Here is a 90,035-nt window from a genome sequence, read left to right as displayed (position 1 = left end):
GCATTAGAAGATTTTGCCAATAAATGGAATCATAAATATCCTTATGCAGTAAAATCTTGGGAAGAAAATTGGGAAGAACTCACCGTGTTTTTTGACTTCCCAATAGAAATTAGAAAAATAATTTATACCACTAATTTAATCGAGAATCTTAACGGTAAGATTAGAAAGTACACCAAAAATAAATTATCGTTCCCAACGGATGATGCTGTTTTAAAATCCGTATATTTGGCTCTGAGAGAAGCAACCAAAAAATGGTCAATGCCAATCCAAAATTGGGGATTAATCCTCAATCAGTTCTTAACTATATTTGAAAAAAGGGTTCAACTTTAAGTAAAAAGTCAAACCCCATTATTTTTAACTTACACACTTTTTAGGATAGTGTCAACTAAAAAAAAGCTCGATAAAATCGAGCTTTTTTTTAGTTTATATTTCTTAATTCATACTAAATTTCTGAGAAAAAGCTTTACCCTTTAGCAAAGACTTCATATCTAAGATAACATTTAAAGTCTCTTCAATGTAAATATCTTTTTGTAAATCTTCGTGCCAACGTTCACGTTTTTGTTTCAATACAGTGTCTTTTTCAAAAAGAGTAACTTCATCAGGTAGTGAGTGGAATTTTAAATGATTGTTATATTCAGAAATCGCTTTAAATTTCTTGGCTTTTACATCGGAGGATTCTATTTCCTTCTTGAAATCATTAAGTTTTAAACTAAATACATTTTCATCTTTTCTTTCAAAAATCCACTTAGCATTTTCATCAATTAAATTAAAAGTAGCATTGGAAGCAATACGCTTATTACTATTAGCAATAATACCTTCATAATTAACATTAAGAGGTTCGTAATTCGCTGGTGCGATTTTATCCCAAGGCAAAGCACTTTCTTCGTCGCGTTCTCCCATATCTAAATAAGAGAAACGATCAGGAAAAACGATATCACTTCGAACGCCTTCTCTTTGAGTAGAACCACCATTAATTCTGTAGAATTTCTGAATTGTAGTTTTCAATGCTCCCAAGTCGCCATAAGAACTTCCTCTTACAAATTGATTTAAATCGATAACATTTTGAACCGTCCCTTTTCCATAGGAATGCTTACTTCCTACCACAATTCCTCTCTTATAATCCTGAATGGCAGCAGCAAATATTTCAGATGCAGAGGCAGAAAAATTATTAATCATTACTACCAGTGGACCATCATAATACACTTTCTTATCTGCATCTGGCAAAATTTCTGGATTTCTTCCGGGAGCTTTTACTTGAACAACGGGTCCTTCAGGAATAAACAACCCAACCATTTTAACAACAGTTTCTAAAGAACCCCCTCCATTATCTCGAAGATCCATCACTAAACCATCAATATTTTGAGCTTTTAATTTTTCAACCTCAGCGGCTACATCTTTAAAGGCATCTCTTTTTTGTTTATTTTCAAAACTGATATAAAATTTTGGAAGATGAATGATCCCAAAACGTTTTCCGTCTTTTTCAACCACACTTGATTTGGCAAAGGTTTCTTCTGTTTCTACCTCATCTCTGATAATAGAAATTACTTTAATGGTGCCGTCAACTTTTTTTACTGTTAAGCGAACTTCTGTTCCTTTTGGTCCTTTAATTTTTTTAACAACATCGTCCAAACGCATTCCTGCAACATCAATAGGATCTTCTTTACCTTGGCCCACTTTCAAAATCACATCCCCAGCTTCCAACTGTTTCCCTCTCCAAGCGGGACCTCCTGAAATCAACTCTGAAATCTCTACACCCGATTCTTTCTTTTGTAAACGAGCACCAATTCCTTGAAATGTTCCACTCATACTTACATCAAATTTTTCTTTATCATCAGGAGAAAAATAGAACGTGTGCGGATCATAACGTTCTACAATTGAATTTAAATAAATAGCAAACCAATCACTTCTATCTAACTCGTCTTCAATAAAATCAAAATATTCATCCAAAGATTTCAATGAATTTTTTCTTACGTCCTTTTCAATTTCTTCAAAAGATTTTATCTCTGCTTTAGGATCTTTTTCTTTTTTATCTTGTTCTAATTTTTCCTTATCTGTTATTGAAGACAAAGCTTGCAATTTCAGTTGTTTTCTCCATCTATCCTTCAAATCTGACTTATTTTTAGAGAACGGCATTTTTTCATAATCAACATTAATCGTTTCGTCCTTATTAAAATCAAATGGTTTGGCTAAAACGTCTTGATAAATTTCTCGAGCCTCTTTCATTCTCTTTAACAAACGTTCGTTAGTTAAATTAAAAAAGGTAAGATCTTTATTTTTAATCATATCATCAATCGAAGTTTCATATTTCTGAAACTCCTCGATATCGCTTTGTATAAAAAAACGTTTTGTTGGATCTATATTATCCAGGTATTTAGCATACACTTTTTTAGAAAATGCATCATTCATTTCTATAGGACTGTAATGTCCACGCTCCAAGACAAATGTCAACAACTCTAATAAAAGTTTATCTTTTTCAGAGTCTTCTTTTTTTTCAGTAGGAATAAAACTCCATAAAATTGCTGATAGAGCAGTAATCAGCAATATAACCTTATAATTTCTTTTCATAAAATCCACAATTCGTTTCATTGAAAAATTTTCAACTAAATTACACAAAAAATCATGCCACAAGTGCGCAAATTACTATAATTTTTTGTTAAACACACAAAATTTATCCAACAAAAAAAAGGTTTCGATTTAAATTATTTAATTTAGCAAAAAATGTACAAAAATGACAAAACCACTGATATTAGTAACTAACGATGACAGCATTGTTGCTCCAGGTATTCGCGCTTTGATTGAAGTGATGAAAGAATTAGGCGAAGTTGTAGTTGTAGCTCCCGATAGTCCTCAAAGTGCAATGGGACACGCGATTACCATAAACAATACCTTAAAACTAGAAAAAGTACATTTAGACAAAGACTTAGAACAGGAATACAGTTGCAGCGGAACTCCCGTAGATTGTGTAAAAATTGCCGTAAACGAAATTCTAAAAAGAAAACCCGACTTATGTGTTTCTGGAATTAATCATGGTTCCAATTCTTCTATCAATGTGATTTATTCTGGAACTATGAGTGCTGCTGTTGAGGCAGGAATCGAGGGTATTCCCGCTATCGGATTTTCGCTATTAGATTACAGTTGGGATGCCGATTTTGAACCCATCAAAAGTCATATAAAACAAATTGCTTCTGAAGTTTTGAAAAACGGTTTGCCCGAAGGCGTAATTTTAAACGTTAATTTTCCAAAATTAAGCAAAGAAGAAATTAAAGGTGTCAAAATTTGTCGCCAAGCAAAAGCCATATGGCAAGAAGAATTTGACAAAAGGACCAATCCACAAGGAAAAGAATATTATTGGTTAACTGGACAATTTGTCAATTTGGACAAAGGAACTGATACCGATGAATGGGCTTTAGAAAATGGTTACATTTCAATTGTACCCGTGCAATTTGATTTAACGGCACATCATGTGATGCAACAATTGAATTCTTGGGAATTATAAATTTAGAGGACTAAAAATGAAATATTATATCATAGCAGGAGAAGCTTCGGGCGATTTACACGGTTCAAACTTAATGAAAGCATTGTATGAAAAAGATCCAACTGCCGAAATTCGTTTTTGGGGTGGCGATTTGATGCAAAATGTGGGCGGAACTTTAGTAAAACACTATCGCGAATTGGCTTTTATGGGTTTTATTGAAGTCGTTATGAATTTAAAAACGATTTTGAATAACATCAAAATTTGCAAAAAAGACATTGAAGCGTTTCAACCAGATGCCATAATTTTCATTGACTACCCTGGATTTAATATGCGCATCGCGACTTGGGCAAAAGAACGAAACATTCCGACTCATTATTATATTTCACCTCAAATTTGGGCTTGGAAAGAAAATCGCATCAAAGCTATCAAACGCGATGTAGATTTCATGTATGTAATTCTTCCATTTGAAAAAGATTTTTACGAGAAAAAACACAACTTCCCTGTTCATTTTGTCGGACATCCGCTAATTGATGCTATTGCAACTAGAACAGAAGTTTCAGATGAAATTTTTAGAAAAGAAAATCATTTATCAGACAAACCAATAATTGCACTTTTACCGGGAAGTCGCAAGCAAGAAATTACTAAAATGCTTTCGATTATGCTTTCTGTTGTGAATGATTTCCCCGATTATCAGTTTGTGATTGCGGGTGCACCTAGTCAGGAATATGAGTTTTACAAACCGTTTTTAACCAATGAAAACGTAAAATTTATTTCGAACAAAACGTATGATTTATTAAGTCACTCGCATGCCGCCTTGGTCACTTCTGGAACCGCAACTTTAGAAACGGCTTTGTTCCATATTCCCGAAGTAGTTTGTTATAAGGGAAGTTGGGTTTCTTACCAAATTGCCAAACGCATCATCACTTTAAAATACATTTCGTTAGTGAATTTAATCATGGATAAAGAAGTGGTTAAAGAATTAATTCAGGAAGAATTAAACACGAAAAACTTAAAATTAGAATTGAATAAAATTCTAAATTCAGATAGTCGAGGCGTTTTATTGCAAAATTATGCCGATTTAAAACAAAAATTAGGTGGCGAAGGCGCAAGTAAAAAGACTGCTGAGTTGATTGTGAATTCTTTCAAAAAATAAAGAGAATTCTTATCGATTAAATATAAACTTAACGGATTTTTTATATTTTTGAAACAAGAAGTCCCAACTCCTTAAAACTAAATACTACTTCAAAAACAAAAGTATTTGAAAGTATTTAAGTTTCCATTACTCACCATTACCATTAGTTTTGCGATAGGAATTATTGCAGAATATTACTTGCAATGGAGTTTTTTAACACTTGTAATTTTACTATTTTCTTTTTTGGGAATTTTTAGCTTCCTCTTTTGGAAAAGTAAAAAAGCTTTGCTTCAAAATTCTCTTTTCGGAATTGCCACTTACCTACTAGCGTTTACCTTGGGGATGATAAGTTTTTATATTCATTCCGATTTAAATTCGAAACATCATTATACTAAAAAGTCATTCGAAGAATCCAATTCCATTCGAGCCATCGTGACCACAACTTTGAAACCGAATGAGAAATATAATAAATATTTCATTTCACTTTCACAATTTAATGATTCGGTAGCTTCCGGAAAACTATTGCTTTATGTTCCAAAATCAAATATTGAGACCTTACATTGTGGAGATGAAATTTGGTTAAACAATACGATTTATCCCATTCCAAAAGCTTTCAATCCGTTCCAATTTGACTATTCGAACTATTTGGAAAAGCAGAATGTCTTTCATCAAATTTACACGCAAGAAAATCAAATTAAAATCATTCAACGGTATAAAACCCTCGATTATTACATCGAAAATTTAAGGAACAACCTCAGCCAAAGTTTCGAAATACATCATTTTCAACCCAAAACCAAAGCCATAATTGATGCCTTAATTTTAGGGCAAAGATTGGAATTAGACAAAGAAACCATTGCCGATTATTCCAATGCGGGTGTGATTCATATTTTAGCGATTTCAGGATTGCATATTTCCATCATTTACTTCTTTATCGTATTCTTGTTGAAACCATTAAAAAGAGTTCGTTTTGGAGCGGAAATTCAATTACTAATCGTCTTAGCGATTTTATGGTTATTTGCTTTGCTTACAGGTTTGCCTGCATCGGTAACTAGAGCCGTGACATTGTTTAGTTTTATTAGTATTGGTAACTATTTCAATCAGCCGAAAGCGATTTATAATGCGTTAGCTATTTCCGCTTTTTTAATTTTATTGGTAAAACCAAATGCGGTTTTTGACATTGGATTTCAATTGAGTTATGTAGCCGTTTTATCGATTGTTTTGTTCCAACCTTTTTACAAGAAATTCTATTTTTCCGAAAATAAAATTGTGATTTACTTTATTGATACTGTTGTAGTTTCTTTGGCGGCGCAAATTGGTGTTTTACCTTTAAGTTTATATTACTTTAACCAATTGCCTTTGTTATTTTTATTAGCAAATTTAGTTATTATTCCACTTTCGAGTTTGGTTTTAATTGCTGGAATTGTGATTTTACCACTTAATTATATTCTTCCTTCCGTAGCGGTTATCTTAGGAAAAATTTTAGAATTCAGTATTCAATTTATGAACGATTACATTCATTGGATTGCCCAATTTAAAAGTGGCATTATCACAAATATTTCGTTTTCGGGTTGGTTGACTTTTTCGATGTATTTGGTGATTGTTACTTTTATCTATTGGATGTATTACACAAAAATTAAAAATGTAAAATATATTCTAGCAACAGTTTTACTTTTCCAATTGAGCTACATCAGTGTAAAATGGAACGAAAATCAAGGAAGTGAATTGGTTGTTTTTAATGAAAAATCAACTTTAATCGGTATCAAAAATGAGAATAGTGTAATTGCATTTACGGATATTCCAAGAAATCACAATACTACTTTGAATCATTATACACGAGGAACTTTCGCTGATTCCTTGCGAATTTTCCCAATGCAAAATGCAATATCCTTTAAAAATAAAAGAATTTTAATTATTGATAGTTTGGGGATCTATAAAACCTCCATTCGACCTGAAATTATAATTTTAACTCAAAATCCAAAAATCAATTTAACCCGATTAATTCATGAAATAAAACCAAGAGAAATTATTGCGGATAAAAGTAATTATAAAAACAATATAAAAACTTGGAATGCTACATGTAGAAAAGAAAAAATCCCTTTCCATGCTATTGCTGAAAAGGGATTTTATAAATTAAAATAAACTTATTTCTTTTTAATAATTTGATTAGCACCATCAATCCAAACTTTTGGACCTCCTGCAACATAACCGGTACTTCCTAAAGCATTTAAATTTACTTTTGCGTCAGCCGTTTTAGTTGCATTTACAAACCAAACTGTTGGATATCCTCTAACTTGTAATTGTTGTTGTAACTGTGCATTTTGCATTTTAACAGCATCTGTTTGGTTGTTTTTTCTTGGAAAATCTAATTCCACTAAAACCACATTATCTTTTGCCCAAGAAATAAATTCTGGTGTTTTGAAAACTTCTTTTTGCAAACGAATACACCATCCGCACCAATCAGAACCCGTAAAAAACAAAAACATTGGTTTATTTTCTTTAATTGATATATCTGTTGCTTTTGACATATCGGTATGCCAAGTTAATCCTTCTTGCGCTTGCATTGACATAGTAGTCAAAGTTAAAAACGCTATAAATAAAATCTTTTTCATGTTATAAAATTTTAAACAAATTTAATCAAATTGAATGCCAAAAAATAATTATTTAACTTCTTGCATTAATTTTCTAATGATTGGAGAAATTGCAATCAAAACTATACCAGCAATTAAAGCATAAATAGCTAGTTGTTGATAACCATCGGTATAGGCGATTAGCTTTTCGGTTTTGGAAGCATTTTCATTGGCAATTGACATTCCTGCACCCAAGATTCCAGCAACATATTGACCATAAGCGCTAGCTAAAAACCACATTCCCATCATAACCGCTTGTAATTTTACGGGTGAAAGTTTGGTCATAATCGACAATCCAATTGGGGATAAACAAAGTTCTCCAAAAGTGATAATGAAATAGGCTAAAGTAAATATTTCCAATGAAGTCATACCCTCAATATTTGCGAAAAATCTCGTGAAATAGAACGTGTAAAAAGCTAAGGCTAGGAATAAAAATCCTAATCCAAATTTTACAACGGTATTTGGTTCGGCTTTTCTGGTATTCAACCAAACCCAAACCAATCCTAAAAGTGGCGCAAATATGATTACAAATAACGAGTTAGCAGCGTTATTTACTCCGTTAGGATCTAAATTAATGCCTAAAAAATCACTTTCTAAATTATTTGCGGCAAATAAACTTAAGGAACCTCCACTTTGCTCAAAAAACGCCCAAAACAAAATAGAAAACACAATAAAAACCATTGCGGCAATCAACTTCTTATTTTCTTGAAGAGAAAAATTTCGCATTTCGTAGGCCAAATACAACAAAGTAACAGGACCAATCGTATACATGAAATAATCGGTATATTCTGGATTAGAAACCATTGTCATGATTAATGGAATGGCTACTAATGTTCCTATATAGGTCGCATATTCGTATAATTTTCGTTTCGAATCTTGCAAATGTAACAAAGGCGAAAGTCCGATAGTTGCCATACTTTTTTGAGTAAACAAGAACGTAACCAAACTAATTGTCATTACAATTCCTGCTAAACCAAAAGCTAAGTTCCATGAATAATTTTTTCCAATATAAATACAGGCATAACCACCTAAAAGTGCACCTATGTTAATTCCAGAGTAAAACAATGAAAAACCAGCATCTCTTCTCGCATCATTTGCTTTATATAAAGTTCCTACCATAGTTGAAATATTTGGTTTGAAGAAACCTGTTCCAATTACGGTAAAGGCAATCCCAAGAAAGAAAAATTGTTTAGGATCGATAGCTAAAATTGCACTTCCGACAATCATCATAATGCCTCCCCAAAACAAGGACTTTCTGTAACCTAAAATTTTATCCGCAAATAAACCTCCGACAAATGTAAAAGCATAAACGAAAGCTTGCGTGGCTCCATATTGCAAATTAGCCACATCTTCTTTCATGAACAATTGATGTACCATGAAAAAAGTTAACATTCCGCGCATTCCGTAAAAACAGAAACGCTCCCACATTTCGCTAAAGAACAAATACCAAAGTTGTTTTGGATATTTACCCTCGAAATTTTGAATTTCTTCTATTGTTTGCATTATTTTTCTTTGTTTAACTCGTATCTAATTCTATCTTGATCTATGATTTGCTTTAAATCTTCTTCTTTAGGCATATAAAGCATATATTGACTAGCAAAAAGCTTGTTATTATCGCTTAATACGGAGTATTTTACAATAGTTTCGTCTTTTTCTGTACAAAGCAAAATTCCAATTGTTGGATTATCACCTTCATTTCTTTTTAAATCATCATACATTCTCACATACATATCAATTTGTCCGATATCTTGATGTGAAAGCTTATCTGTCTTTAAATCGATAATTACAAAACATTTCAAAATGTAATTATAGAAAACCAAATCAATATAAAAATCGGAAGTATCCGTGATAATATGTTGTTGCCTTGCTACAAAAGCAAATCCTTTTCCAAATTCCAATAAAAACTTTTGGATATGATCTATGATAGCCGTTTCAATTTGAAACTCGGTATTCTTAGCATCATTAGAAAGTCCTAAAAACTCAAAAATATAAGGATCTTTTAAAACGGAATGTATTGAAATATTTTGCTCTTTTGAAATCGGATTTAAAGTTCTTTCAAAACTTAACGATTTTATTTGTCGTTCTAATTCTCTAGAATTCCAAGCGTTTTCAGCTGCTTCTTTTAAATAAAAATTTCTTTTATCTACTGAATCAACTTTGGATAGTATTCGATAATGTGTCCAACTCAATTCTTGACGCAATGCGTCAATATTTGAAAAAGACAAATAGAATTTTCTCATATTCGTAAGGTTTGTATAATCAAAACCCTTCCCAAATTCCAAAGTCAATTCTTTAGAAAGATTTTTTAATAGATTGGAACCATAAATAGCTCGAACTTCACCCTGTTGCTCTTCTTCAACTATAAGCTTGCCAATATTCCAATACGTTTCTAACAAAACGAAATTAACAGAACGATATACTTTTTGACGAGAAATTAAAATTACTTCTCGAATGGTATTAAAAAATAGTTCGTTAGTCAAACTCATCTTAATGAATTCCTTTTTCTTGCATTACTTTGTTTAATTGTTTCAATAAAATGAACATTAATAAAGTAGCAAACATTAATAATCCGAAGTTAATCCAGAAGAAATCTTGTTTGTTATCATACGTATCCCAAAGACTCGCTAATACACCACTTAATTTATTTCCAATAGATGTTGATAAAAACCAACCTCCCATCATTAAAGAGGTAATGTTAGTTGGACTCAATTTAGAAACGACTGACAATCCCATCGGACTCAAGAATAATTCTCCGATTGTGATTACACCGTAATTGGCAACTAACCACCAAACGCTTACTTTTTCGGTTCCGTTTGCTCCCATATTTACGGCAGCAATCATTACTAAAACAGATAAAGCCGAGATTAATAATCCGAATGCAATTTTTGTTGGTGTTGATGGTTCTTTCTTTCTGCTTCTTAAGAATGTAAAGAAAGCTACAACTAACGGAGTTAAGATAATTACCCAACCTGGATTAATTGACTGACTTAAATTGGTAGCCCAAAGTGAAACAGAAGCTCCTTCTTCTGGCAATTTATCTTTCGCAACGTTTCTAAAATAAACTGGATAATCTACTGTTTTTTGAACTTCGCCATCTACTTTTTGAATACGGAAACTCGAATCGTATAGTTCAACTGTGTCTTTTTTGTACTCTACTTCTTTGGCTAATTTTAATCCATTAAAAACCGTTTGAGTGGTTCCTGTGATTTCTCTATCGGTATAACGATCTGCCCATGTATTTAATGCCGAACCATTCAATTTGAAAACACCCCAGAATAAAATTACTACTGCGAAAATGGTTAACAAAGCACCAATAGGTCTTTTATCTTCTGTTTTAGCTTTAAAGTATAAACTTCCGTAGAAGAAAATCACTGGAATACAAGCAAAGATAAAAGCATCCGTACTATCCGAACCAAAAATATAACCGTTTGGATTTGCCTCAGTTGTTACTCCTTTGATTAACCAACCAATCACTCCAAAAACAGCAGATGGAACTAAAATAAACATTACAATTTTCCAGAAAGGCATGTCGCCAGCTTGTACTCCTTTTTTCTCGGTTTTATCGCCATAATGTTTTGTTCCTAAAATGAAAACGATAACACCAATAAACATTCCAACTCCAGCCGCCATGAAAGCATACTGCCAACCTAATAAAATTTGTAAAGCAGCTCCAAAGAAGTTACAAATAAAAGCCCCCACGTTAATTCCCATGTAGAAAATATTGTAACCTTCGTCTTTTTTGTCTTTGTATTGTTCTTCGGTGTAGAAATTACCTAAAAGTGTTGAAATATTAGGTTTGAAGAAACCATTACCCACGATAACTAACGTCATGGCGATGTACAGCATGGTAATATCATGAATTCCCATCATGAAATAACCCGCTCCCATCATAATACCTCCTATGATGATGGATTTTTTATAACCCCAATATCTATCGGCAACTAAGCCTCCAATAAAAGGTGTTAAGAATACCAAGGCAATAAAAGTTCCGTATAAATCGGATGCTTCTTTCTCGGTCATAGCGAATCCAGCTTCAACATCTTTCAAATAAAGGGTAAAAATACCAATCATTAAATAGTAACCGAAACGTTCCCACATTTCAGATAAAAACAAGTAAGGCAATGCTTTAGGATGACTTTTCCACATAATTTATTGATTTTAAAAAAACAAACCTACAAGGAATCCTTGTAGGTTTGAAAGATATAAAAAATATTTTAAAATCCGAATCTATTCTGGCTGGCCTTCTACGTGGTCGTTGTGCATTCTTTTTTCTAACCAAGAACTCAATACAAATAAAATTGCAGCAGCAGCTCCCGACATAATAATGAACAAAATGAAGAACTCATATAAATTCGTGATTTGGAATCCTAAGAATGAAGTTGCACCTCCAGATCCATCTTCACCACCAGGAATTAAAGCACTTAATGTTCCTGCAAATTTGTTAGCCGCAGCATTTGCTAAGAACCAAGTTCCCATCATTAAAGATGATAAACGTAATGGTGCTAATTTAGAAACCATTGACAATCCGATTGGTGATAAACATAATTCTCCAATTGTATGAATTACATATAATCCAATTAACCACCACATTGACACTTTTTCACCTAATCCTAAACCTTTAACTGCAATTGCAATTACTACATATCCTAAAGCAACTAAACCAAGTCCAATCGCCATTTTTTTAGGAGAAGATGGTTCTAATTTTCTAGCGTATAAGAATCCCCAAACGATAGTCATAATTGGCGCTAAAGAAATTACTGCTAATGGATTTACCGATTGAAAATAAGAGGCTGGCATTTCCCAACCAAAAATAGTTCTTTCTGTTTGTCTATCCGCAAATAAAGTTAATGAAGCTCCTGCTTGTTCAAAAGCTCCCCAGAAGAAAATTACGAAGAAAGCTAAAAGGAAAATTACCGTAATTCTTTGGGTTTCAATTTTTGTTAAACTTTTATCACTAAAGATTAAAATTGGCATCGCTACCATAGCTCCATAAATAAAATAACTAATAATATCTACATCACTTTTAAACATTTGTTTAAAGTTCAACATGAAGAAAATAATTGCGATAGAACCAGCTATCATAGCAATACTTTTAGCATCTAATTTTTTTACTGGTAATCCAATCGCTTTTCCATCTTCAGTAACTAAATATTTCTTTTGACCTACAACAAAAGCCACTAATCCAATTAACATTCCCACTCCGGCTGCTAAAAATCCCCATTTGAAATCCATAGAACCACAAACTAATGGTGAAAAGAAAGCTCCTAAGTTAATTCCCATATAGAAAATAGTGAACGCACTATCAATTCTTCTATCGTTTGCAGGATATAATTGCCCTACCATGGTTGAAATATTTGGTTTAAAGAAACCATTTCCAATGATAATTGCGGTTAATCCCATCCACATTAAAGTAACACCTCCATCTGCTCCTACAGAAGCACTAAAGAACATGAAGAACTGACCAATTGCCATTAAAAGACCTCCAATCACAATACTTCTTCGGTTTCCTAAAAACTTGTCGCATAAATAACCTCCTAAAAGTGGTGTTAAGTACACTAATCCTGTATAACTTCCATAAATTTCAGAAGCATCAGCATCTTTCATTAATAATACTTTTGTCATAAATAGAATAAAGATGGCTCTCATTCCATAATAACTGAATCGCTCCCACATTTCTGTGAAGAATAAAAAGTACAGCCCTTTAGGATGTCCTGTTTTTACAGCATTGTTTTCCATATAATTTGTTTTAGTTTAATGGTTAGTTTATAATTTTTCTTTGATGAAATTCGTCATTTTAGTGTACAATTGTAAGCGTGTTTTTCCGCCGTAAATTCCGTGATTTTTATCTGGATAAATAGCCCAATCGAATTGTTTGTTCGCTTGCACTAAAGCTTCCACCATTTTCATAGTGTTTTGCACGTGTACATTATCATCAGCTGTTCCGTGAATTAATAAGAAGTTACCTTTTAATTTACTTACGTGATTGATTGGAGAATTGTTATCGTAACCACTTGCATTTTCTTGAGGCGTTTGCATGTAACGCTCGGTGTAAATACTATCGTAATATCTCCAAGAAGTCACCGGTGCTACGGCAATTGCCATTTTGAATACATCAGCGCCCTGGAACAAACAGTTAGACGACATAAAACCGCCATAACTCCATCCAAAAATTCCAATTCTTGAAGCGTCAACATAGTTGTATTTTCCAATTACTTTAGCCGCATCGATTTGGTCTTCTACTTCATATTTTCCTAGTTCTTTATAAGTACATTTCTTAAAAGCAGCTCCTTTATAGCCTGTTCCTCGCCCATCTACACAAGCTACAATATAACCTTGTTGTGCTAACATCATAAACCAATAATCATCGGTACTGTTCCAAGCGTTATCTACTTGTTGCGAACCTGGTCCAGAATACTGATACATGAAAACTGGGTATTTTTTATTTGGATCGAAATTTTTTGGTTTAATCATCCAAGCGTTTAATTGATGCCCTTTTTCAGTTGTTAATACAAAAAACTCTTTTGGAGTTACATCATATTTTGCTAATTTTTGCTCTACTGCTTCGTTAGAAACAATTGTTTTAATAACCGCGCCTGATTTAGAATCGTTTAAAGTGTAAGTTGGTGCCGAAGTAGCGCTTGAATACGTATTGATGAAGTATTGGAAATTCGGGCTAAAAGTAGCCGAATTTGTTCCGGTTTTTGATGATAATCTTACTTTTGATTTTCCATCCACTTTAATAGCGTAAACATCTCTGTTGATAGAACCATTTTCAACCGATTGATAATAAATCATTCCTGATTTTTCGTCAAAACCGTAGTAATTCGTTACTTCCCAATTTCCTTTAGTAATTTGTTTTTTCAATTTACCATTTTTGTCGTAATGATAAATATGATTGAATCCGTCTTTTTCTGATGTCCAAATAAAACTATTATCTTTTAAGAACGTTAAGTTATCGGTAACATCAACATAAGCTGGATCTTTTTCGTTTAAAACAATTTTTGTAGTTCCTGCATTGGCATCTACAAAATGTAAATCTAAATTATTTTGATGACGGTTCATTACCTGAACACTCAAAGTAGCCGCATCATTCGTCCATTTGATTCTTGGAATGTAAAAATCTTTGTAATTTCCTAAATTGATTTTCTTTGTAGTCCCTGATTTTAAATCGAAAATATGTAACGAAACAATCGCATTTTTCTCACCTGCCTTTGGATATTTGAAAACGGTTTGTGTTGGATATAAACCTTCGTTGTACATGTCCATTGAAAATTCTGGAACTTCCGTTTCATCAAATTTGATGTAAGCGATTTTATTTCCTGCTGCATTCCAATCATAGGCTTTTACAAATGCAAATTCTTCTTCATACACCCAATCCGTAATACCATTAATGATTTTATTTTTTTGTCCGTCTTGTGTAATTTGAACTTTTACACCTGATGATAAATCATGAACATATAAGTTGTTTTCAAATGCGTAAGCAACTTTGGTTCCATCAGGACTAAATGTTGGCTCTTGAATAACATTAGAAGTAAAACTATTTACCGTTTTTGATGAAATATCATAAATAAAATATTGTGCTGTAAAAGAGTGACGGAAAATTGGATTTGAATTCGTAGCAATTAAAATCTTTTTCTCGTTTTTATCGAATGAATAACTGTCAATTGATTTAACTTCTGGATGATTTTTGGTATCGAAAAGAGTACTCACTTTTTCTAAAGTGGCAAAATCATACAAGTCGATTTGGTAACTTCTTGTACTTCTATCAAAATTTAGAACGGTGTATTGATTAGTGTTCTTCATGGCATTTAAAGCATCCATACCTTTGGTTCTAAAGGCACCACCCCAAATTTCTTCTAATGTTATTTTTTGTTGGCCTACAACTGATAATGAGCTTACTACAAATAATAAAATCGCTAAACTGATCTTTTTCATAATATTATGTTCTTAAAAAACCTCCAATTTTAGTGATTTTTTAGAATTAATCCAATTTTTAAGTCATATTTCACAAAAAACTATCCACTAGGTTTTAGTATCTTTGTGTTAAATTTTAAGATTTGCTATGACACAAAACGTAAAAGGTTTCTCTAAACTTTCTAAAGAAGAAAAAATAAATTGGATAACTTCAACTTACTTTTCTGATGCAGAAGAAGCAAAAATCAATCTAAAAAAATACTGGAATTCCGATGAAAATTTGCAAAAATTACATGACGAATTTATCGAAAATACCTTAACCAACTTTTATTTGCCCTATGGAGTAGCGCCTAACTTCATTATTAATGGGAAAAGCTATACTATTCCAATGGCAATTGAAGAAAGTTCGGTTGTAGCAGCCGCTTCAAAAGCTGCAAAATTTTGGGGCGAGCGTGGCGGTTTTAAAACGACTATTATCAGTACCGAAAAAATTGGTCAGGTTCATTTTCTTTTCCATGGAAATTCAGAAAAACTAACTACTTTTTTCAATACAATAAAACCAACTTTCTTTGAGGATACGCAAGAAGTTACCAAAAACATGCAAAAGCGTGGTGGCGGAATTTTAGATATTGAACTTAGAGATAAAACCCATGAAATTCCAAATTATTATCAATTACATGCTACTTTTAATACCAAAGACAGCATGGGTGCGAATTTTATCAATACATGTTTAGAGCAATTTGCCAAAACTTTAGAAAATCAAGCGCAAGACTATACCGATTTTACTTCGAATGAAAAAAATATTCAAATTGTAATGAGTATTTTAAGTAATTATGTACCAAATTGCTTAGTAAGAGTGGAAGTTTCTTGTCCGATAACCCAACTTTCAGATGATAAAAACATAGACTCCGTTGAATTTGCTCAGAAATTTGCAACCGCAGTTCGCATTGCCGAAGTAGAACCTTATAGAGCCGTAACCCATAATAAAGGCATCATGAACGGAATTGACGCCGTAGTTTTAGCTACTGGAAACGACTTCAGAGCCGTGGAAGCGGGAATTCACGCTTATGCAAGTAAATCGGGACACTATTCGAGTTTATCGCATGTGAAAATTGAGAATGATATTTTTACTTTTTGGATGGAAATTCCGTTAGCATTAGGAACAGTTGGCGGATTAACTTCATTACATCCGCTAGTAAAATTCTCAATGGAATTACTAGGAAAACCTTCTGCAGAAGAATTAATGCAAATTGTTGCTGCCGCTGGATTAGCTCAAAATTTTGCAGCACTTCGTTCGTTAACGACCACAGGAATTCAACAAGGTCACATGAAAATGCACTTGATGAATATTTTGAACCAACATCATGCTACCAAAGAAGAAAAACAAAAGGTGTTGGATTATTTCAAAGACACGACAGTTTCGCATAGTTTAGTGGTAGATTATTTGGAAAAAATTAGAAGTTAATGGAGAGCCAAACTTTTTACAGTAATGGAAAATTACTCATCACAGGCGAATACATTGTTTTAGATGGTGCAAAAGCATTGGCTTTACCTACAAAATTTGGACAAAGTTTAGTGGTGAAATCAGGCACAAATCACCAAATTAAATGGACGAGTTTTGATGCCGATAAAAGCATTTGGTTTGAAGGCATGATTTCGTTTGAAGAAATAAAGCAAAGAACCATCAACGATAGCAATTCTGCTGTAAAAAACACCTTGATTGAAATTTTACATCAAGCTTTTATTCAAAATCCTTCGTTTTTAGAGAAAGAAGGTTATGAAATTGAAACGCATTTAACATTTCCAAGACTATGGGGTTTAGGAACATCTTCTACTCTAATAAATAGTATTGCGGATTGGTTAGATATTGATGCGTTTGAATTGTTGCAAAAAAGTTTTGGCGGAAGCGGTTATGATATTGCTTGTGCTAAGTCGAATTCACCTCTTGTATATCATTTAGAAAACGAAAAACCGCATTTTAAACCCATTCATTTTAATCCTGAATTCAAAGACCATATTTATTTTGTGTATTTGAATCAGAAACAAAGTAGCAAATTGGCGATTGCGAATTACATGTCGAAACACCATCATGTGAATGCCGTAATTTCAAAAATCAACACTATTACATACGAAACGATTGATTGTAAAGAATTAAAAGATTTTGCTAAACAAATGGAAAAACACGAAATTATTATGAGTGATGTTTTAGAAATGGAAACCATTCAAGAAAAGTTTTTTCCTGATTTTGAAGGAGTGATTAAAAGTTTAGGTGCTTGGGGTGGCGATTTTGTAATGGTGATTTCTAAAGAAAATCCAAAAGATTACTTTAAAAATAAAGGTTATTCTGTGGTACTCGAATATGAAGAAATGATTTTATAATCCTTTCTAAAACCTATAAAAAACAAAAAAACCACTCAAATGAGTGGTTTTTGTGGTACCTCCAGGAATCGAACCAGGGACACATGGATTTTCAGTCCATTGCTCTACCAACTGAGCTAAGGTACCTTTACAACTTTGAGCATTTCTGCTTGTTGATTGCGGGTGCAAATATAGAACCATTTTTATATTTTCCAAAACAAATATTAAAAAAAATCAATTTGTATATTTGCAGTTCCTAAAACAAAACCATGCTTTTAACCATCGATGTAGGAAATTCAAGAATTAAAGTTGCTGTATTTGAATACAATAAGCAAATGGAGCTTGTTATTTTTAATTCAAAAGAAGCTTTAAAAAATTTTCAAAATATTTTCAAAAAATATTCCAATCTTCAAAAAATCATCCTTTCTTCGGTAGGAAAACTAGATGAAAACGTTTTAAATTACATCAAAAGTCAGTTTCCTACAGAAATAATTACACACCAATCAAAATTTCCTTTTACAAATTTATATGCTACTCCAGAAACTTTAGGAATTGACCGAATGGTTTTAGCTGCAGGAGCCACATTGAAATTTCCAAACCAAAACAGATTAGTCATTGATGCCGGAACCTGTATTACCTATGATTTTGTAAATTCAAACAACGAATATTTGGGAGGTGCTATTTCTCCTGGCATTAGCATTCGATACAAAAGTTTGAACGATTACACCTCAAAACTTCCTTTGTTATCCATCAATGAAGCATTTAAAATAATAGGAAACAGCACAAAAGACGCTATTCATAGTGGTGTTATCAATGGTGTTATTTTTGAAATCGAAGGTTTTATTTCGCAATATTCTCTTAAAAATCAAGATTTAACAATAATTTTAACAGGTGGAGATACAGATTTTTTGGCTAAAAGATTAAAAAACACCATATTTGCCAATTCAAATTTCTTACTAGAAAGTTTGAATTTATTATCACTATACACACATCAAGATGATTAAAAAACTTATTGTAATTGTTTGTTTTTTTGTAGCTATGCCTACATGGGCTCAAGATAACACCGCGTCTCCTTATTCTTATTATGGTTTAGGTGAAGTAAAATTTAATGGCACTCAAGATGCTAAATCTATGGGAGGATTATCAATAGTTGGAGATAGCATTCAATTAGCATTAATGAATCCTGCTTCTTTTTCAAAGTTAAAATTAACCACATTTGCGGTTGGAGGGACGAATTCATCAACTAACTTTAAAACACAAAGTGAAAAAGAAAAAGCCCAAAGAACTAGTTTTGATTATCTAGCTGTAGGATTACCTTTTGGGAAATTTGGAGCCGCTTTTGGACTTAAACCCTACACCGCTGTAGGCTACAAAAACGAGAGCACATTTACAGACGAAACAGGAAATAAATTCCAGAGATCGCAAGGAAATGGATTTATCAACAAAGTTTTTTTAGGTGGATCTTATCAAATAACCAAAAAAATAAGTTTAGGGGCTGAAATCATGTATCACTTTGGAGACATCACAAATGATTACACCGAAACATTACTTTCGCCCGATCCTACGCAATACATCTCTAGAAAACGTGACTTTTCCAAAGTAAATGGTTTTGCATCTAATTTTGGAATGTTGTATCAAACAAATATCAATTCAAAACTTACTTTACATTCTAGTATAACTTACAGCCCAGAAAGCAGACTGAGCACCAACAATTCTAGAAACATTTCTACTGTTGCTTATGCTGGAAATGGAGCTGAACTAATTTATGACAATGAAGAAATTGATGTAATCGACAAAGATTTAATTATTCCTAGCAAAGTAAGTTTTGGAGCTGGAATTGGAAAAAATAAGAGTTGGTTAATTGGTACAGAAATTACATTAACCGAAAATAAAAAATTAGTTAATCGTTTTGAAGATCAAGCTAATGTGAGTTATGAAAACTCCACTAGAATTGCACTTGGTGGATATTATGTACCAAAGTATGACTCTTTTTCTAGCTACTTTGAAAGAATTATTTACCGAGCTGGTTTTAAATATGAAAACATAGGCTTAGTGATTAATAATCAAAGCATTAAAGATTATGGAATAAATATTGGTTTTGGATTACCACTTGGATTTTCAAAAGTTGATTTAGGATTTGAACTTGGCAAAAGAGGAACTACTTCAGCCAATTTAATTGAAGAGAATTATTTTAATTTAAGTATTGGATTGAATCTAGGAGCAAGATGGTTTGAGAAGAGAAAAATTGATTAATCTCAGAAAACAAAGCAAAATAGCTTAATTATGCTTTCTAACTTTTTTGATGAAAATTATCTCCAAAAGGAACTGAATGAAATTATTCAAAAAAAATAACATTGTAAACATAGTCACAATATTCATTGTGACTGTGTTTTTTTCATGTGAGAGTGACATCAAAAAAGTGCAACAACTCAATGAAACTAGTTTTATTCCTTCTGGCGAAGCTGATACTTTAAATTTAAAATATACCGATTCTGGTCGAATTAAATCGATATTAAAAAGTCCTAAAATGCTAGACTATGGTAATATTGAAAATGCTTTTACCGAATTTCCTAAAGGCATTAATGTTACTCTTTTTGACAATAATGGAAATACCACTACAGTTGTCGCAAATTATGCTATTTCTTATAAAAAAACCAATATAATTGACTTACAGGGAAATGTAACTATAAGTTCTCATAACGGCAAAAAACTAGAAACATCCCAACTCTACTTTGACCAAAAAAATGAATGGTTTTTTACTGAAAAACACTTTAAATACACAGATGAAGCTGGTGGTTACCTCGAAGGCCCAGGTGTAGATTTTAGTAAAGATTTTAAAATCTTCAATATGCAACAAAGTAGTGGAGAAGTAAACACTACTGAGAAATAATTATTTTACTTTACGCATTTTCATTATATTTGATAAAAATACAACTATGACCTACTTAAGATTTGTACAATACTTTTATTTAGTTTTTGCTGGATTCTTTTTCTACGATGCACTCGAGAAATATAATGAAGGTAAGCATTTAAACGACATATTACTAAGCATTGCAATTGCATTTGTAGCCATCGGAATGTTCTTTTTTAGACGCCATTTTCAAAAGAAATTTCAAAACAGAAGATAATTAAATGGAAATAACCATTATTATAATTTGTTTATTGCTCTCCGCATTCTTTTCAGGAATGGAAATTGCTTATGTGTCTTCTAACAAAGTATATTTATCTATCGAAAAGAAACAAAAAAACTTTAATGCTACAATTTTAAATAAACTTATTGAAAAACCATCACAATTTATTACTTCCATGCTTGTTGGTAATAATATTGTATTGGTTATTTACGGAATATATTCTGGAGAACTAATTTACCAATGGATAGCAAATTATTTCGAACTTTCTTCTTTTTTGGGATTGTTACTTCAAACCTTTATTTCGACTATTATAATTCTGTTAACTGCCGAATTCCTTCCAAAAGTTTTCTTTCAGATTTATGCAAATTCATTCATAAAGGTTTTTGCTTTACCCAGTTATTTATTCTATCAACTTCTTTTTTGGCCTACAAAATTCATCATTTGGATTTCTGATATTATATTGAGAAAATTTTTCAAAACTCCAGGAGACCAAGTTTCGGAATATTTCAGCAAAGTTGAATTAGGAAACTACATAACCGAACAAATGAACAACATTTCTAACGACAATGAGGTAGATTCTGAAATTCAAATTTTTCAAAATGCGCTTGAATTCTCCAATTTAAAAGCGCGGGAAATTATGACGCCAAGAACAGAAATAAGTGGTGTAGACATATTAGATTCTGTTGCAATTTTGAAAGAAACCTTTATTAAAACAGGATATTCAAAACTGTTAATTTATCAAAATTCGATTGATGATATTTTAGGTTATGTTCATTCTTTCGAATTATTTAAAAAACCTAAGACAATCAAAAGCGTAATGATTCCCGTAGAATACGTTCCCGAAACCATATACATCAAAGACGCCTTAGACCAGCTCACAAAAAAGAGAAAAAGCATTGCAGTGGTACTGGATGAATATGGAGGAACTTCAGGAATTATAACGATAGAAGACATCATTGAACAGTTGTTTGGTGAAATTGAAGACGAACACGATTTGGCAGAAGAATTAATAGATGAAAAATTAGATGAAAACATATATCTTTTTTCAGCCAGACATGATGTTGAATTTTTAAATGAAAAATACAATCTTCATATTCCCGAATCAGATTCATATTCAACCTTAGGTGGTTTCATCGTAAATTTTACTAAAGAAATACCAAGTAATGAAGAGAAAATAAATATTGATCATTTTGAAATTATTATCCATTTAGCTAGTAATAAAAAAATAGAATTGGTTCGTTTTTCTGTAAAAGAAGAAAAAAGGTAAAAATCTTTAAAAAAATAAAGTAAAATATGAGTTTACTATTTTATTATTAAATAGATAATTGTATTTTCGCCCTCTGAAAAAAATTAAACACAAATAAAAATGGCAGTTTTATCTAAAATTAGACAACGTTCATTCTTCCTAATTATTATCATTGCTTTAGCATTGTTTTCGTTTGTATTAGCAGATGTAATTCAAAGCGGAACATTCAATTCAGATGCAAACAACGTAGGTTCTGTTAACGGAACCGACATTGACGCTCAAGAATTTATGAAAAATGTTGCAATGATTGAACAACAAGGTCAAGGAACAACTTCTACTCAAGCTCTAAATAGTGCATGGGAACAAGAACTAAGAAAAATTATCCTTACCGAAGAGTTTGAAAAATTAGGATTAAAAATTGGTAGCGAACAATTAATCAATATCATCAAGCAAAATCCAAATTTATCTCAAAATCCAAGATTTTTGAATGCCGCTGGGTTATTTGATGAAAACAAATTTAAAGAATATTTAAAAGGAATCAAAAATGCACCAGATCAAACAGAATGGATGCAGTGGAAAGAATTTGAGAAAAATGTAGAAAGATACGCTGTTGAGCAAATGTATAACACGATGATCAAATCTGGCGTTTATACAACTAAAGCAGAAGGTAAATTCCAGTATAAATTAGAAAATGACAAAGTAGATTTTGACTACGTAACTGTTGCTTTCTCAACTGTAAATGATGATCAAGTAAAAGTTACTGATGCTGAGATTATCGATTTCATGAAGAAAAATTCAAAAAAATACAAATCTGATAATACTACAAGTGTTGATTTCATTTTAGTTGAAAACAAACCTTCTAAAGAAGATGAGCAAGCAATGCTTTCTTCTATTAATGAAGTTAGATCAAAATTTGATTCTGTTTCTAACATTGCACAATTTGTAAATGCAAACTCAGACATTAAATTTGATTCTACTTATGTAACCAAAAACCAATTACCAGTTGAGCATCAAGAAGCTTTATTTAACTTACCAGTAGGTAGTGTTTATGGACCATACGTTTATGGAGGACATCAGTGTATTTCTAAAATGGTTGGAAGAAAAGCAAATGCAAGTGCAAAAGCTAGTCACATCTTATTGTCTTACAAAGGAGCACCTCAATCAACTGCTACTAGAACTAAAGAAGAAGCACAAGCTTTAGCAAATACTTTATTAGCACAGGCTAAAGCTAATCCAGGTAACTTTGCTATGTTAGCAATGACCAATTCTGACGATCCAGGATCTAAAAACAATGGTGGTGAATATGACAACATTACTCCAGGACAAATGGTACCTCAGTTTAATGATTTCGTGTTTAACAATGCTATCGGTTCTATTGGGGTTGTAGAAACTGATTTTGGTTTCCACGTTATTAAAGTTACGGATAAATATAATGCAGTATTGTTAGGTACTGTTGCTCAAAAAATTGAACCTTCAGATGCTACAATTGATGCCACTTACGCAAAAGCAAGTCAATTAGAAGCTGATGCAAATGAAAATACAGATTTTGCTGCTGTAGCTAAAAAAGCTGGATTTGAAGTAATACCTGCTACTAACTTAAAAGGATACGACGAGTACGTTCAAGGAATTGGATCTCAAAGAGAAATTATCAGATGGTCTTTCAATAAGGACACTGAAATTGGAGATGTTAGACGTTTTGATATCCCTCAAGGTTTCGTTATTGCAAAATTAAAAGACAAAAACGAAACAGGTTTATTGCCAATCGATATTGCAAGACAGCAAGTAGAACCTGTAATAAAAAATCAGAAAAAGGCTGAAATCATTAAGAAAAAAATGAGTGGGAATTCATTAGAAGCTATTGCTAAAGCATCTGGAGCATCAGTTCAGATGGCTACTGGAGTGTCATTAAAAGCACCAATTGTTCCAAACATTGGTAACGAACCTAAAGTAGTTGGAAAAGCATTTGGATTAGCAGCAGGAAAAACTTCAGAAATTATTGAAGGAAATTCAGGTATGTATGTTGTAAGAGTAAAAGCTGTTGCCAAAGCTCCTGAAGTACCAAGTTATGCTACTTATATCTCACAAGATAAAATGCAAAATCAATCTTATGCTATCTCTAAAGCATTCATTGCTTTAAAAGACAAAGCAGAAATTAAAGATAACAGAGCTAACTTCTAAGTGTTAGACTATATCCAACAAAAATGGCTATCCGTTAATCGAGATAGCCGTTTTTTTATTTAATTTGTTTTATCACGTAAGTCACTATTCCCCAAATTATAAATTCATTATGCGGTTGTATTTGAATAGGAGTATAATTTGAATTTTCTGGCATTAAAAAAATAGCTTCATCTGTTTTCTTAATTCTTTTTACTGTAAATTCTCCGTCGATAAAACAAACTGCTACTGCATTATTTCTTGGCTCGAGACTTCGGTCGATTACTAAAATATCACCATCATCAATCCCGGCACCTATCATGGAATTCCCACTTGCCTTAGCATAAAAGGTAGCTTCCTTGTTCTTAATCAACATATGGTCTAAACTCACTTTTGATTCTTCAAAATCAGCGGCTGGCGAAGGAAATCCTGCTTTAATTTCACTTGTAATAAATGAAGTTTCGATTGGATTTTGAAAATCAGGAACAAAAAAAGTTATTTTTTGATTTACTTGCATTTTACTTCTAGTAATTCGTTAAAATTTGTTGTATATCGATTGGACAAATGATTCTGTTTCATTTTCCAAGTACGTTTTAAATCTTGTGACGCTAATCTAAGCTTACGCTCACCTGTTTTAGCCTGAACCGCATCCATAACTTCCATTATTTTTTGATATTTAGGATTCTCCTCGTCAAAAAGTTTAAATTGACGTTGTGAATCAGAAACAATTTCTGACACAATAACACCCGCTTTCTTATAGGCAGTTCCTTCTTGATACAATTCCTTCAACATCCTTATAGCTGTTTGACTAATTGAGAAAGAAGTGTTGGAAGGAAAAGGTAACGTTTGCATGCGATAAAAGCTATAACGTTCGCCATTAATGGTTTTGAATTTATCTTTTCGCAAGTACAGAATGACCGCATTGCAACAGGAATTTTGCTTACGTAACTTTTCAGAACAAACCGAAGCAAAAGTCACAACTCGCTCTTTAAGCTCATTAAAATCTGTAATATCTTTCTCAAAACTTCTCGTCACAGCGATATTTTTTTTTGCCTTAGGCTCTTCCATTTCTAAAACAGATTTTCCTTCTAACTCATACTTCAATCGTATTCCTACCACTCCCATTTCTTTGCGAATGAAAGTTTCATTATGAGATAGTGTGAAATCATAAGCTGTATTGATGTTTTTTGCTTTCATTTTTTTGGTAAGACGAAAACCAACACCCCATACATCTTCAATTTTAGTCCATTTTAAGGCTTTAATTCGTTTTTCGTCGGTATCGATAACATAGATTCCATTTGTACGTTCTGGAAACTTCTTAGCAATTTTATTAGCTACTTTTGAAAGTGCTTTTGTGGGCGCAAAGCCGATTCCAATAGGAATACTTAACCATTTCAGAATTCTGTGTTGGATTTCGGCACCATACATGTTGAGATCGGGAATCGTCATTCCTGAAAAATTCAAAAAGGCTTCATCGATACTGTAAACTTCAACATTGGGTGTATAACTTTCAAGGATTTTCATCACCCGATGGCTCAAATCACCATATAAAGCATAATTGGAAGAAAAAACGCGAATATCATGTTGATTTATCAAATCTCGAACTTGAAACTCGGGCGCACCCATAGGAATTCCTAATGTTTTTGCTTCATTACTACGCGAAATTATACAACCATCATTATTAGACAAAACCACAACAGGTTTGCCATTTAATTGTGGCTGAAAAACACGCTCGCAAGAAACGTAAAAGTTATTACAATCGACTAAAGCATACATTTTGTAAAGTTACCGTAACTTTTACAAAAAGAAAATGAGTCAATTGTTAATGTTAATAAATTATCGTTTCAAAGAAAAATGGGCTTTAAAAATATGTTTTGTAGTACTATTCTGTGGCAAATATTCAACTGTAAACCAATAATCCGTTGAAGGCAATTTCTCTCCATTGAGAGTTCCATCCCAACCAGAACTAGTTGGCGACATTTGTTTCAAGAATTTGCCATAACGATCAAAAATAGTAATCACTGCATCAGGTTGTTGGTACAGATCCCAAATATTCCAAGTATCATTTATACCATCTTCATTTGGCGTGAAATAATTTGGATAATTAATAATGTAAATTGGACCAATCATTGTGGGAGCACATCCAGCTTCAACATCATAAATATTTATGTAGTATTGGCCTGAAGTCAAATTAGTAAAAACATTGCTAGATTGGAATTCGGAAGTATACCCATTAGCGTTAATTAACTGATACGAATAATCACCATAGCCTCCTGTTATATTTACGGTAATGAAAGTATTGTTCTCAAATGGAGTACTTACCTCAAAATCAGCAACAGCAGGTCCTGACTGAGTAATTGTTACTGTAGTTGGATTAAAATTACAGTTGGCACCTACATCGGGAGTTAGTTTAATAAATTCAACTGTATAATCACCAGCTTGCGAGGCTGTATAAGTTGGCCCTGTTCCCATTAAAATTCCATTCAAAAACCAATTTACAGTAAACTGAGATGGACTTAATCCCGAATTCATCGTAAACGTTCTTAGAGTATCACCTGTTAAAGGATCTACGCAAATAATGCCACCTCGAATCGTAATATTACGTAAAGGATGGACTGTGAAAGTAAATGAAATTTCGTCGTTACAATTTGGATTTCCGATAGCTGAAGCATACACATAATATGTATAAGTACCAGGAGTAGAAATATTAAAATTCGTAATTAAATTTGCTGGATTACCACCTGATTGCGAATAGTAACCTATATTGTAATTTGTTGTTGGTAAAGTTGGTAAAATATAATTTCCACACTCTTCCGTATCAAACACCAAATTTAAGGCCGTAAGATTAGGAGTTTCTGAAACAATAACATCAAAACTATCCTGTTGAGTACAGATTATTCTATCTCCATTTACTGCATAAACATAAATAGTTGTTGTGGTATTAGGCGTATTAAAAACTGTTCCAGGCGGCACAGGGTTTACACCATTGGAATCATAAAAATATCCAACAGAATAATTAAAAGGTGTAGGAGCCACATGAGTTAGTGGAGGTAATTGATAATTATCAAACTCACAAATATTCACATTTGTATAATCAGGTAAATTGATTCCATTAAAAGTTACCGTGAAAGGTCGATTGATTTCACAACCTGTTGAATTATTGATGTTATATAAGTAAAACGTCTGAGTGCTACTAAATACTTCTGTTGAAGAAACAATTGTTCCTCCTCCGTTTGGCCCACCTGGTGCAGTATAAACAACTCCATTAACTGGCGAAGGAATAGTGTAAGGATTACATTCTGTTCTACTAATAACATTATCTGTTGGAGGAAATGGATTTAAAGAAATTGTAAAACTCGATTCGTTATCACATCCATTAGCATCAGGTCCGTTATAAATAAAATAAGTTCCTGGAGCTAAGTTTACTCCAGACAAATCTATCCTGTTACCTGGAAACAATTGTCTTTGACCAATCACTGATGGGCCTCCAGACAATGTGTAATACGTTCCATTGTTAAGAATTGGTAAAACAAATTCTCCACAATAAGTTCCGCTAGGAATTACATCTACTAAAGGTCTAGGGTGAATTGTAATATTATAATTTAAATTAGAAGTACAATTTGGCATCGTAGTAGTATTTGTAAAATAATATACTACTTGAGAAGTGGTTATATTCAAATTAGTAATTTGTGTTCCACCCCCATTAGGCGCTGTGTAATATCCTCCAAAAGAAACTGGTGGTAATGAATAAACACCACATCCTGACACGTTGGTAAAAACAGTAGTATCTACTAAATCAATTCTAAAATCGTTTTGAAGCGAACAATTTCCGGTTGTACCAGCACTTGTAGTATGCGCCAATTGATTATAAACATAATAAATTCCTGGAAAATTAGGTCCATTAACACTTATAACATCACCAGCAAACAAAGGAATTCCTGTGCCATTTGGTCCAGAAAAATAGTTGCCATTTGACAAAGGAGGTAAAACATAACTATCACAGGTTACCACATCTGCGGGATTGTCAACCAATGGTAATGGGTGTATAGAAACTATAAATTGTTCATCTCTACAAAAAACACCATCAATTTCAGCATAGTAATACAATGTTTGCGTTAAAGTACTTGAATTTGTATTTACATATTCTGTTCCTGAAGGAACAATAGTACCTGTTCCTGAAGGACCTCCGGGCTGAGTATAAAAATTACCTATATTTTGTAGTGGCACAGGAACAATGAATGTTCCACAATAATCTAATGGCAATACATATTCATCAATCAAGGTAAGATTAAAACTAGATTGATTTGTACATCCATTAGTATCTGGCCCAGAAAAAATGTAATAGGTACCGCCATCTACTAAAATATCGCCTGCATTGTATTGCACCTGACCTGGGGTTGTAGGTCCACCAGGCAGAAGATAATAGGTTCCATTAACTATAGAAGGTAAAGTAAATTGGCTACATTCTGTAGGATTTGGAATATCATCCACCGCTGGAAGGGGATTTACAGTGATTGTTAAAGAAGTAACATCGTAACAATTTGGATTTGAAACATCCTGCATTCGAATACCAATTAAAACTGATGATGTTCCATTTGGAATAGTTATAAATGAAATTGGATTAATACCAATATTTGCATCTGTTAACGAATTATGATAAGTTATCGAATAATTAGTTGGTGATAGACCGTTCAAAACTTCATCTGTTGTAGCACTTGTAAAACTATAAAAGGTATTTCCAGGACTTTCACAAATAAGAATTGGGTTAGGATCAGAAGCTTGAACTGTATTAGTTACTATTAAATCAAAAGTATATTCAGCATCGCAAAAATTTCCGGTTATAGTGTTAAAAACTTTAATATAAATTGTTTGACCTCCTGAGCTGGGATAAGCCACTAGATTTCCGTTGGGAATTGGATTATTTGCTATCATATCTGTTTGAGATTCATAATAGAAAACATCGTAAACTAGAGAATCAATGCCTAGTATTGCTTCATTATTGACTGTGAGATCAAAATTATAAGTAGTTGCACCTGTATTACATGTAAACAAGTTCAAGGGGTTTGAAACAGCTAGATCATTGAAGATAACAGTATCTGTGATTACACAAGATCCTCTAACCGCTTCTACTGAAAAAGTTCCTGCTTGAGTAACAGTATAAGTTGAATTCGTTTCGCCAGGAATCGGATTTCCATTTTCAAACCAAGTATAGGTATAAGTATTATCAAGATTTGTATTCAGCTGAACGGTATCACCAGAACATATTATTTGATCTGGTCCAAGATCTAAAGTTGTAGTAAAACTTCCCGCTGCTAAAAAAACCGCAGAGTCAAAACCGGAATTAGCATAATCACCAATCACCAATCGAATTCTATAAGGAGTATTTGGAACAACCGCTGAAGAAGCATTCATAACAACAGTTTGTCCCCGCATATTTAATGCTGAAGAAGGATTTCCAACATTATATGCGTCAAAAAATATTGGATTAACAGAAGCACAACTATTACTTGGACTTGCTGGATCATTATAAATACTATTTCTTATTGTAGTTACCGTTACTGGTGTACTTGAACCGGGGATAACCGCTAGATTAGTTGATACACCAGAAGATAAATCGGTTAAGACAAATGCGAAAACATCACTGAATTCACATTGATAAAAACCATATTCATTAGAGGCAAATAAAAAATCAAAACTAAAACTATTAGAAATCGGAATAAAATCAAACTCAAGATATTCAGCATTCACAATTGGACTTGTTCCTCCATTGTTATTACTTAACGTTTGTAAAAAAGAATCTCCGGAAACTGTAACAGCACTACTCAAATTAGTCCCTGTATAAGGTCCTTGTGTGTATGTTGCTACTCCGTTTCTAATAATTATTCCCTCAGAAATAGGAAAAGAAGAACCATTTTGGTTAAAGTAAGCCACTGCTTGAGTAGAAGAAACCGAAATATTAGAAACCTGAACACAGGAATTACCTAACAATAAATCAACTAATTGTGAAGGAGAATTTGTGGTATCATCAACCGTTATCCCTTGTGAAAAAGTATAAGTTGAACATAATAAGACCAATATTAAAAGTAAGTTTTTCAAGATCAATTGGATTTAATCATTTGAGTTAAAGGTAATAAAAAAACAAAATATTTATCAGCAAATAAAAAAGCTTAAATATTTGATAATATTTAAGCTTTAATTATTATGAAATCTTTTAATCGTTTAACTTCAAAACCGCCATAAATGCTTCTTGAGGAATTTCCACATTTCCAACCTGACGCATACGTTTTTTACCTTTTTTCTGTTTTTCTAAAAGTTTACGTTTACGTGAGATATCACCACCGTAACATTTTGCAGTAACATCTTTTCTCAATGCTTTAATTGTTTCACGAGCGATAACTTTTGCACCAATAGCCGCCTGAATTGGAATATCAAACTGTTGTCTTGGGATTAATTCTTTCAGCTTCTCACACATTTTTTTACCAATGTTATAAGCATTACTTTCGTGAATCAAAGCCGAAAGCGCATCTACTGGTTGTGCGTTTAATAAAACATCCAAACGCACTAATTTCGATTCGCGCATTCCTATTGGATGGTAATCAAAAGAAGCATATCCTTTAGAAACGGTTTTTAATCTATCGTAAAAATCAAATACGATTTCCGCCAATGGCATGTCGAAATTCAATTCAACACGCTCTGTTGTTAAATAGGTTTGATTTGTAATTAAACCTCGTTTTTCGATACACAAACTCATTACGTTTCCTACGAAATCTGATTTTGTAATGATAGTTGCTTTGATGTAGGGCTCTTCTACTCTATCTAATTTTGAAGGCTCTGGTAAATCCGAAGGGTTGTTTACAATTAAAATTGTTTCAGGCTCTTTTTTAGTAAACGCATGATACGAAACGTTAGGAACCGTAGTAATTACGGTCATATCAAACTCACGCTCTAAGCGCTCTTGAATAATTTCCATGTGTAACATTCCTAAGAATCCACAACGGAAACCAAATCCTAAAGCTGCCGAACTTTCCGCTTGAAAAACCAATGAAGCATCGTTCAATTGTAATTTTTCCATCGAAGCACGCAAGTCTTCATAATCTTCAGTATCTACGGGATAAATTCCAGCGAAAACCATTGGTTTAACATCTTCAAATCCTAAAATGGCATTTTGAGTTGGCTCTTTAGCATCTGTTATGGTATCTCCTACTTTTACTTCTTTTGCTTCTTTAATTCCTGAAACTAAGTATCCAACATCTCCAGTCGAAATTACATTTTTTGGAACTTGATTTAATTTCAATGTTCCAACTTCATCTGCATAATATTCATTCCCAGTAGCCATGAATTTAATCTTCTGCCCTTTTTTGATTTCTCCGTTAAGTACACGGAAAATAACTTCAATACCTCTGAAAGGATTGTAATGCGAATCGAAAATCAACGCTTGAAGCGGTTCGTTTGGATCTCCTTTTGGAGCTGGAATTTTCTCAATAATAGCTGCCAAAATATTTTCAACACCAAAACCTGTTTTTCCAGAAGCATGAATAATATCTTCCAATTTACATCCTAATAAATCAATAATATCATCACTTACTTCCTCTGGATTAGCACTTGGTAAATCCACTTTGTTTAAAACAGGAATAATCTCCAAGTCATTTTCTAACGCTAAATATAAATTCGAAATCGTTTGCGCCTGAATACTTTGCGCTGCATCAACAATCAACAAAGCACCTTCACAAGCCGCAATCGAACGAGAAACCTCATACGAGAAATCCACGTGACCTGGAGTGTCAATTAAGTTTAAGATATAATCTTCTCCTTTGTATTTGTACTCCATTTGAATGGCGTGACTTTTTATGGTAATCCCACGTTCGCGCTCTAAGTCCATGTTATCTAGCAACTGGGCTTTTTCTTCGCGAGCCGAAACGGTTTGTGTAGCACTCAACAATCTGTCGGCTAACGTACTTTTTCCGTGGTCAATGTGTGCAATAATGCAAAAATTTCTAATGTGTTTCATCTTTCAATGTAAAGTTCAAGTACAAGAGCCATTTTCATCCTCCAAACTCTTGTTCGTTTAATCTGCAAATATAAGCTAAAGTTTTGGATTTTAAACCCGAGAATCTTTAGAAACCCATTCGATTTAAAAAATTCCTATCTTTGCAAAAAATTGAAGCACCATGCCTAAAATTGGTAACATCATACTACCCGATTTTCCTTTACTATTAGCCCCAATGGAAGATGTGAGCGACCCACCATTTCGTCGTTTATGCAAATTACATGGAGCTGATTTGATGTATTCTGAATTTATTTCTTCGGAAGGATTGATTCGTGATGCGATGAAAAGTAAGCAAAAATTAGACATTTTCGACTACGAACGTCCAGTTGGAATTCAGATTTTTGGTGGTGATGAAGAGGCTATGGAAATGTCATCACGAATCGTAGATGCTGTTCAACCTGATTTGGTAGATATCAATTTTGGTTGTCCTGTAAAAAAAGTAGTTTGTAAAGGTGCTGGAGCAGGCGTTTTGAAAGATGTTGATTTGATGGTGCGATTAACCAAAGCTGTTATAAAAGGAACGAGTTTGCCTGTTACCGTAAAAACGCGTTTGGGTTGGGATGAAAATTCGATTAATATTGACGAAGTTGCTGAACGTTTACAAGATATTGGTGTGCAAGCCTTAACCATTCACGCCAGAACTCGTGCACAGATGTATAAAGGACATTCGGATTGGTCGCACATTCAGCGCGTGAAGGAAAACCCTAGAATTACAATGCCAATTTTTGGAAATGGCGATATCGATTCTCCAGAAAAAGCATTGGAATACAAAAACAAATACGGTTTAGACGGAATGATGATTGGTCGTGCTGCGATTGGTTATCCTTGGATTTTTAATGAAATTAAACATTATTTCGCCACAGGAGAAAAATTAGCACCACCAAGCATGAACGACCGAATCGAAGCCGCAAGAAATCACTTAATTTGGAGTATCGAATGGAAAGGCGAACGTTTAGGAATCAACGAAATGCGTCGTCATTATACCAATTATTTCAAAGGCATTCACGGATTTAAAGAATACAAACAAAAATTGGTTACCACAGATGGAATCAATCAATTATTGGATGTGTTTACTGAGATTGAGCAGATTTATGCGGATTATGTTTTCGAGGGGTAATTATCTACCCATGATACACCCTAGAAAACACAATCTTTCCGTCTTTAATTTCTAAAACTTCGGCTACCAACATATCAGGTTCACCAGCTACTTGACGAATATATTCCATAAAAACTCGGTCGGTATTAGCGGTTAACGAAGTTACTTTGTAGTGTAATGTTGGTAATCTATCAAAAGCATCTTGCCACCAAACGCGCATCGCTTCTTTTCCAATGATTAAACCATTGGTTTCGGGTTGGCGAATTTTTAATTTCGGACTGAAATGTTGGGCTTCGTCATCGTATAATTCCAATAATTTTTCTAAGTTTTTTGTATTGAAAGCATCGAACCATCGAATGGCGATTTGTTGTAGTTGATTTGGCATAAAGTCTAAATTTAAAAGCAAAGAAAGCAAAGTTTTTCGCAAAGATGTAAATAAAAAAGGCACAAAGAACAAAATCCAATGTGCCTGTGTATTTCAAAAAAAGCGTTTAGGCATTTTTTAAGTTAATAATTTCTTGTTCGGTTAAGAATCTCCAATCGCCTCTTGGTAAATTTTTCTTAGTTAAACCTGCGAAAGTTACTCGGTCCACTTTTAGAACATCATATTTTAAGTGTTCGAAAATTTTGCGAACGATTTTTACATTCGAAGTTTTCATTTTTAAACCAATTTCACTTTTTGGTTGGTCTTCAATATATGATATTTCTTCCACGTAAACACGGTGATCTTCGATAGTTAATCCTTTTTGAATACGTTCTAAATCTTCAAACTTCAAGTTTTTATCTAACGTTACTTGATATACTTTAGATGAACGTTGGTTAGGCGCAGTGAATTTTTGAATGATTTCATTGTCATTAGTGAACAATAGTAAACCCGTTGTGGTTTTATCCATTCTTCCCACAGGCAGTAATCTTGCTTTTGTAGCGTTTCGCACCAAATCTAGAACATTAGCTGAACCTTTTTCTTCATCTCCCGAAGTAGAGAAGTTTTTTGGTTTATTTAATAATACATATTCTTTCTTTTCTGGTGTAATGTTTACACCATCGAATTGTACTACATCCGATAATTTTACTTTGTACCCCATTTCGGTAATTACCACACCATTTACCTTTACATTCCCGCTTTGAATGTAAATATCCGCATCTCTACGGCTACACATTCCAGAATTAGAGATATAACGATTTAAACGAATTTCGTTTGGATTTGAAGGTTTTTTTGGAGATTTTGGACCTTTTGCTACATCAGACTTAGCAGCATCTGGTTTGGGACTGAATTTAGAAGGTGCCTTTCTAATAGGAGCATTCCCTCTTGAATTACTATTTTTTTTATAACCTCCTTGTCTTCCTGAACCTGGGTGAGGTTTATCGTTATCTTGATGACGTGACATATTCTAAACAATTTTTGCAAAGATATAACTAATATGCTGAAATCAATTTTTTGCCATGAATTAAAACCGATGGTTCGATTAAAACAATGCAAAAAACACCCGAAACAATGATAAATTTCAATAGAAAATGAAGTTTTAGGTATTCTGGTTTTGAAGCTGCTTTCCATAGAAGCAAAAGAAAAAACAGCAGAGCCATTAAACTCAGATAAAAGTAAATATCCATATAACCTACATCATATACTTCAATTAAAAAATAAACCGGAATTAGAGTAGAAATCGTTAAAACCGAAATTATCGATTTCGCCATTTTTTCACCAAAAACAACTGGAATTGTCTTATAATCCGTTATTAAATCACCTTCAACATTTTCTAAATCTTTGATCAATTCTCGAATTAAAATCAACAACAATAAGAAAGAGGCATGAGCAAAAATAACGTGATAAAAGTTCTTGTAATACATCAAAATTCCGAAAAAAGGCAAAACCGCTAAAACCGCTGCTGTAACGTTTCCAATCAAGAACATCTTTTTCAATTTATGCGAATAAAACCAAATCAGAAAAATGTAAGTCGAAAAAAACAAAACCGCACGCCAAGAAACAAAAAACATCAATAAAGCGACAATGAAATTAATTCCGAAATAGACTTTCAACTTCGTTTCCTGACTCACCAATCGGTCAATCATAGCTTTTTTTGGACGATTGATTAAATCCTTTTTCGCATCGTAAAAATTATTGATAATATAACCCGAAGCAATCGTTAACGTAGAAGCCACCACAATTAAAAACAAACGCCAATCGAGAATAATATCCAACGCTCGTTTCTCAGGAGCTAGAATAAAAATGGCGGAAAGATATTGTGCTAATGCTATAACCCAAATATTATATCCTCTTATCACAGAAAAGAAGCTAAAGATTTTAGTGAGGACTAATTTGGATTTACGAGTAAGCATTTCTTTATAGGTAAAAGGTGTTGGGATAAGGGTAAAAGATAAAAGGCATAAGTATTAAATTAAATCTAACTCCCTTTTGCCTTTTACCTATTCCCTTTTGCCTATGTTAAAAATTATAAACCACTTCTAATTTATAGTCTTTCAACGATTCTTTTGCTTTGTCTAAATCTTGGGTAAATCCTAAAATATAACCGCCACCACCAGAACCACACAATTTCAAATAGTAATCATTGGTGTCAATTCCTTTTTGCCATACTTGGTGAAATTGTTCTGGAATCATCGGTTTGAAGTTATTCAAGACAACTTTTGATAATTGTTTGGTGTTTTCTAATAACGATTTTACATCGCCGTGCAAGAAATTTTCCACACAAGCATCGGTATATTTTATGAATTGCGATTTTAACATGTTACGGAAACCATTGTCTTTTAAGTTTTCCATGAAAATCGAAACCATTGGAGCAGTTTCACCAACAATTCCTGAATCGATTAAGAAAACCGCTCCTTTTCCCTGTGTGCTTTGACTTGGAATTCCGGTTGGTTCAATATTGTCTTTCGAGTTGATTAAAATTGGAATACTTAAATAACTATTCAACGGATCTAAACCTGAACTTTTTCCGTGAAAAAACGATTCCATTTGAGAGAAAATCGTTTTTAATTGTAATAATTTTTCACGAGTTAAATTCTCTAAAACCGTGATTTTATCTTTCGCATATTTATCGTAAATAGCAGCAACTAATGCACCGCTACTTCCTACTCCATATCCTTGTGGAATACTAGAATCAAAATACATTCCGTTGTTTACATCATTTTGTAAAGAATCTAAATCGAAAGTCACCAACTCCGGTTGCTCTTTTTGCAACTGAGCTAAATAAGCAGCATATTTTTTTAAACTTTCATTCGATTTAATAGCGCTTTCAGACGAATTTCCATCGTTCTTTAAAGCTCCGTTGTAAAAATTATAAGGAATTGAAAGTCCTTTCGAATCTTGGATGATTCCGTATTCTCCGAAAAGTAATATTTTTGAGTAAAAAAGCGGTCCTTTCATTTTTTAGTATTCAGTTTACGGTTGTTTATAGTAATCAGATTTTAATTTCTTTGGGTTTTGTCTTGTGTCGAAAACAGCAACCACTACAATATGCTTTTGATTATAATGATAAAAAAGTGTATTCTTTTTTGTAACGACACACTTTCTAAATTTAACATTTTTACTTGAAACAGGAAAGGATTCTGGACTTTTTGCTACAATTTTCAAAACTAAATGTAGCTTATTCACAAAATCATCTTTAACTTTCAAATTCCATTTTAACTCCAAATATTCAAAAAGTTGATTCAATTCTTTTTGAGCTCTTGGCGTTATTACAATTTCCCTCATTATTTCAAATGTGGCTTGATATAATCTTCAAAAGAAGAAAACTCTCCCTTCTCATATTGCTCCATTGATTCGTTTAGAATGTTTTGTTGCTCTTCCGTTAAATCATCCCACCAATCTTTCTCTTCTTTTTGAAAAATTTTTCTAATAGCTTGTAATACCGAAGGGTTTTCTGTTTCCATCAGCATTTTCATAAGCTCTAATTTTTCCAATCGAATGTCCATATTTATTGAAATCTATGGTAAATATACAAATTATTTTAATTGATTCGTACCATTCCCAATTTGATCGCAAATATACTGACCATTTTGACAATAGCCAACTAATTCATCTTGAATAAATTGCAGTACGTTTTCTTTTACATTTTCAGGATACAACACGTGAACATTGGCACCAGCATCTAATGTAAAACATACAGGAATTTGTGTTTCATTTCTGAATTCCCAAATTTTATTAATAATTTCCAATGTATTGGGTTTCATTAAGATAAAATATGGCATTGAAGTCATCATCATAGCATGTAAAGTCAAGGCCTCGCTTTCTACAATTTTGATAAATTCTTCTAAATTTCCTGATGATAAAATTGCTTTTATTAGGGATAAATTTTCGTGTGCTTGAGCAAAACGTCTTTCGGCATACGGATGATTGTGCATTAAATCGTGACCAATCGTACTCGAAACTTGCTTTTCGCCTTTGTCTACTAATAAAATAGTGTCTTGATAGTTTTTGAAATTTTGATGCATTTCTGAAAATTCCACTCCAAACAAATCTGAACTTCCAGTAATCTTAGCATGATTACCCCAAACTACTACTTCACCTTTGATACTTCTGCACGCGCTTCCGCTTCCTAATCGAGCTAAAAATGAAGCTTTTGAATAGAAATAATCATCTGAAATCGTTGGATTAATAGCTTTTTCCAAACTCATGATATTCATTGCCAAAGCTGCCATTCCAGAGGCTGAAGAAGCAATTCCTGAACTATGAGGAAACGTGTTTTGGGTATCAATTTTAAAATGATATTCTTTTAAAAACGGACAATATTTTTCAATTCTTTCGAAGAATTTTTGAATTTTTGGTTTGAAATCTTCTTTCGGTTTTCCTTCAAAAAGCAAATCGAACGAAAAACTATTGGTTTCCGATTTTTTGACTACTTCTAATTTTGTGATTGTTTTACAATTGTTTAATGTAAAACTTATCGAAGGATTCGCTGGAATTTGGTTTTCTTTCTTGCCCCAATATTTCACTAAGGCAATATTACTAGGTGCGCTCCATTCGAAACTAGCGGATTCAATCGAATTGTATGAAGTTGTAATAAAATCTTTTTCCGTAAGCATAGCTTAAAATTTTGACAAAAATACCGATTTTGATTGATTTGTTACCTTGATTTTTCGTTAATTTGCATATAAAATTCACACTAATGAATAAATATTTAAGAATCATTTATTGTGTTGCTATTTGCCTAGCAGTTGGTTATTTATCAAGCAAAGTAACACTTTCGAGTATTAACACTTGGTATCCATTAATCAAAAAGCCAAGCTTTAATCCTCCTAATTGGGTTTTTGCTCCTGTTTGGACAATGTTGTATATTTTTATGGGAATTGCTGCGGGGTTAGTTTGGAATCAAATAGAAACCAATAAAGAATTGGTCAAAAAAGGATTGATGTTTTTTACTGTTCAGTTGCTTCTAAATGCTTTATGGTCCTATTTATTCTTTGGATTGAATAATATTTTATTGGCTTTTTTAGAAATCATACTTTTATGGTTAATTATATATGAAACGTTTTACGTTTTTAAACAAGTTGATAAAAAAGCAGGATATTTACTACTTCCATATTTAGCTTGGGTTAGCTTTGCAACGGTGCTAACAGGAACTATTTTTTGGTTGAATCAATAAAAAGTCGTGGTAAAACTTAGTTTTACCACGACTTTTTTCAATTATACTTCTATTGATTAATGTTTTCAGCCACAATAAAACCGCCTGTCCAAGCATTTTGAAAGTTAAAACCACCTGTTATCGCATCGATATTTAGAATTTCTCCTGCGAAAAATAAATTTGGCAAAACTTTACTTCCCATAGTTTTGAAATTAACTTCTCTTAAGTCGATTCCACCTGCGGTAACAAATTCTTCTTTAAAGGTGCTTTTCCCGTTAACCTGAAATTCGGCATTCGTTAATTGTTCGGCTAAAGTATGCAATTGTTTTTTGTTTACATCAGCCCATTTGGTTTCTTCTAAAATCCCAGCAGCTTTTACCAAGTTTTCCCAAAGGCGTTTTGGCAAATCGAAATGTGCATATTTTGCAACTAACTTTTTAGAATTTTCTTCTTTAATGGCCTTCAACAAATCGATTGCGTCTTCAAAATCGGTTTCATTTAACCAATTCACTTGAATGGCAAATTGGTATTTTTTATCAGCCAATTCTCGAGCTCCCCATGCTGAAAGACGTAAAATTCCAGGACCACTCATTCCCCAATGCGTAATTAACAAAGGTCCGGATGCCTGCAATTTTGACTTTTTTACTTTCACCGAAGCAACTGTAGAAAGTCCCATCAAATCTTTAATTCGGACATCTTTGATATTAAACGTAAACAAAGAAGGAACGGGCTCAACAATTTTATGTCCCAAATTTTGTAACAATTCCCAAATCTTTGGATTACTTCCAGTAGTCATCACCACTTTTTGACAAGTAAAAACGTCTTGATTAGTTGAAATTTTCCAATAATTTTCACCTTGATACAATTCCTGAACACTTTGTCCTGTTAGAATATCAATTTTTAATTTTTGAGCGGCTTTTAAAAAACAATCTATAATAGTTTGTGAAGAGTTGGAAACTGGAAACATTCTACCATCTTCCTCAATCTTTAGTTCTACCCCATGCTTTTGGAACCATTCAATCGTATCGCCAGAGCAAAATTGATGAAACGGACCTTTTAATTCCTTTTCGCCTCTTGGATAAAATTTCACTAGATCATTAGGTACAAAACACGCATGAGTCACATTACAACGACCACCGCCAGAAATTCGGACTTTTTCTAAAACACTTTTGCCACGCTCTAAAATAGCTACTTTTAAATTTGGATTCTTTTCTACAATGTTAATGGCTGTAAAAAAACCGGCAGCGCCTCCGCCAATGATGATGATATCGTATTTTGAATTCATGAAAATAGATTGGAACGAAATTTAATTTTCTAAAATATTTTTAACGATTTGACCATCTTTCATAATGATTAAAAATTTTGCAGCAGGATTACCAATTAAATCAATATTTTCTATAGGATTTCCATCTACTAAAATCATATCAGCAAAAGCTCCAGATTTGATAACGCCAATTTCACCGGAATACGGGCTTCTATTTCCTGACATTTTCAATAACTGTGCGTTATCATGAGTTGCCATTTTTAAAATTTCGTATGGAGTAAACCACTCTTTTAGTTTTAATAGATAGGCATTCTGCTCTTCATTCATCCATGGTTCAAATAGAAAATCTGTTCCCCAAGCCAATTTAATTTTCATCTTTTTAGCTAAAGGCCAAATCATTTTCTGCCCTTCAACAACTGGTTTGCGTTTTTCTTTTCGTTGTTCACTCATTTCTGGCGTATTATCCATTAAATTTTGACAACTCAACCAAATATCTTTTCTTTTGATCAATTTTAAAGTAGATTGGTCCAATAATTGTCCGTGCTCGATACATTTTACCCCAGCATTTATAGCTTTTCTAACTGCTCTGGGCGTGTAAGCATGAACGGTTACGTATGTTCCCCAATCTTCTGCCGCTTCAACGGCTGCTTGCATTTCTTCCAAAGTATATTGCGTTACATCTACTGGATCATAAGCAGATGAAGTCCCTCCTCCAGCCATTAATTTAATTTGACTTGCACCAAATCTAAGATTTTCTCTGACGGCAGTTAAGACCTCTTCTTTACCATCAGCAATAAAAGAAGCTCCAAAATTTTCGGCTTTAGAAATGGGTCCAAAAAAGCGTCTTGAACGTTCTTCTGGCAAACGTAAATCACCATGACCTGAGGTTTGACTAATCATAGCTCCTGAAGGCCAAATCCTAGGTCCTTGTATTTTAGCTTCATCAATCATTTGCTTTAATTGAAATGATGGTCCACCAACATCTCGTACGGAAGTAAATCCTCTTTGTAGCATTTTTTCGCTTTCGGGAATTACTTTTGCAATAAGATTTTCAGGTTTTAAATTAGGATCCATCATATCGCCCATGGAAAGAGCTCCGAAAATCATGTGAACATGCACATCAATTAATCCCGGAATCAATGTTTTACCCGAACCATTTATCACTAAAACATCGTTGTTTTTTTCAATGGGTGTTTTAGAAACCGTTTTAATTTTATTTCCTGAAACCAAAACATAACTATTGGTTTGAAGCTGTTGATTTTTACCATCAAAAACAGATACGTTTTCGAAAAGAATATCTTGATTTTGTTGTGCTGTTACTAAATTGGGCAAACCAAAAAAAGAAAGTCCCAATGCAATCTTTGAGGCATTAATAATTTGAGAGAGAAAATTCATATTTATTATTTTAAATTTTAATATCATTAATTCGTGTTGCGCTTCAACGTCCAAAAATCAAAACCGAAACCAATGCCCATGTAATGACGTTTGTTATAATTCCAATCGTTCATATTTTTTGTTAAACCAATGTCGTAACCAAAAAAACCTAAGACTTTGAAACCTCTTATATTAACTCCAACTCCTGGTGTTAGAAATAAAATCAGACCTTGTTCTTCATTGTCATAATTAGCATTTGATAAACTCGTTGAGGCATTATCTAACTCTACTCTACCTAATCCAAAACCTAATCCAAATGATAATCCGTAAGTATTTTTCTTAACTTCAAGACGTTGATTTTTATAGAACTCCCAGTCGTGATTTAAACTAAAAGCAGTTCCAATTTTAAATTCATTAGTAACCTGACTTCTTATTTGTCCTTTTAAGGATGGGCGAATGGAAAAAGGAATCGTTATAGCACTCCATTTAGTATGAAAATGTTTCAAAACGATTTTATCATTTTCAGGGATTTTTAAGTATGCAATTGTATTTAGCTTGTGGTCTGAAGAATTTAAAAACAAAACTGGATTTAAGTTTATTTTTCCATTTTCAGTTGCTAGAATTTTGATATTTTCAATTTTCCAAGGACGAGTGACTTGTATTACACTATCGGTCTTAATTTCAATGATAGTGTCATTTTTGATTTCGCGCTGAATAGAAAATCCATTTTTATTTTCTATGATTATCCAACCTGCTTTTAAAACTTCTTCTTTCTTACCAATAGTCATGTAAACACTATCCAAATGAGAAAACTTTGGATTTAAAACATAATAATTGATACTTTTTCTTTTTTGAAATTGTGCTTCATTGATTTGTTGCGAAAATCCAACCTGAAAACTAACAAAAAGAAAAATCAAATAAAAATTAGATAACCTGGGTAATGTCATAATTTAGATTTTACCAAAGTTAGTATTTTTTTTCGTCAGAGGGATACTAAAATAAAAAAACCTAAGACGATTGTCTTAGGTTTCATTTTAGTGCGGGTGAAAGGACTCGAACCTTCACACCGTGAGGCACCAGATCCTAAGTCTGGCGTGTCTACCAATTTCACCACACCCGCTTTAATTGGAGTGCAAATATAGGTATTACAATATATAAATCAAATAAAATCGAAAATAATTTTATTAAAATTGATAAACTATCCCAACTCCTAACAATTGCTTTAATTGAACTTTTGGTCCTTTAATTACTTGCACACCATCCACTACTTCCTTGGTTTTAATATCATCATCGTAAACAAGATGGGTTCCAATATTTGCCTTAACATATTGATTTACTGTCATATCTAATTGCAATTGCCAATCAACATCGATATTTCCAAAATTATTCAAATAATCAGTATAAAGTGATATTCTATGTTCAAATTTAATGTTCTTGTGCACTTCTTTTTTCCACTGATTAGTAATTAAAAATCCTGTTTCATTTCTTATATTCTTACCTTCTCGTATCAAATTACCAAATTCATCATAAATAGCTTTTTCAACTCCGAATGCACCTTGATTGGCTAGTCGTTGATCAAAAACCAATGTTGTTTTTTGTGTTAGTGGAGATAAATAAACGTTTAAATTCAAATCTTTTCTCGAATATTCAGCACCAATTCCGAGAAATGTATAAGCAGGCGCAAAGGGTTTTGAAATCGCTAAAGCAGTATTGGGATAGGCATAACCATTTGCAAATTGCGTATTAAAATTGAATTTTCCTGCATAATACCAATTAGAAATCGTGTCTCTCCTATATCCAAAAGTAGAATTTATTTGAAGTTGATCATCTGTTTTTCTTACATCTTGTTTTTCTTGCTTATTAATACCATAACGAGCAATCAACTCATTTTTCCAGTGAACATTATCTTTTATATAAGTTCTAATAAATTTACCCTTTAACAAACCCGAAATCGAATTATTCCCACCAGCATTCCAATTCACAAAAGTAATCTGGGAAATATCTAAACCCAATACATTTTCCTTCGACCAATAAGAAACTGAATCTGGCAATTGAGTTCTAACCGTTTGAGCGTTCAACTGAAAAATAAAAAGTAGAGGGCAAATCAAATAAGCTTTTTTAAACATTTTTGAAGGAGTTTAATAATTGAATAATACTAGTAACGTCAATTTTACAAAGTTGTTGTAACTCGGTAACTGTTCCATGTTCTATGAAAGAATCTGGAATTCCTAAATTTATGATTGATTTATTTAGATTATTGTTTGCTGTAATGGCACTGATTTGCTCTCCAAAACCACCTGTGATTACTCCGTCTTCGATAGTAATAATTTGATCATGAGAATTTAGAATAGATTTGATACCATCACCATCTAAAGGCTTTACAAATGGAAAATGATAATGCGAAAATAATTCTGAATTTCTAACTTCTTTCAAAGCTTTGGTTACGTTATTACCAATAGTTCCCGTAGATAAAATGGCAACTTTATTTCCTTTTTGAAGTTCTTTTATTTTTCCAATTTCGATTTTTTCGAAAGGTATTTGCCAATCTAGATTTTCACCTCTTCCTCTTGGATAACGAATGGCAATTGGATGTTTTAACCCTTCTGAGGCCGTAAACATGATATTACGCAATTCGATCTCATCTTTGGGAGCCGCAATTATCATATTCGGAATACAATTCAAATAGGCAATATCAAAAACACCATGATGCGTTGCTCCGTCTTCACCTACCAAACCTGCTCTGTCTAAACAAAAAATAACCAGTAAATTCTGCAAAGCCACATCGTGTATCACTTGGTCATAAGCGCGTTGTAAAAAAGTGGAATAAATATTACAAAAAACGACCATTCCTTGCGTTGCCATTCCAGCTGCTAAGGTTACAGCGTGTTGTTCAGCAATTCCAACGTCAATAGCACGTTTTGGAAAAGCTTCCATCATATAAGTCATGGAACTTCCTGTTGGCATCGCCGGAGTAATTCCAATGATTTTTTCGTTTTGTTTTGCTAATTCTACCAAGGTATGTCCGAAAACATCTTGAAACTTTGGCGGTAAATGCGATTCGTCTTTTGGATGAATTTTCCCTGTTTCAGCATCGAATTTTCCAGGCGCGTGATATTTGACTTGATCTTCTTCCGCTAATTGTAAACCTTTGCCTTTGGTAGTAATCACGTGAAGAAATTTCGGACCTTTAACCGATTTCAATCGTTCTAATTCCAGAATTAATTTAGGTAAATCATGACCATCAATCGGACCCGAATAATCAAAATTCAAAGATTTGATTATGTTGTTTTGTTTTGGATTTTTTCCTTCTTTAACTGCAGTTAAATATTCTTTCAAAGCACCAATACTTGGGTCAATTCCAATAGCATTATCATTTAAAATTACCAATAAATTTGCATCGGTAACTCCTGCATGATTCAATCCTTCAAAGGCCATTCCGCTCGCAATTGATGCATCACCAATTACTGCAATATGTTGTTTCTCAATTTCTCCTTTTAATTGCGAAGCCAAAGCCATTCCCAAAGCTGCCGAAATCGAAGTTGAGGAATGCCCTACACCAAACGTATCATAAATACTTTCGCTTCTTTTAGGAAACCCCGAAATTCCGTTTAATTCTCTGTTGGTGTGGAAAATATCACGTCTTTCGGTTAAGATTTTGTGTCCGTAAGCTTGATGACCTACATCCCATACCAACAAATCTTCTGGTGTATTAAAAACGTAATGAAGTGCAATCGTTAATTCCACAACGCCCAAGCTTGCACCCAAATGTCCTTCTTTTTTAGAAACAATATTAATGATAAAGTCTCTCAATTCTTTGGCCAATTGAGGTAATTGATTTTCAGGAAGTTTCCTTAAATCGGTTGGGTTGTTAATTTTTGAAAGCAAATTTTCCATCACAGCACAAAAGTAAGAATTGGTTGTTGTATTTTTGTACTTATGGAGAATATTTTTACCGATGAATATTTTATGAAGAAAGCCTTACAAGAAGCCGAAGAAGCTTTTGAAAAAGGTGAAATTCCTGTTGGCGCCGTAATTGTGATTGATAATCGTGTAATTGCAAGAACCCATAATTTAACCGAATTACTTCATGATGTTACCGCTCATGCCGAAATGCAAGCCATAACTAGTGCTGCGAATTTCATCGGAGGAAAATATTTAAAAGATTGTACTTTGTATGTGACTTTAGAACCTTGCCAAATGTGTGCTGGCGCTTTGTATTGGTCCCAAATTTCTAAAATTGTTTTTGGAGCTTCTGATGAAAATCGTGGATTTCAAAAAATGGGAACACAATTACACCCTAAAACTCAAGTAATTTCAGGTGTTTTAGAAAAAGAATGCAGTGATTTAATGAAAGCTTTTTTTAAAAATAAGCGATAAATTCCAAAACGTAATAATTTTCCGTAACTTGGTATGGGTTTTGCTACTGCTTTATTTGTAACCAACTAAAACTATTCGCTATGGAAAACAAATTAAAATCAACTTTAGTTATTGGAATTTCAATAATTATTACAGCATTAATTTTAGGCACTGCTTTTAAAAATCGAAACGAAAATTTAGATACTATTTCAGTTGTTGGATTAGGAACTACAGATTTTATTTCCGACGAAATTTTATGGTCGGGAAGTTTTGCAACGAAGAGTTTTGACATTAAAGAAGCCTACAATAAAATGATTTCTGACCAAAAAATTGTGGCAGATTTCTTTTTGAGCAAAGGATTTAAAAAGGAGGAATTTACGTTTGGAGCCGTTCAATTCAATAAACGTTTTAGAGAGGTACGAATAGAAAATCCAGAAAACGTCTATCAAACCAAATACGAACAAGTATTTGACGGTTATGAAGCAACGCAAACCATCACGTTTTCTGCAAAAAAGAATCCAGATTTAATGAAACGAATCGAAGAAGTATCGAGCAAAACATCGGAATTAATTAATTCTGGAATCGAATTAACATCAAATTCTATTCAATATACGTATTCCAATTTACCAAATTTAAAACACAGTTTAATTGAAAAAGCCTCCAAAGATGCCAGCGAAAGAGCGCAAAAAATTGTAAATACGGCGGATGGAAGTTTAGGAAAATTAAAATCGGCAAGCATGGGTGTTTTCCAAATTACGGGTCAAGGCTCAACTGAAGAAGATAGCTATGGAGGAAATTTCGACACCTACAGCAAAAACAAAACCGCAAGAATTACAGTGCGATTAGAATATGAATTGGATTAAAAATTAATTTTATGACATAAAAAAACCGCCAATCTTTAGAAAGGCGGTTTTTTAATTTATTTAATTTCATTTCCTTCTTTGTCAAAGAAATGGTATTCTAGATACGTGTAAGCGTCACGAGGTATGATTTTCACCCATTTCTTATGCTCGAAAAACCATTTCGAACGTAAGGATGGAAAACCTTTAGTAAGGTATGCTGCCACAAAAGGGTGTGCGTTTAGTACAACCTTTTTATGGTCTTTTATAATGCGTTCAAGGTCAGACGCTATTTTGTCGATGATTAAAATTGGAGCTTCAATTTCCCCATTTTCATTGTTTGGGTCTTCTTCTCTTGTTTTAATATTAACTTCTGGTCTAACTCTTTGTCTAGTAATTTGAATTAATCCAAATTTACTAGGAGGCAAGATTTTATGCTTGGCCTTATCGTCACTCATTTCTTCTCTTAAGAAATCGTACAATACTTTGCGATTTTCTGGATTTTGCATATCAATGAAATCCACCACAATAATTCCGCCCATGTCTCTAAGTCGTAACTGACGTGCAATTTCGGCTGCAGCAATCATGTTAACTTCTAGAGCAGTATCTTCTTGGCTAGTTGCTTTGCTTGAACGATTTCCACTATTCACGTCGATTACGTGTAAAGCTTCGGTATGTTCTATAATCAAATAAGCACCTTTGCTCATGGAAACTGTTTTTCCAAAAGACGTTTTTATTTGTCGCTCAATATTATATTTTTCAAAAAGAGGCAGTTCCTTAGACTGATAGTGTTTTACGATTGACACTTTATCCGGAGCTATCTCTTGCAAATACTCCTTCGTTTCAAGATACAAATCTTCATCATCAACATGAATACCAGTGAAGGTATCATTAAATACATCTCGTAATATAGAAGAAGCTTTGTTAAGTTCTCCTAATACTTTTGATGGATGATGAGCAGTTTGTAATCTTCTACACATAGCAGACCAGCGGTCCATCAATGTTTGTAGATCTTTGTCTAGTTCGGCTACTTTTTTGCCTTCGGCTACTGTTCGCACAATAACACCGAATCCTTTTGGTTTGATAGATTGAACCAGTCGTTTTAATCGATCTTTTTCTTCTCTCGATTCTATTTTTTGCGAAACAGAAACGCGATCTGAAAAAGGTACTAAAACAACATATCTTCCAGCTAACGAAATCTCAGAACTAATTCTGGGACCTTTAGTCGAAATAGGTTCTTTCACTACCTGAACTAAAACTGATTGATTGGCACTTAGAATGTCAGTTATGACGCCATCTTTATCAATTTCAGCTTCAAAAGGAAAATTTTTGAGTGAATAATCTTTTAATTTACCTGCGCTTACAAGTTTAATAAATTTCATCAAAGAAGGTAAGTTGGGACCTAAGTCGTGATAATGCAAAAAAGCATCTTTTTCATGACCTAAATTCACAAAAGCGGCATTTAAACCAGCCACAGGTTTACGGATTTTAGCAATAAAGATATCGCCAACCGCAAAATTGCTTTGCTTTTCTTCTTCTTTGTGTAATTCTATTAGTTTTCCATCTTTTAATAAGGCAAAATCTACAGCGTCTGAACCAGATCTAATAATTAACTCTTTGTTCATGCAGTACATTTTTATCCATACTTTTAAAGTTAGAAGTTAGAAATTAGAAATTAGAAAAATTCTAAATTCTGAATTCTGAATTCTGAATTCTACTCGTACAGATGGATTAAACATTTTTTTTCAGGCAGTTTACCTGGGAATCAACTTATAATTGATTCATTTCAATGAACTTTTTTTTAAAAAAGAAAAAGTAGTTTTAAACTACTTTTTCTTTTTATGACGGTTTGCTCTCGCTCTTTTTTTACGTTTGTGAGTTGCTACCTTATGTCTTTTTCTTTTTTTACCACTTGGCATAACATTTTGGTGTTTAGATTAATAAATAGTTTTTATACTGTAACTTCTGTTTTTTCTTTAACGCTTTCAACAAACACTTTAGCTGGTTTAAAAGCCGGAATATTGTGAGCAGGGATTTTGATTGTTGTGTTTTTAGAGATGTTTCTTCCTGTCTTTTCAGCTCTCGTTTTAATAATAAAACTTCCAAAACCTCTTAAATAAACATTGTCACCTGATTCAAGCGAGTTTTTTACTTCTTCCATAAAAGACTCTACAGTTGCTTGAACATCACCTTTCTCAAGTCCTAATTTTTCTGAAATTTTCGCTACGATGTCTGCTTTCGTCATTTTCTTTCGTATTTATATTTATGTGTATTTTTTTGAGTTTGCAAATATAAGAATTAAAAAAACAATAATTCAACCTTAATTGATTAAATTTTAATTACTAAAGATTTATTTTTGCTGTCCCAATACAAAATCATGGAATTCAGTAACTCTTTAATTCATTGGTATTTACAAAATAAGCGCGACTTACCATGGCGAAATACAACCAATCCATATTGGATTTGGCTCTCAGAAATCATGTTGCAACAGACGCGAGTAGCACAAGGTTTACCTTATTTTTTGTCATTTACCGAAGCCTTCCCAACCGTTTTCGACTTAGCTAATGCCGATGAAGAACAAGTTTTAAAATTATGGCAAGGTTTAGGTTATTACTCCAGGGCAAGAAATTTACACACCACAGCAAAACATATTGCTTTTGAATTAAATGGCGAATTCCCATCTACTTATAAAGATTTATTACAATTAAAAGGTGTTGGTGAATATACTGCTGCCGCTATCGCTTCTTTTTCATTTGATGAACCGGTAGCAGTTTTGGATGGCAATGTGTTTCGCGTTTTGAGTCGTTTTTATAATGTTGAAAGCGATATTTCGTTGCCCAAAACTAAAACCGAATTCCAACAATTAGCACAAGAAGTATTAGATAAAAACAATCCTGCCTTATTTAACCAGGCAATTATGGAGTTTGGTGCGCTTCAGTGTGTTCCCAAGAATCCTGATTGTGAAACTTGTGTTTTAAATTCGAGTTGCGCCGGACTACAATTTAAAAAAGTAAACAAACTTCCGGTTAAAACTAAGAAAACGAAAGTCACACCTCGTTTCCTAAATTATTTAATATTAAAAGATTCAAATGCTAATTTCATTATACAAAAGCGTGAAGGAAAGGGGATTTGGGAAAACTTATACGAATTTCCAGTATTTGAAACCGAATCACAATTATCGGAAAATGAAATCATAAAAGAAGTTTCCAATATGGAATTTTTCAACTTAAAACCAATTGATGTTGTATCGCTACATGAAGATGTGATTCTCCACAAATTATCGCACCAACATCTAAATATTCGCTTTTTTGAAGTGCAATTCGACTCAAAATTACCTGATTCAAAACCAATTACAGAAATAGAAAAACTACCTTTTCCTATAGTAATTCACAATTTTATCGCTACAAATTATTGTAATTCACTTTAAATTAGTATTTTTGATTAACCCTAATAAATATATAAGCCATGAACGGAACATTAAACAAGGTTATTTTGATAGGTCATTTAGGTGACGAAGTTAAAATGCATTACTTTGAAGGCGGTAATTGTATCGGACGTTTTCCTTTAGCGACAAACGAAGTCTACATTAACAAAACCACTGGAGAAAAAATCACTTCTACTGAATGGCATAACATTGTTGTTCGAAACAAAGCCGCTGAAATTTGCGAAAAATACCTTTCTAAAGGCGATAAAATTTACATTGAAGGACGAATCAAATCGCGTCAATGGCAAGCTGAAGATGGCGCTACAAAATACACTACTGAAATTCAGGTAACAGAATTCACATTCTTAAATACCAAAAAAGAGACTGATTTAAGTAAGTCTTCTTTACCAACAGGTAGCGCTCCTGATGATTTTAATGTTTAACTAAATTGATTTGATTTGGATCCTGACCCGGCCAGTTTACTTCATACGATTGATTTTGAATTCCTTCTCGGAATAGTAGTAATAATTATTTTGCTAGCTTGCTCTGCCTTTATTTCAGGTTCTGAAGTAGCGCTTTTTTCATTGTCTCAGAAGGATGTAGATGAAATTCAAAATAAAGATTTCAACAAGGGAACTCTAATTGCAAGGTTATTAGAAAAGCCGAAAAAGTTGCTTGCTACTATTTTGGTAGCCAATAATTTTGTGAATATCGCCATTGTTATTATTTTTTCTTCTTTTAGTGAACGATTGTTTAACGGTATTGAATCTTCCGTTTTACGGTTTGTTTTAGAAGTAGTTGTAGTGACCTTTTTTATCTTACTTTTTGGAGAAGTTTTACCTAAAATTTATGCGAACCGAAACAATATGGTGTTTGCTCAAAATGTGGTTATTCCAATTTCGATATTGAATAATGTATTGTCTCCAATTAGTGTTCCGATGCGAAACGGAATTCTTTTTATCGAGAAGAAGCTCAATGTTCAAAAAGGAAATTTTTCGGTTGACCAACTTTCACAAGCGCTAGAATTAACCTCTCAAGCCGATACAACTGATGGGGAGCAAAAAATTTTAGAAGGGATTGTGTCTTTTGGAAATACTGAAGTTCGCCAAGTTATGAGCCCTAGAATAGATGTTTTTGCTCTTAATTTAGAAGAAACCTTTAGTGAAATCATTCCAAAAATTGTAGAAAAAGGCTACTCTAGAATTCCAGTTTACAGAGAAAATATCGATCAAATTGAAGGTATACTTTTCATCAAAGATTTAATTCCTTACATCGACAGCGAAGATTTTAATTGGACCGAATTATTGCGAGAGCCATTCTTTGTACCAGAAAGTAAAAAATTAGATGATTTATTGAAAGATTTCCAAGGTATGAAAAGTCATTTAGCCGTTGTGGTAGATGAATATGGCGGTACCTCTGGAATCATTTCCTTAGAGGATGTTTTAGAAGAAATTGTGGGTGATATTAGTGATGAATTTGACAACGAGGATGCTATTTATTCTCAAATAGATGATAAAAACTTTCTATTTGAAGGCAAAATAAGCTTAAAAGATTTTTACCGCATTTTGGATCTTGATGAAAGTGAGTTTGAAGATCAAAAAGGAGAAGCTGAGACTCTTGCGGGATTCCTTTTAGAACTTTCGGGAAATTTCCCTAAAAAAAATCAGAAAATAACGTTTCATAATCTTAATTTTACCATCGAAAATGTGGATAAGAGAAGAATAAAACAAATAAAAGTTACGTTATTGTAATTATGATACAAAATATAATAAAATTAAGTTGTTTGGGATTGTTTTTAGTATTGGTTTCTTGTGGAGAGGATATCTTACCAAAACCAAAAGGCCAACTGAGTTTGGAATATCCAAAGGCCAAATATTCTAAATTAGAATCGAATTGTTCCTTTACTTTTGAGAAAAACAATTTAGCCTTGATTAAAGATAAATCGTGTGCTTTCGAGATTAATTATCCAAAAATGAAAGCCACCATTTATTTAACACATAAACCCGTTAATAATGACATCGATAAATTATTGCGTGATGCTCAAACATTAACTTATAATCACGTGGTTAAAGCAGATGATATTTTAGAACAACCTTTCATAAACGAAAAGAAAAAAGTATACGGAATGTTTTATGAAGTAGGTGGAAATGCAGCAACTAATGCACAATTCTATGCTACCGATAGCACCAAAAACTTCATTGTGGGAAGTGTCTATTTTTATGCAAAGCCTAATTTTGATTCCATTTTACCAGCCGCACAATATCTAAAAGAAGATATGCGCAGGATAATGGAAACTTTGGAATGGAAACAATAAAAAAAACGCCCTGAGATAATCAGGGCGTTTTTTTTATTACATTTTTTTCGACTCCGTTACCTTGTAAGAATCACCGCCAGCAACAGCTTCAATGGTTTTAGTTAAGGATTCTAACGATTGTTTTTCAGCATCGAATTTTACAGTTGCAATTTTAGTATCGAAATCCACAACAGCTTGCCCAACTCCTTCTTGTGCTGCTAATTTGTTTTCAATAGTTTTAGCACAACCCATAGCGCAAGTCATTCCGTCGATAGTAAAACTTGCTGTTTGCATTTTAGCTAAATCTGCTTCTGAAACGGCTTCTTTTTTTACTTCTTCAGCTACTACTTCTTTGTTTTCTTGTTTACAACTTACTAATGAAAGCATCATTAAAAGCGCTAAACCAATATTTTTTAAATTTTTCATATCAATAAATGTTAAATTAAAAGTCTCTAAATAAAGACTATGCAAAATTACAAAAATTCATAGTGCTATTTTCAAAATAAAGTCTGAATTTTGACGCACAAAATAGTACTATGGAAAACAATTCAACAAAATGGTATTTATTAGGCTTTTTAGGTTGTGTTTGGGGAAGTTCTTTCATCTTAATGCAATTGGGTTTAAAAGGTGTAAATTCAGTACAACTAGGTAGTTTACGAGTCATATTTGCAGCTTTATTTTTGATTATTGTTGGATTTAAACAAATTCCTCAAATCCCTTTATATAAGTGGAAATATATTGCATTAACTGCTTTATGTGGAACTTTCATTCCTGCTTTTCTTTTTGCTTTTGCTTTAACGAAAATCGACGGCTCTATAAGTTCGATTTTAAATTCCTTAACACCGTTAAATACCTTATTGGTAGGATTACTTTTTTTCGGCATGAATGTACAACGAAGCCAGGTTTTTGGGGTAATTATAGGATTTATTGGTTGTGCTTTATTAGTTTTATTTGGTGATGGAGAAAATACTACTGAGAACTACTATTATGCTTTAGTAATAGTGATAGCCTCTATTTTTTATGGTGTTAATGTAAATTTAATTAAAAAGTACTTATCCGATTTAAAACCTTTAACTATTAGCACAGGAAACTTTTTAATCATGTTTTTTCCAGCTTTAATTGTTTTATATTTCACGGGTTTTTTTGATATAATTCAGGAAACTAAGGTTCAGGCTTCGTTAGGCTATATTGCTATTTTAGGAATTGTGGGAACAGGATTTTCAAACATTTTATTTTACAAATTAATTCAATTATCATCACCGGTTTTCGCCTCATCGGTTACCTACATAATTCCTGTAGTAGCGTTTATTTTAGGTTTTTTATTTATGAATGAAACCTTATCTATTATTCAATTGTTAGGAGCTTTGATTGTATTAATTGGTGTTTATTTTTCGAGTAAGAAATAAAAAAAGCACTCTATTTCTAGAGTGCCTTTCCTATTTTATAACTAATTTAATTATTTGAAATCGGCATCTGTTACCCCTTCATTAATTTTAACTTCTGATGTAATCAATTCGATTTCAATACCTACATTCATGATTGTTTTGTAAGGGAATTTCAATCCTTTCACATCTTTATAATCCTGATAATAAGTTGTTTGTGTCATTTTTTGACCTCTTTGCTCTAACTCTTGAGCTTCAGCAACTTTAAATCCAGTTTTCACATCATAGTAATAAGTAGATTTTCCACTCTTAATAGCATAAGCATCAGCGCCATTGATGTTTTCAATTCCAGTTAGAGTTACCGCTTTATCTGTTACTAGAGACAATTCTTTAAAGTTACCTGCCATAGCTTGCATGTCTTTTAAGTCCTGATCTTTAAAATCAACTCTTTGACCTTGTTGCACAGCATACGCTTCTTTTTCATTAACTACTTGCTTCATCATAGTAGAACCCATAGCTTTCATTTCAACACTCATTTTCTTTTGAGCTGTTTTAGTAACTAATTCTAATGGCATTCCTTGAACAGTTCCAGAAGAAAACGTAACTAATGTTTTTACGTTTTTAACCGCTTTTTCTCCACCAATTGCGTTAATATAGTTGTTTAATACCGTTTGAGCTGTTACACCTGCAGGAATAGGTTTTTTAACTTCCGGTTTTTCTGCTGGATTTCCATATTTATCAAAATAGAAAATTGGTAATTTTTCTCTTTTGCTCATTACTTCTAATCCAGGCAAAACATCTGCCGCTTTTCCTACAATAACCACTCTTGTATTATCTGATAAGAAATATTTATTTGCTGCATTTTTAATATCCTCAGCCGTTACTGCGTTGATGTTTTTGATATAGTTTTCGTAAAAATCATCAGGTAAACCTTGAGTTTCTTTATTTAAAGCGTAACCTGCTATAGTTGAAGGTTTTTCAATTTGCATTACAAAATTACCTACGTATTTAGCTTTAGCATTTTTCAAATCTTCTTCAGAAACTAATTCTGTTTTGATTCTTTTCAATTCATTGAAGAATTCAACAACAGCACTATCTGTAACTGTATTTCTTACTGAAGCACTAGAACGGAATTTATTGATATATTTTCCAGCCCCAATAGAAGAGTATGCGCCATAAGTCCAACCGTGTTTTTCACGTAAGTTTAAGAATAATCTTCCTTCTCCACCACCACCTAGAATTTGGTTAGCTAAAAGAACTGAAAAATATTCTTTATCGGTCATTTTCAAGTTTGACAAATTCACTAAAGCAATTTCTGACTGAACAGCATTTGGTGCGTCTATGAAATTAATTTGACTGTATTGAACGTCTTTTGGAGTAGAATAAGTAAATACAGGTGCTTTAGCTTCTTTCCATTTACCAAAAAGTTTTTCAACTTCTTTTTTAATTTCTTTGAATTTAACATCACCAACAATTACCAAGTAAGCATTTGCTGGCACAAAATAATTGTTGTAATTGATAATAACATCGTCCAAAGTAACATTTTTCAATGTTTCTTCGCTTGTAAATTCACCTCTATAATGTTCTTTTCCGAAAACTAAAACATTTTCAACTCTACGAGCAATCGCAGAAACACTTTTTTCATCGGCTTTTAATCCTTCAATAATTTTTTCTTTTTCTTTATCGAATTCACTTTGGTCAAACAATGGATTTAAAGCGCCATCTGCCATTAATTCCAAAATTCTCTTTGAATATCTTGAAAGTCCGTTTGCATAAGCTCCAGAGGCATAAAAATTGATATCAGCTCCTAAAAAGTCGATTTCTTCATTGAAAGCATCTTTACTGATTTTTTTTGTACCATTTCCAAGCATTCCGCTTAAAATATCAGAAACTCCTTTTTTATTTCCTTCTGCATAAGGTGCATTATCCAATGTAAGATTGAAAGAAACGCGAGGTAATTTATGGTTTTCCACCACTAAAACTTTTAAACCATTTTTGAGAACAAAGCTTTGAGGCTTGTTAACGTTAATTGCTGGAGCAGGTCCTGGTTTAGGTTGCGGTCTGTCTTGTGCTTGCATAGTTATTGTTAAAAATAAACTGGCTGCTATGTATAAAAATTTTTTCATAATTCTTCAAATCTTAGTTTTGTGCTTTATCTTTAGCAGGAACATATTCTAAAATCATTCTTTGGTTAGAGCCTAGATATTTTTTAGCCACGTCTCTAATTTCCTCTCTTGTGATAGAACGATAAATATCAATCTCGGTATTGATCAAATTGATATCACCATACAACATATAATACGTTGCCAAATTATCCGCGATTCCTTCAACAGAAGCATTACTGCTTACATAATTACTTTCAAATTTGTTTTGAAGTTTTTGGTAATCTTTTTCCGAAATTAATTCGTTTTGCATTTTCACGATTTCTTCATCAATTTCTTTTAAAATAGATTCCATTGTGTTGCTTCCCATTGGTAAACCGTAAATCAAATACATTCCGTAATCTTCTTGACTGTAATTGAATGCTCCAATTTGTAAAGCCATTTTCTTATCGTCTACAATTTTTTTGTAAAGTTTAGAACTTTTTCCATCTGACAAATAAGTTGAAATCATATCTAAAACTCTAGCTTCTCTAGATTTCATCGAAGGAGTTCTGTAAGCCGATACCAACATTGGAATTTGGATGTTTGGATCTTGCCAAGTGGCCTTAAATTCTTCAGTAATTGGTGCTTCTTCATATTTTTGACGTGTTACAGGCGCTCCTTTTGGGATTGGACCAAAATATTTTTTAATCCATTCTTTTGCTTGATCTTTGTCAAACTGACCTGCAACCACTAATACCGCATTGTTAGGTACATAGAATTTCTTATTGAAAGCTAAGAATTCATCTAAAGTAGCAGCGTCTAAATGCTCCATCTCACCAATGGTTGTCCAACGGTAAGGATGCACTTTAAACATGTTTTCTTTAACAGCTTTAATTAAGTTACCATAAGGCTGATTGTCAACACGTAATCTTTTTTCTTCTTTAACAACCTCGTTTTGTGTATCAACACCTACTTGGTTAATAACAGGATGCATCAATCTTTCTGATTCCATCCAAATCGCTAATTCTAAGTTATTAGATGGAAAAACCTCGTAATAATACGTTCTATCGTCTGTTGTGTTCGCATTATTGTTTCCTCCGTTTGCTGTTACAATTTTAAACCAATCACCACGATTGATATTTTTTGTTCCTTCAAATAAAAGGTGTTCAAAAAAGTGAGCAAAACCAGTACGGTTTGGTTGTTCGTCTTTTGCCCCTACATGATACATTACAGAAGTAATAACCACAGGTGCAGAATTATCTTGATGTAGCACAACGTGTAAACCATTGTCTAAATCAAATTCCTCAAATGTTACTTTTTGAGCAGTGGCAGTTCCGCCAAGCATAAGTGCAGTACCCAAAGCCATTAAAGATTTTTTCATACGTTATTAATTTGTTTGATATAATTCTTAATAAGACGCAATTTCATGATTTTGTTACATTTTTTAAGAAAAAAAATATTTTCATCTGTAATTTTACTTTTTATGGAATAGATAGTTGTTTGGTTTAGAAATTATTGTATATTTGCAACCTTAAATTTTTTAACTAAAATCATTGTTATGTACGCAATCGTAGAGATAGCAGGGCAACAATTCAAAGTAAGCAAAGACCAAAAGGTTTATGTTCACCGTTTAGCTTCAGAAGAAGGAGCTAAAGTTTCTTTTGACAAAGTACTTTTGTTAGATGAAAATGGAACTGTAACTTTAGGCGCCCCAGCTGTAGAAGGTGCTTCAGTAGAAGCCAAAGTATTACAACACTTAAAAGGTGACAAAGTAATTGTTTTCAAAAAGAAAAGAAGAAAAGGTTACAAAAAGAAAAACGGTCACAGACAATCATTCACTCAAATTTTAATTGAAGGAATCGTTGCTGCTGGTGCTAAGAAAAAAGCTGCTAAAAAAGAAGTTGAAGTTGAAGTAACTGAAGCTACTGAAGAAGTTAAGCCAAAAGCTAAAGCAACAAAAAAACCAAAAACTGAAGAATAACATTTAAAAATATTACGTCATGGCTCACAAGAAAGGTGTCGGTAGTTCGAAGAATGGTAGAGAATCAGAATCGAAACGTTTAGGCGTTAAGATTTATGGTGGTCAAGCTGCTATTGCTGGAAACATCATTGTAAGACAAAGAGGTTCGAAGCACAACCCAGGTGAAAACGTTTACATGGGTAAAGATCATACTTTACATGCTAAAGTTGATGGAGTTGTAAAATTCCAGAAAAAAGGAGAAAACAAATCTTATGTATCTGTAATTCCTTTTGAAGCTTAATAAAATCTTATTTTGCAACATAAAAAAACCTCTCAGTTGAGAGGTTTTTTATTTTTAAACCATTCCTATTTATTTGCTTGAATGGTTTTATATAACTCCAACGCCTTACCATCTGTCAATAAAGAAACGAAATGACAAATATGCAACAATCTATCGTAAAGGTTTTCCTTTTGAAATTGGAAACGTTCTGGCAATAACTCCAATAACAATTCATCGTAATTAGAAGCTGTTCCGTTTACTTTTTTGTTATAAGCCGTACAAAATGCATCCAATAAATTATTGATGATTTTATACCCCATTACTTCCTTCTGAATTACTTCTTTACTTTGGTATACGTTTTTAATACTAATTTGAATGATGTCGTTCATTTGCGCTTTGTACTGACTTTTATCCATCAAGGCAAATGTAAATTCTCCAGCTAAAATAGCTTTTTCATTTTCCATAAAAATCGCTACCGCATCATTGATTAAACTTCCAATGGCTAAGGCACGCAAATAACTTATTCTATCTTCTTTAGTGATGAGTTCGTTGTATTTTTTGGTATCGATTCCGTTTTTGACAAGTTTGATTAGATATTCTAATGCATATTCTTCTGGAATCCAGCCTAAGTTAATTCCGTCTTCAAAATCGATGATGGTGTAGCAAATATCATCAGCCGCTTCTACTAAATACGCTAATGGATGACGTTCAAAACCAATATCGTTTCCTGATTTATTCGAAATTAAACCTAACTCATTAGCAACCTCAGCAAAGAACTCTTTGTCTTGCTGGAAAAAACCATATTTTTTATCACAGATTTTTTGCGTTGGTTTTTTTGGCAAACTTTCTTTCGGATATTTCATAAAAGCACCCAAAGTCGCATACGAAATACGCAATCCGCCTTCGATTCCTTCTCGAGAAGCCGCCAACACTGAAAAACCATTAGCATTTCCTTCAAAATCGATTAAATCTTGCCATTGTTTTTCGGTTAATTGGTCTTTGTATTGCAATCCGTTTCCGGTTTTGAAATATTCTCCAATCGCTTTTTCTCCTGAATGTCCGAAAGGAGGATTTCCAATATCATGTGATAATGCCGCAGCAGCCACAATCGCACCAAAATCATTGGCTTGATAGCCGTGAACTTCTTGTAAATGCGGATATTTTGCAATGATTTGCTTTCCAACCAAACGCCCTAAAGAACGCCCAACAACAGAAACTTCCAAACTATGTGTTAGTCGGTTGTGAACGAAATCGGTTTTGGAAAGTGGAATGACTTGCGTTTTATCTTGCAAACTTCTAAAAGCGGCAGAAAAAATAATTCGGTCATAATCGACTTCAAAGCCTAAACGGGTGTCGTCTTGCTCTTTTCGTAAACGTTTACTGGTGTCGCCTTGTCTTTTTAAGGACAATAATTGTTCCCACTGCATCATAAGATTCTAGATTGAAGATTGCGGATTTTTATATTACTCTTTTTCGTTAGCTAAGAAGAAATTTCTCGATTTTTTTGGATACTGATTATAACTTTTATCACTCGGATTTACAATAACCGATTTGATGTTGATTTCATCTCCTACTTTGAAGTTTTTCTCTGTGTATTGGTAATCCAATAAGTATTCACCGCAGAAATAATTTCCATCTGCATCTTTTTCTATAATTCCCGTGTAAATTCCCTTTTTATCTTTTGACATAATTGTATTTTTTTCAAATGTACGAATTGGATTGTAATTATTTAAAACAAAAACAGCCATCGGGTGATGACTGTTTTCTATATTCTATTTTCTATGTTCTTTTATCTAATTAAGAACCACACATTTCACAATCTTCTGGACCAGCGTTTCTAGCCATTTCGATCATGGCTCTGTATTCTTCAGCTGACATTTCTGCTGGTTCTTCTAAAACGGCAATAGCTTCTACTTTTTTCACTTCAACATGTTGTTCTTTCACTTCAATTGGAGCTTCTTTTTTGTCGTTATTTAAAGTAAACTTAATCGCATCCACTGCAGCTTTTGTTCTTAAATAGTACATTCCCGTTTTTAAACCTGATTTCCAAGCGTAGAAATGCATCGAAGTCAATTTCGCATAGGTAGCATCTTGCATAAACAAGTTTAACGATTGCGATTGGTCAATAAAATAACCTCTTTGACGCGACATATCGATAATATCTTTCATCGACATTTCCCAAACTGTTTTGTACAATTCTTTTAAATCAGCAGGAATTCTTTCAATGTGTTGCACCGAACCATTGTGACGCATGATTTCTTGCTTCAATGTTTCGTTCCACAAACCTCTTTCTACTAAATCGTTCAATAAGTGTTTGTTTACCACGATGAACTCTCCAGAAAGCACTCTTCTTGTATAAATATTGGAAGTATAAGGTTCGAAAGCTTCGTTATTTCCTAAAATTTGAGAAGTTGAAGCCGTTGGCATTGGTGCTACTAATAATGAGTTTCTCACTCCATTTGCCATTACTTCTTTTCTTAAACTTGCCCAATCCCAGCGACCTGATAAATCTTCGTCTTTTAAGCCCCAAAGGTTGTGTTGGAATTCTCCTTTAGAAATTGGCGAACCTTCAAAAGTTGAATACGGCCCTTCTTCTTTTGCCATTTCCATAGAAGCGGTAACTGCTGCGAAATATAAAGTTTCGAAAATTTCTTGGTTTAATTTTTTCGCTTCGTCACTTGTAAACGGCATTCTCAACATAATGAAAGCATCCGCTAAACCTTGCACTCCTAATCCAACTGGACGATGGCGCATGTTTGAGTTTTCCGCTTCTTTTACTGGATAGTAATTTCTATCGATTACTTTATTTAAGTTGCGAGTAACGCGTTTTGTTACATTGAATAACAATTCGTGATTGAATGTTCCGTTTTCCACAAACATTGGTAACGAAATAGAAGCCAAGTTACATACTGCAATTTCATCTGGAGAAGTGTACTCCATAATTTCTGTACATAAGTTTGATGAACGGATAGTTCCCAAATTCTTTTGGTTCGATTTTCTGTTCGCCGCATCTTTGTACAACATATAAGGCGTTCCTGTTTCGATTTGAGATTCAAGAATTTTTTCCCAAAGTTCACGAGCCTTGATAGTTTTTCTACCTTTTCCTTGTGCTTCGTAAGAAGTATATAAAGCTTCAAATTCTTCACCATAAACTTCATCTAAACCTGGACATTCGTTTGGACACATTAACGTCCAAGTGGAATCTTCTTCCACACGTTTCATGAATAAGTCTGAAGTCCACATCGCGAAGAATAAATCTCTCGCACGCATTTCTTCTTTTCCGGTGTTCTTTTTCAAATCTAGGAATTCGAAAATATCAGCATGCCAAGTTTCTAAATAAATAGCGAAACTTCCCTTACGTTTTCCTCCACCTTGATCTACGTAACGAGCGGTATCATTGAAAACACGTAACATTGGAACAATTCCGTTTGAAGTTCCGTTTGTTCCACGAATGTACGAACCTGTTGCTCTAACGTTATGAATAGCCAAACCGATTCCTCCCGCTGATTGCGAGATTTTTGCTGTTTGTTTTAACGTATCATAAATTCCGTCAATACTATCATCTTGCATCGTTAACAAGAAACAAGATGACATTTGAGGTTTTGGAGTTCCGGCGTTGAATAAAGTTGGAGTAGCGTGTGTAAAGAACTTTTTCGACATTAGTTCGTAAGTTTCAATCACTGCTTCTAAATCGTTAAGATGAATTCCGACTGAAACACGCATTAACATGTGCTGTGGACGCTCTACAATTTTTCCGTTGATTCTTAATAAATACGAACGTTCTAAGGTTTTGAAACCAAAGTAATCGTAATTGAAATCACGATTGTATATAATGTGAGAATTTAAAAATTCTGCATTAGCCTGAATAACTTCATAAACCTCATCCGAAATCAAAGGTGCTGGTTGATTGGTTCTTGGGTTTACGTAGTGATACATTTCACTCATCGTTTCCGAGAATGATTTGTTGGTATTTTTGTGTAGGTTAGAAATCGCAATACGAGCCGCTAGTTGGGCATAATCTGGGTGAGTTACCGTCATGGAAGCTGCGGTTTCAGCTGCTAAATTATCTAATTCAGAAGTAGAAACTCCGTCGTATAATCCTTCAATTACACGCATTGCTACTTTCACAGCGTCTACCATGTCATTTAATCCATAACATAGTTTTTTAATTCTATCCGTGATTTTGTCAAACATTACTGGCTCCTTATGGCCATCTCTTTTTACTACATACATATGTTTTTAGTTTTTTGAAAACAGACAATCCCTTCCCTGCTTTCGGTTAATAATTATTGAACAAAAGCGCAAGTCTCCCGACATTTTATAGCGCTTCATATTTAATTTTAAAAATCAGCGTCAAAACTAATTTTATTTGAATCTGCATCGGAATTCATTACACCGGCTTTTTGATATTCAGCAACACGTTTTTCGAAGAAATTCGTTTTTCCTTGTAACGAAATCATATCCATGAAATCAAATGGGTTTGAAGAATTATACACTCTATCACATCCTAATTCTACTAATAATCTATCCGTAACGAATTCTAAATATTGCGTCATCAAAGTCGCATTCATTCCAATTAAACTCACCGGTAGCGATTCTGTGATGAATTTTCGTTCAATATTTAATGCATCAACGATAATTTCTTTGATTCTTGCTTTTGGCACTTTATTTACAATGTGATGTGTATGTAAGTGAACCGCAAAATCACAATGCATTCCTTCATCACGAGAAATTAATTCGTTTGAAAACGTTAATCCTGGCATTAATCCACGTTTTTTCAACCAGTAAATCGAACAGAATGAACCTGAAAAGAAAATTCCTTCCACAGCTGCGAAAGCAATTAATCTTTCTGCAAACGAATCCGATTCGATCCATTTTAAAGCCCATTGTGCTTTTTCTTTAATCGCTGGAAACACTTCAATCGCATGGAATAACTGATTTTTCTCTGCTTCGTCTTTCACATATGTATCAATTAACAACGAATACGTTTCACTGTGAATGTTTTCCATCATAATTTGGAAGCCATAGAAGAATTTCGCTTCTGGATATTGTACTTCATTAACAAAGTTTTCTGCTAAGTTTTCGTTTACAATTCCGTCTGAAGCTGCAAAAAATGCTAAAATATGTTTGATGAAATATTTTTCATCGTCATTTAATTTATTGTTCCAATCGTTTAAATCTTGATGCAAATCAATTTCTTCTGCTGTCCAAATACACGCTTCTTGTTTTTTGTACCATTCCCAAATATCTTGATGTTTGATAGGAAAAATGACAAATCGATCTTTGTTTTCTTGCAAAATAGGTTCCACTATAGACATAGCTATTTGATTTTAAAAATGTTAATGATTGGTTAAATTGACTTATTTGGGGATTACAAAGTTTGTCATTTGAAACGAGAAATGAAAGTCAAACTTATTCACAATTGGAGCAAGTTTTTAACAAAGCTGATAATTGTCAGTAAATTAATATAGGTTTTTAAAATACTGTAAATCAATAAGTTAAAAACCAATAAAACAACTGTTAAATCCTTGTAAGCAACTGAAAAATAAGCGACTCACGAGTGTTTTTAATCGATAAAAATGAGATTATTTTTTTAACTCTTTTGCCACTTTGTCTAATTCGTCAAACCATTGTTGTCCGAATTTTCTAACTAGTGCTTCTTTCACAAATTGGTACACCGGAACTCCTAATTCTTGTCCTAACGAACACGCGTCATCGCAAATGTGCCATTTGTGGTAATTCACTGCTGCGAAATCCGAATATTCTTTAATTCGAATTGGATATAAATGACAAGAAACTGGTTTTTTCCAATCTACAATTCCTTGATTGTAGGCTTGTTCGATTCCACAAAGTGCCGTTTTTCCGTCGAAAATTACATAAGCACAGTCTTTTCCGTCGATAAGTGGTGTTTCTAATTCACCAAAATCGGAAACTACGTGCGTTCCTTGTTCTTCAATGGCTTTAATTCCTTCAGGACGAAGAAAGGGTTTTACTTTTGGAAAAATTTCAGCTAAAATTTTGGTTTCTTCCTCATCTAAAGGAGCACCCGCATCGCCATCCACACAACAAGCACCTTGACAAGCTGACAAATTGCAAACGAATTCTTTTTCTAAGATTTCTTCGGAAACGATGGTTTTATTTAACTGAAACATATTGGGTTTATTTTAAAGTGCAAAGATACGATTTTGAATTTAGATTTTCGGATTTAAAATTGAACTTGATATAGGCACGCGGATGACACAGATTCTACGAAGCGCGAATGATGACGGATTTTTTGTAAAACAAAGTTTCACAGAGTTCTTTTGTGTTTCTTTGCGAAAAACTTTGCGACTTTGCGTTTAAATCTTCACATTGCTTTGAATTTGAACTTGATATTGAACTTGCTCTTGTTCTTGATTTTTGACCTTGCAATTGATAATGTATCGTTAAATTAGAAACGTTCTTGATTCAATATCCTTATATTTGCACAAATATTCAGCGTTTTATGGAATTCGGAATCAATTGGAAAGACATTTTTACCATCAGCATGATTTTATTTGCTGTGATCGATATTGTGGGAAGTATTCCTATTATTGTTGATTTACGTAGTAAAATGGGGCATATTCAATCGGAAAAAGCGACAATTGTAGCGGCGGTGATTATGATTGCCTTTTTATTTGTGGGAGAAGAAATTCTGAAATTGATTGGTATTGATGCGAATTCGTTCGCAGTTGCTGGTTCGTTTGTCTTATTTTTCCTTGCCTTAGAAATGATTTTAGGCATTCGATTATACAAAGAAGACAATCCGAGTACGGCTTCGATTGTTCCGATTGCGTTTCCATTGATTGCTGGAGCGGGAACGATGACAACGATATTATCGTTACGTGCTGCTTATGACAAAATCAATATTATCATAGCGATTATTATAAATGTAGTAGTTGTTTATGGTGTTTTGAAATCTTCAGGTAAAATCGAAAAATTACTTGGAACCAATGGTTTAGGTGTGATTCGCAAGATATTTGGCGTGGTTTTATTGGCGATTGCAGTAAAATTATTCGCCGCGAATGTTAAAGGATTATTTATTTAGAGAATATACAAAATGAAAATTTTTACTTATGTGGCAGTTGCCATAGCTTTAGTTTTAATTGTTTTTAATCTTTTTCAAATTGATTATAGCAATCCATTTGAAGGAAATAGCACGATTGCCATTATTGGTGTTGTGGCTGGAATTTGTGCAATTCTATTATTAGTGTTATTGCGTTTTTCAAAAATGATTGAAGAAAAAACCAAACAATAATGCTTGACGTTTTAATTATTGGCGCTGGAGTTTCAGGCGTTTCGTGTGCTTTGATTTTGGGTTCAGCCCAAAACAAACCGTTTGCAATGGATAAAAAGATTGCGATTGTAGCACATCAAAAAGCGTCTTCACTACAAAATGCCATTTTTAATAACGCATACGGAATTCCCGCAGGGAAATTAGGCAGTGAATTGTTGGAAGAAAGTTTGGAACATTTGACCAACTCATATCCGCACGTACAACAAATTCATGGTGAAAAAGTGCTTTCTATTTCTGGTGAAGCAGGAAATTTCACAGTTACTACCAACAAATCTTCACTTCAAGCTAAAATTATAGTTATTGCTATTGGTGCTGGAAATCCATTTACAGTTGAAGGTTTGGAATCGTTTGTAATGCCACATCAAAAAGCCGCTCCTGAGAAAAATAGAATCCAATTAAAAAATACAGACCACCTGGTTGCTGAAGGTATTTACGCAGCTGGAGTTTTAGCTGGGCATAGAAGTCAATTAAGTATCGCCGCTGGTAGTGGTGCTTCGGTTGCAACGGATATTTTAACGTTTTGGAATAACGGAAATCCGGTGCAGGTGCATGATGTTTTGGAGAAATAGCTTTTTATTCTTCTGAATCGTCTTCTTCATCATCAAAATTCATTCCTTCTAAAAAATCATCCCAATTGATTGGATCTTGATAATCATTTGGATCAGGTGGAATAGCTCCTGGTGGATTGAACAATTCCCATTCGTCCCAATAATAATTACTCTTGTCAAAACTAGCTACCCAATTAATAAATAATTCTCTGAATTCGTCGATTTCTTTTCTAATCAACGTAACATAATCGGTATCTTTAAAAGAATCGTGAAATCGCAAACTTCCTACTTGAACATATAAATGCATCGCATGATCTCTAATGATAGCCGCATTTTGCATTCGTATGCTGTACATATCTCCGCCTTCAGCACCCGCAATTTTAGCACAAATTATCGCAGCATCATCTCGCATCATGTATTTTGTGGCATTTAAATACTCGTCTTCTTCACTAATGGTATTTAAAAGACTATTGACCAAATCTAAAATTAATTCGGCTTTTTTATAAATTGGTAAATCGAATAATTTATCTCTTCTACTCATTTTAAAGACATTTTACTTACGCAACACCTTATTGACCATATTGTCTTTCTTTAAAATCAATTGGTAATACGCTTTTTCGTTAAACAGTTGACGTACAAATTCTGCTTGAAGATAGAATAACACTTTTTCTTTTTGATTCTCTAAATTGAAAAGCAAACCGCCTTTTGCCATGTAAGCCTTAAAGTTATTGAAATAATTTCCGGAACGAATTTCTTTTTCCAAAGCTTCCATCGAAATCTTTTCAAACTTTTTGCGGTTTTGATCCAATTGTTCAAATACAAAATAGTTTACTAATCCAGATTGCATCAACATAGTTAAACCTTCTGCGCCGTGGGAATCTTCTAACGGAACAAAAATGTCAGGCATAATTCCGCCACCACCATACACGATGCGACCTTTCTTTGTTTTGAATTTTAGACTATCTGCGATTTTGGCTTTATCTTTTTCGTACAATTCACCACTTTCAAAACGTTTATCGAATTCGTTAAAGTAATTTTCACCTTTGTCTTCATACGGTTTCTGAATTGAACGTCCTGATGGTGTGTAATATCTGGCAATAGTTAATCGTACAGCCGAACCGTCACCTAATGGCATTTCGCGTTGCACTAATCCTTTTCCGAAAGAACGTCTTCCGTAAACCAAACCTCTGTCGTTATCTTGAATGGCTCCTGCTAAAATTTCACTTGCAGAAGCACTATTTTCATTGATTAAAACACTGACTTTACCGGTTTCAAAAATCCCTTTTTCAGTGGCTAACGTGCTTTCGATTTTATCTTTTTTATTTTTCGTTTTAACGATTAACTCTTTGTTTTTCAAGAATTCGTCTGCAATTGCAACGGCTGATTCCAAATAACCACCACCATTATCACGTAAATCAATAATAATATGTTTTGCACCTTCTTTTTTTAATTGGGTTAAACCCGATAAAAATTCGTCGTAAGTTTTCTCAGCAAAGCGATTGATTTTGATGTAACCCGTAGTTTTATCCACCATTTGCGAAACATCTACACTTTTGATTGGAATAACATCACGAGTAACGTTTACGGCGAATTTCTTTTTTTCAGATTTTCTGTAAACGGTTAGTTTTACATTAGAACCTTGTTCGCCTTTTAAGATAGAAAACAACGTATCGGTTTCTAATTTTTTGTTGTACAATTGTAATTTATCCGCGAAAAGAATTCGGTCGCCCGATTTTAAACCCACTTTTTCTGAAGGACCGTTTGCAATAGGTTTTATAACGGCTAAGGAATCGTTATACATGTAGAAATTGATGCCAATTCCAACAAAATTGCCACGCATTTCTTGCTCAACCGCTTCTAATTGACTTTTGGGAATATAAACCGAATGTGGATCGAGTTTTTCTAAAATGCCATTTACTGTTAAATCGACAATAGAATCTGTATTTAAACTGTCAACATATTCTTTTTCGATGAAATCGATAAGTTTATTCAGTTTATTTTTATTGGCATTTCGGTTTAAGAAAGCTGTTTCTGTAGAAGGATTGAGTTTACTTCCCAATAACAAACCTACCGCAACAGCTACTGCGATTACAATTGGAAAATATACTTTATTCATTTTCATTTTAGCTCAAATCTTCAATTAATTCGACCTCAACACCTGCTTTTCTTAAGAAATCAACTCCTGAAGTATCTTTGTATTCTTGATGATACACCACTCTTTTAATTCCCGATTGATGAATTAATTTGCTACAATCTTTGCAAGGTGAAAGGGTAATGTATAACGTAGCATCTTCACAAGATTGCGTAGAACGTGCTACTTTTAAAATGGCGTTCGCTTCGGCGTGAAGCACATACCATTTGGTTACATTATCTTCGTCTTCGCAACAATTTTCAAAACCTGATGGTGTTCCGTTATAGCCGTCGGAAATAATCATTTTGTCTTTAACGATAATTGCGCCTACTTTTTTTCGTTGGCAATACGACAGATTACCCCATTCTTTGGCAATTCGTAGATAAGCCTTATCGTATTTTGCTCTTTTTTCTTTCTTCATTAGTTCATCCAAATTTCGCTTTCAATAATCATTGGCAAAACTACACCAATTATAAATGCTGACATAACTAAAGCCCAATCTCTTTTCGAATAGCGGAAGAAATTTTGCACCACATAAGACAAAATCAACACTGCTATTACTACAATAATTTGAGCCGCTTCAATTCCTAAAGCAAACTCTAATAAAGGCAGTAATTTAACAGAAGTATCACCTGGTAAAATTGTCTTAAAATAATTTGAAAAACCAAGTCCGTGAATAATTCCAAAGAACAACGTTACTATTGCTTCGAAAGTGATATTGTCTTTTTTAGCTGATTTTCCTGCAGTAAAAAGGTGAAAAGCGGCTGTTACCAATATAGTGATAGGAATTAGAAACTCTATTAAAACAGCTTGAATTTGAACCACTCCATAAACTGATAATAGCAAAGCTAAAGTATGTCCAATTGTAAAAAGTGACACTAGAACAAAAACATTTTTCCAATCTTTAAAGGCATAAGGAATAACCAAAGCCATTAAAAACAAAACGTGATCATAAGCCGTTATATCCAATACATGCTTGAGACCAATTGTAAAATACATCCAAAATTCTGACATAACAATTAAGTTTTTTCGGGGAATTTCAAACTTACGATTTATTTTTATATGTTACCAAATTATCAGACAGAAAACCAGATTAAATTGTTGTTAAAGATAGAATTTTATGTAATTTTGCTTTAATATAAAAAAACAAGCAACATGTCAATTTCAGATTTATTCGATAGTGGTTTTAGAAACAGAAATAAAGGTCACTTTTCAGCCATTGTAAGGGTAGCTTTATCAGATGGCACCATCACTCCTGAGGAGAAAAAATTCTTAGATAAATTAGCTATTAAACTAGAGATTTCTCAAGCAGAATATGAAGAAATTTTAGAAAATCCTTTAAAATATCCGGTTAATCCACCACTATTACACTCACACCGTTTAGAACGTCTATATGATTTGTCTAGAATGGTATATGCTGACGAACATGTTACGGGTGAAAAAGAGCAAGATTTATTAAAAAAATACGCTTTAGCTTTAGGATTTACTCCAGGAAATGTAGGTTATATCGTAGATAAAGCTTTAAAATTAGTAGACATGAATGTGGATTTAGACACGTTCATTTACGAAATGCAACACATGAACAGATAATTCAATCTGCTTTAAAATAAAAAAGCACAAATTCTAATGAGTTTGTGCTTTTTTATTTTCTTATTTAAAGAAATTACTTCGCTTTCGCCATAAATTCTTCTGCTTTTTCTACCATGTTTTTGCTTCCGCAAAAGAACGGAACGCGTTGGTGTAACTCAGTAGGTTGGATTTCCATGATTCTTCTGTAACCATCAGAAGCTTTTCCTCCAGCTTGTTCGGCTATGAAGGCCATTGGATTGCATTCGTATAACAAACGTAATTTTCCATTTGGTGCTTTTGAACTGGTTGGATACAAATAAATTCCGCCTTTAATCATGTTTCTATGAAAATCAGAAACTAAACTTCCGATGTATCTTGAAGTGTAAGGTCTGTCGCCTTCTTCTGATTGACAATATTTGATGTAATCTTTCACTCCTTGTGGAAAATGAACATAATTACCTTCGTTAATCGAGTAAATTTTACCATCTTCCGAATATTTCATATCGGGATGTGATAAATAAAACGTTCCGATAGCTGGATTTAAGGTAAATCCGTTTACACCGTGACCTGTTGTATAAACTAACATCGTCGAAGTTCCATAAATCACATAACCTGCCGCTACTTGATTTACGCCTGGTTGCAAGAAATCTTCAATAGTTACAGGAGTTCCAACTGGTGTAATTCTTCTGAATACAGAAAAAATCGTTCCCACTGAAACATTCACATCAATATTAGAAGAACCATCTAACGGATCCATCAAAACTACGTATTTGTTATTGTGTGAATTATCTGAACCTGCAACCGTAATAAAATCATCGTTTTCTTCCGAAGCGATTCCGCAAACAATCTCACGATTGATTAAAGTTTGAATGAAAACTTCGTTTGCGTAAACGTCTAATTTTTGTTGGTCTTCTCCTTGAATATTTTGTTCTCCGGCAGCACCTACGATATCTACCAATCCCGCTTTGTTTACTTTATAATTTACCACTTTTGCGGCCAAACGAATAGAGTTAATGATACGCGATAGTTCTCCTGTTGAATATTGAAACGAATTTTGATGTTCAATGATAAATTCACCTAGGGTTTTATTTCTTTCTTCCATTTCGAAAAAATTATAGTTGTGTTTAAAGCACAAATATCGTGTTTTTTGTGAAATCCCTTTAATTATTTAAAAAGATGTTTAAGTTAATTTTACTTTTGTAAAAAATTACGAAAAATGATGATTAGAAAAGCCACCAAAAACGACATGCCATCCGTTTTAGAATTGATTCAAGAATTGGCAACCTTTGAAAAAGAACCTGATGCTGTTGTGGTTACTGTTGATGATTTAATTCGCGATGGTTTTTCGGAAAATCCGCTTTTTCAATGTTTTGTTGCTGACGTTGATGGCGAAATTATCGGAATGGCTTTGTATTATTATCGTTATTCGACTTGGAAAGGAAAAACCATTCATTTAGAAGATTTAATTGTAAAAGAAAACAAACGCGGAACAGGTGCCGGATTTGCCCTTTACAAAGAAATCATCAAACAAGGAAAAGCAGAAAATGTGCGCCGAATCGAATGGAATGTTTTAGACTGGAACACACCAGCTATTAATTTCTATGAAAAATCGGGTGCTAAAGTCTTAGACGATTGGCGTGTGGTGCATATGGATGAAGAAGGCATCAATAATTTCATAAGTCGTAATACTTAATACAAGAATCTTAATACTTTTAAGAATGAAAATATTCAAATTTGGAGGTGCATCGGTTAAAGATGCCGAAGGCGTAAAAAATGTATTACATGTTTTAAACACGGTAGGACACGAAGATGTTTTGTTGGTAATTTCTGCCATGGGAAAAACCACAAATGCTTTAGAAGTCGTGATCAAAAATTACTTTGACAAATCGAAAGAATTGCATGCCTCGTTGCAAGAAGTTCGAAAGTATCACAACCAAATTTTATTAGATTTATTTGAAGACGAAGATCACGAAGTGTTTTTTGATGTCAACGCGCATTTTGATGATCTAGAATATTTCATTCGTAGTAATAAATCTCCAAATTATAGTTTTGTTTACGACCAAGTGGTAAGCATCGGCGAATTGGTTTCTACCACAATTGTGAGTCACTATTTCAATTACAGTGGCTTAAAAAACAATTGGATTGATGTTCGTCCATTAATCAAAACAGATAACAATTACCGTGACGCCCAAGTCGATTGGGAAGCCACTCAAAAATTAATTTCAAAAGGCGTTAAGAAAAAAACGTTAAACATCACACAAGGATTTTTAGGTTCAGATGAAAATAATTTCACCACAACTTTAGGTCGCGAAGGTTCGGATTATACTGCTGCTATTTTTGCCTATTGTTTAGGTGCGGAAAGTGTTACCATTTGGAAAGACGTTCCTGGAGTTTTAAATGCCGATCCAAGATATTTTGAAAATGCAGTTTTGTTGAACCAAATATCCTATAGAGAAGCAATCGAATTAGCCTTTTACGGTGCTTCGGTTATTCATCCAAAAACGTTACAACCTTTACAGAAAAAGGAAATTCCGTTGTATGTAAAATCGTTTGTTAACCCGACATTACCTGGAACCAGCGTTTCAAAAGGTGCAGATTTAGAACCGAAAACTTCATGTTTTATCGTAAAGAAAAACCAATTGTTATTATCGTTATCGTCTATTGATTTCGATTTTATTATGGAAAATCACATTAGTGAGATTTTTGGCTTGTTCTCGAAATACAAAATTAAAGTGAATTTAATTCAGAACACAGCAATTAGTTTCTCCGTTTGTATTGAAGATAAATACAACAACTTTGAAGAGTTGCGAAAAGTGTTGGCTAAGAAATTCAAAGTTTCCTATAACGAAAATGTATCACTTTACACCATCAGACATTTTGATGAAAACGCTGCAAAAGTTGTTGAGACTAACAAAACAATATTGCTACGCCAGATTTCGAGAGAAACAATGCAGGTGATTACGAAAGAGTAGTTTTAAAATAAATTACCGCAGATTCGCAGATTATTATTCAAAAAAATCTGCGAATTTGCGGTTCAAACAAAATACTTCCTTTTTTCCAACAATAAATACTACTTTTGAAGATTCGGAGTTAAAAATATTCAAACAATAAAATTCCTACAAAAAGAAAAAGGTCTTTTAAAGATCTTTTCAATTACATTACAAAACCAACTTAATAATTTCTTTTTGTAGGTTTCAAACAAAGTATAAAATTTAAAATTGGAATGATTGTAAACCATGTAGAAAAACCTGCATCTCTTAACCGTCTAGTAGTCGCAGAAACCATTGGTATCAACAAAATTAATTTTAAATAAAATTTAAAATCTTGAAACATTAGTCCATCAGGCTGGAGATTATTTACTCTCAAATATCTACCTTCTATTAACCCTAAAATAATCGAAAGTAATAATCCAAAAACATAAAAAGAAATAACATAAGTCCAATATTCTTTTCGATTAGTCAACCCTTTAAAATTAAAGGTGTCTTTAAAAACATTTATAATACTCTTCATTTTTGAAATTATTTTAAAATTACCAACCTCCACAATTTCTTGCTATGCAATCGACAACAACCTCTTGGGCACCACCTGTTAATGATTCGTAAGCAATCTTAAGCTTAGACCAATTTTGGTAAACAGCAAACGAACATTGCTTTACTCCTTGAGTAGAACATGAAAAACTATCTAAAATATTACCATTTTGATCTCTCACGCAATTTCCACAAATTCTTGAACTAACAGCTAAAGAATTTAAATCCGCTCCTTCTTTAATACTTGTGGCAATTATACTTTCATCGTTAATAAAGTACTCAACTTCAATATTAGCTTTTGAATCTTTGATTAAAACGCCCAATTCATCAAAAGTTAACTTATCTGATAATTCAATGGAAGAAGTTATTTTTACTTTAAAATTTAATAAATCTTGATTAATTTCTTCTCTATTATTCATCCCATTACTCCCTTTTGCAAATAATATCTTCTCATATTGATATACATAATTTACTTGTAAATCATCTGAGCTAGAACAACCAAAGAATAAAAATAATAAATTTAATGTTAAAAAAAGTTTGAAATTTAATTTTTTCATTTTAATTAAGTTAGTTTAAAAACACCTACTATCATTTTCGGGTATCTGTTCGGCTTATTTTCCCCACTACAAACAAACTCAAAATATTAAAAACATAATAGCTTCTTCAAATTCTTACTTTAAATCAAAGTTTAGCAAGCAATCTTCCAATAATTTATTAAGTATTATTAGTAATCACATACAAATTAAATATTTAATCATCTTATGATTTTACGGTATTTTATATAAAATTTTACGGTTTTAAAAATTAATTCTCACTTGCATAATATTTAATAATTGTAAAATCTAAAATGTTTTTCGAGGTGCAATATAAATCGCTGTTTCAAAACCATTGCTGTAGTTTTTCTGCACATTTTGTTAAAATTTCAATTCTTTTGATTTATTTTTCAAGCCACAAAATCAACCTTAGCAAAACTTTCCAACAATAAATACTACTTTTGAAGATTCGGAGTTATAGTATTTATGCAAAAAATTGTTTTTTTAGCGGGATTTCTGTTATGTTTTTTGAGTGGTTTTGCTCAGGAAACGTTACAATCCTATCCTACTAAAAAAATTGCGTTTTCAAAAGACACGATTTCGATTGAGAAATTTAGTTTGAACAATTCCTTTTTTGAAATTAAAGACAAAAATGGAAAAGTCATTGATACGAGTTTTTACAAAGTAAATTTCCAAAAAGGAACGGTAATTTTCATCAAAGAAATCAACACTTCTGATTCGTTAGTGGTTCGTTATTCAAAATTTCCTGATTTTTTAACCAAAACGTATTCTATTTACGATGACGACAAAGTAGTTTCCAACGAAGCAGGAAAATTAGTCGTTTTCAAAAAAGAGAAAAACACCAAATTCAAACCTTTCGACGGATTGAATACTTCGGGAAGTATTACGCGTGGCGTTACGGTTGGAAACAATCAAAACACGGTAGTGAATTCGAATTTAGATTTACAAATCACAGGAAAAATTTCGGATAAAGTAAGTTTGCGTGCATCCATTCAAGACAGCAATATTCCGCTACAAGAAGGCGGCTATTCGCAAAAATTAGATGAGTTTGACCAAATTTTCATCGAATTATTTTCGGATAAATGGAACATTCGAGCAGGAGATTTATTTCTAGAAAATCGAAAATCTGCTTTCTTGAATTTCAACAAAAAAGTACAAGGATTATCAACTCGTTTTACCTTCGGAACTCCTGATAAAAAAACAGAAGTGGTTGCTTCAGGAGCTTTGGTTCGTGGACAATATGCAAAAAGTACTTTTACCGGACAAGAAGGCAATCAAGGTCCGTATAAATTGCGAGGCAATAATAACGAATTATATGTTTTAGTAATTTCGGGTTCGGAACGGGTTTACGTCAACGGAATTTTGAAAACACGTGGCGAAAACAACGACTACATCATCGATTACAACGCAGGGGAAATTATCTTCACTTCTTTATTTCCGATTACTTCCGAAATGCGAATTAATGTTGAATATCAATATACCGATAGAAATTATACACGATTTATAACCTATGGCGGGATTTCGCACGAGAGAGAAAATTGGCAAATTGGTGGTTATGTCTATTCGGAAAGTGATGTAAAAAACCAGCCATTGCAACAAAATTTATCACAAGAACAAATTGCTATTTTACAAAATGCTGGTGATGATATTTCTTTAATGAATGGACCCTCAGCCTATTTAGATTCGTATTCAGAAAATAAAATTTTGTATCGAAAAATATTGGTTAATGGCGTTGAAGTATTTGAATATTCGAACAATCCAGATGACGGATTGTACAATGTACGTTTTTCATTGGTTGGAAATAATCAAGGAAATTACATTTTAGCAAATAATCAAGCCGTTGGTAAAATTTATGAATATGTCGAGCCAATTGGTGGAATTCCCCAAGGAAATTACGAACCAATAATCCGTTTGATTGCACCAACAAAAATTCAAATGGCAACGGTTTTAGGGAAATACAATCCGAATGAGAAAACTCTTTTGGATTTTGAAGTAGCTTTAAGTAACAGCGATCAAAATTTATATTCCAACTTAAACGACACCAACAACAGAGGTTTTGCTGGAAAATTCAATGGAAAACAACGTGTTTATGATGAAAAAACTAAGGTAGATGCGTTTGCGAATTATCAATTCATTCAAGAAAATTTCAAACCAATTGAACGTTTGTTCAACATCGAATTTAATCGCGATTGGAACATTACATCGCCTTTAATTGGTAATCAAAGCCTCTTAACTTCGGGATTAGATTTTAATTTCAACAACAAAGGAAAAGCGATTTATCAGTTTGAAAACTTAACTTTTGGCGATGCTTTTTCGGGAAATAAGCACACTTTTTCAGGAAGATATTCTGGCAGAAACTGGATGATTTGGAGCAATTCAAGCGCTATGAAAAGTGATTCTGAACTTTCGAATTCATCTTTTTCCAGAAGCGAAAATCGTTCGTCTTACAAATTGGGTAAAAATTGGATTGGCGCTACTGTGAATTTGGAAGATAATTCGGAAAAACTGAAGGCAACCAATACATTTTCGGCCTTGAGCCAACGCTTTTTAGAATATGGCGCATTTGTAGGAAGAGGTGATTCGACTAAAGTTTTTGTAGAATTGGGTTTTTTACAACGTCAGAATGATAGTTTGCAAAACAACCGAATTGAGCGTGTAAATCATTCGAATTCGTATTACTTAAAGTCGCAATTAATCAAAACAGAAAAAAGTAATTTGAGTGTGTTTTTAAATTATCGCACTTTAAAATATGAAGATATAAACAAAGAAAATGAATCTTCATTGAATTCCCGCATTTTGTATTCTGATAGATATTTTGGACAGCTAATTCAGACAACAACCGCTTATGAAACCAGTTCAGGAACGATTGCTCAACAAGAATTTACTTATTTAGAAGTAGAGCCTGGACGAGGAGTTTACATGTGGAACGATTACAATGAGAATGGAATTCAAGAATTACAAGAGTTTGAAATAGCGCCATTTCCTGATTTAGCCATTTATGTTCGCGTGTTCTTACCTAATCAAGTTTTTGTACGGACCCATCAAAACCGATTTTCACAAGCGTTGAATTTTAATTTTAATCAATGGCAAAATGAAAAAGGATTTAAAAAATTCGTTTCTTATTTTTACAACCAAACATCTTTTTTAATAGAACGCAGAATTCGAAGAGATGGTTCTAATTTCGACTTGAATCCGTTTTCAAAAAATGATGATGACTTGATTGGTTTGAACACGAATTTTAGAAATAGTTTGTTTTTTAATCGAGGGAAACAACATCATTCTACCACCTATTCTTTTTTGATTAATGAAAGTCAAAATTTGCTTTCGGTGGGAAGTGTTGCGGCTAAAAATCAATCGCATCAATTACAATATCTGCATTTAGTTAAGAAAAGTTGGTTGTTTAATTTTTCAGGAAGCATTACAGAAACTCAAACAAAATCAGAAAATTATCCAAATAGAAATTTTAATATAGAAAGCTTTCAAATAGAGCCAAAAATTGGATACTTATTTTCTAAAAATGTGAGTTGGGATGTTTTTTATGAATACCAACAAAAAGAGAATCAAATAGGAGCATTTGAAATATTAAAACAAACCCGATTAGGAACATCATTTACCTTAAATAGTGAAAAAGGATTCAGCTTCAATAGCGAATTTTCGATGTATAATAATAATTTTAATGGAAATGCTTTATCAGCAGTAGGTTTTCAAATGTTAGAAGGCTTACAGCCAGGAAAAAATCAAACTTGGCGCTTTTTACTTCAGAAAAATTTAACGCAATATTTAGATCTAAACATCAATTATCAAGGAAGGAATAGCGAAAGGAGCAAAACGATTCATACCGGTAGTGTTCAATTAAGAGCGTTTTTTTAGTTAATATTTAGATTAATTATGCTTTTCTACGTATTTTTACGAGCTATCTTAATTTTAACTATGATTAGAAAAATATTTTTCATACTACTGTTGATTTCAAATGTTTGCTTTTCACAATTAAGTAATAAACACTGGATTCCACCTCTTCACTGTAGAGATGCATCGGCTGTAGCGGATCAATATTTGTATTTATCAACCCAAGAAACATCACCTTTTACAGTTACTATAACTGATGGTGCAGGAGTTGCTATTCCAGGAAGTCCAGTTACTATTTCAGCAACCTCTCCTGCAACGATTAACTTGGGATCAGGTCAAAACACGAAAATGTTTTTAGGCCAAAACAATGTAAATGTAGTATTGTCTAACAGTGGTATTATTTTAGAAGGTATTAAAGATTTTTATGTAAGCTTTAGAGTTAGATCAGCTAATCATGCTGAGACTTTGATATCCAAAGGAAAACCAGGAATTGGCACTTCTTTTAGATTGGGACATATCATAAATGAATCTGTAGATTATCGAAAGTCTTTTGTAGCAAGTGTCATGGCTACTGAAAACAATACTTCGGTTAGTTTAACTGGCTATGATCCTGGAGTTACATTTGTAACCCCAACAGGCTCAGTAACACTTCCAAATCAAAATTTCATACTAAACGCTGGACAAAGTATTATTTTTTCAGGTTACAGCGATAATATTGCTAATTTAGATGGTGCTATTGGATCTTTAATTACTTCTGATAAACCTATTGCTGTGAATTCTGGAAATGCTTTAGGGGGAATTCAAAACAATAGAGCTGATTTTGCTCTGGATCAAATCGTATCCTCTAGTCAAATTGGAAATGAATATATTTTTATTGAAGGTAATGGTCTGCCATCTATGGAACTGCCTCTTATTGTTGCTAATGAAGATAATACCGAAATTTATGTCAATGGTTCTACAACACCTGTAGCGATCATTGATGCTGGAGATTACTATTTAATTGACAATTCTTTTTATCAAGGTAGTGCCAGAAACCAAAATTTATTTGTTCGAACCTCAAAAAATGTTTATGCTTATCAATTAATAGGTGGAGGTGATGATACGGCTACTGCAGGTTTAAATTTCATTCCTCCTTTGAGTTGTTTTTTCCAAAATTCAGTAAACATCCCTAATGTAGACAGAATTGGAAATACTATTTATACTGCTGAGCTAATGATTTTAACTTATTCATCAGCTACTGTTTCTGTAAACGGAATTACTATCCCAACATCTCAAGCACAACCTGTTTTAGGAAATACGGATTGGGTAACCTATCGAACATCTGGAATTAATGGTAATGTTAATGTTCAATCTACAGGCCCATTAGCCGTTGGTGTTTTTGGATTTATTGGTGATGCATCTGGCTTTGCAGGATATTACTCAGGTTTTGGTAGTAATCCAGAAGACACCGATGTTGCTATTTGTTCTAACGAAACAATAGATCTTTTTGAAGCCATAACAGGAAATCCAGGGGTAAATGGCACCTGGACAATTCCGGCGGGTGGTGCACCGTTAAATAACAACATTTTTGATCCTGCTATAAATATTGAAGGAGAATATATTTATAGATTTACTAAAGATTGTAATGCTTCGTTGGTAACCATTCCCGTAAAAGTTAACGTAACTATTAATCAAGCACCAAATGTAGGAAATAATGCCTCGTATTCAACTTGTATCAATGCTTCTACCATCGATTTATTTACTTTGTTAGGTAACAATATTACTCCTGGCGGCACTTGGACTCCTACACTTTCATCAGGTTCTAGTATTTTTGATCCTGCCATCGATGTATCTGGAGTTTATACGTATAGAATTTCAGCATCTGGAGCATGTGCAGAGGTTTCTGCTAGTGTGACAGTAACGAACAATCCTATTCCTGCTACTCCTTTAATAACTCCTTTGCAAGTTTGTGATAACGATGTTGATGGAAATGACACGAATGTTTTCGTTACTTTTGATTTGACTCAAAAAAATACAGAAATTTCGAATTTAGTTCCTGGATACAACATTACATACCACAGTGAACAAAATGAAGCAATAGCTGGCAATAATAGTATTACATCTATTTATTCAACAAACCGAATTATCTATGTGAGATTAACCAACATAAATAATGGTTGTTTTTTGACAGCTTCGTTTAATTTGATAGTAAATAGTAAACCTAATGTTGTTGCTGTAGTTCCACTAAAACAATGCGATACAGATGGAGATGCTAACACAACGTTTAATTTAACTCAGATTAATACCCAAATTTCATCAGATACTGATGTGACCTTTTCATATCACAATAGTTTAACTGGAGCTATTAATAATAATGATTTTGTCTTTAGTGAAACTTCTTTTAATGCATCTAATGGAAGTGTTGTCTGGGCTCGAACAACTAATACCAATGGATGTTTTAGAATAACTAGAGTTGACTTAATTGTTTCTACCACTTATGTTCCCCAAAGTTACAGATATGTCATCAATGATGTTTGTGATGTTGATATTAGCGAAAATGATCCTTCAGGTGATGGAATTGGATATTTTGACTTAACCGAAATCGAAAGCGCTTTAATTAATCAATTTCCTGCTGGTCAATCTTATACTTTTAGCTATTATTTGAATCAAAATGATGCTGAGATTGAACAAAATGCGATTACTTCTGTCACGAATTTTAGAAACACCGACCCAAATGAACAATTAATTTGGGTTCGAATAGAAAGTAATTTATATGAATGTGCCGGATTAGGACCCTTTTTAAAACTCGTGGTAAATCCATTACCCGATATAAATTTAGGTGATGATTTTATCATTTGTGTTGATCCTGTAACAGGTGTAGGATCTTATACTATAGACGCCACTCCTAATACACCTGGAAATTATAGTTATCAATGGACCCCAACTAATCCAAACGGAAATGTTGCTACTTTCACTGCAACTACCTCTGGTAATTACACTGTAGTTGTTACAAATACAGACACTTCTTGTAGTGCAACTAATTCCATTTTTGGAACTATTTCATCCGGACCTGTTTCAGTAAATGCAGAATTGCTAACACCTGCATTTGCAACAGGATTGGCATCTATTCAAGCCAATGTTGAAGGTGGATTTGGTATTTACGAATACAGTTTAAATGCTATTGATTGGCAATCTAGTTCTGTTTTTAATGGATTATCAAATGGTTCCTACACAATTTATGTTAGAGATATTCAAGGTTGTGGTTTGCTTGCTAGTAATATGATTCAAACTATAACTTATCCCAATTATTTCACTCCAAATGGAGATGGATTTAATGACACATGGAATATTATTTTACCTTTAGAATACGAAGGTTTGATTTCTATATTTGATAGATACGGAAAATTATTGAAGCAAATAAAGCCAAATGAAAATGGATGGGATGGCACTTTCAATGGAGAACAACTTCCATCTTCAGATTATTGGTTTAAAGTAGAATATACTGAGGAAAACATTAATAAAGAATTTAAATCACACTTTACATTAAAAAGATAATATAATGGGAACTATTGAAACCGTAATTCAAAAAAATATTGCAACGGTTACTTTTTATCATCCTTCTAGTAATTCGTTTCCAAGTAATTTGTTGCAACAACTTACTGACGAATTTAATGCTCTTGGGAAAAACAATTCCATATCCATAATTGTATTAAAAAGTGCCGGAGATGGGGCTTTTTGTGCAGGTGCTTCATTTGATGAATTACTTTCAATTTCTAATTACGAAGAGGGAAGTCGCTTTTTTTCAGGCTTTGCTAATGTAATTAACGCTATGAGAAAGTGTCCCAAATTAATTATTGGTAGGATACATGGCAAAGCTGTTGGCGGTGGCGTTGGATTAGCAGCTTCATGTGATTATACGTTTGCCAAAAAAGAAAGCGCTGTTAAACTTTCAGAAATCGCGATAGGAATAGGGCCATTTGTGATTGAACCAGCTGTAACTAGAAAAATAGGCAAAATAGCTATGTCGGAAATGACATTGAATCCTACGGTTTGGAAATCTGGCGAATGGGCATTAGAAAAAGGATTATATACTGAAATATTTGATTCTACAGAAGAATTAGATAATAGATTAGATAACTATATTAAAGAAATTTCAGGTTATAACAAAGAAGCTTTATTGGAGATAAAAAAAATCCTTTGGGAAGGAACAGATTATTGGGACACATTACTATATGAGCGGGCGGCTATATCTGGTAGGTTAGTATTATCTGATTTTACAAAAACAGCATTAGAAAAATTTAAAAAATGAAAAGTTTAATCTTTTTTTTACAAGTTAATGTGGAGCAAAAACTAAAAGAAGCTCCCGATAATCAATATCAAATTGGCGTTTTAATAGGTTCCTTTATCCCTTTTATTGTATTAGCCGGAATTGCATATGCTTTGTATTACAGAGCCAAAAAGAAAGAAAAAAAATTAAAATAAAATTATGTCATACATAAGAATAACTAAACAATTTAGTTTTGAAACTGGCCATGCGCTTTATGGTTATGATGGTAAATGCAAAAATGTTCACGGACATAGCTATAAATTATCCGTTACGGTAATTGGAAAACCAATAACAGATCCATCCAATGTAAAATATGGGATGGTAATAGATTTTGGAGATTTAAAAAAAATCGTTAAAGAACAAATAGTTGATGTTTTTGATCATGCTACAGTATTCAATAAAAACACTCCACATATAGAACTAGCTAAAGAGCTTGAGCTACGTGGTCATGAAGTTATACTAGTAGATTATCAACCAACAAGTGAAAATATGGTAGTGGATTTTTCTAATAAAATAAAAAAACTACTTCCTGAAAACATCAAATTACACTCTCTCAGATTACAAGAAACTGAAACGTCTTTTGCTGAATGGTTTGCGTCAGATAATGAATAAAAAAAATGTCCTCAAATTGAGGACATTTTTTTATAATTAAAACCTAAATATTATTTCTTAACAATTAAGAATTCACTTCTTCTGTTTTGAGCATATTGTTCTTCGGTACATGGCTTACAGACTACTTTAGGTTCAGTTTCACCAAATCCTTGACCCGAAATTCTTTCTTTCGCAATTCCTTTGCTAATTAAATACTGAACCGTTGATTTAGCTCTTCTATCAGATAAATTCATATTGTATTTATCACTACCTCTGCTATCAGTATGCGATTTTGCAAAAATAACCATATTTGGATGCTCATTCATTACTACAACTAATTTATCTAACTCAGCTGCACCTTCTGCAGTAATATTACTTTTGTTGAATTCAAAGAAAATTGGCTGTAAAATAACTTCTTTTTCTGTGATGATAGGCATAATCGGGTTAAGTAAAGCCTCAACCACAACTTGTTCATTTTCACCTTTTGCAACTTGAAACACACCACTTTCGTATCCTGATTTAGACACTTGTGCGCTATATGAAGTATAACACATAACACCCGTTAAAGTTTCTCCATTTAAAGCTGTAGTTTGATTTGAAACTGTTTTTTGTTTTTCATCAACTACAATAACAGTGGCACCTTCGATAACTTTTCCAGTTTTAGCATCTTTAACACGAACTAAAGCTTGAACATTACATACAGGATCTGCTTTATAAATATTATCTACACCTTCTCTATTACTAGAAAAGAAACCAACTTTTTTCGTTGTATTGTAGGAAAAAGCAAAATCGTCTTTGTTTGTATTTACAGGCTCTCCAACATTAATAGGGTCTGATCCTTTTTTCAAATCGATTTTAAAAACATCTAAACCACCAAAACCAGTTTTTCCATTAGATGAAAAGAACAAAACATTATCATCTGTAATGTAAGGAAAACTTTCATTTGCTTCAGTGTTAATTTTAGCACCTAAGTTTTCTGGCGTACCAAACTCATCACCATTTACACTAACTTTCCAAATATCTTCACCTCCAAAACCTCCTGGCATGTTTGACGAGAAAAATAATGTTTTACCGTCCTTGCTTATACTAGGATTTCTAACATCATACTCTTTGCTATTGAACGGTAAAGGCTTAGCGTTTGTCCATTTATCCCCATCTTTAGTAGCTTTATACAGGTAAATTTTACCATATTTTGCATTTTTGACTTTGTCTTTAGTAAATTCTTTCTCATTGAAACTTTCACTACCATAATACATTATAGACCCATCACTTGAAATACTAGCAGGACCATCATGCCATTTAGTATTTATATTATCTAAAGCTACAGCATCACTAATGGTTCCATTTTCATTGTAGGTAGCTTTATAGATATCCAAATAAGGCTCTTCATTGAAATTACTGCTTCTTTTTGAAGTATTTCTAGCACTAGCAAAATAGAAATTATTATCGTTTGTTAAAACAGCTCCAAAATCTGTTTTATCACTACTTATATCAGATTTAGCAACGTCGTATAACTTAACTTGACTTTTTAAACTTGGTAAGTAATTTGGATTACTCATAAAAGTTTTTGCTCTTTGATCATTAGGTGCCAATTGAGCAAATTGTTTCATTTGTTTATCTGCTTCTACAAAATTTCCTTCTGCTTTAAGCATTTGTGCATATTTGTAGTAAGTCTCAGCGTCTTGCTTTTCTTCTACGACTTTAGCATACCATCTAGCTGCTTCTTTTGAATTAAAAACATTGTAATAGCTATCGGCTAATTGTTTATAGATATAGCTATCAGCGTATTTACTTTCTGCTAATATTAAATATTCTTTAGCTGCATCAACGTATTCAAATCGATTGAATAGCTTGTCAGCAGTCTTAGTATATTGATTTTGTGCACTAATAATTCCACTAGCCATCACAAAACTTAATGTTAAATATAAATTTCTCATTGTACTCATGTTTAATTGGGTTAGAAGAATCTTGGCGAACTTGATACTTTCTTCGGGAAGTTTAAATCAAATAACAATATAATCTCATGCGAAGAAGGGGTAGTAACTTTCAAGTCGGAAACAATATGATCATATGCATACCCAATTCTTAAATTTGGATTAATTGCATAATTTACCATAGCCCCAAAACTATCATCAAGTCTGTAAGTTGCTCCTATTTCAAACTTTTCATTAAACAAGAAATTAGTTGATAAATCTAAAGAAGTTGGCGCATTAAAAGCAGACTTCATCATAAAAAATGGTTTAAATTTAACATTCTGATTAATATCAAATACGTAACCTCCTGTTAGAAAATAGTGAGAAGTTTCAGATCCAAATTGAACATCATTTCCTGAACGTCTGATGTCTAAATGTTTAGATTTTAACATATTTGGAACTGAAAGTCCGATGTAATATTTATTAGTATAATAAAAAAGCCCTGAACCAAAATTAAAATAAATATTATTAACATCTTCGCTAAAAGCTGGGTCATCTTGCTGCGGAAGAGTATAATTTATATCACTATACAAACCTACTTGATGAAAAGTAAGCCCCGTTTTTATTCCAAAAGCTAACTTATGTTCACCGCCTAAATTAATTGTATAAGAAAAATCTCCATAAACATTATTTTCTTCTACTGGACCAATCTTATCATTAATGAAAGATAGACCTAATCCTACATTTTTACCTACGGGCGCATGACCGAAAAAAGTTCCTGTTGTAGGAGCATCTTCGATCTCAACCCATTGTTTTCTGTATAAAAGACCCATAGATAGGTTTTCTTTACTTCCAGCATAAGCAGGATTCATAATACTCATATTATACATATATTGAGTATAATGTGGATCTTGTTGTGCAAGAGCATCTGCCGAAAAGGCTACTACTCCAATTATTGCAAAAAATAGTTTCTTCATTATTAACTTTTTATTTAATAGCTGCTACATAAGTAGCAGCTTATATAATTACTGTTGTCTATTAATATATACCCAACCTGTTTTTGAAGGTAAATCATTGAATTTAATTACGTAATAATATGTACCGTCAGGTAATTCATTTCCGTTATCAGATTGTCCAAACCATTCATTTGAATAATTTGATTTGCTATAGACCATAGTACCATATCTATTAAATATTTCGACTTTACTTATATTATATCCAGATAAATCCCATGAATCATTTTTCCCATCTCCATTAGGTGAAATACCTTTTGGAATTTCACAGCCATAAACTCTAATATCCATTGTTGCTGTATCAGAACAGAAACCAGCATTTGGAGTAAAAGTATAGGTAATAACACCTATTTGAGTTGTATCAACATTTGATGGAGTCCACACACCTGTAATACCCTCTGCTGAAGTTGTAGGCAAAGTAATTATAGCTCCTAAACATAAATCATCAACTTGAGTAAATGTAGGAGTAGTACTTGGAGTTATTACAAGAGTAAACTGACTGCTACTCGCATTAGTACAAGTAGAACTGTTAGCCAAAACACTATATGTTACAACATAAGTTCCAGGAGCACTCGTTGATAAGTCAATAACTCCAGTTGTAGGATTAATTGACAATCCTGTTGTTGAACTGAAAGATCCTCCAGTAGTAAATCCAGTAACAGAAGTATCAGGTGATAAAATTGAAGAACTTGTTATACATACTGGCGTTGAGTATGTAAAAGTTGTTATTGGATTAGTGTTAACAAATGGATTAATAGTAAATGTTAATGGATTAGATATACAACCTGTAATCAAATCTGTCGCTACTAAAGTATAGGTTCCAGGAGCCACGTTAGTGAAATTAACGCTAGATTGAGTAGTTGTATTAACACCGTCACTTAAGGTATAACTAAAGTTTGTAACATATAAACTGTAGAAACCAACATCAGAATAATCTGGAAGATTGGGAGCGGTAGTAGTCCAATCAATTACATTCCAGTCAGCAGGATTCCACGTCATTGAAGGTAATACAGCTGAAATATTTCTTCTGTAATTGTAACCAACTCCACCACCAGGTGTAAATACAGTACCATTAACACCCCAGTTATCTAATTCAACTCCAGCACTAGTAGTCAAAACAATACTATCATTATTATTAACACCGGCACATGTAGTGAAAGTTAAATCTGGAACAACTCCTCCTTGATTTGCACTTGAACTTAATTTTACAACAACAACATCGTTGTTTGCAATCGTTCCGCTTAATAACAAATCACAACTAGGTGCACCTGTTAAGCTTGTGTAAACTTTTAATCTGTAATTTGATAGATCGACCGTATTACCTGTTCCATTGTAAATTTCTACATAAGTAAGAGCACCAGTAGTGTGATCTGTTATTTCTGAAATAAATAAATCAGTTGGGAAATTTAACTGTGTATTTACAGGAGAAGTAACAGTAAAAGCAGCTGTTTGATTAGAACATATAGGAGTTTGTGTTACATTTATAGCAGGAATAGGAATAGAAGTAACAACAACAGTTCCTGATTGTCCAGTAATAACTCTATCACAAAGACCTGAATTGACATTTGTTAAAGTAACAGTAACATCAGATGTTGGTGAAGTAACCGTAATAGTTGCGATTCCAGATGTACTTAATGTAACTGTTTGATTTGCTCCACCATTTATATTGTAAGTAACTACAGCATTTGAAGTTCCATTAATTGTAAATTCTGCATTTCCAGAACCAATACAAATATTAGAATCTACAACTGTTAATGTAGCAGTTGGCAGAGGTGTCACAACAACAGTTTGAGATAAACTTAATGGAATATTACACGCGCCGTTATCTATGTCCAACAAATTGAATGTAACATTAGCAGCAGGACTAGTAATAGTGTGAACATATTGACCACTAGCATCAACTGTAGCATTCTGATTTGCTCCTCCATTAATATTATAAATAATTGTAGCATTAGGAGTTCCTGTAACAGTAAAGATAGCATCTTGTCCATTACATATAGGAGAATTCGAAACTAAGCTTGTTACTGAAGGTGCTGGATTAACAACTACTGTAAATGGGGCTGAGTTTTGAGCACATTGTCCAGCTGTCGGAATAAAAGTATAAGTTTGCGTTTGCGTATTATCAACTGGCAAATTCCACGTTCCAGTAAAGCCTTCAATTGAAATTGTTGGTAAAACTATTGTATCACCAGCACAGAATGGTCCAATTGGAGAAAAAGTAGGTGTGTAAATAGGATCAACTAAAGTAATTTGAGCTGAATTAGTAAATGTACATCCATTAACTTGGAAAACAAAATTACTATAAACACCTGCATTTAAACCAGTTAATATAATTTGTCCACTAGCATTAGCGATAACATTTAAAGGACCCACTGCAACTAAATCGTCAGTGTAAGTGATACCATAAGAAACGTTTGGAGTAAATCCAGATATTGTAATTGAACCTTCTGTTCCAATACAAGAGGTTGGATTAGTAGATGCAAATGTTGGATTTCCTTGAATCGAGAAAGTAGCTAAATAATTTGCCCCATTATTATTTACAAATATTATATCATCACATTGTGATGCATTATCGTTGTCTCCAGTCAAATCAAAAAACACTTCAATTATATAATCACCTGGAGCTAAAGTGGTCAAATTTATTGGTGATTCTGAATCACTCAAGATTTCTTGCCATTTTTGATCACCAGCGTTACAAACTCCTCCTGTAGGGAAAGTTCCTGCACTACAAGTATCAAATAACGGTAAATTAAGAACCGTAAATGCACCTGGTGTTGCTGAAGCTTCATAAATTCTATAATTTAATCTAGCACTACAAACATTTGAAGTAGATGTTTTAAATGATTTTAATTCTGCCCCTCTGAAGATTAAATTTCCAGAATTTTGAACATAATTACCTAGGTTACTACTTGGGAAAACATTCGAAGAAACACCAATCAAATTAGTGCCCGAACCTGTAATATTAAAGAAATCTCCATCTGTACTAGTATTTGTACAATTTTCAATCCAAACAGCTGTTGCAAGTGAATTAAAAGTACAATTTGTTAAAACTTCTACAAACATTGTGGTAGTTGTCGCACACTGGCCTGCATCTGGCGTGAATGTATAAGTTCCTGAGTTTAAATTATCAACAATTGCAGGTGACCAAGTACCAGTAATACCATTATTAGAAGTAGTATTTAATGTAGGTGCTGGTGAGCCTGAACAAAATGGTGATATCGCAATAAATGATGGAACTGTTTGATCTAAAACGATTACATCAAGAGTTGTTGGTACAGCACATTGACCAGCGGTAGGTGTAAAAGTATAAGTAGCCGAGTTTGTATTACTTACAGTCGCAGGCGACCAAGTACCAGTTACACCATTTGTTGAAGTTGTAGGTAAAACTGGAGCAGTAGCACCTGAACATATTGGAGTAATAGTCGTAAATGTTGGAGTTAATACGTCAAGAACTGTAATAACTGTTGAACTTTGTGTAGAACATAAAGCATTTGTATCTGTTGATTCAACAACAATTGTATAAGTTCCTGGAGCTGGTGGTGTGAAAACAACAGAAGTACCTGTTACTGCACTTAATCCAGTATTTGGAGACCAATTATAAACTCCATTACCTCCTGTTGCATTTAAAGTTAATGTTTGACCCATACACATTGTTGGATTCTGAGGAGTTAAAACAACATCAGTTGTTGTAGAACCACCAGATGTTACTGTTACTGAGTAGTCGCAAATTGCACCCGCAAATCCATCAATCATTAAGAAATAATTTTGACCTGGTGTTAAACCATTAAAAGTTAAATTATTTAAACCAGGATTCATGTTACCAAAACATCCCAAATTAGTTACAGCTCCAGATCCACATGCTGTAGTTGAAAATATCATAAACTGAATTCCACTTCCGTTAGTACAGTTACCAACATTTACAGCCAAGGAAATAGAAGTTGAAGCTGCTTGAAAACTTAAGAATGAATTGTTCTCAATAGATCCACAGAATGCTGTGTCTAATGCTGGCCATGAATTATCAGTATATGTACCTGAAGTATTTCCACAATACCCATCTAAATTACAAACAGGTGGCGCCACAGCACATTCATTACCTGCAGGTGTTGAACCATTACATCCAGCAAAAAGAGTATTAAATCTAACTGGACCACTCCAAAAACTTAATCCATCAGTAGCTCCACAATTTGACAACACATAATACTCATATGATAAGTTAGGATTCAATCCTGTAATTGTATAAGGATTAGTAGAAACATTTATGACTGTTGATGAAGCATTAGGATAACCAGTTCCAGCAGGCTGAACTACGACTTGCCAACTAGTTACACCAGGATTTGTCTCTGTCCAACCAATAGTAGCTCCACTTGGAGTAATATTAGTTACCGTTAAATTTGTAGGTTGTGTACAAGCAGGTGGTGGTCCACATATTACAGAAGCATTCCACCCATCTCGAGTTACAGAACCATCTGAGGTAAAATTAAATGTTAAACAACCACTGGCAGAACTAGCAATAACCTGAGGTGGTAAATTTGTCCCTGTATAAGTACCTATCAAAGGAGCTGCAGTACTATTACCATCATAAATTCTAAGGTTATCGAAGTTATTTTCAAGATTGAAAGAGTTAAAGATTACCATGACTACATCACCAGGATTTTCTGGACAAATTGTAGTAGTTACATTTGCACTATTACCATATTGACCAGTAGG

The 90,035-nt window shown here is 33.1% G+C and carries 77 protein-coding genes and 2 tRNA genes (1 of these 79 only partly in view); 34 read left to right on the top strand and 45 right to left on the bottom strand.

Annotated features, from left to right (window positions below):
- A partial coding sequence (locus NAT47_RS09755; protein ID WP_250582294.1) for a transposase occupies positions 1-330 on the top strand: 330 nt, incomplete at its 5' end.
- A 102-nt stretch (positions 331-432) separates the two neighbouring features.
- Here the strand turns inward: NAT47_RS09755 and NAT47_RS09750 are convergent.
- Positions 433-2,586: a carboxy terminal-processing peptidase gene (locus tag NAT47_RS09750; RefSeq protein ID WP_250582292.1), complete on the bottom strand. Its 2,154-nt coding sequence runs from the start codon at positions 2,584-2,586 to the stop codon at positions 433-435.
- Positions 2,587-2,728: 142 nt separating this feature from the next.
- On the opposite strand from NAT47_RS09750, the gene surE reads away from it, so the two are divergent.
- The 3 genes from surE to NAT47_RS09735 all read left to right on the top strand — a co-directional run bounded on the left by surE (position 2,729) and on the right by NAT47_RS09735 (position 6,746).
- The gene (gene surE / locus NAT47_RS09745; protein ID WP_250582290.1) at positions 2,729-3,496 is read left to right on the top strand and encodes a 5'/3'-nucleotidase SurE; all 768 of its coding nucleotides are present in this window, start codon (positions 2,729-2,731) and stop codon (positions 3,494-3,496) included.
- 16 nt (positions 3,497-3,512) lie between these two features.
- Entirely contained in the window at positions 3,513-4,628 is a 1,116-nt protein-coding gene (lpxB, locus tag NAT47_RS09740; protein ID WP_250582288.1) for a lipid-A-disaccharide synthase, read from the top strand.
- 105 nt (positions 4,629-4,733) lie between these two features.
- Positions 4,734-6,746, top strand: coding sequence for a ComEC/Rec2 family competence protein (locus NAT47_RS09735; RefSeq protein ID WP_250582286.1), 2,013 nt, complete (start codon positions 4,734-4,736; stop codon positions 6,744-6,746).
- A gap of 2 nt (positions 6,747-6,748) precedes the next feature.
- Here the strand turns inward: NAT47_RS09735 and NAT47_RS09730 are convergent, their stop codons facing one another.
- From NAT47_RS09730 to NAT47_RS09705, 6 genes are all read right to left on the bottom strand, one after another.
- Positions 6,749-7,216: a thioredoxin family protein gene (locus NAT47_RS09730; protein WP_250582284.1), complete on the bottom strand. Its 468-nt coding sequence runs from the start codon at positions 7,214-7,216 to the stop codon at positions 6,749-6,751.
- A 48-nt stretch (positions 7,217-7,264) separates the two neighbouring features.
- Positions 7,265-8,737, bottom strand: a complete 1,473-nt coding sequence (locus NAT47_RS09725; RefSeq protein WP_250582282.1) for a peptide MFS transporter — start codon at positions 8,735-8,737, stop codon at positions 7,265-7,267.
- Positions 8,737-9,720, bottom strand: coding sequence for a PDDEXK nuclease domain-containing protein (locus NAT47_RS09720; protein ID WP_250582280.1), 984 nt, complete (start codon positions 9,718-9,720; stop codon positions 8,737-8,739). The genes NAT47_RS09725 and NAT47_RS09720 overlap by 1 nt, the downstream gene beginning before the upstream one ends.
- 1 nt (position 9,721) lies before the next feature.
- Positions 9,722-11,380, bottom strand: a complete 1,659-nt coding sequence (locus tag NAT47_RS09715) for a peptide MFS transporter (protein WP_250582278.1) — start codon at positions 11,378-11,380, stop codon at positions 9,722-9,724.
- Positions 11,381-11,461: 81 nt separating this feature from the next.
- A complete protein-coding gene (locus NAT47_RS09710; protein ID WP_250582276.1) occupies positions 11,462-12,970 on the bottom strand; it encodes a peptide MFS transporter in 1,509 nt (502 codons plus the stop codon).
- 27 nt (positions 12,971-12,997) lie between these two features.
- Complete coding sequence (locus NAT47_RS09705; RefSeq protein WP_250582274.1) at positions 12,998-15,169, bottom strand: S9 family peptidase; 2,172 nt, start codon at positions 15,167-15,169, stop codon at positions 12,998-13,000.
- Between the two features lie 127 nt (positions 15,170-15,296).
- Between NAT47_RS09705 and NAT47_RS09700 the strand changes: the two genes are divergently transcribed.
- On the top strand, positions 15,297-16,613 hold the full coding sequence (locus NAT47_RS09700; protein ID WP_250582272.1) for a hydroxymethylglutaryl-CoA reductase, degradative: 1,317 nt from the start codon (positions 15,297-15,299) through the stop codon (positions 16,611-16,613).
- Positions 16,613-17,527, top strand: a complete 915-nt coding sequence (locus NAT47_RS09695; protein ID WP_250582270.1) for a GYDIA family GHMP kinase — start codon at positions 16,613-16,615, stop codon at positions 17,525-17,527. Before NAT47_RS09700 ends, NAT47_RS09695 begins: the two co-directional genes overlap by 1 nt.
- Positions 17,528-17,580: 53 nt before the next feature.
- Here NAT47_RS09695 and NAT47_RS09690 read toward each other — a convergent pair.
- Positions 17,581-17,653, bottom strand: a tRNA-Phe gene (locus NAT47_RS09690).
- Positions 17,654-17,775: 122 nt separating this feature from the next.
- Between NAT47_RS09690 and NAT47_RS09685 the strand changes: the two genes are divergently transcribed.
- The 6 genes from NAT47_RS09685 (at position 17,776) to NAT47_RS09660 (ending at position 24,061) form a co-directional block, all read left to right on the top strand.
- Complete coding sequence (locus NAT47_RS09685; protein WP_250582268.1) at positions 17,776-18,510, top strand: type III pantothenate kinase; 735 nt, start codon at positions 17,776-17,778, stop codon at positions 18,508-18,510.
- Positions 18,503-19,759, top strand: a complete 1,257-nt coding sequence (locus NAT47_RS09680) for a hypothetical protein (protein WP_250582266.1) — start codon at positions 18,503-18,505, stop codon at positions 19,757-19,759. The genes NAT47_RS09685 and NAT47_RS09680 overlap by 8 nt, the downstream gene beginning before the upstream one ends.
- A gap of 76 nt (positions 19,760-19,835) precedes the next feature.
- On the top strand, positions 19,836-20,396 hold the full coding sequence (gene lptC / locus NAT47_RS09675) for an LPS export ABC transporter periplasmic protein LptC (RefSeq protein ID WP_250582264.1): 561 nt from the start codon (positions 19,836-19,838) through the stop codon (positions 20,394-20,396).
- A 46-nt stretch (positions 20,397-20,442) separates the two neighbouring features.
- The gene (locus tag NAT47_RS09670; RefSeq protein ID WP_250582262.1) at positions 20,443-20,634 is read left to right on the top strand and encodes a hypothetical protein; all 192 of its coding nucleotides are present in this window, start codon (positions 20,443-20,445) and stop codon (positions 20,632-20,634) included.
- A gap of 4 nt (positions 20,635-20,638) precedes the next feature.
- Positions 20,639-21,904 (top strand): hemolysin family protein, encoded by a 1,266-nt coding sequence (locus tag NAT47_RS09665; protein ID WP_250582260.1) that lies wholly within the window; start codon positions 20,639-20,641, stop codon positions 21,902-21,904.
- 99 nt (positions 21,905-22,003) lie between these two features.
- The gene (locus tag NAT47_RS09660) at positions 22,004-24,061 is read left to right on the top strand and encodes a peptidylprolyl isomerase (protein ID WP_250582258.1); all 2,058 of its coding nucleotides are present in this window, start codon (positions 22,004-22,006) and stop codon (positions 24,059-24,061) included.
- Positions 24,062-24,116: 55 nt separating this feature from the next.
- Here the strand turns inward: NAT47_RS09660 and NAT47_RS09655 are convergent, their stop codons facing one another.
- From NAT47_RS09655 to lepA, 4 genes are all read right to left on the bottom strand, one after another.
- The gene (locus tag NAT47_RS09655; RefSeq protein ID WP_250582256.1) at positions 24,117-24,554 is read right to left on the bottom strand and encodes a LexA family protein; all 438 of its coding nucleotides are present in this window, start codon (positions 24,552-24,554) and stop codon (positions 24,117-24,119) included.
- On the bottom strand, positions 24,545-25,813 hold the full coding sequence (locus tag NAT47_RS09650; RefSeq protein WP_250582254.1) for a Y-family DNA polymerase: 1,269 nt from the start codon (positions 25,811-25,813) through the stop codon (positions 24,545-24,547). The genes NAT47_RS09655 and NAT47_RS09650 overlap by 10 nt, the downstream gene beginning before the upstream one ends.
- A gap of 60 nt (positions 25,814-25,873) precedes the next feature.
- Entirely contained in the window at positions 25,874-30,133 is a 4,260-nt protein-coding gene (locus NAT47_RS09645; RefSeq protein WP_250582253.1) for a T9SS type B sorting domain-containing protein, read from the bottom strand.
- A gap of 115 nt (positions 30,134-30,248) precedes the next feature.
- Positions 30,249-32,045, bottom strand: a complete 1,797-nt coding sequence (gene lepA, locus NAT47_RS09640) for a translation elongation factor 4 (protein ID WP_250582251.1) — start codon at positions 32,043-32,045, stop codon at positions 30,249-30,251.
- 160 nt (positions 32,046-32,205) lie between these two features.
- Here lepA and dusB point away from each other — a divergent pair, with 160 nt between their 5' ends.
- A complete protein-coding gene (gene dusB / locus NAT47_RS09635; RefSeq protein WP_250582249.1) occupies positions 32,206-33,201 on the top strand; it encodes a tRNA dihydrouridine synthase DusB in 996 nt (331 codons plus the stop codon).
- A gap of 4 nt (positions 33,202-33,205) precedes the next feature.
- On the opposite strand, the gene NAT47_RS09630 is transcribed toward dusB, so the two are convergent.
- From NAT47_RS09630 to NAT47_RS09600, 7 genes are all read right to left on the bottom strand, one after another.
- Positions 33,206-33,565, bottom strand: a complete 360-nt coding sequence (locus tag NAT47_RS09630; protein WP_250582247.1) for a nuclear transport factor 2 family protein — start codon at positions 33,563-33,565, stop codon at positions 33,206-33,208.
- Positions 33,566-33,671: 106 nt separating this feature from the next.
- A complete protein-coding gene (locus tag NAT47_RS09625; protein WP_250582245.1) occupies positions 33,672-34,568 on the bottom strand; it encodes a pseudouridine synthase in 897 nt (298 codons plus the stop codon).
- Positions 34,569-34,596: 28 nt separating this feature from the next.
- Entirely contained in the window at positions 34,597-35,517 is a 921-nt protein-coding gene (locus NAT47_RS09620) for a geranylgeranylglycerol-phosphate geranylgeranyltransferase (RefSeq protein WP_250582243.1), read from the bottom strand.
- A 106-nt stretch (positions 35,518-35,623) separates the two neighbouring features.
- Entirely contained in the window at positions 35,624-36,562 is a 939-nt protein-coding gene (locus NAT47_RS09615; RefSeq protein WP_250582241.1) for a mevalonate kinase family protein, read from the bottom strand.
- 15 nt (positions 36,563-36,577) lie between these two features.
- On the bottom strand, positions 36,578-36,889 hold the full coding sequence (locus tag NAT47_RS09610) for a type II toxin-antitoxin system RelE/ParE family toxin (protein WP_250582239.1): 312 nt from the start codon (positions 36,887-36,889) through the stop codon (positions 36,578-36,580).
- Positions 36,889-37,068: a hypothetical protein gene (locus tag NAT47_RS09605; protein ID WP_250582237.1), complete on the bottom strand. Its 180-nt coding sequence runs from the start codon at positions 37,066-37,068 to the stop codon at positions 36,889-36,891. Before NAT47_RS09605 ends, NAT47_RS09610 begins: the two co-directional genes overlap by 1 nt.
- 72 nt (positions 37,069-37,140) lie before the next feature.
- Positions 37,141-38,220 carry a diphosphomevalonate/mevalonate 3,5-bisphosphate decarboxylase family protein gene (locus NAT47_RS09600; RefSeq protein ID WP_250582235.1) on the bottom strand — a complete coding sequence of 360 codons (1,080 nt, stop codon included), beginning with the start codon at positions 38,218-38,220 and terminating at the stop codon, positions 37,141-37,143.
- Between the two features lie 83 nt (positions 38,221-38,303).
- On the opposite strand from NAT47_RS09600, the gene NAT47_RS09595 reads away from it, so the two are divergent.
- The gene (locus tag NAT47_RS09595) at positions 38,304-38,780 is read left to right on the top strand and encodes a TspO/MBR family protein (RefSeq protein ID WP_250582233.1); all 477 of its coding nucleotides are present in this window, start codon (positions 38,304-38,306) and stop codon (positions 38,778-38,780) included.
- A gap of 49 nt (positions 38,781-38,829) precedes the next feature.
- Here the strand turns inward: NAT47_RS09595 and NAT47_RS09590 are convergent, their stop codons facing one another.
- From NAT47_RS09590 to NAT47_RS09565, 6 genes are all read right to left on the bottom strand, one after another.
- Positions 38,830-40,044 carry a BaiN/RdsA family NAD(P)/FAD-dependent oxidoreductase gene (locus NAT47_RS09590; protein ID WP_250582230.1) on the bottom strand — a complete coding sequence of 405 codons (1,215 nt, stop codon included), beginning with the start codon at positions 40,042-40,044 and terminating at the stop codon, positions 38,830-38,832.
- 21 nt (positions 40,045-40,065) lie between these two features.
- Positions 40,066-41,418 (bottom strand): metal-dependent hydrolase family protein, encoded by a 1,353-nt coding sequence (locus NAT47_RS09585; RefSeq protein ID WP_250582228.1) that lies wholly within the window; start codon positions 41,416-41,418, stop codon positions 40,066-40,068.
- A gap of 26 nt (positions 41,419-41,444) precedes the next feature.
- The gene (locus tag NAT47_RS09580; protein WP_250582226.1) at positions 41,445-42,344 is read right to left on the bottom strand and encodes a hypothetical protein; all 900 of its coding nucleotides are present in this window, start codon (positions 42,342-42,344) and stop codon (positions 41,445-41,447) included.
- A gap of 91 nt (positions 42,345-42,435) precedes the next feature.
- Positions 42,436-42,517: transfer RNA gene (locus NAT47_RS09575), tRNA-Leu, on the bottom strand.
- A 64-nt stretch (positions 42,518-42,581) separates the two neighbouring features.
- Positions 42,582-43,523 carry a DUF3078 domain-containing protein gene (locus tag NAT47_RS09570; RefSeq protein WP_250582224.1) on the bottom strand — a complete coding sequence of 314 codons (942 nt, stop codon included), beginning with the start codon at positions 43,521-43,523 and terminating at the stop codon, positions 42,582-42,584.
- Entirely contained in the window at positions 43,516-45,291 is a 1,776-nt protein-coding gene (locus NAT47_RS09565) for a 1-deoxy-D-xylulose-5-phosphate synthase (protein WP_262918746.1), read from the bottom strand. The genes NAT47_RS09570 and NAT47_RS09565 overlap by 8 nt, the downstream gene beginning before the upstream one ends.
- 42 nt (positions 45,292-45,333) lie before the next feature.
- Between NAT47_RS09565 and NAT47_RS09560 the strand changes: the two genes are divergently transcribed.
- Together NAT47_RS09560 and NAT47_RS09555 are read left to right on the top strand one after the other, a co-directional pair.
- Positions 45,334-45,774: a nucleoside deaminase gene (locus NAT47_RS09560; RefSeq protein ID WP_250582220.1), complete on the top strand. Its 441-nt coding sequence runs from the start codon at positions 45,334-45,336 to the stop codon at positions 45,772-45,774.
- Between the two features lie 80 nt (positions 45,775-45,854).
- Positions 45,855-46,616, top strand: a complete 762-nt coding sequence (locus NAT47_RS09555; RefSeq protein WP_250582218.1) for an SIMPL domain-containing protein — start codon at positions 45,855-45,857, stop codon at positions 46,614-46,616.
- A gap of 56 nt (positions 46,617-46,672) precedes the next feature.
- Here NAT47_RS09555 and NAT47_RS09550 read toward each other — a convergent pair whose 3' ends face one another.
- Together NAT47_RS09550 and NAT47_RS09545 are read right to left on the bottom strand one after the other, a co-directional pair.
- On the bottom strand, positions 46,673-48,217 hold the full coding sequence (locus tag NAT47_RS09550) for an Rne/Rng family ribonuclease (protein ID WP_250582216.1): 1,545 nt from the start codon (positions 48,215-48,217) through the stop codon (positions 46,673-46,675).
- A gap of 326 nt (positions 48,218-48,543) precedes the next feature.
- Complete coding sequence (locus NAT47_RS09545; RefSeq protein ID WP_250582214.1) at positions 48,544-48,837, bottom strand: HU family DNA-binding protein; 294 nt, start codon at positions 48,835-48,837, stop codon at positions 48,544-48,546.
- Positions 48,838-48,969: 132 nt separating this feature from the next.
- On the opposite strand from NAT47_RS09545, the gene mutY reads away from it, so the two are divergent.
- The 4 genes from mutY to gldD are packed head-to-tail and all read left to right on the top strand — an operon-like array spanning position 48,970 to position 52,330.
- Entirely contained in the window at positions 48,970-50,019 is a 1,050-nt protein-coding gene (mutY, locus tag NAT47_RS09540; RefSeq protein WP_250582212.1) for an A/G-specific adenine glycosylase, read from the top strand.
- A 38-nt stretch (positions 50,020-50,057) separates the two neighbouring features.
- Positions 50,058-50,459, top strand: a complete 402-nt coding sequence (locus NAT47_RS09535) for a single-stranded DNA-binding protein (protein WP_111567417.1) — start codon at positions 50,058-50,060, stop codon at positions 50,457-50,459.
- A 15-nt stretch (positions 50,460-50,474) separates the two neighbouring features.
- The gene (locus NAT47_RS09530) at positions 50,475-51,767 is read left to right on the top strand and encodes a gliding motility-associated protein GldE (protein WP_250582211.1); all 1,293 of its coding nucleotides are present in this window, start codon (positions 50,475-50,477) and stop codon (positions 51,765-51,767) included.
- A 2-nt stretch (positions 51,768-51,769) separates the two neighbouring features.
- Positions 51,770-52,330: a gliding motility lipoprotein GldD gene (gene gldD, locus NAT47_RS09525; RefSeq protein ID WP_250582209.1), complete on the top strand. Its 561-nt coding sequence runs from the start codon at positions 51,770-51,772 to the stop codon at positions 52,328-52,330.
- A 36-nt stretch (positions 52,331-52,366) separates the two neighbouring features.
- On the opposite strand, the gene NAT47_RS09520 is transcribed toward gldD, so the two are convergent.
- Positions 52,367-52,735, bottom strand: a complete 369-nt coding sequence (locus NAT47_RS09520) for a heavy-metal-associated domain-containing protein (RefSeq protein WP_250582207.1) — start codon at positions 52,733-52,735, stop codon at positions 52,367-52,369.
- Between the two features lie 110 nt (positions 52,736-52,845).
- Between NAT47_RS09520 and NAT47_RS09515 the strand changes: the two genes are divergently transcribed.
- Positions 52,846-53,715, top strand: a complete 870-nt coding sequence (locus tag NAT47_RS09515; RefSeq protein WP_250582205.1) for a DMT family transporter — start codon at positions 52,846-52,848, stop codon at positions 53,713-53,715.
- A 50-nt stretch (positions 53,716-53,765) separates the two neighbouring features.
- Here the strand turns inward: NAT47_RS09515 and NAT47_RS09510 are convergent, their stop codons facing one another.
- Positions 53,766-55,817 carry a M16 family metallopeptidase gene (locus NAT47_RS09510; protein ID WP_250582203.1) on the bottom strand — a complete coding sequence of 684 codons (2,052 nt, stop codon included), beginning with the start codon at positions 55,815-55,817 and terminating at the stop codon, positions 53,766-53,768.
- Between the two features lie 13 nt (positions 55,818-55,830).
- Positions 55,831-57,156 (bottom strand): M16 family metallopeptidase, encoded by a 1,326-nt coding sequence (locus NAT47_RS09505; protein WP_250582201.1) that lies wholly within the window; start codon positions 57,154-57,156, stop codon positions 55,831-55,833.
- Positions 57,157-57,333: 177 nt separating this feature from the next.
- Between NAT47_RS09505 and rplU the strand changes: the two genes are divergently transcribed.
- Complete coding sequence (rplU, locus tag NAT47_RS09500) at positions 57,334-57,756, top strand: 50S ribosomal protein L21 (protein WP_250582199.1); 423 nt, start codon at positions 57,334-57,336, stop codon at positions 57,754-57,756.
- 19 nt (positions 57,757-57,775) lie between these two features.
- Positions 57,776-58,036, top strand: a complete 261-nt coding sequence (gene rpmA, locus NAT47_RS09495; protein WP_073582069.1) for a 50S ribosomal protein L27 — start codon at positions 57,776-57,778, stop codon at positions 58,034-58,036.
- A gap of 65 nt (positions 58,037-58,101) precedes the next feature.
- Here the strand turns inward: rpmA and dgt are convergent, their stop codons facing one another.
- From dgt to NAT47_RS09470, 5 genes are all read right to left on the bottom strand, one after another.
- The gene (gene dgt / locus NAT47_RS09490) at positions 58,102-59,442 is read right to left on the bottom strand and encodes a dGTP triphosphohydrolase (protein ID WP_250582305.1); all 1,341 of its coding nucleotides are present in this window, start codon (positions 59,440-59,442) and stop codon (positions 58,102-58,104) included.
- A gap of 36 nt (positions 59,443-59,478) precedes the next feature.
- Positions 59,479-59,703, bottom strand: a complete 225-nt coding sequence (locus NAT47_RS09485; RefSeq protein ID WP_250582198.1) for a hypothetical protein — start codon at positions 59,701-59,703, stop codon at positions 59,479-59,481.
- Positions 59,704-59,812: 109 nt separating this feature from the next.
- Positions 59,813-62,248: a ribonucleoside-diphosphate reductase subunit alpha gene (locus tag NAT47_RS09480; RefSeq protein WP_250582196.1), complete on the bottom strand. Its 2,436-nt coding sequence runs from the start codon at positions 62,246-62,248 to the stop codon at positions 59,813-59,815.
- Positions 62,249-62,355: 107 nt separating this feature from the next.
- Positions 62,356-63,333, bottom strand: a complete 978-nt coding sequence (locus NAT47_RS09475; protein ID WP_250582194.1) for a ribonucleotide-diphosphate reductase subunit beta — start codon at positions 63,331-63,333, stop codon at positions 62,356-62,358.
- Between the two features lie 267 nt (positions 63,334-63,600).
- A complete protein-coding gene (locus NAT47_RS09470) occupies positions 63,601-64,167 on the bottom strand; it encodes a DUF3109 family protein (RefSeq protein WP_026725987.1) in 567 nt (188 codons plus the stop codon).
- Between the two features lie 332 nt (positions 64,168-64,499).
- Here NAT47_RS09470 and NAT47_RS09465 point away from each other — a divergent pair, with 332 nt between their 5' ends.
- The 3 genes from NAT47_RS09465 to NAT47_RS09455 are packed head-to-tail and all read left to right on the top strand — an operon-like array spanning position 64,500 to position 65,899.
- Positions 64,500-65,081: a MarC family protein gene (locus NAT47_RS09465; RefSeq protein ID WP_250582192.1), complete on the top strand. Its 582-nt coding sequence runs from the start codon at positions 64,500-64,502 to the stop codon at positions 65,079-65,081.
- A 12-nt stretch (positions 65,082-65,093) separates the two neighbouring features.
- Positions 65,094-65,291 (top strand): hypothetical protein, encoded by a 198-nt coding sequence (locus NAT47_RS09460; RefSeq protein ID WP_231842459.1) that lies wholly within the window; start codon positions 65,094-65,096, stop codon positions 65,289-65,291.
- On the top strand, positions 65,291-65,899 hold the full coding sequence (locus tag NAT47_RS09455) for an FAD-dependent oxidoreductase (RefSeq protein WP_250582190.1): 609 nt from the start codon (positions 65,291-65,293) through the stop codon (positions 65,897-65,899). Before NAT47_RS09460 ends, NAT47_RS09455 begins: the two co-directional genes overlap by 1 nt.
- A gap of 4 nt (positions 65,900-65,903) precedes the next feature.
- On the opposite strand, the gene NAT47_RS09450 is transcribed toward NAT47_RS09455, so the two are convergent.
- From NAT47_RS09450 to NAT47_RS09435, 4 genes are read right to left on the bottom strand one after another with little or no spacing between them, the layout of a single operon-like run.
- Positions 65,904-66,419 (bottom strand): hypothetical protein, encoded by a 516-nt coding sequence (locus NAT47_RS09450; protein WP_250582188.1) that lies wholly within the window; start codon positions 66,417-66,419, stop codon positions 65,904-65,906.
- Positions 66,420-66,431: 12 nt separating this feature from the next.
- Positions 66,432-68,000, bottom strand: coding sequence for a S41 family peptidase (locus NAT47_RS09445; protein WP_250582186.1), 1,569 nt, complete (start codon positions 67,998-68,000; stop codon positions 66,432-66,434).
- Position 68,001: 1 nt separating this feature from the next.
- Complete coding sequence (locus tag NAT47_RS09440; RefSeq protein WP_250582184.1) at positions 68,002-68,430, bottom strand: deoxycytidylate deaminase; 429 nt, start codon at positions 68,428-68,430, stop codon at positions 68,002-68,004.
- Complete coding sequence (locus NAT47_RS09435) at positions 68,430-69,023, bottom strand: HupE/UreJ family protein (RefSeq protein ID WP_250582181.1); 594 nt, start codon at positions 69,021-69,023, stop codon at positions 68,430-68,432. The genes NAT47_RS09440 and NAT47_RS09435 overlap by 1 nt, the downstream gene beginning before the upstream one ends.
- Before the next feature lie 141 nt (positions 69,024-69,164).
- Here NAT47_RS09435 and NAT47_RS09430 point away from each other — a divergent pair, with 141 nt between their 5' ends.
- A complete protein-coding gene (locus tag NAT47_RS09430; protein WP_250582179.1) occupies positions 69,165-69,599 on the top strand; it encodes a tellurite resistance TerB family protein in 435 nt (144 codons plus the stop codon).
- 73 nt (positions 69,600-69,672) lie between these two features.
- On the opposite strand, the gene fbp is transcribed toward NAT47_RS09430, so the two are convergent.
- A complete protein-coding gene (gene fbp / locus NAT47_RS09425) occupies positions 69,673-70,680 on the bottom strand; it encodes a class 1 fructose-bisphosphatase (RefSeq protein WP_250582177.1) in 1,008 nt (335 codons plus the stop codon).
- A 114-nt stretch (positions 70,681-70,794) separates the two neighbouring features.
- Between fbp and NAT47_RS09420 the strand changes: the two genes are divergently transcribed.
- Both NAT47_RS09420 and NAT47_RS09415 read left to right on the top strand, forming a co-directional pair.
- Positions 70,795-71,271, top strand: a complete 477-nt coding sequence (locus NAT47_RS09420) for a GNAT family N-acetyltransferase (protein WP_250582175.1) — start codon at positions 70,795-70,797, stop codon at positions 71,269-71,271.
- A 25-nt stretch (positions 71,272-71,296) separates the two neighbouring features.
- Positions 71,297-72,550, top strand: coding sequence for an aspartate kinase (locus tag NAT47_RS09415; RefSeq protein WP_250582173.1), 1,254 nt, complete (start codon positions 71,297-71,299; stop codon positions 72,548-72,550).
- 199 nt (positions 72,551-72,749) lie between these two features.
- On the opposite strand, the gene NAT47_RS09410 is transcribed toward NAT47_RS09415, so the two are convergent.
- The gene (locus NAT47_RS09410; RefSeq protein ID WP_250582171.1) at positions 72,750-73,088 is read right to left on the bottom strand and encodes a DUF805 domain-containing protein; all 339 of its coding nucleotides are present in this window, start codon (positions 73,086-73,088) and stop codon (positions 72,750-72,752) included.
- A gap of 19 nt (positions 73,089-73,107) precedes the next feature.
- A complete protein-coding gene (locus tag NAT47_RS09405) occupies positions 73,108-73,662 on the bottom strand; it encodes a hypothetical protein (RefSeq protein WP_250582169.1) in 555 nt (184 codons plus the stop codon).
- Positions 73,663-74,124: 462 nt separating this feature from the next.
- Here NAT47_RS09405 and NAT47_RS09400 point away from each other — a divergent pair, with 462 nt between their 5' ends.
- From NAT47_RS09400 to NAT47_RS09380, 5 genes are read left to right on the top strand one after another with little or no spacing between them, the layout of a single operon-like run.
- Entirely contained in the window at positions 74,125-77,529 is a 3,405-nt protein-coding gene (locus tag NAT47_RS09400; RefSeq protein WP_250582167.1) for a hypothetical protein, read from the top strand.
- A gap of 60 nt (positions 77,530-77,589) precedes the next feature.
- Positions 77,590-81,039, top strand: a complete 3,450-nt coding sequence (locus NAT47_RS09395) for a T9SS type B sorting domain-containing protein (protein WP_250582165.1) — start codon at positions 77,590-77,592, stop codon at positions 81,037-81,039.
- A gap of 4 nt (positions 81,040-81,043) precedes the next feature.
- On the top strand, positions 81,044-81,793 hold the full coding sequence (locus NAT47_RS09390) for an enoyl-CoA hydratase/isomerase family protein (RefSeq protein WP_250582163.1): 750 nt from the start codon (positions 81,044-81,046) through the stop codon (positions 81,791-81,793).
- Positions 81,790-81,966 carry a hypothetical protein gene (locus tag NAT47_RS09385; protein WP_250582161.1) on the top strand — a complete coding sequence of 59 codons (177 nt, stop codon included), beginning with the start codon at positions 81,790-81,792 and terminating at the stop codon, positions 81,964-81,966. Before NAT47_RS09390 ends, NAT47_RS09385 begins: the two co-directional genes overlap by 4 nt.
- Before the next feature lie 4 nt (positions 81,967-81,970).
- A complete protein-coding gene (locus NAT47_RS09380; protein ID WP_250582159.1) occupies positions 81,971-82,423 on the top strand; it encodes a 6-pyruvoyl trahydropterin synthase family protein in 453 nt (150 codons plus the stop codon).
- A gap of 50 nt (positions 82,424-82,473) precedes the next feature.
- Here NAT47_RS09380 and NAT47_RS09375 read toward each other — a convergent pair whose 3' ends face one another.
- The 3 genes in view from NAT47_RS09375 to NAT47_RS09365 are tightly spaced (at most 48 nt apart) and all read right to left on the bottom strand, a layout consistent with a single transcriptional unit that may run on beyond the window.
- A complete protein-coding gene (locus NAT47_RS09375; protein ID WP_250582157.1) occupies positions 82,474-84,339 on the bottom strand; it encodes an OmpA family protein in 1,866 nt (621 codons plus the stop codon).
- 20 nt (positions 84,340-84,359) lie between these two features.
- The gene (locus NAT47_RS09370) at positions 84,360-85,292 is read right to left on the bottom strand and encodes a PorP/SprF family type IX secretion system membrane protein (protein WP_250582155.1); all 933 of its coding nucleotides are present in this window, start codon (positions 85,290-85,292) and stop codon (positions 84,360-84,362) included.
- A gap of 48 nt (positions 85,293-85,340) precedes the next feature.
- A protein-coding gene (locus tag NAT47_RS09365) for a fibronectin type III domain-containing protein (RefSeq protein ID WP_250582153.1) crosses the window boundary here: on the bottom strand, positions 85,341-90,035 show its 3' portion. It continues 1,464 nt past the right edge of the window; only the last 4,695 of its 6,159 coding nucleotides appear in the window; its start codon lies off the right edge, out of view; the stop codon is at positions 85,341-85,343.

Origin of the sequence: Flavobacterium fragile, from assembly GCF_023634865.1 — a bacterium.
In the GTDB taxonomy this organism is placed as follows: Bacteria; Bacteroidota; Bacteroidia; order Flavobacteriales; family Flavobacteriaceae; genus Flavobacterium; species Flavobacterium fragile.
The sequence above is the reverse complement of the archived record's forward strand: the minus strand, read 5'-3'. Positions and strand labels throughout refer to the sequence as shown.

Coding starts and splice junctions, on each gene's coding strand:
- NAT47_RS09660 (WP_250582258.1), top strand. CDS start 22,004: ATGGCAGTTTTATCTAAAATTAGACAACGTTCATTCTTCCTAATTATT.
- NAT47_RS09410 (WP_250582171.1), bottom strand. CDS start 73,088: ATGAAGAGTATTATAAATGTTTTTAAAGACACCTTTAATTTTAAAGGG.
- NAT47_RS09375 (WP_250582157.1), bottom strand. CDS start 84,339: ATGAGAAATTTATATTTAACATTAAGTTTTGTGATGGCTAGTGGAATT.
- fbp (WP_250582177.1), bottom strand. CDS start 70,680: ATGGAAGAAAGAAATAAAACCCTAGGTGAATTTATCATTGAACATCAA.
- NAT47_RS09665 (WP_250582260.1), top strand. CDS start 20,639: ATGGAAATAACCATTATTATAATTTGTTTATTGCTCTCCGCATTCTTT.
- NAT47_RS09405 (WP_250582169.1), bottom strand. CDS start 73,662: ATGAAAAAATTAAATTTCAAACTTTTTTTAACATTAAATTTATTATTT.
- NAT47_RS09545 (WP_250582214.1), bottom strand. CDS start 48,837: ATGACGAAAGCAGACATCGTAGCGAAAATTTCAGAAAAATTAGGACTT.
- dgt (WP_250582305.1), bottom strand. CDS start 59,442: ATGCAGTGGGAACAATTATTGTCCTTAAAAAGACAAGGCGACACCAGT.
- NAT47_RS09380 (WP_250582159.1), top strand. CDS start 81,971: ATGTCATACATAAGAATAACTAAACAATTTAGTTTTGAAACTGGCCAT.
- NAT47_RS09605 (WP_250582237.1), bottom strand. CDS start 37,068: ATGGAAACAGAAAACCCTTCGGTATTACAAGCTATTAGAAAAATTTTT.
- NAT47_RS09430 (WP_250582179.1), top strand. CDS start 69,165: ATGTCAATTTCAGATTTATTCGATAGTGGTTTTAGAAACAGAAATAAA.
- NAT47_RS09585 (WP_250582228.1), bottom strand. CDS start 41,418: ATGAATTTTCTCTCTCAAATTATTAATGCCTCAAAGATTGCATTGGGA.
- NAT47_RS09510 (WP_250582203.1), bottom strand. CDS start 55,817: ATGAAAAAATTTTTATACATAGCAGCCAGTTTATTTTTAACAATAACT.
- NAT47_RS09455 (WP_250582190.1), top strand. CDS start 65,291: ATGCTTGACGTTTTAATTATTGGCGCTGGAGTTTCAGGCGTTTCGTGT.
- NAT47_RS09705 (WP_250582274.1), bottom strand. CDS start 15,169: ATGAAAAAGATCAGTTTAGCGATTTTATTATTTGTAGTAAGCTCATTA.
- NAT47_RS09650 (WP_250582254.1), bottom strand. CDS start 25,813: ATGTATGCTTTAGTCGATTGTAATAACTTTTACGTTTCTTGCGAGCGT.
- NAT47_RS09600 (WP_250582235.1), bottom strand. CDS start 38,220: ATGCTTACGGAAAAAGATTTTATTACAACTTCATACAATTCGATTGAA.
- NAT47_RS09670 (WP_250582262.1), top strand. CDS start 20,443: ATGACCTACTTAAGATTTGTACAATACTTTTATTTAGTTTTTGCTGGA.
- NAT47_RS09595 (WP_250582233.1), top strand. CDS start 38,304: ATGAATAAATATTTAAGAATCATTTATTGTGTTGCTATTTGCCTAGCA.
- NAT47_RS09370 (WP_250582155.1), bottom strand. CDS start 85,292: ATGAAGAAACTATTTTTTGCAATAATTGGAGTAGTAGCCTTTTCGGCA.
- NAT47_RS09485 (WP_250582198.1), bottom strand. CDS start 59,703: ATGTCAAAAGATAAAAAGGGAATTTACACGGGAATTATAGAAAAAGAT.
- rplU (WP_250582199.1), top strand. CDS start 57,334: ATGTACGCAATCGTAGAGATAGCAGGGCAACAATTCAAAGTAAGCAAA.
- NAT47_RS09565 (WP_262918746.1), bottom strand. CDS start 45,291: ATGGAAAATTTGCTTTCAAAAATTAACAACCCAACCGATTTAAGGAAA.
- NAT47_RS09725 (WP_250582282.1), bottom strand. CDS start 8,737: ATGCAAACAATAGAAGAAATTCAAAATTTCGAGGGTAAATATCCAAAA.
- NAT47_RS09570 (WP_250582224.1), bottom strand. CDS start 43,523: ATGTTTAAAAAAGCTTATTTGATTTGCCCTCTACTTTTTATTTTTCAG.
- NAT47_RS09415 (WP_250582173.1), top strand. CDS start 71,297: ATGAAAATATTCAAATTTGGAGGTGCATCGGTTAAAGATGCCGAAGGC.
- NAT47_RS09615 (WP_250582241.1), bottom strand. CDS start 36,562: ATGAAAGGACCGCTTTTTTACTCAAAAATATTACTTTTCGGAGAATAC.
- NAT47_RS09750 (WP_250582292.1), bottom strand. CDS start 2,586: ATGAAACGAATTGTGGATTTTATGAAAAGAAATTATAAGGTTATATTG.
- NAT47_RS09555 (WP_250582218.1), top strand. CDS start 45,855: ATGGAAAACAAATTAAAATCAACTTTAGTTATTGGAATTTCAATAATT.
- NAT47_RS09395 (WP_250582165.1), top strand. CDS start 77,590: ATGATTAGAAAAATATTTTTCATACTACTGTTGATTTCAAATGTTTGC.
- NAT47_RS09400 (WP_250582167.1), top strand. CDS start 74,125: ATGCAAAAAATTGTTTTTTTAGCGGGATTTCTGTTATGTTTTTTGAGT.
- NAT47_RS09655 (WP_250582256.1), bottom strand. CDS start 24,554: ATGCAAGTAAATCAAAAAATAACTTTTTTTGTTCCTGATTTTCAAAAT.
- NAT47_RS09695 (WP_250582270.1), top strand. CDS start 16,613: ATGGAGAGCCAAACTTTTTACAGTAATGGAAAATTACTCATCACAGGC.
- NAT47_RS09465 (WP_250582192.1), top strand. CDS start 64,500: ATGGAATTCGGAATCAATTGGAAAGACATTTTTACCATCAGCATGATT.
- NAT47_RS09685 (WP_250582268.1), top strand. CDS start 17,776: ATGCTTTTAACCATCGATGTAGGAAATTCAAGAATTAAAGTTGCTGTA.
- NAT47_RS09715 (WP_250582278.1), bottom strand. CDS start 11,380: ATGTGGAAAAGTCATCCTAAAGCATTGCCTTACTTGTTTTTATCTGAA.
- NAT47_RS09710 (WP_250582276.1), bottom strand. CDS start 12,970: ATGGAAAACAATGCTGTAAAAACAGGACATCCTAAAGGGCTGTACTTT.
- NAT47_RS09550 (WP_250582216.1), bottom strand. CDS start 48,217: ATGAACAAAGAGTTAATTATTAGATCTGGTTCAGACGCTGTAGATTTT.
- NAT47_RS09730 (WP_250582284.1), bottom strand. CDS start 7,216: ATGAAAAAGATTTTATTTATAGCGTTTTTAACTTTGACTACTATGTCA.
- NAT47_RS09460 (WP_231842459.1), top strand. CDS start 65,094: ATGAAAATTTTTACTTATGTGGCAGTTGCCATAGCTTTAGTTTTAATT.
- NAT47_RS09700 (WP_250582272.1), top strand. CDS start 15,297: ATGACACAAAACGTAAAAGGTTTCTCTAAACTTTCTAAAGAAGAAAAA.
- NAT47_RS09625 (WP_250582245.1), bottom strand. CDS start 34,568: ATGTCACGTCATCAAGATAACGATAAACCTCACCCAGGTTCAGGAAGA.
- NAT47_RS09720 (WP_250582280.1), bottom strand. CDS start 9,720: ATGAGTTTGACTAACGAACTATTTTTTAATACCATTCGAGAAGTAATT.
- lepA (WP_250582251.1), bottom strand. CDS start 32,045: ATGAAACACATTAGAAATTTTTGCATTATTGCACACATTGACCACGGA.
- NAT47_RS09420 (WP_250582175.1), top strand. CDS start 70,795: ATGATGATTAGAAAAGCCACCAAAAACGACATGCCATCCGTTTTAGAA.
- NAT47_RS09520 (WP_250582207.1), bottom strand. CDS start 52,735: ATGAAAAATTTAAAAAATATTGGTTTAGCGCTTTTAATGATGCTTTCA.
- NAT47_RS09610 (WP_250582239.1), bottom strand. CDS start 36,889: ATGAGGGAAATTGTAATAACGCCAAGAGCTCAAAAAGAATTGAATCAA.
- NAT47_RS09590 (WP_250582230.1), bottom strand. CDS start 40,044: ATGAATTCAAAATACGATATCATCATCATTGGCGGAGGCGCTGCCGGT.
- NAT47_RS09470 (WP_026725987.1), bottom strand. CDS start 64,167: ATGTTTCAGTTAAATAAAACCATCGTTTCCGAAGAAATCTTAGAAAAA.
- NAT47_RS09385 (WP_250582161.1), top strand. CDS start 81,790: ATGAAAAGTTTAATCTTTTTTTTACAAGTTAATGTGGAGCAAAAACTA.
- NAT47_RS09630 (WP_250582247.1), bottom strand. CDS start 33,565: ATGCCAAATCAACTACAACAAATCGCCATTCGATGGTTCGATGCTTTC.
- dusB (WP_250582249.1), top strand. CDS start 32,206: ATGCCTAAAATTGGTAACATCATACTACCCGATTTTCCTTTACTATTA.
- surE (WP_250582290.1), top strand. CDS start 2,729: ATGACAAAACCACTGATATTAGTAACTAACGATGACAGCATTGTTGCT.
- NAT47_RS09535 (WP_111567417.1), top strand. CDS start 50,058: ATGAACGGAACATTAAACAAGGTTATTTTGATAGGTCATTTAGGTGAC.
- lptC (WP_250582264.1), top strand. CDS start 19,836: ATGAAATTATTCAAAAAAAATAACATTGTAAACATAGTCACAATATTC.
- NAT47_RS09515 (WP_250582205.1), top strand. CDS start 52,846: ATGGAAAACAATTCAACAAAATGGTATTTATTAGGCTTTTTAGGTTGT.
- NAT47_RS09480 (WP_250582196.1), bottom strand. CDS start 62,248: ATGTATGTAGTAAAAAGAGATGGCCATAAGGAGCCAGTAATGTTTGAC.
- NAT47_RS09680 (WP_250582266.1), top strand. CDS start 18,503: ATGATTAAAAAACTTATTGTAATTGTTTGTTTTTTTGTAGCTATGCCT.
- NAT47_RS09440 (WP_250582184.1), bottom strand. CDS start 68,430: ATGAAGAAAGAAAAAAGAGCAAAATACGATAAGGCTTATCTACGAATT.
- lpxB (WP_250582288.1), top strand. CDS start 3,513: ATGAAATATTATATCATAGCAGGAGAAGCTTCGGGCGATTTACACGGT.
- NAT47_RS09435 (WP_250582181.1), bottom strand. CDS start 69,023: ATGTCAGAATTTTGGATGTATTTTACAATTGGTCTCAAGCATGTATTG.
- NAT47_RS09390 (WP_250582163.1), top strand. CDS start 81,044: ATGGGAACTATTGAAACCGTAATTCAAAAAAATATTGCAACGGTTACT.
- NAT47_RS09445 (WP_250582186.1), bottom strand. CDS start 68,000: ATGAAAATGAATAAAGTATATTTTCCAATTGTAATCGCAGTAGCTGTT.
- NAT47_RS09580 (WP_250582226.1), bottom strand. CDS start 42,344: ATGACATTACCCAGGTTATCTAATTTTTATTTGATTTTTCTTTTTGTT.
- rpmA (WP_073582069.1), top strand. CDS start 57,776: ATGGCTCACAAGAAAGGTGTCGGTAGTTCGAAGAATGGTAGAGAATCA.
- NAT47_RS09505 (WP_250582201.1), bottom strand. CDS start 57,156: ATGAAAAAATCTTTAATGGCTTTGGGTACTGCACTTATGCTTGGCGGA.
- NAT47_RS09620 (WP_250582243.1), bottom strand. CDS start 35,517: ATGCTTACTCGTAAATCCAAATTAGTCCTCACTAAAATCTTTAGCTTC.
- NAT47_RS09450 (WP_250582188.1), bottom strand. CDS start 66,419: ATGAGTAGAAGAGATAAATTATTCGATTTACCAATTTATAAAAAAGCC.
- mutY (WP_250582212.1), top strand. CDS start 48,970: ATGGAATTCAGTAACTCTTTAATTCATTGGTATTTACAAAATAAGCGC.
- gldD (WP_250582209.1), top strand. CDS start 51,770: ATGATACAAAATATAATAAAATTAAGTTGTTTGGGATTGTTTTTAGTA.
- NAT47_RS09475 (WP_250582194.1), bottom strand. CDS start 63,333: ATGTCTATAGTGGAACCTATTTTGCAAGAAAACAAAGATCGATTTGTC.
- NAT47_RS09560 (WP_250582220.1), top strand. CDS start 45,334: ATGGAGAATATTTTTACCGATGAATATTTTATGAAGAAAGCCTTACAA.